Origin of the sequence: Methylobacterium sp. C25 (genome assembly GCF_021352225.1) — a bacterium.
Taxonomy (GTDB): domain Bacteria; phylum Pseudomonadota; class Alphaproteobacteria; order Rhizobiales; family Beijerinckiaceae; genus Methylobacterium.
The window spans coordinates 1-109,550 of sequence record NZ_JAAUVI010000009.1 but is presented as its reverse complement, the minus strand read 5'-3'; the positions used below and the strand labels follow the sequence as shown (position 1 = coordinate 109,550).

Genomic DNA, 109,550 nt, shown 5'->3' with positions numbered 1-109,550 from the left:
TATTGTATTGATTTAGTGGCAAATCGCCTACGGCAGACAACACATGGCCAATTGCCCGCTTGGTGTCAGTTTCGAACTTCGGATGACTACCTTTGTCATGGTCTTCAAGGTAAACTCTCAGGGCATCGCTGAGCAGAGTACTCGGCTTAGATTGGTCCTCTTTTAATAATCTAACTGCTTCAGCCTCTATGGGAGACCAGAAGGACTGCATGGATTTTGGCGATCGAATTGGCTCGTAGCGAGCAACCTCATAGTCCGGCCCATGCTGTTTGATGAGGAAGTCATCTATGATTTCGTCCGGGTTATAACCCTCAGGATTGTTGACCCCTGGAGCCAGATCGCCGGGTGAGAGTCCGAGGCTGGCTAGGAGCGCCCTCGCGGCCTCTCGGTTCTCAGGGGTCGTCAGGGAGGCTCTTTGACCTTCCTTGGAGCCTAGAGAGGACCACAGGGCATCATGCTCCCTAGCGAGCTTAGCGGCCTTCCGTGTTCCTGCGTTTAGGTCCCTGGTGCCTAGGCTTTGCCGGAAGAGTGCCTTGCCTCCGTAATGCTGCTGAACGGCTTTGGGGATGCGGCGGACATAGAACAGCGGTCCACCGGGCTTCAGAGGTTTAACGTATCGGACACTCACGCGAATCAGGCCGGTATCGAGAAGCCATCGGGACACGGTGTATCACCTCGTGTATCACCACGAGCACCTTGTGTCAGGGCCTAACTAGCTGATCTCGTTGATAAAACCACTTTGAAAGTGGTGCCCAGGAGAGGACTCGAACCTCCACCTCTTGCAAGACTGGTACCTGAAACCAGCGCGTCTACCAATTCCGCCACCTGGGCGTGCGGGCCGGGCTCAAGGCCGGGGCTCGAACGTGGGGCACCGTTTAGGGGGCGGCGGGGATGGCGTCAATCGGGTCAGTGAGGGGTGGTGCGAGGGTGTTGCAGCGAGCCCACGCGACGGCCACTGGCGCTCCGCCTGCTTTCGTGTATGTATCCGCGCGCCTCGACCCGGCTTCGGGCGAGGCCTGAACCGCTTGCGCACGACCCTGCTGGACGACATCCCGGCATCGGCCGAGCCGCAGGCTCGAAGCCTGCCTCACGAGGCGGATGCTTCTCCGAAACACCACAACCCGAAAGGCCAGCGATGTCGATCTCGGCAGAGCGCAAGACCGCGCTCATCAAGGAATACGCTACGGGTGGCAAGGATACCGGTTCGCCGGAGGTCCAGATCGCTATCCTCACCGAGCGGATCACCAACCTGACCGGCCACTTCAAGACCCACGGCAAGGACAACCATTCCCGCCGCGGTCTCCTGAAGATGGTCTCGCAGCGCCGCTCGCTGCTCGACTACGTCAAGCGCAAGGACGAGCCGCGCTACCGCTCGCTGATCGAGCGCCTCGGCATCCGCCGCTAACGACGCCAGGACGCGGCTCCGCATTCACGCTGGGCCGCGTTTTGCCATCGGCCGTCCGGGCATGGGCTCGGCCGGCCAACCCTCAGGGCCGCTTCGAGGCGCGACGGTCAGGGCAGGATCATCAGCGACTTCCGAGATGGGGAGTCGCTGATCGTCTTGCCTCTGGCGGCGCCGGGCTCAGCCCTCCGTATGCATGAAGGCAAGAGAGATATGTTCGACGTACAACGCGAAGAGCTGATGTGGGGCGACCGCAAGCTCGTCCTCGAGACGGGCAAGGTTGCCCGCCAGGCCGACGGCGCCGTGCTCGCCACCTACGGCGAGACCTCGGTGCTCGCCACCGTGGTCGCCATGAAGGAGCCGAAGGCCGGCATCGACTTCATGCCGCTCACCGTGAACTACCAGGAGCGCGCCTACGCCGCCGGCCGCATCCCGGGCGGCTATTTCAAGCGCGAGGGCCGTCCCTCGGAGAAGGAGACGCTGGTCTCCCGCCTGATCGACCGCCCGATCCGCCCGCTCTTCATCGAAGGCTGGCGCAACGACACCCAGGTCACCGTGACCGTGCTCAGCCACGATCTCGAGAACGACCCGGACATCCTCGCCATGGTGGCGACCTCCGCCGCCCTGACGCTCTCGGGCATCCCGTTCATGGGCCCGATCGGCGCGGCGCGCGTCGGCTACGTCAACGGCAGCTACAAGCTGAACCCGCTGGTCGCCGAGACCAAGGAGGAGTCGAGCCTCGATCTCGTCGTCGCCGGCACCACCGACGCCGTGCTGATGGTTGAGTCGGAGGCCAAGGAGCTCTCCGAGGACGTGATGCTCGGCGCCGTGATGTTCGGCCACAAGCACTTCCAGCCGGTCATCGAGGCGATCATCCGCCTCGCCGAGAAGGCCGCCAAGGAGCCGCGCGATTTCTCCCCGCCGGAGAACGCCGACGCCGAGAAGGCCGTGCTCGAGGTTTGTGAGGCCGAGCTGCGCGAGGCCTACAAGAAGACCATCAAGCAGGAGCGCTACGCCGCCGTCGACGCCGTGAAGGCGAAGGTGGTTGCCGCCCTCTGCCCGGCCGAGGGCGAGCAGAAGTTCTCGCCTGAGAAGGTCAAGGCCGCCTTCAAGGAAGCCCAGTCGAAGGTCGTTCGCTGGAACATCCTCGACACCAAGTCCCGCATCGACGGCCGTGATCTCTCGACGGTCCGCCCGATCGTTTCCGAGGTCGGCATCCTGCCGCGCGCGCACGGCTCGGCCCTGTTCACGCGCGGCGAGACCCAGGCTGCCGTGGTGGCCACCCTCGGCACCGGCGAGGACGAGCAGTTCATCGACGCGCTGGAAGGCACCTACAAGGAGCGCTTCCTGCTGCACTACAACTTCCCTCCCTACTCCGTCGGCGAGACGGGTCGGATGGGTTCGCCGGGCCGCCGCGAGATCGGCCACGGCAAGCTCGCCTGGCGCGCGATCCGGCCCGTGCTGCCGCCGGCGCACGAGTTCCCCTACACGATCCGCGTGGTCTCCGAGATCACCGAGTCGAACGGCTCGTCCTCGATGGCCTCGGTCTGCGGCGGCTCGCTGTCGCTGATGGATGCCGGCGTGCCCCTGCGCCGTCCGGTGGCCGGCATAGCCATGGGCCTCATCCTTGAGGGTGAGCGCTTCGCGGTGCTGTCGGACATCCTCGGCGACGAGGATCACCTCGGCGACATGGACTTCAAGGTGGCCGGCACGGACGAGGGCATCACCTCGCTCCAGATGGACATCAAGATCGCCGGCATCACCGAGGAGATCATGAAGGTCGCCCTCGCCCAGGCGAAGGACGGCCGCGCCCACATCCTCGGCGAGATGTCGAAGGCCCTCACGGCAGCCCGTCCGGAGCTCGGCGAATACGCGCCGCGCATCGAGACGATGCAGATCCCCACCGACAAGATCCGCGACGTGATCGGCACCGGCGGCAAGATCATCCGCGAGATCGTCGAGAAGACCGGCGCCAAGATCAACATCGAGGATACCGGCGTCGTGAAGATCGCCTCCTCCGACGGCAAGGCGATCAAGGCGGCCTATAACTGGATCCGCTCCATCGTCGCCGAGCCCGAGGCCGGCACGATCTACGACGGCACCATCGTCAAGATCATGGAGTTCGGTGCCTTCGTGAACTTCTTCGGCGCCAAGGACGGCCTCGTGCACATCTCGGAGCTCGCTCCGCAGCGCGTCGCCAAGGTCTCCGACGTGGTGTCGGAAGGCCAGAAGGTGAAGGTGAAGTTCCTCGGTGCCGACGATCGCGGCAAGATCCGCCTCTCGATGAAGGTCGTCGACCAGGAGACCGGCGAGGACATCACCGAGAAGCTGAAGGCCGAGCGCGCCGCCCGCGGCGAGCCCGAGCCGGAGGAGCGCGAGCCCCGCAGCGACCGCGGTCCCCGCCGCGATCGTGGCCCGCGTCGCGACCGCGACTGAGCACCTCGCACGTCCGATTTGATGAAGCGCGGTCCTTCGGGGCCGCGCTTTTTCTTTGCGGAGCGTCGCGCCGAAATTTTTGTGCGGGGACGGTCGGCGCGCGGTCGGCTCGAACGTCATCGAGATAGGACACCGGCGACTTATGCTGGCGTCCAGCCATGCCGGTCCGAGCATGGAGCCGATCACCGGAGGAGAGTCCCAGGATGAGCGACCTCGTTTTTTACACGAACCCGATGTCCCGTGGCCGGATCGTGCGTTGGGCGCTGGAGGAGGTCGGGCAGCCTTACCGGACGGAACTCCTGGATTTCCGCGGCGGCCACAAGTCGCCCGACTATCTCGCCATCAACCCGATGGGGAAGGTGCCGGCCATCGTCCATGACGGCACCGTGGTGACGGAATGCGCGGCGATCTGCGCCTATCTCGCCGATGCCTTCCCGCAGGCCGGGTTGGCACCCGCCTCCGGCGACCGGGCGCGGGGCGACTATTACCGCTGGCTTTTCTTCGCGGCTGGCCCGCTTGAGGCCGCCGTGGTGAACAAGGTGCTCAAGGTCGAGGTGCCGAACGATCCGCAGATGCGCGGCATGGTCGGCTACGGCAGCCTCGAGGCGGTGCTCGACACGATCGAGGGCGCGGTGTCGAAGGCCGAATACCTCGCCGGAGGCCGTTTCAGCGCAGCCGATCTCTATGTCGGCGCGCATCTCGGTTGGGGCATGCAGTTCGGCACGATCCCGAAGCGGCCGGCCTTCGAGGCCTATGCCGGCAGGCTCTACGGCCGCCCCGCTGCGGTGCGTGCGCGGGAGATCGACGACACGCTGATCGCCGAGAAGAACGTCGGGGCCGCGTAGCTTTTCGCGATCCCGGGAACGCTCCCGCCCGACCCGCGTTCGCCCGGCGTCATGACTAAGTCCCGCACGGCGGGACGGACTTCAGCGGTTTCAGGAGCGTACGCCCAATGGCGAATGAGATGATCGAGGACGTCTTTGGCGGAGAGCCGAATATCGGGTTCACGGAGCGGGCCGTATCGGTGGCGCTCGGGCTCGGCATCGCGGCGGCCGCGGCCCAGCCACGCCCGAACAAATGGCTGAGCCTCGCAGCCCTCGTCGTCGGCGTCGGACTGGCGGTGCGCGGCGCCACGGGGCACTGCCCGGTCAAGGCGATCTCGGGAGACGGCGCGGAGGTGTGATGGTCGTCATCGCGAGCACGGCGAAGCGATCCGGGGTCCGGGCGCGAACCAATGGCTTCGCCTGCGGCTAGGCCGTCTCGGATGAGACCAAAAAAAGGGCGCCGGATCAGATCCGGCGCCCTTCTTTGTAACCTGGGTCGTGTTCGTCAGACCGAGGACGAGCGGCTGCGGCTGGCGATGAAGCCATAGATGAAGAGCACGACGATCGCGCCGACGACGGCGCCGATGAAGCCTGCGCCCTGGTTCGGGCCGTACCAGCCGAGCGCCTGGCCGAGGAAGGTCGCGACGAAGGCGCCGACGATGCCGAGGATCGTCGTCATGATGAAGCCTGACGGCTCGTTGTCGCCCGGCATGATGAACTTCGCGACGACACCGGCCAGGAAGCCGATGATGATGGTCCAGAGAATGCCCATGGCTGTAGTGTCCCCGACGTAACGTACGCGACTTCGCGATATGCGACTTGGCCGTACCGTGATGCCAGAACGCAGAGCCTCCCGTCGAGGTTGCGCGGCCCTGCGAATTTGTGTCGCGATGCGGCAAGCGCCGCTGGAGGCGCGAAAAGCCCCTTTACGGGAGCCGCCCGAAGGCTCCACAGAACGCGCTCCGTATCACCAACAGGTTCCTCTTCTGCGATGACGATCGAGCGTTTCGAAAAAGGCCCGCGCATGAGCCAGGCCGCTGCCCATGGCGACATGGTCTATCTCGCCGGGCAGGTCGCGGCCCAGCCCGAGGGCGCCGGCGTCACTGCGCAGACCCAGCAGATCCTTGGCCAGATCGATGCCCTCCTCGCGGCCGCCGGCAGCGACAAGAGCCGCATCCTCACGGCGACGATCTATCTCGCCGACATCGCCACCTTCGGCGAGATGAACGCCGCCTGGGATGCCTGGGTCGACCGGGACGAGCCCCCTGCCCGCGCCACCGTCGAGGCCAAGCTCGCGACGCCGGCCTACAAGGTCGAGATCGTCGTGGTTGCCACGCGGACCGCGCGATGAGGTGGCCCGCTCTCGGCCGCGCCTGTCTCGCCGCCCTCGCCGTCTCGGTGCTGGCGCTCGGCGGGCCGGCGCGCGCCGCTGAGCGGGTGATCAACATCTATAACTGGTCGGACTACATCGACCCCAAGGTGCTGGACGACTTCACGAAGGAAACCGGCATCAAGGTCGTCTACGACACCTACGACAGCAACGAGGTGCTCGAGACGAAGCTGCTCGCCGGCAAGTCCGGCTACGACGTGGTCGCACCGTCCGGCCCCTTCCTGCAGCGGCTGATCAAGGCCGGCGTGTTCCAGCCTCTCGACAAGAGCAAACTCTCGAACCTGACGAATGTCTGGCCCGACATCGCGGCGCGGTTGCAGGCCTACGATCCCGGCAACGTCTACGCCGTCGACTACATGTGGGGCACCACCGGTATCGGCTTCAACGCCGGCATGGTCCGCGAGCGGCTCGGGGCCGACGCCGCCCTGAACTCCTGGAGCCTCGTGCTCAACCCGAGCACGATGAACAAGCTCAAGGAGTGCGGGGTGATGATGATCGACAGCCCCGAGGATCTGATCCCGTCTATCCTGCCCTTCTTCGGGCCGAAGATGGACCCCAAGCGCTGGGACGACATTACCAAGGTCACCGACGCGCTCTACAAGGTGCGCGGCTCGGTGCGAAAGTTCCACTCGTCCGAATACATCAACGCGCTGGCCAACGGCGATATCTGCGTGGCTGTGGGATATTCGGGGGACGTCCTCCAGGCCCGCAAGCGCGCCGAGGAGGCCAAGAACGACGTCAAGATCGAGTACGTGATCCCGAAAGAGGGCGCGGAGATGTGGTTCGACACCTTCGCCATCCCGAAGGACGCCCCGCACGCCGCCGACGCGCACGTCTTCCTCAACTACATGCTCCGGCCCGAGGTGGCGGCGGCGAACACGAACTTCGTGTCCTATGCCAGCGGCAACCTTCCGGCGAAGAAGCTGGTGAAGCCGGAGATCCTGGCCAATCCCGGCATCTACCCGGACGACACGACGCTGCAGCGGCTCGTGGTCAACACGGCATGGCCGGACAACACGCAGCGGTTCGTGACGCGGCTCTGGACCAGGATTCGCACGGGGCGGTGACCCGGCTCGCATACGAAAAAAGGCCCGGTGCTCTCACACCGGGCCTCGTTGAAGAGACTGCGAAAAATCAATCCTTGAGGTCGTCCGGCACCTTGCCGCCGTTCTCTTCGAGCTTCTTGATCACCTGCTTGTGCAGCCAGATGTTCATCGTCGCGGAGTCGTTCTTGTCGCCGGTGTAGTGCAGCTCGTCGGCGAGCTTCTGGCGGGCGGAGAGGCTGGAATCGAGGTCGATCAGCTTCAGGAGGTCGACGATCGAGGTCTTCCAGTTCAGCTTCTGCGGATTGTTGGCCGCGAGCTGGGCGAGGTTCGCCTCGATGTCGATCGAGCCGGGGGCCGCGGCCGGGGCGCTGCCGCCGGTCGAAGCTGGGGCGTCCGAGCCGCCCGCGGGGGCTGCGGGCGCGCCGGCGGGGGCCGCCTGGGCTTCGGAGCTGCCTCCGAACGGATGGAGGATCTTGCTGACGATGCTGCCGAGAAAGCTCATGGCCGACTCCCTGTCTGATGTGACTGCCCGATCACGCTCGGACAGCCGATCAACGGAACGGCCACGCTCCATGTTCCCGGAGAATGGCCGCCGTGCAACCGGAGACAGCGCTGGGATTCGGCCTCTGGTCAAGGCTCCGGCGCCGCTTACCGCGAAGATTTGAGCCGGGCATATTCGGGTTTGATGTTTGCGGCTGCTGTGCCATGGGGGCAGCGCCATCTTTATCGGAAGTTTCCATGCGCCTCCTGATCAGCGCCCTGGCGCTCCTCGCCGGCCTCGTCACCACCCTGCCCGCCTCCGCGCAGCAGGCGCCGATCCCGGTGCGCATCGGCGTCATTCCGATCATCGGCGCGGCGCCGATCTTCGTCGCGCGCGGCGAAGGCTGGCTGAAGGAGGCGGGTCTCGAGCCGACCTTCACCACCTTCGAATCCGGCCCGAACATGATCCAGGCGCTCGCCTCGGGCACCATCGACATCTACGTGGCCGGCGTCGCGCCGCTGGCCGTGGCCCGCACCAAGGGCATCGACGTGCGCGTCGTGGCCGCCACCGCCATCGAGGAGATGGTGTTCGTGGCCGGCCCGAAGCTCGCGCCGTATTTTGCCAGCGCGCCCAGCAAGGCCGAAGCCTTCAAGGCGTTCAAGGCCAAGGAGGGCCGTGCTGCCCGCCTTGCCACGCAGCCGGCCGGCTCCGTACCCAACACCACCCTGCAGCACTGGCTCTGGGAGGTGGCGAAGGCCGACAAGGCCGACGCCGAAGTGGTTCCGATGGGCATCGACGCCACCCAGCAGGCGGTGCTCGCCGGTGCCATGGACGGCGCCTCGATCCGCGAGCCGGCGCTCACCATCGTCCAGATGCGCAATCCGGCGATCAAGCTGATCGCCACCGGCGGCGAGATGTTCCCCAACCAGCCCGGCACCGTGGTCGCGGTCTACGGCAAGTTCGCCGACAAGAACCCGGCAGCCGTCGACGCCCTGGTCAAGGCGCTGGTGAAGTCCACCGATCTCTTGAAGAACGACCCAGCCAAGGCCGCGCCGCATGTCGAGGCCGCGTTGGGCAAGGGCATCACCGACGTCGCCACCATCCAGAAGGCGATCTCCTCGCCGGCTGCGAAATTCGTCGCCGATCCGCGCACGATCATCGAGGCAACGAAAGCGCTGCAGACCTATCAGGTCTCGATCGGCACCCTCGACAAGGAGGCCCCGACCGACGGGCTGTTCGACGCCAAGCCGTACGAGAAGGCGGTCAAGCCGTAAGTGCTCGTGGTTCCTGCGTTCCAGACGACCGTTCCGATGCTCCTTCCATCATGGCGGGTCCGAGGCGAAGCAGGTCAGAGCCGCGGCGCTGACGTTGCGGGTAGGGCCATGGTTGGCTTCGCCGAGCTCGCTGTGACGGTAGCGGGTCTGGCCCGGGCCGATCGTCCGGAGGCCGCATGACGCTCTTCCGCTCGACCGCATTGGCGGTCGTGGGGCTTATCGTCTTCCTCGGTCTGTGGGAGGCGGCGCCCCGCTTCGAACTCGTCAATCCAGCCTTCCTGCCGCCGCCCTCGACGATCCCCGCCGCCTTCCTGAAGGAGATCAGGAGCGGAGCCTGGCTCGTGGCGGTGATCGAGAGCCTGAGCCACTACCTCGTCGGCCTCGCGGTCGGTGCAGGGGCCGGCATCGGGCTCGGGCTGGTCTCGGGCATGTTCCGCTGGTTTGAGAACCTCACGGCCTGGATCGTGCGGCTGCTGCGGCCGATCCCGGGTCTCGCCTGGGTGCCCTTCGCCATCCTGTGGTTCGGCGTCGAGCCGCGCGCGGCGATCTTCATCATCGCCATCGGCGTGTTCTGGATCGTGTTCTTTGCAACCCAGGGCGCGGTGCGCGGCGTCGACCGCGACCTCGTCGAGGTGGCCCAGGCCTTCGGCTTCCGCTCGGCCTGGTCGCGACTCACCAAGATCCTGCTGCCGGCGGCGACGCCGGGCATGCTGGTCGGCCTGCGCACGGCTTTGGGCCAGGCCTGGATGGCGGTGGTGGCCGCCGAGATCTTCGGGGTGCCCGGCATCGGCCAACGCATGATGCAGGCCTCCTCGCTCCTCTCCACCGACATCGTGGTGGTCTACATGCTCACCATGGCCGCGCTCTATGGCCTGTGCGATTCCGCCTTCGTCGCGCTGCAGGGCTGGCTGCTGCGGTGGCGCCCATGAGCACCGATGTGAGCGCGCCGATCATCGACATCCGCGGCCTCAGCCTCGCCTACGAACGGGACGGGCGGAGGAACGTCATCCTGCAGGCGCTCGACCTCGCGATCCCGCGCGGGCAGTTCCTGGTGATCGTCGGCGAGTCCGGCGTCGGTAAGTCGACGCTGCTGCGCGTGCTGATCGACCTCGCGAAGCCCAGCGGCGGCACGGTGACGCTGAACACCGATCCGAAGTCGCGCACGCCGATGGCCCTGGTTTTTCAGGACGCGCGGCTTCTGCCCTGGCGCCGGGTGCTGTCCAATGTCGCCTTCGGGCTGGAGCGCATCGGCATGCCCAAGCGCGAACGCTGCGAGCGCGCACAGGCGATGCTGTCCCTCGTCGGCCTCGGCGATCTCGGCCAGCGCTGGCCGCACCAGCTCTCGGGCGGCCAGCGGCAGCGCGTGGCGCTGGCTCGCGCGCTCGCCGTCGAGCCCGAGGTGCTCCTGATGGACGAGCCGTTCTCGGCGCTCGACAGTTTCACCCGCGAGGGCCTGCAGGACGAAGTCCAGCGCATCCAGCAGAAGACCTGCAAGACCGTGCTGTTCGTGACCCACGATATCGACGAGGCGGTCTATCTCGCCGACCGCGTCGTGGTTCTCGCCGGCGCTCCGGGCCGGATCGCCGCCGACGTCTCGATTGATCTCCCGCGGCCCCGCCAGCGGCGCGACGCGACCCTTGTTGAGGCTGCGCGCACCTTGCGGGCCGAGTTGTCGCGGCGGTCGGCGGATCTGTAGGAAAGCGCCGCCCTACCCCACCACCTGCTCGATCACGCCACGCCAGCCGAGGCCCCGATAGGTCTCGTAGCCGGGAGTGTCGTGGAAGGCGACGAGGCGGCCCTGTCGGTCGAGATAGTGGCCCTGGCTTCGGCCGTTGGTCTGCAGCGGGTAGCGTTCGCCCAGCATGCCCTGCCCCCGCGAGCAGGCGATCACCCGGTTGGCCGCGTCGAGCAGCATCACGCGGCTGCGTTCGCGCTCGCCCGGCATCAGCCGCACGCCCTCGACGATGGCGCGGGCCTGCGGCTCCCAGTCGAAATGAATGGCGAGATAGCCGAGCTCACGGCCATGGACTTCGCCGCGCTCCCGGACCGAGGCGAGATAGGTCGCGACCTGGCTGTTCCCGAGGGCCGGATGGCGCATCACCTCGGCCGCCTCGAAATCCTCACCCGAGCGAAGGCGCTGGGCCAGGCCGAACCAAGGCTCGTTCGATGCATCGTGGCCGCGCACGTCGAAGCGATCGGGCCGGCCGTTGGCGATGACGCGGCCGTCGAGATCGCACAGCCAGAGATCGAGATAGACCGTGTAGGAGGACAAGATGACGCCGAGGCGCCGGCTGGCATGGGCGCGCGCAGTCCCGCTCGGATCGGCGGCGGCATCGACCACGGCGGCGTCGGTCGCCCACCAGCGCACGTCGCAGGTGCGCTCATAGAGATTGCGATCGATGATCTCGACGGCGTTGAGCGCGAGATCGACGCAGCGGGTCGCTCTCGCCTCCTCGGCCAGACCCTCGACCGCCTTGGCGAGGTCGTCGATGCGAGCGCCGAGGCTGACTCCGAGTCCGGCGGCGATCCGCTCCACCTCCGCCGAGATCGTCCGAACCTCCTGCGCGACCACGGAGAAGCCCGCGCCCTTCTCGCCGGCATGGGCCGCTTCGATCAGGGCGTTGAGGGCGAGGAGCTTCATCCGTCCGGTGATGGACTGGATGGCGTCGAGGTTGGAGGAAGCGGTCGACTTCAGGCTTCTCGTGGATTCCCCCACGAGGTCTGCAAGCGAGGCTGTGCTCATGGGGAACGCCCGACCGAGATGCTGAGTGGAGCGCATGGCGCGCCTCGGATTCATCTAGGTGGCTATCTGCTAATGATACGTAAAGTTGTATTTTGTGCTTTGGTGGTATTGCTTGAAGTATATTTCAAACCCTAAGTATTGCCTTCCCTTCAGCGTCGGCTTTATTTTTCCGCTCCGGCGTCAACGGAGATTGGTGGCAGGGCGCTGACGAGAGGCGCGGCCTCGTACGGGTGCCGTTGCGGCTCTCGCAAAAAATAATCCGCCAATAAATAATCAATATCTCGGGATTAAATATCGATGCAATACTTGTGAGTTGGCGCACTTATTTGCTGTTTGTTGAATGTTATTTGAGCAAATGCCCGCCGTATAGGCGGCGATTGATCAGTAATGGAGCTGGATTTTGCTCGGATTTTACCTGCGCTCCTCGCTTTTAGTCGTGTTTCTTGCCGCCGCAGCGTCGCCTGCCTCGGCCAAGCCCGAGACATTGATGGATCTCTTCGCGGGTCGTGATACGCCAGCCTGCCCCAAGTATCAGAAGAGCCCCCAGCACTTCTGCAACATCGTCGTGCGTCAGCCGGGCGGGAATCCGACCCAGGATATGACCGGGTCGATCGGGCATCAGAAGTCGTACCAGAGCAATGGCGGCCCGCGCTGCAAGGTGATCTGCCGCTATACTGGCAGCAACTACGACGGCATCCGTTGAGAGGCCAGGGCGGCCGATCACCAAGAACCAGGTTGCGATCCGGGCGTCGCACCGATCGCAACCTGGGCGTTCTCGTTATCCGGTTCGGCTACTTCGCGCCGGCCATGAAGTCCTGGAGGTAACCCTTCCAGAGCTTTGCGAAGCGGAGCGACTGGTGGCCATGGGTTTCGGCCGAGGCCGGCACCAGCACGAGACGGCTGTTCTTCAGCTTGGCCATCGCCCCGTTCATCACGTCGAGCTGCGGCGGGTTCAATTCGTCGTCAGCGAAATTCACGGCCAGCAGCGGCGCCTTGATCCGGTCGAGCGCCGGGTAGGGGTCGTAATCGTAGGAGGAATCGAACCAGTACAGCCAATCGTTGGCGTCGATCTTGCCGGTATAGGAGGCGGCGAGCTTGTCGAAGAGCTGCCGGGCCGAGTCGTTGGTCGGTGCGTCCTTCTGCAGGGCGACCACGCTCTCCGTCATGATGTTGAAGATCGGCAGCACCTTGAGGAAGTGGCTCGGCTGCGCGGTGTAGTCGCCGCCCTTGTAGTCGGGGTCGTTGCGGATGTTCTCGATGAGCATCCGGCGCCAGAGGGCGTTGCGGCCGCTGACCTGGATCGGCTGGCTCGCCACCGCCACGATCTGGTCCATGGCGTCGGGGAAGCGCTCGCCCCACATCCAGGCCTGCATGCCGCCCATCGAGGTGCCCATGACGAGGCGCAGATGCTTGATGCCGAGCCCTTCGGTGACGAGCCGGTGCTGGCCCTCGACGACGTCGGCGTAGCCGTAGCGCGGGAACTTCGCCTTCAGCCCGTCGGAGGGCTTCGTGGAACCGCCCCGGCCGAGCCCGTCGGGCAGGATCACGTAGTATTTCGAGAGATCGAGCGGCGCGCCTTCGACGAAAAGCTCTTGAGCAAGCGTCGGGATCAAGAACTGCTTGCCGGTGCCGGTGGTACCGTGCAGGGCAAGCACCGCGTTGTCGATCTCGCCGGCCGCGTTCTTATGCGGGGTACCGAGCGTGGTGTAGTGGAGTTTCACCTCTGGCAGGGTCGCTCCGTCGGCGAAGCGGAAATTCTTGGCGACGTAATCACCTTCAGTTTGGTGCGGGAGGCCATCCGGCGCGGCTTGCGCTGCCGCGGCGCCCAGCATCAGGGCTGCCCCCAAAACTCCGCTGCGAAGATACGAAAGGGTCATGGGCTCGGCGCTCCCTGGTCGCGGACGCGTTCTTCGAAGCATTGTCCGCCGTGATGCCGATCTGACGTGTCGGGCGGCCTCGGTCAATCGCTGGTCGACCATGTTCCACGGACTGGAACAGCTGCGCGGCTCAGGCGGATTTGCGGAAGATCAGGCAGAAATTGTTGGCCGGCATGGGCACACGCTGGGCGAGCCTGAGCCCATGCGGGGCGGCGGCCGTTACGAGCGCTGCGAGATCCCGAATGCCCCAGCGCGGATCGCGTTGCCTCAGGTCCTCGTCGAAGGCCGCATTGCTCGGCGCTGTATGCATCCCATCAACCTGGAACGGCCCGTAGAGCACGAGGGGGGCGCCCTCATCCAGCGTTCGCCCTGCCCCGGCCATCAGGCCCTCGGCGGCGTTCCAAGGCGCGATGTGGACCATGTTGATCGAAACGATCGCCTCGGCGCGCTCCACCGGCCAGAGCGGCTCTGCAGCGTCGAGGGCGACGGCCGGGCGAAGGTTGGCGAGGCCGGCGGCGCGGGCATGGGACGCGATGCTCCTGAGCGCGGCCGCCTCCGGATCGCTCGGCTGCCAGGTGAGCGCCGGGAGTGCCCGCGCGAAATGGACGACGTGCTCGCCGGAGCCGCTCGCGATCTCGAGAACGAGCCCGGAGGGCGGCAGCACCCGCCGCAGCACCTCGAGGATCACCTCGCGGTTACGGGCGACCGCAGGGGCGAACAGCGCGTCGCCGTCGAGGCCCGTTTCCGGTGCGGTCATGGCTCCAGGCATCCCTCACCCGCTCCGCTTAGTCCGATCGGACAATAGAGACCCAGGTCCGAGCATGAGAAAATGCCTGGGATCCAACGAAATCACCCGCAGACCGGTGCGACCCATGCTGAGCGTCAGAAGGAAGCGAGCGGCTTTGACAATCGTCGAGGCGGAGACGCGGAGCGCTGCGGCCAAGACCGCGGAGCAGGTGAAGAACGCTGCGGAGACCAGCCTGTCGCGCGTGATTTCGGCACCGCAACGGGTCGAGGTTTGCGGCGTCGCCCAGGCGTCCTCCGAGCTGCGCGTGCATGTCTGCGGGCCGGACCTGTTCGGTGGGTTCACGGTGAGGCTTCAGCCCGTCGCTCGCCGAACCCTCCACTGAGGCGGTGCCGGCCGCCGGCCCGCGGCAGAGGCGAGACACCGGCCGTTCGAGGCGAATGAGAGCGAGGGCCGGGCTCGATACCGGCGAAACCGAGATGCGGCCCGGATCGCGCGCAGAGAGGGACGCCGTCAGCGTCGTGCGTGCAGCCTCGCGCCGCCCCTGGCACCGTGTTCCAGCAGCAGACGAACGATGCTGGTCTCGCCCTTCGAGGTGGCTGCGGCGAGAGGCGTTTCGCCGTGGTCGTTGGCGAGTTCGGGGTCTCCGCCCGCCTCCAGGATGACGCGCGTTGCCGCCTCCCGGCCGTGGCTGGCAGCGAGCATCAGCAGGCTGTCACCGCGATCGTTGCGGAGGTTGGCCGGCAGACCATGTTCGAAGAGTTCGGACAGCTCTTCGGCGCGGCCAGCCTCCGCGAAATAGAAGATGCGGCCGGCGAAGGCGAGGGATTCGTCGTCGAGAAACGGGATCGGGGCGCTTGCCTGATGGGACTGCATTCCGAACATCTCTTTGCGCCAAAGAAGTAGGCCATCTGGAGTCGGCGCGTGCGCCGTCCAGCCTTGCCGATCCAAAAAGATTGGGCTTGGTCAGAGCTGTGCCGCGACTCAGGCCCTGCAGCTCATGAGCCGGCTTGTATCGCGACACCCCGGATTTGTCGCCGATTCGTTGGGTGGCGATCCGCAAATTTTTCGCAAAAGTGTCATTTGCGGAGCCTGTGTTGCGAATGCTCTGCGTCCACTCGGGCAGCCGCCTGCTCGCCAACCTTGCCCCGCCCACGACCATCGCCTTGAGGCTCAACCTGGCGGTCTGACACGCTCCGTTTGCGGCAGCCTCCGTGGCACTGATCTGGCTCGTGCCACGTCTCCTTGCGGACGTCGTGCCGGCCCCTGGGCGGGGCTCTGTCTCAGGCGGCGACCGGAACCGGTTTCAGGCCGCCGAAGCGCCGGTCGCGACCCGTGAAATCGTGAACGGCGGCAGCAAGGTCGGCCTCCCCGAAATCCGGCCACATCCGGTCGGTGAAGTGCAGCTCGGCATAGGCCGCTTCCCAGAGCAGGAAGTCGGAGAGCCGCTTCTCGCCGCCCGTCCGGATCAGAAGATCGACGTCGCCCGGACCGCCCACCTCGGCGCGCAGGGCCTGGTCGAGATCCGCGCGGGAGGCCTCCGGGCCGAGCCGCGCGGCCGCGGCCACGATGGCATCACGGGAGGAGTAGTCGACGGCGATGCGAAGGCTGAGCTTGGTCCCGGCAGCGGTCGCCGCCTCGGCCCGCTCGATCGCCTCGGGAATGCCGGCAGGCAACCGGTCGCGCCGGCCGAATACCGTGAGCCGCGTGCCGGTGCGGGCGAGCCGTCCGGTCTCGGAGCGCAGATAGGCCTTGAGCAGCCGCATCAGACCAATGACCTCGGTCTGCGGCCGTTTCCAGTTGTCGCTGGCGAAGGCGAACAGCGTCAGCGTGCCGATGCCGAGGTCCGGCGCGGCCTCGGCCGTGCGCCGGATGGCCTCGACCCCCATGCGGTGGCCCGCGCTGCGCGGCAGGCCGCGCTGCGTCGCCCAGCGGCCGTTGCCGTCCATGATGATCGCGGCATGCAGGCCTCGTCTGCCGTCGGCATCGGGTCGCATCATCGGGTCTCCGCGCAGGGGATGAAACCTAAGGTCTGGAAGGCGCCGGCCAAGACTATCTGATACGCCGGTTAAGTTGGTGTTTTCGCGGTCGATTGCCGACGACATCATGTCGGTTCGGGAAACGGGCCGGTCATGACGCGCGCGATCTCTGCGGACTTCCCTGCCCCCTTGGCGGCGTCGCGCACGACCTGCTCCAGCACGCCGAGATATTGCAGGAAACGCGTGCGGCCCTTCGGCGTCAGCCGGCAGATCGTCTGTGGACGGTTCTGGTCGTAGCCCTTCTCCAGGTCGACGAACTCAGCCTCCTGCAGCACGGCGAGGTGCCGGCTGAGATTGCCATCGGTCAGCCCGCACAGGCGGCGCAGGTCCGGGAAGGCGAGGCCCTTGGGATGAGCCACCAGCGAGGTCAGTACGGAAAGGCGCGCCTTCTCGTGGATCAGCCGGTCGAGCCCCTCGTAGGAGAAGCGGCCATCGATGGTCTCAGGGAGCGGCATCGGAGCCTCCTTGGTCGCGCATCATGGCGCGGTGCATGATCACGGCGAGCATTCCCTGCCCGACGGCGAAGGGCAGGCCCATCTGCCAGGGCGAAAGCCGGTGGTCGCCGCTGGCGAGGGCGAAGACCGACAAACCGGCGAGGAGATACCAGGCGCCAGCGAGCTGCACCGCCTTCGGCAGGATCCGGGCGGCGGCGAAGAGACCGAGGCCGGTCAGCACCTGCCAGAGGCCCGGCAGCATCCAGACATCGTCCGGGGCGAAGCGGCCGAAAACCAGGGCAAGACAAAGACCGGCGCCGGCGGCCGGCAGGAAGCTCTCGATGGCGCTCGTCACCATCTCGTCGGCGAGCCCCGAATGAAGGCGCCGCGAGCGCCGCACGGTCTCGATGCCGATCAGGGTGAAGGCCAGGGCCGCCGCGACGATCCAGCCGCCGAAATACAGGAAGGGTCTTGCCGTCGGGTCGTTGAGCCAGAAGGCCTGCAGGCAGGCGGTGCCGATGGCCATGATGCTGGTCGCGGCGAGGGTCGCGGAGCCGAGGCCGCGAAACGCCGTCTCGCGGGCGATCTGCGTGCGGATCGCGACGATGTCGGCCAGTGCCTTGTCCAGGTCCTGCATGAGCCTCGCCCCTCTCGCGACTCAAACTTTGCATCGTAAAGTAGATGCCGAGGCAGAGTCAGGCAAGGCCCCAAACGTGGCGCTCTGTGGAATTCAGCGTTGCAGTCGCTGGCTCAGTCGGCTGCCGTGAGGAGGTCCGCGAGATCGAGCCGCCGCGTGACCATTGCGAGGCCGCCATCCGTGTCGCGCGGCCAGTCCGCTTCCGGCCGGTCGCGATAAAGTTCGACGCCGTTGTCGTCCGGATCGCGAAGATACAGGGCCTCGCTCACGCCGTGGTCGCTGGCGCCATCGAGGGAGATGCCGGCGGCTTGGAGGCGGCGGAGCGCATCGGCGAGCGCGGCGCGCGTCGGATAGAGAACGGCGAGGTGAAACAGGCCGGTGGTGCCGCGTGCGGGTGGCCCTCCGCCCGCGCTCTCCCAGGTGTTGAGACCGATATGATGGTGGTAACCGCCGGCGGCGACGAAAGCGGCCTGGGTGCCGTACCGCTGCGTCAGCGAGAAGCCGAGCACGCCACAATAGAAGCCGAGCGCACGATCGAGGTCCGCCACCTTGAGGTGGACATGGCCGATGCGCGTCTCGGGATGGATCGGATCCGACATGGTGCTCCTCGGCGGCTCGCCAGCCGTTGTCCGGCAGGTCCGTCGGGCTATCTCTCGCATATGGAGGCGCCCTACCACATCCGCCGCGTGTGCGAGGCCGACCTGCCGCTCCTGCGGTCCTGGCGGGCACAGCCGCATGTCGCGCGCTGGTGGGGGCCGCCCGAGGTCGAGCCGGAGGACGAGATGCTGCGGGAGACGCGCGTCGCGCTCTGGATCGCGGAAGCCGAGGGACGCGCCCTCGCCTTCCTTCAGGATTACCGGATCGCCGACTGGCTGCCGCACCATTTCGACGGGCTGCCCGTCGGCGCGCGCGGCCTGGACCTCTATATCGGGCCGCCGGACCAACTCGGCCGAGGGCACGGTCCGCGGCTGCTCGCGCAGCGCGTCGAGGCCCTGTTCGCCGAGGGCGTGCCTGCGGCGGGCATCGACCCCCACCCGGATAACGGGCGGGCGATCGCCGCCTTCACCAAGGCCGGCTTCGTCGTCATCGGCAAGCCGCAGGAGACGCGCTGGGGCCGGGCGCTCCTGATGGCGCGCTACGCCCCGCCCCGGGCGTCCTGACCTGACCGCTCAGCGCGGCATGGCCGGCAGGTTCAGCTTCTGGCCGTTCTCCAGGATGACGTCGCCCGGCTTCTGTCCCGCCTCGCAGGGGCCGATCCAGCGTGTCTCGAGGATCGAATGCGTGGTCTTCGGGCCGGCCGTGCCCGGAATACCGGTGACGGTCGAGTCGGTCTCGATCCGAACGGCAGAGTTGAAATCGCCCGTCATCACGGATTTCCCCTCCATCGAGATCGTCCCCATCTTGCAGGCCGTCTCGTTGACGTAGCCGTTCGCAGTCTTCGTCAGCTGCTTCTTCGAGCATTCCACGCCCATCTTGTCCGTCATGCCCTGCATCTGCTGATCGGTGGCGGCGTCGATGCACTGGCGCGTCGTCGTGGGCGCACCCTCCCCGTTGGTGCCCTTCATCTCCCAGAGCCCGGCCTTGCGGGTCGGAAGCGTCTCGGCACTCGCCGCCAGGGACGAGCCTGCCGCCAAGGCGGCTGCCAGTCCGAGGCTGATGATGGATCGGTGCATGGTGTCCCCTCCGAGATCACGCCGCGAACGGTTCGGCGCGGCGGCGGCGAAGGGCTAGCCCGGGGTATCCCCCCGGACAAGCTGGGTCGGACGGCGTTGGGCACGACGCGTGTGCCGCATCACGCACTCTTGACGAGGCGGGACATCCTGCGCCGCGGGGTTTTTCGCAGCGCCCACAAGGCCCATATTCGCGCCATGCCCGCTCCGAAGAAGCCCCGCTCCGCCTCTGCCAAGGCGGACAAGCCCGAACTCAAGCCGCTCGACGAGCATCTCGCCGAGTTGCTGAACCCGGCGCTCAACCGGAACCGGCCCAAGCCGGTCGAGACGCGGCCGGCCGAGCCTGCGCCGAAGCGCGGCCGCGGGACGAAGGCCGGCGCGTCGAAGAAGGCCGACGGCTTCGGCGAGGCGCCGCAGGCCGGTTTTGCGATCGGCGACATGGCGGATGTCGATCCGCGACTCGCCCAGGCGCTCGGCCTCGCCACGCCTGAGGGCGGCACGGCCGTGGCCGAACCCGATGAGGACGAGACCCCGTCGCTCGCCACCGAAGGCGTCTCCGCAACGGTCGAGGCGCTGGAGAAGCTGCTCACCGAGGGCAATCCGCTCTTCAAGAACGGCGAAGCCTGGGTGCCGCACCGGCCCGAGCGGCCGCAGAAATCCGAAGGCGGCGTGAAGTTCACGCTGAAGTCGGAGTTCCAGCCGGCGGGCGACCAGCCGACGGCCATTGCGAGCCTCGTCGGCGGTGTGAAGGAACTGGAGCGCGATCAGGTGCTGCTCGGCGTCACCGGCTCGGGCAAGACCTTCACGATGGCGAAGATCATCGAGGAGACGCAGCGCCCCGCGCTTATCCTCGCGCCGAATAAGACGCTGGCCGCACAGCTCTACGGCGAGTTCAAGAGCTTCTTCCCGGACAACGCGGTCGAGTACTTCGTCTCGTACTACGACTACTATCAGCCTGAGGCCTACGTCCCTAGGTCCGACACGTTCATCGAAAAAGAAAGCTCGATCAACGAGCAGATCGACCGGATGCGCCACTCGGCGACCCGCGCCCTGCTGGAGCGCGACGACGTCATCATCGTCGCCTCGGTCTCCTGCATCTACGGCATCGGCTCGGTCGAGACCTACACCGCGATGTCGTTCACGGTCACGCTCGGCGAGCGGGTCGAGCAGCGCCAGCTCATCGCCGACCTCGTGGCGCTTCAATACAAGCGCATCCAGTCCGACTTCGCCCGCGGCACCTTCCGGGTGCGCGGCGACTCGATCGAGCTGTGGCCGGCCCACTTGGAGGATCGCGGCTGGCGTATCGGCATGTTCGGCGACGAGGTCGAATCCATCGTCGAGTTCGATCCGCTCACCGGCAAGAAAATCAACGAACTGAAGTTCGTGAAGGTCTACGCAAACTCGCACTACGTCACGCCGCGCCCGACGCTGCAGCAGGCGATCAAGGGCATCAAGGACGAGCTGCGCCTGCGCGTCGACGAGCTGACCCGGATGGGCCGGCTGATCGAGGCGCAAAGGCTGGAGCAACGCTGCACCTTCGACATTGAGATGATCGAGGCCACCGGCGCCTGCAACGGCATCGAGAACTATTCGCGCTACCTCACTGGCCGGAAGCCCGGCGAGCCGCCGCCGACCCTGTTCGAGTACCTGCCGGACAACGCCCTGGTCTTCACCGATGAGAGCCACGTCACCGTCCCGCAGATCGGCGGCATGTATCGCGGCGACTTCCGGCGGAAGGCGACGCTGGCCGAATACGGCTTCCGCCTGCCCTCCTGCCTCGACAACCGCCCGCTTCGCTTCGAGGAATGGGACGCGATGCGGCCCCAATCCGTCCACGTCTCGGCGACGCCGGGCAAGTGGGAGATGGAGCGCACGGCGGGTGTCTTCGCCGAGCAGGTCATCCGCCCGACCGGCCTCGTCGACCCGGTGATCGAAGTGCGCCCGGCCCGCTCTCAGGTCGACGACCTCCTTGGCGAGGTCCGCGAGGTCGCGCAGGCCGGCTACCGCACGCTGGTCACGACGCTGACCAAGCGCATGGCGGAGGATCTCACCGAGTACCTGCATGAGAACGGCGTGCGCGTGCGCTACATGCACTCGGACATCGACACGCTGGAGCGCATCGAGATCATCCGCGACCTGCGGCTCGGTGCCTTCGACGTGCTGATCGGCATCAACCTGCTGCGCGAGGGTCTCGACATCCCCGAATGCGCCCTCGTCGGCATCCTCGACGCCGACAAGGAAGGCTTTTTGCGCTCCGAGACCTCTCTCATCCAGACGATCGGCCGCGCGGCCCGCAATGCCGATGCCCGCTGCATTCTCTACGCGGACAACATCACCGGCTCGATGGAGCGGGCGATGGCGGAGACCGAACGCCGCCGCCAGAAGCAGCTCGCCTATAACGAGGAGCACGGCATCACGCCGCAGAGCGTGAAACGCGGCATCGCCGACATCCTGGAGAGCGTCTACGAGCGTGACCACGTTCGGGTCGATACCGGCCTCGCCAAGGACGTCGCCACCGTCGGACATAATCTCAAGGCGGTCATGGCCGACCTCGAGAAACGCATGCGCGCGGCGGCTGCCGACCTCGACTTCGAAGAGGCCGCTCGCCTGCGCGACGAGCTGAAGCGCCTGCAATCCACCGAGTTGCTGATTGCCGACGATCCCATGGTGCGTCAGGGCGACGTGGAGCGCGGAGCCGGCCGCCAGGGCGACAAGCGCAGCCGGATCAGCAAGCCGACCCTCGACAATATGGGGCCGGGCACGGATCGCGAGCTGCCGGCCGGTGCCGTGCCTTGGAAGGAGCGGCCCAAGGCGCGCTCGACGCAAGGAATCGGCGGCCAGCGGCCACGCTATAAAGGGCGTTGATCAGTTTATCGAAGACGATGATCAGTCTTTCCGGCGGAACCGAACGCAGTGTCGCGGATTGATGACCCAAGATCCGGGCAGTTCCCAAGCAATGCTTGGCAAGATCTGCTGATCCTGCTCATTGAGCCTCGCCACGCAACCGGGATCGACGATCATGAAACTGATGCTCGACCCAGGAGCCGGAGTGGCTGTTACGGGTCTGTTTCTCGGAAGTCTCGCCATCGCGGCCGCCGTTGCTGCCGTCACCGCGCCGATCACGCCACGGGCGGCTGTTGCGCGGGAGGAGAGCGTCAGCACGCGGGTCGTCGTTCGCCCTGCCCCACTCGTCACTCCGGTCGCTTCGGTGCAGAGTGACCCGCGCACGAATCCGGACGACTGAGCGGACCGCAACCCGCCCCAGGCTCGGCTGTTCTCGGCCCGTGCACTTCGGCAGGGAGGACGCTCATGGGTCTGCTCGATCAGGTCATCGGCAACGTCGTCGGACAGGTGCTCGGCGGTGGACGCGGCGGCAGCACGATGTCGCCGATCGTCAAGGCGCTGATCATGCTGCTGCTGGCCAAGGGCGCGAGCGGCGGCTTCGGCAACATCTTCGGCGGGGGACATGCGCCGCAGCCTCAGGGCGGCGGCCACGATCCGCTCGGCCGCGGCGGTGGTCCCTCCCCTGACGAATATGGCGGACCCGGCGGTGACGACGGCGATCTCGGAGGCTTCGGCCAGCATCCGCAGGCCGGCGGCTACCGCCAGGCGCCGTCGCGCCAGGGCGATTACAGCGATCTATCCGGCATGCTCGACGGTCCCGGCGATGGCGGGGGGAACTCGCCCGGCGCCGGTCCCTATGCCCATCTCGACCATGATCAGGGCGGCGGCGCCGGCGGCGGCGGCGGAATCGGCGGGGGCCTCGACGGGCTGATCAACAGCTTCGAGCGCGGCGGCCTCGGTGACGTCATCGGCTCATGGATCGGCCACGGCCAGAACCGCGCCATCGAACCGAACCGCCTTGCGGACGCTCTCGGCTCCGACACGATCGACACGCTGAGCCAACAGACCGGCCTCGACCGGCAGGATCTGCTGAACCAGCTCGCCCAGGCCCTACCGTCGGTGGTCGATGCCCTCACACCGCAGGGGCGCCGGCCGGAATCGCACGAACGGCAGGGGTGGTGAGAGCCTGACGCGCTTGTTCCCCTCTCCCCGCGTGCGGGGAAAAAGGGGAACCCAGCGGCGCGCTCCGCGGGCGGAGCCGGCTGCCCTCAGCGCCGCCGGCGCGTCGAGCCTGTCGACTGCACCTTCGCCATCGCGTCGGCGCGGTCGGCTTCGCTCGCCTGGCTCCAGGCCTTGTCGTAGAGTTCGACGATCCAGTCGTCGCTACCCGGCCGGGCGCCATCGCGGGCCAGCGCCAGCCATGTCAGGCCGCGCGCGGGCTGGCGGGACACGCCGACGCCGTTGAACAGCAGGTCGCCGAGAAGCGCCTGGGCCGGCTTGTGGCCCTTCTCTGCGGCGAGGTTGAACCAGCGTGCGGCCTTGCGCGGATCCTGTTCGACGCCAGTGCCGTCGAGATAGAGCCGCGCCAAGTTGTACTGTGCATTGGGGTCGCCGAACGAGGCGGCGTAGTTGAACATCTCGTAGGCGCGCTCGGGGTTCGGGCGCACATAGGTGCCCTTGATCCCGTCGAGGAAATAGGTGCCGAGCGCCGTGAAGGCGCTGGTGATCACGCCGGAGTTTCCGCCTTCGGGCTTGTCGTCGCTGTCGTTGTCGTCGGCGATGCGCGAAAAATACTCGAAGGCCTTGAGGTCGTCGTGGGGCACACCGTCGCCGTCCGCATACATGCGACCGAGCTTCCACAGGGCCAAGGTCTGACCCTGATCGGCGGCGTATTCGAGGGCGCGCACAGCGCCCTGTTTGTCGCCGGCATTGTAGTCGCGCACACCCGAACGCAGGGCATCCTTGCCCGAGCGATAGCTCTTGTCCGGGACAGGCGTGCGCGCGGTCGCGTCGAGCGACTCTGCCGGATAGGCGGCGAGCAGCATCAGGCCGGCGGCGGCGAGACCGCAGGTCAGACGTGTGCGGAGCCGACCGGGATCGGCCCCAGCCGGCCGAAGCCGGCGGAGGTCAGTCCTAGATGTCCGCATAGGTGTGGATCTCCTGGGCACCGCCCGGGTGAGTAACGGCGCCGTTCACGGCGGGGCCGACCGTCTGCATGTACTTCCAGAGCACGCCGGAGGTCGCATCGTTCGTGCGCGGCTGCCAGGCCTTGCGGCGCTCGGCTAGCTCCTCGTCGGACAGGGCGACGTCGAGCGTACCCTTGATCGCGTCGAGGGTGATGACGTCGCCGTCCTTGAGTAGTCCGATCGGACCGCCGACGGCCGCCTCGGGGCCGACATGGCCGACGCAGAAGCCGCGGGTTGCGCCCGAGAAGCGCCCGTCGGTGATCAGCGCGACCTTCGAGCCCATGCCCTGGCCGTAGAGAGCGGCGGTGGTCGACAGCATCTCGCGCATGCCGGGGCCGCCCTTCGGGCCCTCGTAGCGGATGACGAGCACGTCGCCTTCCTTGTAGTCGCGGTTCTGCACGGCGGTGAAGCAGGCCTCCTCGCCGTCGAAGCAGCGGGCCGGGCCGGTGAAGACCTGGGCCTCGGGCGGCATGCCGGCGACCTTCACGATCGCGCCTTCGGGAGCGAGGTTGCCCTTGAGGCCGACGACGCCGCCGGTGACGGTGATCGGCTTGTCGGCCGGGCGCACCACGTCCTGGTCGGGGTTCCAGGCGACCTTGGCCAGGTTCTCTGCAATGGTGCGGCCGGTGACCGTGAGGCAGTCGCCGTGCAAGTGGCCGTTGTCGAGCAGCGTCTTCATGAGGAGCGGGATGCCGCCGACCTCGAACATGTCCTTGGCGACGTAGCGCCCGCCGGGCTTCAGATCGGCGATGTATGGCGTCTTGCGGAAGATCTCCGCGACGTCGAACAGCGTGAACTCGATGCCGCATTCATGTGCGATGGCCGGCAGGTGCAGCGCGGCATTGGTCGAGCCGCCCGAGGCCGCGACGGTGGCGGCGGCGTTCTCGAGCGACTTGCGGGTGACGATGTCGCGCGGGCGGATGTTCTTGGCGATGAGCTCCATGACCTGCTGGCCGGCGGCGGCGCAGAATTGGTCGCGGATTTCGTAGGGCGCCGGCGCGCCGGCCGAGTAGGGCAGCGCCAGACCGATCGCCTCGGAGACGGTCGCCATCGTGTTGGCGGTGAACTGCGCGCCGCAGGCGCCCGCGGAGGGGCAGGCCACGCGCTCGAGCTCGTCGAGATCGTCGAGGCTCATGTCGCCGACGGCGACCTTGCCGACCGCCTCGAACAGGTCCTGCACGGTGACCGGCTTGCCGCGAAACGAGCCGGGCAGGATCGAGCCGCCATAGATGAAGATCGACGGCACGTTCAGGCGCACCATGGCCATCATCATGCCGGGCAGCGACTTGTCGCAGCCGGCCAGCCCCACGAGGGCGTCGTAGGCATGGCCGCGCATGGTCAGCTCTACGGAATCGGCGATGACCTCGCGCGACGGCAGCGAGGCGCGCATGCCGCCATGGCCCATGGCGATGCCGTCCGTGACGGTGATGGTGCAGAATTCGCGCGGCGTGCCGTGGGCGGAGGCGACGCCCTTCTTCACGGCCTGGGCCTGGCGCATCAGCGAAATGTTGCAGGGCGCGGCTTCGTTCCAGCACGAGGCGACGCCGACAAGCGGCTGGTGAATCTGCTCGGTCGTGAGGCCCATGGCATAGAGATACGAGCGGTGGGGAGCGCGCGCGGGCCCCTCCGTCACGTACCGGCTCGGCAGCTTCGACTTGTCTGTCACCCGCGGGTCCATGGTCTTACTCGAACTTTTTTCTTCGCCCGTGTCCGGCGCCCCCCGACGCCGGTCTGAAAACCTCTTTACGGCCAAGCTTTTCCGGGTGGTCAGCCCACCTTTGGAACGGCTCGCAACGCAGCAGTAAAACACTGGCACGACAGCCATTTACCGCGAGGCCTGAGGTGGTCTCGGTTTATGGCGCAATAGCGGCGTGGCAGCGGGCGGCCTGAGGCAAACTCGGGATGGTTTCGCGGTGTGTCGAGACCGCAACAGCCGAGCTTGCCTCCGCGCCCGTCCGTTCGGGTGCCTGGCTTGGGGTATCGGCATGTGGGGAGGCTCGGCTGCGGGTGCCACGGGGTCTGCCCGTCCCCGTCGTGAAACCTTGGGCGGGCTTCGGGCTTGACCCGCCGGGAGGTGCCGATGGGCTATGAGCTTCACTACTGGCCGATGATCCAGGGGCGCGGCGAGTTCGTGCGACTCGCCCTGGAGCAGGGCGGAGCGGACTATGTCGACGTCGCCCGCGAGCCCTCGGAGGATGGCGGCGGCATCGACGCGATGGTGGCCCGGATGAGCGGCGAGTCAGGTTCAGAGAATTTTCGCCCGCCCTTCGCGCCGCCCTTCCTCGTCGATGGCGATCTCGTGATCGGCCAGACGGCCAACATCCTGCTCTATCTCGGCCCGCGCCTCGGCCTGGTGGGCACGAGCGAGGCCGACCGGATCTGGACCCACCAGATCCAGCTCACCATCGCCGACGTCGTGCTGGAGGCGCACGACACCCACCATCCGATCGCGGTGATGGACTATTACGAGGAGCAGAGGCCCGAGGCCGCCAAGCGCGCCAGGGATTTTCGCGAGAATCGGATGCCGAAATATCTCGGCTGGTTCGAGCGCGTGCTCGCGCGCAATCCGGCCGGGTCCGGCCGCCTGGTCGGCGATGCCGTGAGCTATGCCGACCTCTCCCTGTTCCAGCTCGTCGACGGCCTGCGCTACGCCTTCCCAAAGGCCAGCGAACGGGTCCTCGCCGGCACGCCCCGGCTGACCGCGCTCGTCCAGAATGTGGGTCGGTTGCCGCGGATCGCGGCCTACCTCGCCAGCGAGCGGCGCATCGCTTTCAACGAACAGGGGATTTTCCGGCGGTATCCCGAGTTGGATGGTTGAGCACCGGCCGGCGGAGTCGGAACCCCTCGCCGTGACCCATCGATAGCGTGCTGCTGCGAAGCGTTGCCGCAGGGAAGGATTATTCGGGCGGATCGGTCATCCAGCTCGCTCTATGAAAAATAGTACAGACCGAGCTTAAATATTCGGCAATGGGGATTAGGACCGAATTACACGATCCGATCGGCGTGTGGCGAAACATCATGTCGAGTTTTGTGCGCTGGCGGGATTAAAACGGCCAGACATATACTGTGAGTTATCTCACCTTCATCTCGCGTCTTGGTGAATATGTTCGTCTCATCGGCGCAGGAGCGGTTTCCGCGCCGGATCCATCCAAGGAAGGATATTGGGATGAAACGCCTCGCGAGCCTCTGTCTGATGGCGGTCGCTCTCGCCATGCCCGTTGCGGCTCAGGCCGGTGGTGCAGATGGCAGCCGCCAGGCCGCCGGCGGTGCCTTCATGAGCACCTACGTCAACGATCCGTATCACGACCCGCGCTCGCTCCATTCGCAGGACCGCGGCTCCGGGCAGATCCTCGGCGCGCCGATGTACCATGACGGGCCCCGGGCGGTGGTCTCCCGCCGCAATGTGGTCGATCCGCACTGGTCCTCGGGCCGCCTGAACGGACGCGCCGTTCGCTAACCGACCTCATCGTCTGATTAAGACCCAACTCGCGCGGCGCTGCCGTGGGGGTTCGGGTGCGTGCGGGCGCACCGTGCCGCCACGACGCATCGCAGACCGGCTTCCGGGCCGGACCATCCGCATGATCTCGACCCCGAAAGGACCCGCGTGGACAGCATCATCAAGGGGCTCGCGAGCTTCCAGGACACCGTCTTCCCCGGCCAGCGCCGGATGTACCAGCAGCTCGCGCGGGACGGTCAGAGCCCGAGCGCGCTCATCATCGCCTGCGCGGATTCCCGCGTCGCGCCCGAGCACATCACCCAGGCCGGGCCGGGCGAGCTGTTCGTCACCCGCAACGCCGGCAACATCGTGCCGCCCGCCTCCGAGCATGTCGGCGGGGTGTCCTCGGCGATCGAGTACGCCGTGGTGGCGCTCGGGGTGCGCGACATCGTCGTTTGCGGCCATTCCCATTGCGGCGCGATGAAGGGGCTGATGAATCTCGGCGCCCTGCAATCGATGCCCAACGTCGCGGCCTGGCTGCGGCACGCCGAGGCGGCGCATCGGATCGTCTGCGAGGCCTATCCCGAGGGGCTCGACCCCGAAATCCGCCACCGAGCGCTCGCCCTCGAGAACGTGGTGGTGCAACTCGCCAACCTGCGGACCCATCCGAGCGTCGCCAGCGGCCTCGCCAGGGGCACGCTGCGCCTGCATGGCTGGTTCTTCGAGATCGAGACCGGTGCATTGCTCGCCTATGACGGCGTCTCCGGGCGCTTCCTGTCGGTTGCCGAGGAGGCGGAACTGCCGGTGGCCCAGGCGCCCGCGATGCGGGTCGCGGTTCCCGAACTCGCCCTGCCCGCTGCAGCGGAGTGAGACCGATGCAGCTCGCCCAGGGCCTTCAGACCTTCCGGCAGAATCTGGGGCGGGATCTTCCCGCCTCCTTCGTCGTGTTCCTCGTCGCGCTGCCGCTCTGCATGGGCATCAGCATCGCCTCCGGCGTTCCGCCGGAGAAGGGGCTGATCACCGGTATCGTCGGCGGCATCCTGGTCGGGCTGATCGCCGGCGCGCCGCTGCAGGTGAGCGGCCCGGCGGCCGGCCTCGCCGTGATCGTGTTCGAGTTCGTGCGCACGCACGGCTTCGAGGCGCTGGGGCCGGTCCTCGTGCTGGCGGGCATCCTCCAGCTCGTCGCGGGCGGATTGCGCATCGGCAACTGGTTCCGGGCGATCTCCCCGGCGGTGGTGCACGGCATGCTCGCCGGCATCGGCGTGCTGATCGTGCTCGGGCAGATCCACGTCCTCACCGACGCGGTGCCCCTGCCGAGCGGCCTCGACAACCTGATGGCGATTCCGGTCGCGGTGTTCGAGGCCTTTTCCGGCGGCAACCGCCTGAGCGCGGTGATGGTCGGGCTCGCCACCATCGCGGCGATGCTCGGCTGGGAGCGCTTCCGCCCGACCCGGCTGAAGCTGCTGCCCGGCGCGCTCATCGCGGTGCTGGCGGGTACGCTGCTCGCGAGCCTCGGCGGGCTCGACGTCAAGCGGATCGAGGTGCCCGATGCGATCCTCTCGACCCTAGCCCTGCCCTCCTCGGAGGCCTGGGGGCGCCTCGCCGAGCCCGCCATCCTGGTGATGGCGCTCACCATCGCCGCGGTGGCGAGCGCGGAAAGCCTGCTCTCGGCGGCGGCCGTCGACCGCATGCATGACGGGCCGCGCACCCGCTACGACCGGGAGCTCGGCGCGCAGGGCGTGGGCAACCTCGTCTGCGGTCTCATCGGCGGCCTGCCGATGACCGGCGTGATCGTGCGCTCCTCGGCCAACGTCCAGGCCGGCGCGGTCAGCCGGGCCTCGACGGTGCTGCACGGCATCTGGATCCTGGCCTTCCTCTTGGCGCTACCCTGGGTGCTGACCATGGTGCCGACGGCGGCGCTTGCCGGCATCCTGGTGGTCACGGGCTGGCGTCTGGTCGGCCCGAGCCACGCCTTCCACCTGCATCGCCGCTACGGCTGGGTCACCGTCGGCATCTGGTTCGTGACGCTGGTGACCGTGGTGGCCACCGACCTGCTGACCGGCGTGCTCACCGGCTTCGGCCTGAGCCTGCTCCAGTCGCTCCCGGCCCTGCGCCGCGGCCGGCTGCGGATCGAGGAGGTCGAGGCTCCGAAGCAGGAGGGCGTGCCGGAGCTGCGGCTGTCGGGCGGCGCGACCTTCCTGCAGCTGCCGGGGCTCACCGAGGCCCTGGAGCGCACGCCGGAAGGCGGCGAGGTCAGGCTCGCCACCCGCGGCCTCTCGGCCATCGACCATACCTGCCTGGAGGTGATCAGCGACTGGGCGAACCGCCGCGCGGCCTCCGGCACCCGCATCGCGGTGGTCGGCGGCTCCGGCGCCCCGCATGACCGCCTCGCCGCGGTGGTCGCGAGCCCGGCGCACTGAAAACCGGGCACCCCGGCGACCGTCGCCGGGGTACCTGTCGGCATGGCTCTCTCGGGGCGCGCGACCCTCGCGCGCCCCTCTCGATTCCTGACGACGCACGCACACGCAACCGTGTCCTGCGCAAGCACCTGCATCGGTGGCGCGCCGCCGACGGCGCGCTTATGGGAGCCTGCGAGAACCCGGGCGATCCTGGCAGCCCGGAGCCGTCAGGAGTGCCGCGATCGTGAGAGACTTTTCCCGCCCCGGCCGTTCCCCGCTCCATGCCGCCAACGCGGCGGTGGCCACCTCGCATCCGCTCTCGACCCTCACGGCCATCGAGGTGCTGCGCGCCGGCGGCAATGCGGTGGATGCCGGCATCGCGGCGGTGGCCGTGCAATGCGTGGTCGATCCGCTGATGACGGGCATCGGCGGCGATTGCTTCGCGCTCTACGCGCCGGCCGGCGCCTCGGTGCCGGTGGCGCTCGATGGATCGGGCCGCGCGGCGGCCGCCGCGACGCCGGATTGGTATGCCGAGCACGGCGTCGGCATCGACGCGGAATCGCCCCATGCCGTCACCGTGCCCGGCGCGATCGCGGCCTGGGCGCGGCTGGTCGCCGACCACGGCTCCCGCTCGCTCGGTGAGCTGCTGCAGCCGGCCATCGGATTCGCCGAAAACGGATTCGTGGTGCAGCCCCGCGTCGGCTGGGACTGGCTGCGCTGCGTGCCGCGCGTCTCACACGATCCGGACGCCGCCGCGGTGTTCCTGCCGGGCGGCCGGGCGCCCGCCATCGGCAGCCTGTTCAAGCAGCCGCGCCTCGCCGCGACGCTCCGGCGGATCGCGGAAGGCGGCCCGCAGGCCTTCTACGAGGGCGCCATCGCCGCCGACATCGTCGACAAGCTGCAGAGGCTCGGCGGGTTGCAGACGGAGGAGGATTTCGCGGCCGCCAAGCCCGACATCGTGACGCCGATCTCCACGCGCTACCGCGGCTACGACGTCTACGAATGCCCGCCCGCCGGCCAGGGGCTCGCGGCCCTGATGATGCTCAACGTGCTCTCCGGCTACGATGTCGGCGCGCTCTCGGAGCTCGACCGCCTCCATCTCTTCGCGGAGGTCTGCAAGCAGGGCTACCACCACCGCGACGCGCTGTTCGGCGACTTCGACCTCGCAAACGTCCCGGTGGAGCACCTGCTCTCCGACGCCTGGCACGCCAGGGCGCGGGGCGACATCGACATGGCCCGCGCCCGCGAGCCGGTGCTCTACCCCGAGGCGGCGCAGACGTTGGCGCATCGCGACACGGTCTATCTCTGCGTGGTCGACCGCGACGGCAACGCGCTCTCGCTGATCAATTCGCTGTTCCAGGGTTTCGGCTCGGGCATCCTGGCGCCCGAGAGCGGCGTGATGCTGCACAATCGCGGCCTGTCCTTCCGCACCGAGGCCGGGCACCCCAACAGCATCGGCCCGCGCAAGCGCCCGATGCACACGATCATCCCCGGCATGCTGATGAAGGACGGCCGCACGGTCGCGCCCTTCGGCGTGATGGGCGGCCACTACCAGGCGATGGGCCATGTCGAGCTGCTGACCGGCCTGCTCGACCGCGGCCTCGACGTGCAGGAGGCCCTCGATGCGCCCCGCAGCTTCGCCTATGGCGGCGGCCTCGAAGTGGAGGAAGGCGTCCCGGAGGCGGTCTTCGCCGGCCTGCGCGAGCGCGGCCATCCGGCGATCCGCGCTCCCCTCCCCCTCGGCGGCGGCCAGATCATCTGGATCGACCGCGCGGCGGGGACGCTGGTGGCCGGGTCGGACCCGCGGAAGGATGGGAGTGCGTTGGGGTGGTGATGGATGCGCTCATCAGGGACAAAAACCGGATGAGACTCTTCTAAATTGCCTCAATGCCAGTATCTATTTCGATATTTATTTTGGGAATGCCAATAAACTGTCGTTTTCTTTCATCAAGCTGACTTATTGCTTCGGTTCCAAATAATTCGACAAAAAGCTCTCTAGTAATTTTATCTACTTCAGCTCCTAGGCGAGCTCGAAAATCGATGAAATTTGCGGCGTCCTTATAAATACCCAGATAAGAGTTTATCGACTGATTGAGATTTTGCATGAATTTCGAAATATTCATGTCTTTAGTCTTGGTGCTATTATATCTATAATCTGTTTTTAGATTATTCAATATTTTATTAATCTGAGATTTTCCTATAATTGCTTCGTACGCATTTGAGCGGCTGCGATACACAATCGATCGGCCTAGAAAATCAACTGGTTGATCCGGGGTGCAAAGTTCTGTTTTGCTGCTATTGCCGATCTCAGGTATTTCCAACGCAATTTTTGACAGTTCTTCTTTTACTTGATTTAGCCCTAGAAGGGCTTCCGATCTGTTCGGGAAAAATAAAATAATATCGTCAGAATATCTAATCATCCTAATATTTGATTGCTCAATATGTCTATCAAATTCAGATAAACATAGATTCGCCAGAGTAGGAGACAAGGGCATGCCTTGTCGGATCCCTCGGCCCTGCTCAATTCCCGTAGTTTTCGCCTTCCATTGATCTATTTTTCTGATTCGAGCTTCGCTATCAATTATCTGAAACAGATATGGTATCAGGCTGTTCCGTTTCATTGAACGGGCGAGTCTTTCTTTCAGATACTCGCGTGGAATTCGATCAAAGAAAGATTGAATGTCAGTTTTGACAACCCAATTTAGCTCGGAGCGATAAGCTACGGCGTCTTTGATAGCGGCGCCTACCCCTCGATCTTGGATGTATGCATAGGAATTGCTTCGATAGATCGGCAAAGTATTTTTCTGATGTATGTGATTGGCTATTGTTCTTTGAACCAGTCGATCCCTCACAGTAGGGACGCAAATAATGCGAAATTTTGTTGAATTTGGTTTTTCTATAAAAACTGCTCTAAGTGCGCGGAATTGGTATTTCCCGCCTTTGATCTCAGTCGCAATCGATCCGATATTCTGATCAAGATTGGCGGCAAAAGTCTGTGCTGAGATGCTGTCTATGCCTGGCTTTCCAGCCTTCGGCTGCGAGTCTCTGGAGTTCTTCCAGGCATCCGCAAGACGCTCGCGATTTAAGAGATGTAGTGGCCTGGAATACAACTGTTCGCCCCGACGTAGAGATTGAGGAGAGCTCTACGTCGTTTGGGACAGGCGCCGACAGATCGTCCGAGCCGTACCTGCCGGTTCCCAAGCTACCGCGGTCCGATCGCTTTCACAATCGCGCTGCAGGTCAGGATTATAATCCAGATGGCCGTTGGCCTGCAAACTAATCTGCAGGTTACTGCCAAGCTGGAGCTTGCTCCCCGTCATGCCGGCCGCGACGATCACGACAAGAACAAACAGTGAACAAAGGTGCTGGTTCAGGCGCGCCGGCCTCGCTTGGCGACCCTCAAACCTGCCATTAGCCCGCCTCTTCTTACAACAATCGGACATTGGCATCCTCACTGGGTTCCGGCGCCGACAGATCGTCCGAGCCGTACCTGCCGGTTCCCAAGCTACCGCGGTCCGATCGCTTTACGCAGTCTTTGACGGGCCAAGAAGGCAGTGAGTTGAGGGCATTTCACGGGGAGAAACGCTTCCAACTCATCTAAGTTGGCCGTGCTTCGCTAGAGTTTCAACTCGTTTCACCATGAAATCCACATCGTGGACGGATGCAGCAGTGAGTTTCTGCAGAATCACTTCTGACAAACCTCACAAAAAAACGTCGACCGTCCCGATTGCACGATCCGCGAAACATGCCCCCGGCATCCCTTTGCCGTGCACACCAACCCCGCCCGGTCATACACCCGAAAACTGTGCTGGAAGGCCCCTGCCCCGCCGTCGGGATGGGCGTAGTCGCGGAGCGTCGAGCCGCCCGCCGCGACGGCCTCGGTGAGGACGGTCTTGATCGCCTTGGCCAGCGCAGTGGCCCCGCGCGTCGGTGAGCCGTCGGGCTTGGCGAGCGTTCCGGCCATGGCCTGCGGGTGCAGGCGGGCGCGGTGGAGGGCTTCGCAGACGTAAATGTTGCCGAGGCCCGCGATCAGGCGCTGGTCGAGCAGGGCCGCCTTCAGCGGCGTGATGCGGTGGCGAAACAGGCGCGCGATGGTCGCACCGGTGAGCTCGTCGCCGAGCGGTTCGATGCCCATGGCGGCGAAGTGTCGGCACGCGGCCAGCGTCTCGGTTGGCGCCAGATCCATGAAGCCGAAGCGGCGCACGTCGTTGTAGGTGATCGTCGCGCCGGAATTCAGCGCCATCACCACGTGGTCGTGCTTGGCGTTGCCGAGCGCGCCTTCGAGATAGAAATCGCCCGGCGAGAGGTTCGAGCCGTCCGGCAGCGCCACGTCGAAGCGGCCGCTCATGCCGAGATGCATGATCAGGCTCTCGCCGGAATCGAGATGCGCCGTGAGGTATTTGGCCCGTCGCGCCAGCCCCGTGACCGTGCGGCCTTCGAGCCGCTTCGCAAAGCGCTCCGGGAAGGGAAAGCGCAGATCCGGCCGCCGCAATGTCACCCGCGAAAAGCGCGCGCCGACCATCGCCGGCTCCAGGCCGCGTCGGACGGTTTCGACTTCGGGAAGCTCGGGCATCTTTTAGGACTGATAGTGTGGCTATAGGAAATGTTTCACGTGAAACACGGGGTCCCCCACCCGTCCCCCTCATCCTGAGGTGCGGACGCGAAGCGGGAGCCTCGAAGGAGGGCTCCAGCCAGTCGCGCGATCCCTGGAGGTCTCCTTCGAGGCTTCGCTGCGCTTCGCACCTCAGGATGAGGGGGTGTGGTGGGATGACGGGGATGGGCGGGAGGCCCGTGTTTCGTGGGTCCGGTTCATAAGCGTTGTGCCGCGGCTTCTCCACATGGCGATCCCGCGGCGCATTCGCTATGAGCGGCGTGGCTAGAGCGGATGGGACGGCATGAGCGTGGCTGAAGACGGCACGGCGGATTTCGGCTTCGAGCGGGTGTCGCTCGCCGAGAAGCAGGGCCGGGTGGACGACGTTTTTCGCTCCGTGGCCAAGCGCTACGACCTGATGAACGACCTGATGTCGGGCGGCCTGCACCGGGCCTGGAAGTCGCATCTCATCGGCATGCTGCGGCCGGGCCGCAACCGGCCCTTCCGCCATCTCGACGTGGCCGGCGGCACCGGCGACATCGCCTTCCGCGTGCTCGGGGCTGGCGGACCGGACACCGAGGTCACCGTTCTCGACATCAACGAGGCGATGCTGCGGGTTGGGCAAGAAAGAGCAGAGACTCAGCGGGCGGGCACGCGCTTCGGCGGCCGGATCGAGTTCGTGACCGGCAATGCGGAGGCTCTGCCGCTGCCCCGGAACATGTTCGACGCGTACACGATCGCCTTCGGAATCCGGAACGTTCCGCGCATCGAATTGGCGCTGCAGGAGGCCTTCCGGGTGCTCAAGCCGGGCGGGCGATTCCTGTGCCTGGAATTCTCGCGGGTGGACCTGCCGGTCCTCGAAAAGATCTACGACGCCTATTCCTTCCACGTGATCCCGCGCCTCGGCGCGCGGGTGGCGGGGGATAAGGAATCCTACCAGTATCTCGTTGAATCCATTCGCAAGTTTCCCTCGCCCGGCCGCTTCGCGGCGATGATCGAGGAGGCCGGATTCTCACGGGTGACGCACCGGGTTCTGTCGGGCGGGATCGTGGCGATCCACTCGGGCTGGAAGGTGGCTTGAGTGGTGCCGTCATTGCTCTGCCGCGCTCCCGATGACGACTCTGGAGGAGCCCCGTCTTGCTAGGCGGCATCTTCCATCTCGTCCGCGGCGTCCATGTCGGCTTCGTGCTGGCGCGCGAAGGCGGCTTGGCGCTGATCGATCCGGTCGAGCTGCCGCCACACCTGCGCCTCGCGCTGAAGGTCGGGCGCTCGCTGGAGAAAAGGGGCGTCGCGCGCGATGCCGGGGCGAGCCCGCTGGAGCGGGCGATGACCCGGCTCGGGCCCTCCTACGTGAAGTTCGGGCAGTTCCTGGCGACGCGGCCCGACATCGTCGGCATGGCGGCCGCGCGCGACCTGGAGCGGCTGCAGGACCGGGTGCCGCCCTTCGCGCAGGGCGTGGCGATCCGCTGCGTCGAGCAGGAGCTCGGCAAGCCGATCACGGCGCTCTTCGTCTCGTTCAGCGAGCCGGTGGCGGCGGCCTCGATCGCGCAGGTGCACAAGGCGCAGGTGCTCGACGCCGACGGCACGCTGCGCGACCTCGCCGTGAAGGTGATGCGCCCCGGCGTGCGCGCCCAGTTCGCCCGCGAGCTGCAGGCCATGCGCTTCATGGCCCGCATCGTCCACGCGCTATTGCCCGATGCCGAGCGGCTGCGGCCGCGCGAGGTGGTCGAGACGCTGGCCCGCTCGGTGATGATGGAGATGGACCTGCGGCTCGAGGCCGCCGCCATGTCCGAGCTCGCGGAAAATACCAAGGACGACGAGGATTTCCGGGTGCCGCGCCCGGAATGGGAGATGACCTCGCGCAACGTCCTCACCTCGGAGTGGATCGACGGTATCCGGCTCAGCGACCGGGCTCGCATCGTCGAGGACGGGCACGACATCAAGGCGCTCGGGCGCACGGTGATCCGCGCCTTCCTGCGACAGGCGATCCGCGACGGCTTCTTCCACGCCGACATGCATCCCGGAAACCTGTTCGTGGACCGGCAGGGCCGGCTGACGGCGGTGGATTTCGGGATCATGGGCCGGCTCGGCATGGCGGAGCGGCGCTTCCTCGCGGAGATCCTGCTCGGCTTCATCATGCGCGACTATCGCCGCGTGGCGCAGGTGCATTTCGAGGCAGGCTACGTGCCGCGCCACCACTCGGTGGACGATTTCGCGCAGGCCATCCGCGCCATCGGCGAGCCGATCCACCAGCGCCCCGCCGACGAGATCTCGATGGCGAAGGTGCTGACGCTGCTCTTCGACGTGACCGCGCTCTTCGACATGAGTACGCGCACCGAGCTGGTGATGCTGCAGAAGACCATGGTGGTGGTGGAGGGTGTCGCCCGCTCGCTCGATCCGCAGCTCGACATGTGGACCGGCGCAGAGCCGGTGGTAAAATCCTGGATCGCCCGCAATCTCGGCCCGATCGGCCGGATCGAGGGGGCGGGCCGCGCCGCGCTCGCCCTCTCCGACGTGATCGCCGACATCCCCGACATCGCCCAGCGCATCCGCCGGATCATGGTGCGGCTCGACGAGGAGAGCAGCGAGGAGGCCCAGCATCTCGGCGTGCTGGTCAAGGCCGAGAAGCAGCGCGCGATCTGGTCGACGCTGGCCTTCTGGGTGATCGCGATCGGGGTGTTGGTGATGGCGTTCAAGTAGGGAGCGATTTGGTCGCTCGCTCAGCCGATCAACTCGACGCCGCCCACCGCATCCTTCACCACCAGAACCTGCCCGTCCCGCAGCGTACGATACGCGAGACCTTCCCGCTCGTAGAAGGCGATCTCCTCCTCGACGTCGTCCGATTCCGGATGGTCTGAGCGGTAGTGCACGGCCACCCGGAACGGCACCAGCCCGAGGCCGTCCCAGACGATCTCCCCCGGGTAGCCCTCGGGCACCTGGCGGGGATCGTCCACCGCCTCGATACCGCGTAGGCTCGGCGTGGCCGCGATGGTTGCGGCGCTGAAGCCGCCATAGACAATGGAATTCTCAGTGAGCCGCTTGGCGATGATGCGGTTGAAGCCGCTGAGCCACATGGCGCGCATCAGCACGAAGGTGTTGCCGCCATTGATCCAGACCATGTCGACATCGGCCAAATCTGCCTCAAGCGCGTCCGGTGTACCGAAGAAGCGGCGCAGGTCTAGCTCGTCGACGCGGTAGCCGAGCGCCCCCAACTCCTGTGTCTGGTCGGCCTGCCAATGGCCGCGTGACGAAGCATCGCCGTCGAGGGCGTTCATGATCAGGGCGACCCGGCCCCGCGGCGCCAGCGCCAGAAGTTCGGGCGTCGCATCGCCGAGGCCGAGGGAGGACAGGTAGAGGCGCATGCCCCTCCTTCTCATCGATCACGATGGATGGCGAGCCTGCCTTCACGGAGCTGCCGTCAGAGCTTGAACGTTCCCCGGCTCGTGCCGAGATCGGCGAGATAGGCCTGGAGTTCGCTGGGCAGTGCGTCGAACCAAGCCTGCTCCTCTCCCGGCTTGGGCAGGACGTGGCCGTACTCGACCATGTCCGTGGGCTCGAGATTGCAGAGATAGACCCAGATCTCGCTCTCCTTGACCCGTGCGATCCCGGCGACCGCGCGCATCATCGCGAGCATCATCTCCTTGCGCACGGATTCGGGCCGCCCGGCGCGGATGTCGCCGCGGATCCAGATCTGCCCATCCGCGCGCCGACCGCCGAGAAAGCGCGTCGTTCCGCCTTCGTCGATCACGACCTGGACGAAATAGATCGGCGCCCCGGTCGCCTCGGAGTGGATGCGCGAGATCGCCTCGGCCATCTCGGCCTTCTGCCCGTCGGATAGCAGGCCTGCCGGCACGGCGCACACATAGGTCGGCATGGCTTTTCTCTCTCCAGCTTTGGCTCGGAGGCACCTTGCGAAGGCCCTTCCGCTGCGACCAAGTCTGATGCGGGTATATGCGCATAGTTGGCCGGGCTCAAGTTGGCCATTTGGCTAGTATGCGCGCCGGTCGCCGCCGCCCTTGACGTGCGCCCCGAGAATCCGCCGTTGTCACGGCATGTCCCAGTCCCTCTCCGGCCGGCGCGTCGTTCTCATCATCGGTGGCGGTATCGCGGCCTACAAGGCGCTCGATCTGATCCGACGCCTGCGCGAGCGCGGCGCCGCGGTGCGGCCGATCCTCACCAAGGCGGCGCAGGAATTCGTGACGCCGCTCGCGGCGGCGGCGCTGGCCGGTCAGCGCGCGCACACCGATCTGTTCGACCGGGCCGACGAGGCCGAGATCGGCCATATCCGGCTGGCCCGCGAGGCCCACGCCATCGTGGTTGCGCCGGCCACTGCCGACCTGATGGCGCGGATGGCGGGCGGCCACGCGCCCGATCTCGCCTCCACCGTGCTGCTCGCCACCACCCTGCCGATCCTGATCGCGCCTGCCATGAACGTGCGGATGTGGCAGCACCCGGCGACGCAGCGGAATCTCGCGACTCTGACCGGCGACGGCGTCTCCGTCGTCGGCCCCAATGACGGCGCCATGGCCGAGGCCGAGCAGGGGCCGGGCCGGATGGCCGAGCCGTACGAGATCGCCGATGCCCTCGAGGCGATGCTGGCGGCGCGCGACGGAGGTAGCGGGATCGGCTTTATGGCTGGGCGCACTCCGAGAGGCGTGCTGGCCGGCAGATCGGTCCTCGTGACCTCCGGGCCGACCCATGAGGCGATCGACCCGGTGCGCTACCTCGCCAACCGCTCCTCCGGCCGCCAGGGCCATGCCATTGCCGCCGCCGCTGCTGCTGCGGGAGCACGGGTGACGCTGATCTCCGGGCCGGTCTCCATTCCCGATCCGGCAGGCGTCTCGGTGGTGCGGATCGAGAGTGCACGCGAGATGCTCGCCGCCGTCGAGGCGGCCCTACCCGCCGACATCGCGGTCTTCGCCGCCGCCGTCGGCGACTGGCGCCCCGCAGAGACGCGTGGCGGCAAGATCAAGAAGGACGGCTCGGCTGTGCCGCCCCTGACGCTCGTCGAGAATCCCGACATCCTCGCCACTATCTCCGCGCGCACCGAGAATCGGCCGGGTCTCATCGTCGGCTTCGCGGCCGAGACGGACGACGTTCTCGACAATGCGCGCAGGAAGCTCGCGAAGAAGGGCTGCGACCTCCTCGTCGCCAACGACGTCTCGCATGAGGGCGGTGTGATGGGCGGTGCCGAGAACACGGTGCACCTGCTCACCCGCGACGGCGGGCTCGATACTTGGCCGAAGCTCGGCAAGGAGGAGGTCGGCAAGCGGCTGGTCGCGCGGTTTGCCGAGTTGGTGAGCGCGGTGCCGAAGTCTTGAAGAGTTGAGCCCTCGATGGCCCGTCTACGAGCCGCCCTTGCCCAGCCGATCGATGAGCACTGCCTGCTGCCACCGGCTCGGGGCCTTGTCGGTGCGGTGAATGCAGCCGGCCCAGCAACACGGCCGCTTTTTGCCTTCCGTGATTTCCTCGCAGGTTCGTTCGATCCGGCGTTGGCGCGTCGCGGGCTGCTTCGCGTCCTCGACCCAGCAGATGAACTCGTTCCGGCCGAGGGGCGTCAGCTTTTCCCAGAGCCCGTAGATCGTCGCATCTGATCGCACGGCTGCCTGGAGGTCTTCACCGGCCTCGTGCACGGTACCGTGCGGGAATGGGTCCACCACGTATCCTCCATCCGCTGAGCAGCTCTTTGGTCCCGGTGCATCGGCCGTATCGTTCGATGTCGAGCCGCGCTTCGCCAAGATCCACTTCCTAGTCCCCGCCGCCGCCGCCGCACCCGCCGCAGCCGCCTCCCCCGCAGCCACCGCCGCCGTCCCCGCCGCCGCTGCTGCAGCCGGAACTGCCATTGTTCGACGAGCGCAGGAGGCGTCCATAGGACTCGTGGGGCGTGCCGGCGAGCACCGCGGCGCCGCCGAGCGCGAAGGCGAACAGCAGCTCGCCCTGCAGCGGAGCGCGTGCCGCCCTGGCGTGGCGCTGGCGGAAGCCGGCCAGCGCCCTGTCGCCCGCGCGGGTGCGGATGGGGCGACGGGCCAGGATGAAGAGGCTTGCCACGCCCAGCGCGATCATCAGGGCGACCAGGAATCCCACCGGCTTGCCCCGCGACAGGCCGACGGCGACCTTGGCGAGCCCGAAGGCGAAGAGCGGCACGACGCAGACGAGCGTCCAGACCAGGATCCGGCCGATGGCATCCCGGCTCGGCGCCAGCCCGGATCTCACGAGCGTCTGCCTGACCGTTTCGAGCCGCGGTGTCAGCAAGGCGATGAAGGTCGAGCGCCGCACCGTGCCCCCCACCACGCCGCGGAATGGCTCTAGGGCACGCGGCAGGCGCACGCCGTCATCTGCGATCGTGAGGTTTCCGCTGCCCGAGGCCAAGCTCGCCGCGCCCGCATCGACCAGGCCGATGATGACAGCATCGGCGGCCCGGCCGACGCCCCCTGCGAGGAGCGCCAGTTCGACCGGGTCGAGCTCAGGCTCGGAGGCAGGTCTGCGGCCGCCGCGCAGGACCGAGCGTCCGAGGAGCGCCGCGATCAGCGCCGCCACCGTCAGGGCGGCGTAGAGCGCGAGGAAGGGACCGCCGGTCCAGTCGAGGGGATTGAGCGGCTGAGCCAAGGCCGGCCGTGCCGCGGCGCAGAGCCCTGCCGCGGCGAGGACGATCGAGGCGCCGATGCGGGTGAGCCATCCCATCAGGGCCGGCCGGCGCAGCGTGAGGACACGGTCGCCGTCGACGATGCGGTAGCGCGGGCGCGACCGGAAGCGCTGATGCGTGGCGGGCCAGAACAGCGGGTCGGGCGGCCCGAAATAGCTCTCGTAGCGGGCGAGAGTCTGGGCGTACTGCATGCGGTATCTGCCCTGTTCGGAGGAGCCGCCTTCGGTCGGATCGTGGTGGAGCCGCCGCTGGAGCACGCTGCCGCACCAAGTCTCCCAGTAGTCGCGGGAATAGGTCAGGTGCTGGTGCCAGACCTCGTCCACCTCCTCGCTCGGTGTGACGGGTGTGTCGAAGACCATCGCCAGAAAGCAGAAGCGGCGATACTCGGCAACGGCGCCGCGGGCGAAGCCGAGGTTCCAGCCACGGTCGCGGGCGAGACGTCCGGTGAAGTCGAGGGCGTGATCGGGCCGTTCGAAGGGATGCGCCTCGATCCGTCTCAGCAGGTCGTGCTGTTCGGGCGTCCAGGAAACGCGCTCGACCTTGTGCAACGCCATGTCTGCCGAAGCGTGGACCGAGCCGGGGTCGACCATGGTCCTATGCTACCATATCGGGCGTGCGCCTTGATGAATCAGCGCATTTTCCCACGGCCGGCATGCTCGGGTGATTCGCGTCAGGCCGAGAGCTGATCCGCGGCATGGACGTCGTCCTCGCCGTCGCGCACCTTGCGCGCCGCGAGCGAGCAATGCCCCTTGCCCATCGACTTGGAGCGATAAAGCGCGCGGTCGGCGGCCTGGAGCAGGCTCGCCAGATCGTCGCCGTGCTCAGGTGACTGCGCGATGCCGATACTGGCGCCCACTTGGGCGGGACCAACATCCGCGATGGAATAGGGCTCGGAGATCCGAGCGATCAGCCGCTCGGCGAGCGCGATCAACTCCGAGCGGCTCCTATCCTCGCAGAGCACGACGAACTCGTCGCCGCCGATCCGCGCGGCGAGGATGCCGCGCCCGGCCTCCGCGCGCAGACGCTCGCCGACGATCCGAAGGAGCTCGTCGCCGATGGCATGGCCGTGGGTGTCGTTGACCGCCTTGAAGCCGTCGAGGTCGATGTAGAGCAGGCCGATCGGTCCGGACCGGATCGCCTGCATCGCTTCCATGGCCGCGGCGAGGCCCGAGCGGTTGGAGAGGCCGGTGAGCGCATCGTGATGGGCCCGGAAGCCGTTCTCGCGTTCCGCGCGCATGGTCGTGACCATCATCCGGTTCAGCTTGAATGCGGCGATGGTCATGGTCAGCACGTAGCAGGGGATCTGCAGGAAGGTGATCAGCAGGATCGGCTCGCCCGCGACGGCGGCGCCGAGGCAGCACGGTCCGAGCGTCAGCGTGATCATCAGGGCGGTGAGGCGCGGCGCCGCGAAGTTGCGGAAGCAGGTGCCCCCGATCATCGCGGCGGAGGACAGGCAGGCGAGCGTCGCCGCGACCCAATCGCCGCTGGTGATGCTGACATAGGTGCCGAGGCCGAGGCTCGCGGCCCAGGCCAGGGACAGGATGAGGTTGATGTCGGTCGGCGTCCGGCGCTTGCGCGCGGCAGCCCGGTGCGCGACGAGCAGAACGGTCAGCCGGGCGATGCAGATCGTGATCTCGAGGGCGAGCCAGACCAGCATCGACGGTTTTGGGATGTGGTAGGCGATCAGCGCGGCGACGGTGATGGTGTTCACCACGCCGCCGAGGAAGATCGGCAGCGTGCCGTACAGGCTGCCGATCAGCGCGACGCGGATGTCGCGCGGCACGTCCGGCCCGGCATAGGCCAGCCAGCGCGTGAAGCGCCAGCGCGGCAGGCTGAATGTAAGGGAATTGTCGCGCATGCGAGCCCGGGACGGCCGTGGACTCGAGATAGCCGAAGAGCGAGGCTTCCACGGGCCGCGCACCGGGGAAACGTTAAGTAGCCTTTGGTTACGAAAAGGTTTGCGCGAGGGCTGCGGGAGCCGTTGCGATGGGCCGCTCGGTATCCGCCCGCAGAATCACCGGCACGTAGGCGCGCAGCAGATCTGCATCGAGCTGTCCGGCCATGCCCTCCATGATGCGCGTGGCCTCGTGGCCGGACAGGGCGGGGCGGTACGAGCGGCGCTCGGTGAGCGCCGAATGCACGTCGCAGATTGCCACCAGGCGCACGAGGTCGCCGATGGCTTTGCCCTTCAGGCCGTCGGGATAGCCGCTGCCGTCGAGGCGCTCGTGATGGTGGCGGACCACGTCGAGGATCGCCGAATCGTAGGCACCATCCAGTGCGAGCAGATCTGCACCGATCGACGGGTGCTCGCGCATGACGCGCATCTCGTCGGGCGTGAGGGGGCCGGGCTTGTCGAGGATCGCAGTCGGGGTGTGCGCCTTGCCGATGTCGTGCAGCAGGGCGGCCTGTGCGAGGCGGTGGCTGTCGCGGCGGCCGAGGCCGAGCTCGGTGGCGAAGGCTGCGGCGAAGCCCGCGACGCTCAGGGAATGCTGGTAGAGGCCGATATGGTGCCGGCGCAGACGATCCAGCCAAGCGCCGATGCCGGCCTCGGATACGGCGGCGAGCACGATCTCGGTGCCCTCCTCCGCGTCCGCCACGCTCGGCGCACGGCCGCAGACGGCGGCGTCGAACAGGCCTGAGACGAGGGAGGTGGCGATGTCGACGCGCTTGGCGAGCCGAAGGGTGGTCGCATTCGACGACTGAGCTTCGTCAACGAGCTTCAGCAGCGTCGGGACAATCCCGGCCGAGCGTGCGCCCGCAGGGATGACCGTTGGGCTGCCGAAGCGACGAGCCTCGGGACCGTCGGCACTCTCACCATGGCGGGCTACGTAGAGGCACGGCACGGCATCGAGACGCGTGCGCTTGGCGAGGGTCTCGCCCCAGGTGGTGTTGGGCAGTCCTTCCGCGAGATCCACAAGAAAGGCGAGCGGCGGCTGGGACGGCAGCGCCCGGCCCGGCTCGATCACCTGGCACGGGCGGATGAGCCCGATCGCGCTTGCAAGCCTGTCCGCCCGCTCACGGCGGTCCGAGACGAGGAGGACGCTAGCTTCCTGCATGGGGCCGTCATACGCCCAGTGGCCCCGGAGCCTGGACGGAACGTCGGATCCGCAAGGGGAGGCGCGCAGGATTACCTTGCGATGGTTTACGAACACTCAACGAAGGCCCGGTCGAGACCTCCGTCAAGCCCCCTCGCCTACTCCGCAGCCACGTGTGGTCGGTAACCCCCGGGCTCGTTCGCCGCATGGCCCGGCGGGTAGAAACCGATCTCGTCCTCCGGGTTGTCGCGCTCGCCGACGAAGCGGCCGAACAGCCGCACGAAGAGCCGCGACAGGTCGTCGACCAGGATGAAGATCGCCGGTACGAAGATCAGCGACAATCCGGTGGAGACGATCAAGCCGCCGATCACGGCCACCGCCATCGGGGCGCGGAATTCGCCGCCGATGCCCAGCGCCATCGCCGAGGGCACCATGCCGGCGGCCATGGCGATGGTGGTCATCACGATCGGCCGGGCGCGCTTGCGGCCGGCATCTGTGATCGCGGTGATGCGGTCGACGCCGCGGGCCATCTCCTCGACGGCGAAGTCGATGAGCATGATCGCGTTCTTGGTCACCACGCCCATCAGCATCAGGATGCCGATCACCACCGGCATCGAGATCGGCATGTTGCAGATCAGCAGGCCGAGGATCGCGCCGCCGATGGAGAGCGGCAGCGAGAACAGGATGGTCAGCGGCTGCAGGAAGTTGCCGAACAGCAGCACCAGCACGCCGAACACCATCATCAGGCCGGCGCCCATGGCCATGGCGAAGCCCTCGAAGACCTCGCCCATGATCTCGGCATCGCCCGTCTGCTTGATGACGACGCCCGGCGGCAGGTTCTTGGCGGCGGGCAGCGCCATGACCTGATCGATCAGGGCGCTCAGCGCATCCGAGCCCTGCAGGTCGGCTTCGATGGCGACGCGGATCGAGCGGTCGTAGCGGTCGACGGCGGTGGGGCCGCGGCCGAGGGTGATGTCGGCGACGGTGGAGAGAGGGACGGCCGCGCCCTGCTTCACCGGCACCTTCAGCGTCTCGAGCTCGGAGAGCTTTCCGCGAAGGGATTCAGGCAGCTGCACGCGGATCGGCACCTGCCGGTCCTTGGCGTTGAACTTGGCGAGGTTGGCTGCGATGTCGCCAATCGTGCCGACGCGGACGGTCTCGGCGATCAGCTCCGTCGACACGCCGAGATCGGCGGCGACGCCGGGCCTCGGCGTGATGCGGATCTCGGTGCGGTCGAGCGGCGCCGTAGACATCACGTTGACGAGGTGCGGCACCCCGGCCGCCTCACGCTGCAGGCGTGCGGCGACGTCGGCCACGGCCGGGTAGTCGTTGCCGGAGACGATCAGGGCGAATTCGCGTTGGCCGCCTTCCTTGAGAGACCAGAACCGGATGTCCGGCACCTGCCGCAGGATGTCGGAGACCTTCAGGTCGATCTGCTTCTGGGAGAGGTGGCGCTCGTTCTTCGGCGTCAGGTTGATGGTCAGGCTGGCGAGCCGGACCTCCTTCTTGCCGGGCAATTGGCGGCCGCCGTCGACGAAGACCGAGCGCACCTCGGGCATCGCCCGGATGGTCTCGACGATGCCGTCGGTGACCTTCTTGGTGTCGTCGAGCCGGGCGCCGGGCGGCAGCTCGACCACGAACATGGTCCGGGCCGCGTCCTCGGCCGGGATGAAGCCAGCGGGCAGGAGGCCGGCGGATAGGATCGAGCCGGCGAAGCAGGCGAGCCCGAGCACCAGCGTGATGTATTTGTGGCGTACCGACCACGCGACTACGCGGGCATAGGCGCGCAGGATCGGGCCTTCCTTCTCCTCATGGCCGTGGTCACGCAGGAAGTAGGCGGCAAGCAGCGGCGTGATCAGCCGCGCCACGAGCAGCGACATGAACACGGCCGCGGCGATGGTCAGGCCGAACTGCTTGAAATACTGGCCGGCAATGCCGGGCATGAAGGAGACCGGCGCGAAGATCGCGATGATCGTCGCGGTGATGGCGATGACGGCGAGGCCGATCTCGTCGGCCGCCTCCAGCGCCGCCCGAAACGGCGATTTGCCGAGCCGCATGTGCCTAACGATGTTTTCGATCTCGACGATGGCGTCGTCGACCAGGATGCCGGTCACCAGGGTGATCGCGAGCAGGCTGACCGCGTTCAGCGAGAAGCCGAGCGCGCTCATCACCCAGAAGGTCGGCAGCACCGACAACGGGAGGGCGATGGCCGCGATGAGCGTCGCGCGCATGTCGCGCAGGAACAGGAACACCACCACCACCGCGAGCAGCGCGCCCTCGATCAGGCCCATCATGGCGGAGTGGTAGTTGCCGATCGTGCCGGTGACGCTGGTGTCGATCACGTCGAAATGCACGCCGGGATTGGCCTCATGCAGTTCGGCGATCTTCTTCGCCACGGCGACCGAGACCTCCGCGTCGCTGGCGCCGTTGGCGCGCGAGATCGCGAAGGCAACCACCGGCTCGCCGTTGAAGCGGGCGAAGGTGCGCGGCTCCTCGAAGCTGTCGACCAACGTCGCCAGTTCGTCGAGCTGCACCTTGCGGCCGCCCGGAACGACGATCGAGGTGGAGCCGAGGGTGGCGAGGCTCGCCGAGCCACCGAGCAGGCGGATCGACTGCTCGCCGCCGGCCAGCTCGCCGCGCCCGCCCGCCATGTCGGCGGAGGTCATGCGGACCTGCTTGTTCACGTCGGCGGCGGTGATGCCGAGGGCGAGCAGGCGGTCGGGCTTCAGGGTGATGCGGATCTCGCGGGCCACACCGCCGAGGCGCTCGACGCCGCCGACGCCCTTCACGCCCTGGAGTTGGCGCGCCACGACATCGTCGACGTACCAGGACAGGTCCTCGGGTGTCATGGCCGGCGCCGAGGCGCCGTAGATCATGATCGGCAGGCCGGCGATCTCGACGCGCTGGATGATCGGCTCGTCGATGGTGCGCGGAAGGTTGATGCGGATCTTGTTGATCGCCTCCTTCACGTCGTTGACCGCGCGATCCTGGTTCACCTCCAGGCGGAACTCGATGGTGGTCGCCGAGATGCCCTCGGAGATGTTCGAGATGACGTGCTTGACGCCCTTCACCCCGGAGACCGCGTCCTCGACCCATTTCGTGACCTGGGTCTGAAGCTCGGACGGCGCGGCGCCGGACTGGGTGATCGTCACCGAGACGATCGGGATGTCGATGTTGGGGAACCGGGTGATCGGCAGCGAGCGGAAGCTCACGAGGCCGAGCACCATCAGCACCATGAACAGGACGAGCGAGGGGATCGGCTTTCGGATCGCCCAGGCGGAGACGTTGAGGCGCATGTTCGGCCTCCTCAGCGGGTCTCGGCCGAGGCCTGATCGGCCTTCGGTGGGACGGCGCGGATCCGGTCTCCGTCACGTAGGAAAGAGCCGGCGCGTGCGACCACGAACTCGCCGTTCGAGACACCCGAGCTCAGCTCGGTGAAACCTTCTGCCGAAAGACCTGTCGCGACGGTACGGGCGCGGACCTGCCCATCCTTGGCGACGAGCACGCTCGCGGTGCCGTCAGCCGTGTAGAGCACGGCGGCGAGCGGTACGGCGACGCCCGTTCGGCGCGCGACCTCGACCTTGCCGCGGGCGAAGGCGCCGATGTGCAGCGCCGGATCGGGGCTCAGGGAGATGCGGACCTTACCGAGCCGCGTCATGCGGTCGACTTCCGGATAGATCCGGCGCACGCGGCCATCGAGGGTGCGGGTCTCGTCGATGTCGAGGCGAGCCGGGTTGCCCTCCTTGAGGCGCGGCAGGGCCGTCTCGGGAACGTCGCCCTCCAGCTCGATCTCGCCGCGGGCGATCAGGCGGAACAGCGGCTCGCCGACCGCCGTCGCGGTGGCTCCGATGCGCGCGGTGCGGCGATTGATGATGCCGCCCTCGGGCGCGCGGATCGCGGTCCGAGCCCGCCGCAGAGCGATCTCGTTGGCCTGCGCCTTGGCAGTAGCGAGGTCGGCCTTGGCGGCATCGAGGCCTCCCTTGGCCGATGCGAGCTTGCCCTCCGCTCCTTGCGCGGTGGAGACGCGCTGCTCGAGCGTCACGGCGGTGGCATTGCCGGTCTTCACGAGTGCCTGTGCGCGCTCCAGAGCCTGCTTGGCCTCGAGATTGGCCGCCTCCGCTTGCGTGATCTGGCTGCTCGCCTGGACGATGGCGGCCTCGGCGCGTGCGATCGCCGCCTTATTCGAAGCCTCCTGCGTCTCGATCATCTCGGTGGACAGACGCGCGAGCACCTGGCCCTTGGCCACCCGGTCACCCTCCTCGACCAGGAGATCGGTGATGCGCAGTCCCTCGACCTCAGGCGCGACCAGAATTTCGTCGCGCGGCACCAGCGTGCCGGTCACGACGGCCTGTTCGACGATCTCGCGGGTCTGGGCCGGCACCACGCTCACGGCGGGAAGCAGCGTGGCCGGATCCGGAACCGCGGCCGGCTCGGCCGCGAGCGCGCAACCGGAGGCCAACAGGGCCGCCGTCAGCAGGCTGTGAAAACGGATCTGGGTCATGGACACGCTTTAGCTCGCAGGCGCGGTATCGCTCGTGCCCCTCGTCCCGTCCCAGGCCGGCCTTTTCAAGGCGTGACCGTGTCGAGGCTGGACGTATCCATGACGCTATCACGACGGACCGGATATTTCTCCCATCATCGTGATGTTGCTGTGCAACTCGACGAAGCGTCGCACGTTGGACGATCCAATACAAAATCCATCCGGACGGTGCGCGATGAGCATTTTCCAGATCAAGAAGAAGACCAGCGGTGCCATTCTGTGGACCGGCAGCGCCGAGAGCGAGAAGACGGCGCTCGATGCGATGGCGCGCGAGGCCGGCTACCCGGATTTCGCATCCCTGCCGACCCAGCTTCGTGCCGGCGGCATCAAGACGTCGAAGCTCGACCTGATCTCGTAGCTCGGACGCGTGCATAGCAGCGAAAGGCATCCTTCGAATGGAGGGTGCCTTTTTGTTATCCATGCACATGCGGTGCCGGTGACGATCGGAAATCTCTCGCCGGCTACGCTTGCCAAGTCACCGAATCGGGGCCTAGCATCCCCTCATCGTCGACGCGGGCCTGCAGGCTGAAGCGGGGACGATGGATCGGAGAAAGGAGGCTCGCGCATGCGTCACGCCGTAGTTCTCTTCACGCCGCGCACCGATGAGGGTGACGCGGACGATCCACCGAATGAGCACCGACAGGGATGAGGCTTACGGGAGGGCGAGTGCCGCCTGCGACGGACCTTGAGAGGTCCAGGACGGTGGCCGGAACCTGACGAGGACCCTTGAACCCGAAAGCGTGGACCCTGCCGAAGGCCCGACAGTCGCGATGCCGGGCCTTTCTCATGTCCGGTCTCGACGCCGCCGTCTGCATCGTTGATACCCCCCCTGCGCGGCGAAAGGACTTTTCCCCGCAGCAGCCCGGGTTCGGCATCCTGACATCGGCAGAATGGCGCAGTTGAGTAACGATTGCTTCGCCGTCGGCGAGGCCCCCATGGCAATCGAGGAAGCCGTCGCGCTGATCGAGCAGCGGGTTTCGGTAACCGTCGAGAGTGAGCCTGTGGCCCTCGGGCAGGCAGACGGCCGCATCAGCGCCGAGAACATCTGCGCCACCGGCGACCTGCCCCCTTTCAACAACGCTGCGGTCGACGGTTACGCCGTACGCCACGCCCTGCTCGCGCCTGGCCGGGAGACGGTTCTGCGGCTCGGAGCACGGCTGGCGGCCGGTGCATCGGCCGAGGGCGTGCTCGCAGGTGATGGGGTGGTGCGCATCTTCACCGGCGCGCCAATGCCGCGCGATGCCGAGACCGTGTTCATGCAGGAGGATGTGCGCGTCGAGGGCGACCACATCGTGCTGCCGCCGGGTCTGAAGGCGGGAGCCAATTGCCGCTTGGCGGGCGAGGACGTGCCGCGCGGTGGTCTCGTCATCCCCGAAGGCCGGCGTCTCAGGCCGCAGGATCTCGCCCTCGCCGCCGCCGTGGGCTGCGATGCACTCACCGTGCGGCGGCGCCTGCGCGTCGCGCTGTTCTCTACCGGCGACGAGTTGACCGAGCTCGGCTCGCCTCTGCGCCCCGGCACGATCCGCGACTCGAACCGTGTGATGCTGGCCGCCTTGCTGCGCCGCATCGGCGTGGAGGTAGTCGATCTCGGCATCCTACGGGACGATCCCGCCACCCTGCCCGCTCGGCTGGCCGCGGCGGCCGCGGATCATGACCTGATCCTGACTTCGGGCGGCGTCTCTGCGGGCGAAGAGGACCACGTCAAGGCGGCGGTCGAGGCCGTGGGAAGCTTGGTGTTCTGGCGGCTCGCCATCCGACCGGGCCGGCCGGTCGCCATGGGGCTGATCGACCACAAGCCCTTCGTGGGTCTGCCCGGCAACCCAGTGGCCGCCTATGTGACGCTGCTCTTCGTGGTGCGCCCGCTCCTGGCGCGGCTCGCCGGCGAGACGTTCGTCCCGCCGATGGCCCAGCCCGTTCGCTCGGCCTTCACCTTCCGAAAGCGGGCTGGCCGCCGTGAGTTTCTGCGCGTGAGCCTCGCGCTCGGGGCGGACGGCGTGATCGAGGCCCGCAAGTTTCCGAAAGACGGCACCGGCATGCTGACCTCACTCACTGAGAGCGACGGCCTTGCCGAGTTGCCCGACGGCGCACCGATCGTCAGTGAGGGCGACATCGTGGGGTTCTACCCACACGCGACGCTGTGGTGATCAAGTCTTCGGTCGCGGCCCGTAGGCCTTAAACTTCTCGACGTTTCGGGCAATCTCCTCGTCCGACAGGACATGCGGCCGGCCAACCTGCAGCGCCACGGCATATTGCCGGCACAAGGTTTCGAGCTCGACAGCAAGCCACAGCGCCTTCGACAGGCTCGGCCCCGTGGCGATCATGCCGTGGTTGGCGAGCAGGCAGCAGGCCCGGTCCTCAAGCGCCTCGAGGGCAAGCTCCGACAGCTCGGGCGTGCCGAAGGTGGCGTATCCGCTGCAGCGGATGGTCGGGCCGCCGGCTGCTGCGATCATGTAGTGGACCGCTGGGATGTCCTGCCGGCACATGGCGAAAGCCGTGCAGTGGATCGGATGAGCATGGACGACGGCGTTCACGTCCGGCCGCTTCTCCAGGATGTCGCGATGGATGCGCCATTCCGTCGAGGGCACCAGAGGATGGTCGAAGCTCCCGTCCATCGCCAAGCAGACGACGTCGTCGGCGCTCATCTGCTCATAGGGCAGACCGGAGGGGGTAATCAGCAGGCCATCGCCCCAGCGGACGGAAACGTTGCCGGACGTGCCGTGGTTGATGCCGAGCCCATTCATGGAGCGGGCGGCGACGACGATCGCCTGGCGTAATGCGGCTTCGTTTTGTTCGGACATGCGGATCTCCTGCATGTCCCGTCTTCCTTCAGGCCGAGCAGCCTGACAACCGAAGGAATGGCTGGAAGCGGATCAGTGCTGCGTGTCGGCTTTCAGCACGTCGCTGCCGAAGACGTAGCCAGCGAATGTCGCGGCCGCGAGAACGAAGACGACCAACTCCCCACCCATCACCCGCTCCATCGTGTCGTTGCAAATGGTTAAGCTGTAAACGGCGCCCGTGTTCCGCTGCTCAGTGAAATTGTTCGCGAGATCGACAGGTCTTTCTGCTTGCCCCGAGCCGACAGCGCACGCGCGCTTGACCTCGCGTCTCCCCATGCCGACATCGGGCTCCTCACAGGAGCGATCATGGCGGGCCTCAAGGACAAACGCGGCTTCATCGACAAGGACCGGCTCGACCTCTCCGAGCGGAAGGCGGTCGAATACTGGATGAAGCGGTGGGGCGTGACGCAGGATCAGATCACTGCCGCCCACCGCAAAGTCGGTCGCATGACCAAGGACATCGCCGCCGAACTCGGAAAAAAGCGCTGATCGCCATGCCTCGCTACTTCTTTCACACCCATATCGACGACGACGTGATCGTCGATCCCGATGGCCGTGAGCTGGCCGATCCGGATGCGGCCTGGGCGGCAGCGCGGGTGCTGGCCCTGCAGCTGCTCCAGGGCGCCGATGGCGATCCAGCGCTGTTCCAGGCGGTCCTGTTCGTGACGGACGACAGCGAGAACGTCGTCCTGGAATTTCCGCTCACCGATGCCCTCGTGACCGAGCCGGTGCCGGAATCCGATGAAGAGACCCGCCACTGAGGCGCGCCCGGTCTCATCCCGCCAACGTGTTCATGACGGAACGCCGTCGCGGCTGGCTGGTTGGGGAGCACATCAATCGCATGGAGCTTCAGCGATGACGCGCTCTCTCATCATTTTGGCCGCCCTCGCGGCATTCGCTCTCGCCGGCACTGCAGCCGAGGCGAAGGGCTGCATCAAGGGCGCGGTCGTCGGCGGCCTCGCCGGGCACATGGCCGGCCATGGCAAGGCCGGCGCGGCGGCCGGCTGCGCCATCGGCCACCACGAGGCCAACAAGAAGGACAAGCAACAGGGCGACCAGCAGGGTCAGTCGCAAGCCAAGTAGTCCGGATCCAAGAGCCGAATGATCGGTTCTTATTCGCGGGCCTACGCATGATGTCGTGCACAGGCCCGCGAATGTTTTCGGGCGTTGCCCAACAATCGTCACTATTGCCTCGTGAGTCCGTGGGATTGCCACTGGACTTCGCAATCGGTGATCCAATTGGCCGGAGGCGCGTACCGAGCGTAGGGGAGACGGGCAGTGAATACGGGTTCTCAGCAGAGCCGCCTCGATACAGTCAGCACGCTGGCATCGACACTGGCCGACGAAATTCTGTCCGAACGTCTCGTCGACGGCTCGTTCTCCGCCGAGAAGAGCGATGCACTTGAAAAGGCATCGCGACTTCTCGAGGAATGCTCACATCCAGTTCCCGACATCGTGGCGGATGCTCTCGCGCAATGCAGGCGGCACGATCCGATCGAGGATGACACCTCGCTAGACGAGGTTCCGTTTGGCGATGGCCGCCCCACAAAGGGCGGCGCCAAGGGCGCGTTCATGCGCCTTATCCGATCTGTGCGACCGGCGGCCTCAGCCTGACACATCGGCAATGCCGGCGACCCAACTTGGCGTAGGCTCCGCCGGCGTGGCTGGCTGAGGGCGGGGTATTTGCGGTGGATCGGTTCGATCCGCCGCCCGACCTGGTCTCAGCTGTGGATCACCTTGCCATACGCATCCAGCACGCTCTCGTGCATCATCTCCGAGAGGGTGGGATGCGGGAAGACCGTGTGCATCAGCTCTTCCTCGGTGGTCTCGAGGTTCATGGCGACGACATAGCCCTGGATCAGCTCGGTCACCTCGGCGCCGACCATGTGCGCGCCCAGGAGTTGGCCGGTCTTGGCGTCGAACACTGTCTTGATCAGCCCGTCCGGCTCGCCAAGCGCGATGGCCTTGCCGTTGCCTGCGAAGGGGAAGCGCCCAACCTTCACCTCGAAGCCTTGCTCCTTGGCCTTGGCCTCGGTGAGCCCGACGCTGGCGATCTGCGGCTGGCAATAGGTGCAACCGGGGATCTTGGCCTTGTCCATCGGATGAGTGTGCAGGCCCTTGATGGTCTCGATGCAGATGACACCCTCGTGCTCAGCCTTGTGCGCCAGCATCGGCGGCCCGGCGACGTCGCCGATGGCGTAGATGCCCTCGACATTCGTGCGCCCGAGCCCGTCGGTGACGACGATGCCGCGCTCGATTTTCACGCCGAGCTTTTCGAGGCCGAGATTGTCGATGTTGCCGACGACGCCGACCGCTGAGATCAGCTTTTCGGCCGTCAGCTGCTGCGTCTTGCCCTTGTCGTCCTCGATCGTGGCGGTGACGGAATTCGCGCCCTTCTCGACCTTCGTCACCTTGGCGCTGGTGAGGATCTTGATGCCCTGCTTCTCGAAGCGCTTGCGGGCGAGCCCGGCGATCTCGGCATCCTCCATCGGCAGGATCTGCGGCAGCAGCTCGATCACCGTTACCTCGGCGCCCATGGTGCGGTAGAACGAGGCGAACTCGATGCCGATGGCGCCCGAGCCCATGACGAGCAGCGACTTCGGCATGCTCTCGGGCACCATGGCCTCGTAATAGGTCCAGATCTGCTTCTTGTCGGGCTCGATCCCGGGCAGCGCGCGTGGGCGCGCACCGGTGGCGACGATGATGTGCTTGGCCTGGTAGCTGCCCGCGCCCTTGGCGCCCTTCGGCGCCTCCGCCCGCTTAGTCTCCCTCACGGTGACCTTGCCGGGCGCGTCGATGGCCGCCTCACCCCAGATCACGTCGACCTTGTTCTTCTTCAGCAACATGCCGACGCCGCCATTGAGACGTCCGGAGACGCCGCGCGAACGCTTGACGATGGCCGCGGTGTCGAAGCTGACCTCCTTGGCGGAGAGCCCGTAATCACCGGCATGCTGCATGTAATGGTAGATCTCGGCCGAGCGCAGCAGCGCCTTGGTCGGAATGCATCCCCAGTTCAGGCAGATGCCGCCGAGGTGCTCGCGATCGACCACCGCCGTCTTGAAGCCGAGCTGCGCCGCACGGATCGCCGTGACGTAGCCGCCGGGGCCGGCACCGATGATGAGGACGTCGTAGCTGTCGGACATTCAAGGCTCCGGCCACTCCCCTTCCCCTTGTGGGGAGGAGTTGGAGGTCAGTGTTCGCGGCTTCTGCGGGCGCGCCTGCCGGTTAGACCAGCATCCCCATCGGGCTCTCGATCAGCCCCTGGAAGGCCGACAGCAATTCTGCGCCGAGGGCGCCATCCATCACGCGGTGATCGCAGGACAGCGTCACCGTCATGATCTGAGCGACCACCGGCTGGTCGTCCTTGCCGACGACGATACGCTTCTCGCCGGCGCCCACCGCCAGGATCGAGGATTGCGGCGGATTGATCACCGCCGTGAAGTGCTTCATCCCGAACATTCCGAGATTGGACACTGAGGTGACGCCGCCCTGGTACTCTTCGGGCTTGAGCTTCTTGGCACGGGCACGGGCCGCGAAGTCCTTCATCTCGTTGGAGATGGTCGAGAGCGTCTTCTGGTCGGCCTTGCGGATCACCGGGGTGAACAGGCCGCCATCGATGGCGACCGCGACGCCGACCTCGGCATTGTTGAACTTCAGCACCCGGTCCTCGGCGAAGACCGCGTTGGCATCCGGTACGCGCATCAGCGCGAGGCCCATCGCCTTGATGATGAAGTCGTTCACCGACAGCTTGAACGCCGGCTTGCCGTCTTTGTCCTTGGGGGCGCTGTCGTTGATCTGCGCGCGCAAAGCCAGCAGCGCATCGATCCGGCAGTCGACCGTAAGGAAGAAGTGCGGGGCGATCTGCATCGCCTCGGTGAGGCGACGGGCGATCGTCTTGCGCATGCCGTCGAGGGGCACTTCCTCGTAGGCGTCCTTGTTGAAGTAGCCGCGGACCTGATCGACGCCGAGGGGCTGCGCAGCCCCTCCCCCACCAGCTGGCTTGGCCGCTGGCGCGGCCTTTTCCGGGCTCGCGGAGGCGGCCTTCGCAGGAGCCTTGCCCGTTCCGCTCTTCGCCGCCTCGCGCACGTCGCGCTCGATGATGCGCCCGCGCGGGCCGGAGCCGCTGACCGCCGAGAGATCGACGCCTTCCTGCGCCGCGATGCGACGGGCGAGCGGCGAGGCGAAGATGCGCTCGCCGTCGGCGCGCGCGGCCGGCTGCGCAGCGCCGTTCGGCTTCGCACCCTCGGGGGCTTCATTCACGCGGGCATCGGCAGGTTGGGCCGCCTCGGCCGGGGCCGCCTTCGGCTCGGGTGCGCTGGCCGGTGGCTCCTTTGACTTGGGCACATCGCCGCTGGAGGGCGCGCTCACGCTCTTCGGGTCCTCTCCCTCTTCCGCGATCAACGCGATCAGGTCGTTCACCGGCACGTCGGCGGTGCCCTCGGGCACGACGATCTTGGCGAGCACGCCCTCGTCGACGGCCTCGACCTCCATGGTCGCCTTGTCGGTCTCGATCTCGGCGAGCACGTCGCCGGACTTGACCGCGTCGCCCTCCTTCTTGAGCCACTTGGCGAGGTTTCCCTTCTCCATGGTCGGAGAAAGGGCGGGCATCAGGACGTTGATCGGCATTGCGTTTCCAGGGTCCCGTGCGGTCGGTCAGTTGAAGCTGTCCGGGTCGAGGCTCTCGGCCTCCATCCCGGCGCGGATGCGCTCGAAGGCTTCCTCCTCCGACATGTCCGTCTCCAGCGCGTAGGTGCGTGCAGCTTGGCGGGCGAGGTCGATGAGCAGCCGGCCCCAGGTCGCCGGATCGTCGAAGGAGCGGCGGAGTGCAACGCTGACAGCGCCGTCGACGACGGCAGCGCGGAGCACCTCGACGCCGCCTCGTTCAACGGCGTCCGGGGGGATGGCGAGTTCGGCGAAATCCTTGCTCATGACGTGCGGCCTTGCGTTCCGCTTCAGAGATATGAGGGGTGCCGGGTAACGACCCGCATCACTTGTAGCAAACGGCCTTGGCCGCCTCGATGACCTCCGCCACGCTCGGCAGCGCGAGCTTTTCGAGGTTCGCCGCATACGGCATCGGCACATCCTTACCCGTCACGCGCAGCACCGGGGCGTCGAGATAATCGAAGGCGTCGGCCATGAGGCGCGCCACGATCTCGGCGCCGATGCCGCTCTGCGGGAAGCCTTCCTCGACGGTGACGCAGCGGCCGGTTTTCTTCACGGATTCGACGATGGTGTCGCTGTCCATCGGGCGCAGCGTGCGCAGGTCGATCACCTCGGCCTCGATGCCCTCCTCCGCCAACGCCTGCGCGGCCTTCAACGCGTAGGTCATGCCGATGGAGAAGGAGACGAGGGTCACGTCCTTGCCGGGCCGATGGATCTTCGCCTTGCCGATCGGCAGGACGAGGTCGTCAATCTGCGGCACCGGGAAGCTTTGGCCGTATAGTATCTCGTTCTCCAGGAAGACGACCGGGTTCGGGTCGCGGATCGCGGCCTTGAGCAGGCCCTTGAAGTCGGCGGCCGTATAGGGCGCCACTACCTTCAGGCCCGGCACGTTCGAGTACCAGGCGGAATAGTCGTGGCTGTGCTGGGCGCCGACACGGGCAGCCGCGCCGTTAGGGCCGCGGAACACGATCGGGCAGCCGAGCTGGCCACCCGACATGTAGAGCGTCTTGGCTGCCGAATTGATGATGTGGTCGATCGCCTGCATGGCGAAGTTGAAGGTCATGAACTCGCAGATCGGCCGCAGGCCGGAAAAGGCCGCGCCCACGGCGATGCCGGCGAAGCCGTGCTCGGTGATCGGCGTGTCGACGACGCGGCGTGCGCCGAATTCCTGCAGCAGCCCCTGAGTGATTTTGTAGGCCCCCTGGTACTCGGCGACCTCCTCGCCCATCACGAAGACGTTCTCGTCCCGGCGCATCTCCTCGACCATGGCGTCGCGCAGGGCCTCGCGCACGGTCATGGTCACCATGGGCGTATCGGCCGGGAACTCGTCCACCACCGGCTCTGCGGCCTTGCTCGTCACCGTGGCCGGTGCGGCCGGCACTTTCGGTGCGTCCTCGCTGGACTTTGCTTCGACGGGAGCCTTCTCGGCGTCCGGTGCGGCCTGTCCGTTCGACTTCGGCTTGCCGCCGCCGGCGGCCGCCTCCGAGACGTCCTCGCCCTCGCCGGCAATGATCGCGATCGGCGTGTTGACGGCGACGTTCTCGGTGCCGTCCGGGACCAGGATCTTGGCGAGCACGCCCTCGTCGATCGCCTCGACCTCCATGGTCGCCTTATCGGTCTCGATCTCGGCGAGGATGTCGCCGGACTTGACCGCGTCGCCCTCCTTCTTGAGCCACTTGGCGAGCTTGCCCTCCTCCATGGTGGGCGAGAGGGCGGGCATCAGAATGTCGGTCGCCATGGACGCTGCTCTATCGATCCGGTCTCGTGGGTTGGTCGGTCGGCCGAGCTGGGCTCAGGCGCGGGCCTCCAGCAGGATGTCCGTCCAGAGCTCCTTCGGATCGGGCTCGGGATCGTTCGTGGCGAAGTCGGCGGATTCGTTCACGATCTCGCGGATCTCCGCGTCGGTGGCCTTGAGGTCCGCCTCCGCGACGCCGTGTGCCTCGATCAGGCGCTTGCGCACCATCTCGATCGGGTCGTGCTCGTCGCGCATCTTCGAGACCTCGTCCTTCGACCGGTACTTGGCCGGGTCGGACATGGAGTGGCCGCGATAGCGATAGGTCTGCATCTCGAGGATGTAGGGCCCCTTCGCCGCCCGGGCATGCTCGACGGCGCGGACCGCTGCCTCGCGCACCGTCCGCACGTCCATGCCGTCAACCTGCTCGCCGGGGATGCCGAAGGAGAGGCCACGCTTGGAAAAGTCCGTCTGGGCCGAGGCGCGGGCCACCGAAGTGCCCATGGCGTAGCGGTTATTCTCGATCACGTAGATGACCGGCAGCTTCCAGAGCGCGGCCATGTTGAAGCTCTCGTAGACCTGGCCCTGGTTGGCCGCGCCGTCGCCGAAATAGGTGAAGCTGACGTTGCCGTTCTTTTTGTAAGCGTCGGCGAAGGCGAGGCCGGTACCGAGCGAGACCTGCGCGCCGACGATGCCGTGGCCGCCGAAGAACTGCTTCTCACGGCTGAACATGTGCATCGAGCCGCCCTTGCCGCGGCTATAGCCGCCCTGGCGACCGGTGAGCTCGGCCATAACGCCCTTGGCGTCCATGCCGCAGGCCAGCATGTGGCCGTGGTCGCGGTATCCGGTGATGACCTGATCGCCGTCGGTCGAGGCCATCTGCAGGCCGACCACGACGGCCTCCTGGCCGATATAGAGGTGGCAGAAGCCGCCGATGAGGCCCATGCCGTAGAGCTGGCCAGCCTTCTCCTCGAAGCGGCGGATCAGGAGCATCTCGCGATAGGCGTGGAGATCTTCGTCCTTGGTGAATTGCGGGATGTTCGGCGCCGGCTTGTGCTCGGGCGCGTCCGACTTGGACGCGGCCTTGCGCGCATTTCTGGCTGCAGCCATCGGCGTTCTCCCGAAACCCATGTTTCGAGTGGGTTCTAGAGCGCGGTGCAGCGGAAAGCGAGGGTCGGCCTGACAGAGTCCCGTTCGTGTTATGGTCAAGCTTAGCTCGACTAAACGCCGACGAGGCCATGCGGAAAGGACTCGGGGTCGTGAGCCGCGACGGGTCCGCCGAGACCGTCAGGGATCGATGATCACGACGTCGTTGGCATGGACGCGGCCGAGCACGACGCGGGCGCGCTCCTCCAGCAGGTCGCGATCGATCTGTTCCGAGCGCAGCAGTTCGACCCGATGCTCCCAGGTCGCCCGCTCGGCATTCGCGGCCGCGAGTTCCTGCCTGAGACCATAGGCCTGGATCTTGAGGGCCCGTTTGGCTTCCATGCCGCGATTGCCGGTTTCGGCCTGCATCAGGAAATAGCCGCCGACGAGCGCCGACACCGTCCAGAGAACGGCGGGCACGACGACGGCTCTGACGCGGCGACGGATGACCATGCCGAAACCATCGCCGTACAGGGTGAAGAAAGCGTTTCCGTGGAGCGCAGCGCGCAGACGTGTTCTCGACTATCTCCGGATCGGCCTAGCTTAGGTGCGAGGCTCGGCCGGAGGACGATGGTGACAGGCGAGATGGGCGCAGCGCACCGCCGATCGTTCGAACTGAGCGCGGCGGATCTGCTCGAAGTGCATCGCCGCATCTTCTGGCGGAACCTGCGCTCGTGGCGCGTCGTCCTGACCTTCGCCGTCGTCTCGGGGCTCATGCTCGTCGCGAGCCTGGTGAAGAAGGACGGCGCCGATCTCATCGGCTGGGCGATCTGGGTCGCCGGCTTTGCGACCCTTTTCCCCATCGCGATGACACGCTTCGTCATGCCGAGGCAGACACGCGCCGCCATCGAGAGGGAGCCGCGGTATCGCGAGCCCTGGCAGATCGGCTTCGGACCCGATGCGCTGACCGTCTCCAACGCGCAAGGCGTGACGCAGTATTACTGGTCGGGGTTCACGGCGCGGCATGCTGGGTCGACGATGATGGCACTGATGACCTCGCCGCACAGCTTCGTGCCGATCCCCCTGCGCGCGCTTCGAAAAGGCGACCTCCAAACGATCGACGCCCGCCTCAAGGAGGCGGGCGTCGCGTTGCGGTGACGTTTTCGGAGCGGGCGGGCGCTCAGGCGCCGGCGAGCTGCTTGATCGCGTCGCGTCCGGCATAGCGCCCTTGCGCGCCGAGGCCCTCCTCGATGCGGATGAGCTGGTTGTACTTGGCCAACCGGTCGGAGCGGGCGAGCGAGCCGGTCTTGATCTGTCCGCAATTGGTGGCGACGGCGAGATCCGCGATGGTCGAATCCTCGGTCTCGCCCGAGCGGTGCGACATCACTGCGGTGTAGCCGGCGCGCTGGGCCATATCGACGGCGGCGAGCGTCTCGGTGAGCGAGCCGATCTGGTTGACCTTCACCAGGATCGAGTTGGCGGTGCGCTCAGCAATGCCGCGCGACAGGCGCTCGACATTGGTCACGAACAGGTCGTCGCCAACGAGCTGGCAGCGATCGCCGATCTTCCGGGTGAGCAGGTTCCAGCCCTGCCAGTCGTCCTCCGACATGCCGTCCTCGATAGACAGGATCGGATAGTTGGCGACCAGCTTGGCGAGGTAGTCGACCTGCTGCTCGATGGAGCGAGTCTGGCCCTCGCCCTCGTAGTGATAGGCGCCGTTCTTGAAGAACTCGGTGGCGGCACAATCGAGCGCCAGCACGATGTCCTGGCCCGGCTTGAAACCGGCGGACTGGACCGATTCCATGACGAAATCGAGCGCGGCCTCGGCCGAGGGCAGGTTCGGGGCGAAGCCGCCCTCGTCGCCGACGTTGGTGTTGTGGCCGGCCTTCTTCAGTGCGCCCTTGAGCGTATGGAAGATCTCCGCGCCCATTCGCACCGCCTCGCTGAGCGAGGAGGCGCCGACCGGCATCACCATGAATTCCTGGAAGTCGATCGGGTTGTCGGCATGGGCACCGCCATTGACGATGTTCATCATCGGCACCGGCAGAACGCGGCCCTGGACGCCGCCGACGTAGCGGTAGAGCGGCAGGCCGGCCGTCTCGGCCGCGGCCTTGGCGACGGCGAGCGAGACGCCGAGGATGGCGTTGGCGCCGAGGCGCGACTTGTTGTGGGTACCGTCGAGGTCGATCATCGCCTCGTCGATGGCGACCTGATCCTCGGCCTCCATCCCGCCGATGGCGTCGAGGATCTCGGTCTGAACGGCCTCGACCGCCTTCAGCACGCCCTTGCCCTTGTACCGGCTGGCATCGCCGTCGCGCAGCTCGACCGCCTCGTGGGCGCCAGTGGAAGCGCCAGACGGCACCGCGGCGCGACCGAAGGAGCCATCCTCCAGCAATACGTCGACCTCGACGGTGGGGTTGCCGCGGCTGTCGAGGATCTCGCGGGCGGCGATGTTGGTGATCGCGGTCATGGACCATCCTTGCGTGGGGGCGCCGCGCGGAGCCTGACCGGCGGCGCTCGGTGAGGGCGGCATCATCCGTCGCGGCTTATCCGCCAAGCCGAAGCGCCCGGCAAGCGCTCCAGCAGATGAAGAATCTTTCCGGCCGCCCGAAGTATTTTTCCTGACTTCGACGGGCTCCCGGGACCTCCCTCCGCACGCGACTCGCCCGCCTAGGATGCGCGCCGCGCGGCCAGCCGGTATAGCGGGCGCCATGACCGACGATATCGCATCACATGCCCGTCAACTCGGCCACTCGACCCCCCTGCCCGCCTCGCCCGAGGCGGCGCAGCTGGACCGTGTTCCCAACCCGCATCCCGATACGGACTATCTCGCCCGCTTCACGGCGCCCGAATTCACCTCGCTCTGCCCGGTGACAGGTCAGCCGGATTTCGCGACGCTGGTGATCGACTACGTCCCGGGCGACTGGCTCGTCGAATCGAAATCGCTCAAGCTCTATCTTGGCTCGTTTCGCAATCACGGCGCGTTTCACGAGGATTGCACGGTCGGCATCGGCCGGCGGCTCACGGAGTTTCTCGAGCCGCGCTGGCTGCGGATCGGCGGCTACTGGTATCCGCGCGGCGGCATCCCGATCGACGTGTTCTGGCAGACCGGGGAGTCGCCGAAATCAGTCTGGCTGCCCGACCAGGGCGTGCCGACCTATCGGGGCCGCGGATAGCGAAGCGGGCTCACGCCAGCTCGGCCAGTACGCGGACCGTGCGCGCGATCAGGCGCTCCTGCCGGTCGGTCGGACCCTGATGGATCACGGCGACGGCCTCCAGCATCCGCTCGACATCGTCGCGCTCGGATACGGTTAGCTTTTCGCGCAGGAGCGGCGCGAGGTGGTCGATGGCGGTCTCGGCGTCGGCTGCCTGGGTCGCGGCGTGGCGGATGAAGACCATCTGGGTTGCGAGATCGTCGTCCGAGCCGATGATCGTGCGCATCTGCTCCTCGATGGCCGCTTCCTGCTCGGGTGTGGGCGTTCCGCGCGCCTGCGCGACGAGTTGCATCAGCACGCCAGCGGCATCCGCCGGGTTCTTGATCGAGCGGATGGGCGCCGCCTTGAAGTTAGCCTCGCTCTTGAGCCGGAGTTTGTGATTACGGCGATCGCCAAGGAGGCGTTCGATCTGCTCCATGCCGTTCCCATACATGAACCAGTACAGGAGCCCCGTCATGATCGCCCCGATGACGGCACCGATAACCGGCATCTGCCTCTCCCACCTCACCGAAAATTCAGCGCAGGGTGGTCAAGGCCCCACGGCGATGCAACCGCTTTCAGCCGGCTGAGCATTCGGCGGGTGAGGGTCCGCACCAACGAAAAAGGCGGCCGGTGAACACCGGCCGCCCTTCTCAAAAAGTTGGCTGCTGAACTCAGTAGCCGTAGTCGTAGTAGCCGTAGGCCGGACGGCCGTAATAGCGGTCCCGGTAGTAGGCGTCGCGAGCGGCGCCGGCAGCGATCGCACCCGCGGCGAGGCCAGCGATGCCGAGACCGACGGCAGCGCCGGTGCCGATGCCACCACGACGGTAGCCGCCGCGATACGCGTAGCCGCCACCATGATAATGGCCGTAGCCGCGGCCGGGGCGTGCTTCAGCGGTCACCGCCAGCATCGGGATCGTTGTGGCCACGACGGCCGTGATGATTGCAAGTTTGCGCATTGCGTCCTTCCCTCGTCTAAGCTCGTTAGCGCCGATAACGCCGAGCTTACTAACAGGTTCCAAGCTGCCGACTGAAATTCGAGTCATCTCAGCAGTTTGAACGTTCTGGTAACAGCAGTTTGGTCCCTCTGACCTGAACCCACCCTGAAGCCAGAACCGACTTGATGGTGCGTTGCGCTGCCCTCATCCGTCGGTGCGTTGCTTCACAAGGCGATCGAAGGCCTGCAACTCGGCGAGCAGAGCAGGCATCGCCTTCAGCGGCACCATGTTGGGGCCGTCCGAAGGGGCGTTGTCGGGGTCCTCGTGTGTCTCGATGAAGAGGCCGGCAACGCCGACCGCAACGGCTGCGCGAGCCAGGACCGGCACGAACTCTCGCTGGCCGCCCGAGGTGGCGCCCTGGCCGCCCGGCTGCTGCACGGAATGGGTCGCGTCGAACACTACGGGGGCCCCGTCCGTCACCCTCGCCATGATCGGCAGCGATCGCATGTCGGAGACCAGCGTGTTGTATCCGAAGGAGGCGCCGCGCTCTGTGACCATCACATTCGGGTTGCCGGCCTTCGTCACCTTGGCTGCAACATGCGCCATGTCCCAGGGTGCCAGGAACTGACCTTTCTTGACGTTCACGACGCGGCCGGTCGCGGCGGCTGCCTGCAACAGGTCGGTCTGGCGGCAGAGGAAGGCCGGGATCTGCAGCACGTCGACGACCTCGGCCGCCGGAGCGCACTGCGCGGCCTCGTGCACGTCGGTGAGCACCGGCAGGCCGAGCCGCTCCTTGATCTCGGAGAAGATCGGCAGCGCACCTTCGAGCCCAATGCCGCGGGCGGTGCCGCCGGATGTCCGGTTCGCCTTGTCGAAGGAGGATTTGAAGACGAGGCCGATCCCGAGGTGCCCGGTCATCTCTTTCAGCGCAGCAGCGACCTCGAAGGCGTGGTCCCGACTTTCGAGCTGGCAGGGGCCGGCGATCAGCGCGAAGGGGAGATGGTTGCCGAAGGCGACGGCGCCGGCGCGGACGACCGTCCCGGGTGCGGTGTTCTGAGACATGCCCCGCTCTACCCCGCGTCGGGCGCGGCGGAAAGGCTCGCCTTGCGTCTCGGCCGTGCTCTCCGGTCCGCCGCCAGCCGGCAGAGCGCGCCCTCCGACGACCCGTCGAGTCGATCGCTCGGCTCGCAGCGCAGGACCGCACCGCCGACCCGGCCGAGTTGAGGTGCACCCGAGAGTAACGCTGCCTGATGCAGGTTCATCGCCAGAACCTCGACACGTTCCGCGCTGGCACCGGCCAGCGTCTTCGCCGCGAGTCCGATCAGGACGAAATAGACGCGCTGCGGCTCCCGATCGCGGGAGCGGAAGACCATGCGGCGCGGCGGCCTGCAATCGAGGCTCATCCGTTCGGCGTCGGCAGCACGAAACACGACGAGCGGGCCGGTGCGGCCGGCGAGCGAGGCGCCGGTGCCGCGGATCAGCCGGGCCGTGAGCGCGTCGCAGCCATCGGCACGCGCCGGAGCGGCGATGGCGAGACAGAGGGCGATGCCGCCGACGAGCGCGCGAAGGGTCATGACGGCCGGTCTATCCGGCTCGCGGGGCCGTGGCGAGACGGTGAAACGGTGCCGGGACTCAGTTCACGGAGCCGGTGGCGTTGGGATCCAGCCGCGCGGCCTGACAGGATTCCCGCTCGTGCGAGCGCAGCACGCGGCGCAGCCGCAAGGGCTGCTCGCCAGAGCCGCTGCTGATGGTCCCGGCGAGCACGTCTGCGGCCGCCGTGCCCTGGAAGTGCAGCGGACCATCCGCACTCTCCACGGTGAACGAGATCTGCTGGGTGGTGTCGTCGATGGAGAGGGCATCGGCGGCGATTGGGGCCGTCTTGTCGCCGGCTGCCGTCTCGAAGAGCACGCCGTTGCCATTGGGCGAACGACGCAGCGTCACGCGCCGACCTTCCAGCCGTCCGGCATCCGGATCGGTGCAGAGATTGGCGTACACGAAGGTTCCCGTCAGCCAGCCCGGTTTGGCGGAAGCACCGAACGGGACGGTCGCTGCCAGAGCAAGCGAGGAGGCCAGGATCACGGTTGCAGTACGCATTTCGAGGCCTTTCCGGTCGGCACGTCGTCTCGGGAGGCGCCATGCAGGATTCGGGCAACTTGTCTGCGGACATGCGCCGGGCATCAGCTCGGCCGGAAACCGTATTGCACGCGTCCTTTGCTGCTTGATGTCGGGCTGGCGAGCCGAGGGGCATCGACGCATGCCGAACGCCTCAGCCGCCGGCCTTCCAGGCCTTGCGGCCCTGCTCGTCAAGCGCTCGAAACTCCGCGTCGTCGAGGGTCAGCTCCGCGCCCCGAACGTTCTGCGCGAGATGGTCAGGATCGCCGGTCCCGGGGATCGGCAGCATCACCGGTGAGCGCTTGAGCAGCCAGGCCAGAGCGACGGCTCCCTCGCTGGTCCCGCGCTTGCTCGCGATCTCGGCGAGTGCCGAACCCCTCTGCGCCAGCGTACCCTTGTCGAGGGGGGCCCAGGGGATGAAGCCGATACCGTTCCGGTCGCAATGGTCGAGCACGGCCTCGCTGGTGCGGTCTACGAGATTGAAACGGTTCTGCACGGTCGCGACCGGGAAGAACTTTCGGGCCGCCTCGATCTCCTCGACCGAGACCTCGCTCAGGCCGACATGGCGTATCAGCCCTTCCGCGCGCATCGCCGCGATGGCCTCAAACTGTCTCTCGCGCGGGACGTCGGGGCCGATCCGGTGAAGCTGCCAGAGATCGATGCGCTCGAGCTTCAACCGGCTCAGGCTCATCAGCACACATTGACGAAGGTAGTCGGGATTGCCGACAGGCTGCCAGATATCCGGCCCGTGGCGCGTCAGGCCGCCCTTGGTGGCGATGACGAGGCCGTCATAGGGGGCGAGAGCCTCGCGGATCAGGTCCTCGCTGACGTAGGGGCCGTAGCTGTCGGCGGTATCGATCAGATCGATGCCGAGCTCGGGCACGCGCTTCAGCGTTGCAATCGCCTTCGCCCGGTCGGCGGGCTCGCCCCAGATGCCGCTGCCCGTGATGCGCATGGCTCCGAAACCGAGCCGGTTGACCGTCAGGTCTCCGCCGATGGCGAAGGTGCCGGAAGAGCGAGCTGTGGTCATGCCGCATCCTTGTCGAGCGTGAGCATGAAGGGCGATGTGGGAAGGCGGCCGATCCCGACGAGCGGTTTGTGGTGGGATGGAGCCATGCCGCCAGGACAAGGGTCGTTGGCTCCGCTAGGTTCCTATCTGAGGTGGTATGCGCAGGGACGCGCACCTCGGTGGAGAAACGTGGGTCGATGAGTTCCGGTCACAGAAGGGATGCCGAACCGGCGGCTGGGGAGCCTCATGAGCTCAGTGACCGTCAGTTTGCGGCGGTCGCCAAGGCGCTCGCCGATCCGCGCCGGTTCGGCATCCTCGGAGAGATCGCGGCCTCCGAGGGCGCGTTGCCCTGCTGCGCGTTGAGCGATGCCGACAAGGTCAGCGCCGCCACGATCTCCCACCACATCAAGGAGCTCGAGACGTCCGGCCTGATCGCGACGGTCCGCAAAGGCCGCTTCGTCGAGCTGGTGTTCCAGCGCACAACGCTGGACGCCTACCTCCGGCGCCTGTCTCGATCGTTGTCGCCGACCCCTTGAAGCACGGCTCATCACCCAACACTTCGACGATTGTCTAAACGTCGAAGTGTTGGAGATCGTCATGAGCAAGCTCGAGGGAAAAGTCGCGGTGGTCACCGGGGCATCGAAGGGGATCGGAGCCGAGATCGCGAAGGCACTGGCGCGCGAAGGTGCAGCAGTGGCTGTGAACTATGCGACGAGCCGGGAGGGTGCGGATGCGGTCGTCGCTGCGATCACTGCCGCCGGCGGCAAGGCCATCGCGGTCCAGGGCAGCGTCGCGAAATCCGCCGACGTCGAGCGGTTCTTCGCGGAGACCAAAGATCGGCTCGGTGCGGTGGACATCCTGGTCAACAATGCCGGTGTCTACGCCTTCTCGAAGATCGAGGATTTTTCCGAGGACGAGTACCGGCGCCAGTACGACACCAACGTGCTCGGCGTCTTCCTCGCGACCAAGGCGGCGGTCGCGCAGTTCGGTGATCGCGGCGGCAGCATCGTCAACATCAGCTCGACCGTCACGCGCTTCGCGGTGCCGGAATCGGCGATCTATTCCGGGACCAAGGGAGCGCTCGACGCGATCACCCGCGTGCACGCCAAGGAACTCGGACCGCGCAAGATCCGCGTGAACGCGATCAATCCCGGCATGATCATCACCGAAGGCGTCGAAGCCGCGGGCTTCGCCGGCGGCGATTTCGAGCGCAGCATCGTCGAGGACACGCCACTCGGACGCTCGGGGCGGCCGGACGACATTGCCCCCGCCGCCGTCTTCCTGGCCTCCGACGACGCGCGCTGGGTCACCGGCGAGATCCTCTACGTTTCGGGCGGCATGTAGTCCATACTCGACGAAAAAACGCCGGCCCTTGCGAGCCGGCGTCAGTCGAGGGGAGAGCGGGAAACCGCCGCGAGGGGTGCGCGGCGGCCGCTACGGCTGAAACTCAGCCGTTCTTGGTGAGGGAGACCGCGACGAAGCGGGTCACGCCCTTCGAATTCTTGACGCGCATCAGCACCGCCTTGCGTCCATTGGACTCGGCCGTCTTGATCTGGGCGGCCACGTCGGAGGGGTTCGAGACGCTGGTGCCGGCGACGTCGAGGATCACGTCGCCCTGTTCGATGCCCTTGGCGGCGGCGGGACCGTCGGGGTCGACCCGCACCACGGCAACGCCGCTGCTGCCGAGACCGACCTCATCCGCCGGGGCGAGACCCAGGCCGAGGCGCGGCTGGCCGTTATTGGAGAAGCCGCCATCGTCGCTACGCGCGCTCTTCAGATCGGTCGGGAGCGTGCCGAGCTCGACGGTGGCCGTGTCCGTCTTGCCATTGCGCAGGAAGGCGAGCTCGACCTTGGTCCCAGGCTTCAGGCCGGCAATCTTGCGCGACAGCTCCTTGGCGTCATCGATCGACTTGCCGTCGACCTTTTCGATCACGTCGCCCGTCTTGAGACCAGCCTTGGCGGCCGGCGTGCCGGACTCGGTGGAATTCACCAGCGCGCCCTTGGCCTTGTCGAGGCCGAGGCTGTCGGCGATGTCCTTGGTCACCGGCTGGATCTGCACGCCGAGATAGCCGCGCACCACCTTCCCGTCGGTCTTGAGCTGATCGACGACTGCCTGAACCGTCTCGGCGGGGATCGCGAAGGCGAGGCCGACGCTACCGCCCGACGGCGAGGCGATGGCCGTGTTCACGCCGACGACCTCGCCGCTGACGTTGAAGTCGGGGCCGCCGGAATTGCCTTTGTTGATCGGCGCGTCGATCTGCAGGAAGTCGTCATAGGGGCCGGCGCCGATATCGCGGCCACGGGCCGAAACGATGCCCGCCGTTACCGTGCCGCCGAGGCCGAACGGATTGCCGATGGCCACGACCCAGTCGCCGACCTGCGGGGCCGACTTGCCGAACTGGACATAGGGGTAGGAGCCCTGGTCCTTGATCTTCAGCAGGGCAACGTCGGTCTTCGGATCGGTGCCGATCACCTTTGCATCGAGGGTGCGGGTATCGTCGAGCGTGACCTGCACCGACTTGGCGTGGTTGACGACGTGGTTGTTGGTCACGACGTAGCCATCGGCCGAGATGATGAAGCCCGAACCGACGGCGCCGCGCTCGCCGTGATGCTGGGGCGTCTGGCCGTTCGGGCCGCCTTGGCCGAACCGTTTGAAGAACTCGCGCAGCTGCGGCGGGACCTGCTGCAGGTTCGGCTGGCCGGGGCCACCCTCGCCGTCGTCGTCCGCGCTGTCGTCGAGCTTCACCTTCACGGCGACGACGGCCGGCTTCACCTTGTTGACGATGCCGGCGAAGGAGCCGGGCGGATGTTCCGGCGCCTCGATCGGCGTCTTCGGAAGAGCCTGGGCCAGGGCCTGGGTCGCGGGGGCCAGCGATCCGACGCCAGCCGCGCCGCCAGCGGCGAGCGCAGCCACGGCAACGGATGCAAGGGCGCGACGACGGAAGGTCGATGTCATGGGAGCACTCCGGAAACGGTCTTGCTGCCGTCTCAGCCGACGGAGCGTGTTGCCGGTGATAAGGTCCGCTGCCTGACCCGCTCGTGGCGCCCGTATTACGGTTTCGTCATGCGAGCGCCCGATGCGGCACGGCTGGATCCCCCTGCAGCGATGCTTCCGATTCCATCACGGCTTTCCTGATTGATCCGGGAGGATCGGAGCTGTGCCCGGCACCAGCTCGAGGGCGAAACGCTTTGCCATCTCGGTCTGCACATGCTCACGGAAGACGCGGACGCGCGCCGGCAATTCCCGACCCGCGAGGCTCAGAGCCCGCATCGCTCCGCCTTCCGTCGCCCAGGGCGCGAGGACCTGGACGAGCCGTCCCGCTTCGACGTCCCGCGATGCGACGGTGCTCGGCACATGGCCGATGCCGGCGCCGGCCAGAGTCAGGCGAAGCACCGTGGCGAAATCGCTGACGCGGATCGCCGGCTGGACCGCGATCTGTTCGGTCTGCCCCTGCCCGTCGCCGAGCGTGATGCCTGCTGCACCGGGCCGCTCGCGGGAGAGGATCATGTCGTGCGATGCCAGATCGGCGAAACGCGTGGGGGTCGGGCGATGCGCCAGATAGGCCGGCGCCGCGTAGAGCGCGATCCGAGTATTCAGGATGATCGCTGCCCGATAGCCGGTTTCCTGCGCTTCCCCGAGCCGCAGGGCGAGGTCGATCCGGTTGGCCGCCAGATCGAGCCTGGCATCGGTGTTCAACAGATCGACCGTGATCTGCGGATAGGCCGCGCGAAAGCTGGCGATGATCTCCGGCATCACCTCGATCCCGAAATCGACCGACGTCGTAACTCTCAGGTGCCCGGCCGGCACGGTGCGGGCGTCCCGCGCGCTTTCGGCGGCCGCGTCGAGCAGCCCGAGGCTCTTCTGCGCCTTGTCATAGAAGGCGAGGCCCTCGGCGGTCGGCGAGACGGCGCGCGGATGGCGCGCCATCAGGGTCGCGCCCAGGACCTTCTCGAGGCGTGTCAGACGCCGGCTGACGCTGCCCTTGGTCTCGCCGAGGCTGACCGCTGCGGCCGTGACCGTCCCGAGATCGACGACCGTGCAGAAGGCGCGAAGGTCGTCCAAATTACCGCGGAAGGTTTCCGATCTCGCAACCATGTGGTGCGGGATAGCAGTCTCAAACTCGGTTTGGAACGCACGTATCTCACCGCCGTCACGCTTGGGCATTCGATCGAGGTCGCGTCGCCCGAGGATCATCAGACGCACGGAGATATCGTTGAAGCAGCTCCTCGCCTCCTCCCTCGCGCTGGCCTTGGCGCTCGGTGCCTCCGCGCAGGCTCAGACCGCGCCGACGCGCGATCCGGCCCAAATCCAGGCGGGTCATTACGCCGTGGATCCTGGCCACACCCAGGTCGGCTGGCGCGTGTCGCATATGGGCTTCTCGAATTATACTGGCGGCTTTTCGGAGGTGTCGGGCACCCTCGACCTACAGCCGAAGGATCCGGCCGCAGCGAAATTGTCCGTGAAGATTCCGGTCTCGTCGGTCGCCACTACGAGTGAGAAGCTCACGGGTGAGCTGAAGGGCGACAAGTGGCTCGATGCCGCCAAGTACCCGGACATGATCTTCGTCTCGACCAAGGTGACACCGGCCGGGCAGGACAAGGCCAAGGTCACGGGAGACCTGACGCTGCACGGCGTGACCAAGCCGGTGACGCTGGACGTGACGCTGGTCGGCGCGGGCACGAACCCGCTCAGCAAGAAGATCAATATCGGCTTCGAGGCCACCGGCACGCTCAAGCGATCCGAGTTCGGCGTGAAGACCTACGTGCCGCTGATCGGTGACGACCTCCATCTCGTCATCGCCGGCGCCTTCGAGCGCCAGGACTGATCGGACGCTCGGGAGATCGGCCATGGGCACCGCCGTGTCCGCGCGGCGCTACTCGCTCGTGGCCATCGTGCTGCATTGGGCGAGCGCACTGGGTGTGCTCGCTCTGGTCGGCATCGGCCTGACCATGGCGCATGCGGGACTGACGCCGGTGCGCCAGTTCCAACTCTACCAGTGGCACAAATCCGTCGGCATCACGGTGCTGGGCCTGACAGTTCTGCGCCTCGCTTGGCGCCTGTTCCAAAAACCCCCCGCCTATCCCGCCGCGATGCCGGTTCGGGAACGACGGGCGGCCTCGGCCGCGCACGGTGCCCTCTATCTGCTCCTCGGGGAGCTGCCGCTCACGGGGTGGGCCGTGGTCTCGCTGTCGCCCTTCAACATCCCGACCGTGCTCTACGGCCTGGTTCCCTGGCCGCATTTGCCGCTCGCGGCTTTGGTTCCCGACCAGGCCTTGGCCGAAGCGATCGTCAAGCGGGTTCACGCTTACGGAGCCTGGCTGCTGATCGCTCTGCTCGTCCTGCACGTGGCGGCAGCTCTGCGCCACCACCTCATCCTCCGCGACGACGTGCTGCGGCGCATGCTGCCGACCCGCAAATCGCGGTCGGTATCCGAACCCCTGGGATCATCCCGATGAAGACGTCCCTCCTCTGCCTCGTGGCGGCTCTTCAGGTCGTCGCCTTGCCGGCTACCGCCTCCGAATGGGCGGTTGACCCAGCCAAGAGCGCGATCAGGTTCTCCGGCGTGCAGGTCGGGGCGCCGTTTACCGGGCGCTTCGAGCGCTTCGATGCCAAGATCGATTTCGACGCCGCCAAACCGGAAGCCGGCCACGCCACGGTGCTGATCGATCTGGCCAGCGCGCGGACGGGCGACGTCCAGCGCGACGAAGCCCTGCCGCAGAAGGACTGGTTCGATGCGAAAGCCGCGAGCCAGGCCCGCTTCGAGGCGGCTCATTTCGTCGACAAGGGCCACGGCGACTACGAGGCAGTGGGAACCCTGACGATCAGGGGAACGAGCCGGCCTCTCACGCTGCCCTTCCATCTCTCGGTCGAACAGGGACAGGCTCATGCCGTCGGCCGCGTCGGACTGATCCGCACGGAATTCGGCGTCGGTCAGGGCGTCTGGGCGACGGGCCAATGGGTCGCCCTCGACGTCGGGGTCGACGTCGATCTGGTCGCTACGAGCGCTTCCGCGGCGACCAAGGCCGGCGGCGGCTGAGCGCTGATCCGGACACGTCGAGGCCGCCCCTCTCGGAGCGGCCTCTTGTGCGATAGATCGATGGTTAGAACGAGCCGAACTTGTAGTTGATGCCGGCGCGCACCACGGCGAACTCGGTGTCCTGGCGGCGAATGGAGCCGCCTAGCACGTTGCCGTCGCCGCCAGCGACGCTCGCCACGGTGCCGTTCGGACGGATCGCGAAGCCGCCGAGGTTGCGATTGCCGCCGTGATCCATGTCCACGTAGAGGCCTTCGAGCTTCAGCGTCACGGCCGAGGAGTTGAACACGTTCAGGAACGTATTCGTCGGCAGGGCGTACTCGACGCCGCCGCCGACCGCGTAGCCGGTCTGGAAGTCGCTGCTCGAGGAATTCGGCAAGCCGAAGTCAAGGCCGCCGCCGGCGCCGTAGGCGAAGCCGGCCGTGCCGTAGACCAGCGTGCGATCGAAGGCATAGCCGAGGCGGCCGCGCACCGTGCCGAAGAAGTCGAGACCGGAAAGGCCGTTCGGATTGAAGAAGGTTACGCCGGTAGCTGCCCGCGTGCCGGGGCCGGGGAGGAAGTTGTTACGGCCGCGTCCGAAATCGGCGTACTGGGCGTCGGCCTCGATGCCGACCACCACGCCCGAGCCCGGCGTGAACTGATAGTTGTAGCCGATCTGACCGCCGCCGACGAAGCCGCTGTTATCGTTGCGGTTGTTGAACGCGACGGCACCAGCCGAGGCGCCGAAGGGCGCGACGCTGGAGACCAGCAGGCCGCTGGCGGCGGTCGTGCCGATCACAGTCGCCGGCTGATCGCCCTGCGTGCCGAAGCCGTAGCCCGCGTTGAGACCCGCATAGAAGCCCGTCCAGGTGAAAACCGGCAGCGGCGAGTACATCTCCGGTGCAGCCGCGCGACGCGGAAGGTCGGCGGCCGAGGCGACGGCCGTCAGGCCCGCGAGGACAGTCGAGGCGAGGAGCAGCTTTTTCATCAGACGAAAGGTCCTGGATTGGCGAAAGCCGGTGGGCTTCGAGCCCCGGTCCCGTGAGAAGGCTTGTCGCGTTCCTGCAACAAGTCGCTCAAATGCCGCCGACTCCGTCAAAGAAAGGTAAAGCTTACCGCAGCGCTTCCAGGGAGATTTGACGGATGTGTCTTTCCGCACATCAGTCCGGTTGGAGAGCATTGGTACGAAAACATTATGGTTAATCTCCGTGTTTCTTTGAGCGCCGTTGGAAATAATTCGGAAACCATAAGCTTCGCACTTGATACAGGTGGGTGCCGGGTGTCCCGGAAGGGCGAAAAGCGGCCGGCTCTCCTGTCAGCCCGCGTTAACCGCGTTCGTCGATCATGAGCGGCGCGACCCGCTCTCGGCGTTCGCGCAGGGTGTCCGCTCCATGTCGCTCGATTCCCCCGAACTGCCTCGTCCGCGTGGACTGCTCACCACGACGGCCATCTTCGCCCTCGTCCTGGGAATCGGCGGCCTCGGGATCGCTCATCAGCTCGCCCAGTCCATCGAGCACCAGAAGAGCCGGGTTGCTGCGCTGAAACCGGGCATCGCCGATCCGGAGACGACCGGCTCGATCGGCCCCTCGGCCCGCAGCATCGTGATCGACCCCTGCGTCGCTCGGGAACGTCTGATCGTTCGCGGCCCTTGAGGGCATCGCTGCCGGGGAGATCCGGCGCTCGCAGATTGACAAGCCTCGTCAAGCCTCTAAACGTCGCGCACGCTCGCACCCCCGGCGGGGCGAGGATGGTGCGCGGCCGAAGCGACGGCTGCGGTGCAGGACCGGACGTTTCCGCCGCTTTGTGAGTTCGACCGACCCGAACAGGGATGCGCGGAAACCCTTCGCGCATCCCTGTTCGGGTTTCTAGATTTCGCATCATTCGCTCGTGCGAGCGGCCGCCGCTCCGCACCGTTGATGCCGAAGACCTCGCGCGGATGGTCTCCCAACGATCATGTCTTTTGCCGATCTCGGACTGAGCGACAAGGTCCTCAAGGCCGTTGCCGCTGCCGGCTACACCGAGCCGACGCCGATCCAAGCCAACGCGATACCGCATGTCCTCGCACGTCGAGACGTGCTCGGTATCGCCCAGACAGGCACCGGCAAGACCGCGGCCTTCACCCTGCCGATGCTGACCATGCTGGAGACGGGCCGCGCCCGCGCCCGCATGCCGCGAACGCTGATCCTCGAACCGACCCGCGAACTGGCCGCGCAGGTCGTCGAGAATTTCGAGCGCTACGGCACCAACCACAAGCTGAACGTGGCGCTCATCATCGGCGGCGTGTCCTTTGCCGACCAGGACGCCAAGCTGATGCGCGGCACCGACGTGCTGATCGCAACGCCCGGCCGACTGCTCGACCATTTCGAGCGCGGCAAGCTGTTGCTCACCGGCGTCGAGCTGCTCGTCATCGACGAGGCCGACCGCATGCTCGATATGGGCTTCATCCCTGACATCGAGCGCATCGTGAAGATGGTGCCGTTCACCCGTCAGACGCTGTTCTTCTCGGCGACGATGCCGCCGGAGATCGAGCGGCTGGCGGATATGTTCCTGTCGAACCCGCAGCGGGTCGAGGTCAGCCGTCCGGCCTCCGCCGCGACCACGATCGAGCAGAAGCTCGTCGCGACGAGCTCCGAGGCGGCCGCCAAGCGCGACACGCTGCGCAAGCTGATCCGGGCGGCGGACGAGCTGAAGAACGGCATCATCTTCTGCAATCGCAAGCGTGACGTCGCGCTGCTGCAGCGCTCGCTCGCCAAACATGGCTTCTCCGTTGCGGCGCTGCACGGCGACATGGATCAGCGCGCCCGCATGCAGGCGCTCGACGGCTTCCGCTCCGGCGAAGTGCCGCTGCTCGTCGCCTCTGACGTTGCGGCGCGCGGCCTCGACATCCCGGCCGTGAGTCACGTCTTCAACTTCGACATTCCGCATCACGCGGAGGACTACGTCCACCGCATCGGCCGCACTGGCCGCGCCGGCCGCGCCGGCCACGCCTTCACGCTGGTGGGACGCGGCGACGAGCGCTCGCTCTCTGCGATCGAGAATCTGATTGGCCAGCCGATCCCGTGGCTCGACGGCGATCTCGCTTCGCTCTCCGTTGGCGAGGGCGATGCGGATGAAGGTCGCACGCGCCGCCGCGGCGGTCGCAAGGAGTCCGACCAGAAAGAAGCGCGCGCTGAGGGCGGCCGCCGTGTCCGTGGCCGGCGCCCGCGCTCCGAAGAGGAGCAGAGCGCAGAGGCGAAGGCTCCGCCGGAGCCGCGCGCCGAGGCGCCGCGGCGGTCCGCCGAGCGCGCGCCGAACGAGCGTCCGCGCGAGAACCGCCGCCCTGACCACCGGCGCGACGATGACGGCGACACGCCTCTCGGCTTGGGCGAGCACGTGCCGGCCTTCCTGATGCGGCCGGTAACGATCAAGAAGGGTTGATGGCGCTGCCCATTCCGGGGCAGCACCAGTCATTCGCCTTTCGATCTGCGGCTTAACTCAGTGTCCACCACCTGTCGTCCATCATGCCGTCGGGGCAGGTTGGATGAGCTTGAGATGAACGGCGCGGGTCACGAGGATCGCGAGCGGAGCTTCGTCATCGCGCAACGCGCGAACGAGCTGATGCGCGATTACGGTTCGTCGGCGAGCCCGCGCGCTTACGCGATCTGGTACACCTACGTCGCAGGTCGGCAGCCTGTGATGAACGAGGCCATCAAGCGTGTGACATCGAAGAGCGGCGTCCTGTCCGACAGCGACATCGACGATCTCTACGAAGCCTTCATCGACGGCCGGAACGTCGAAGGCGAGTTGGATCGCCACAATGCCGGCCTGATCGCCGAAGTTAAGAACATCATGGAGATGATCGACCTGTCGCTCGGCTCGACGGCGCAATACGGCGCTTCGCTCCAGGCGATCTCGAAGGATCTCGCCAACACCACGCCGCAGCGCTTGAAGGACATCGTTGCCACGCTGATCGCGAACACGCGCGACGTCGCGGCGAGCAACAAGACGCTCGAGGCGCATATGCGCGAGAGCCGCCGTGAAATCGAAGGACTCCGTGAGACGCTGGCTGCCGCCCGCCTCGAGAGCCTGACCGACCCGCTGACGGGGCTGTCGAACCGGAAGCATTTCGAGGAGACGTTGAACAAGGAGATCGACGAGGGCGCGAAGTCCCCCCGGCCGGCGAGCCTGATCCTCATCGACATCGATTTCTTCAAGCGCTTCAACGATCAGTTCGGCCACCTGACCGGCGATCAGGTGCTGCGGCTCGTGGCCGTCGTGATGCGCGAGACCGCCGTCTCACGCGGTGCGACGCTCGCGCGCTTCGGCGGCGAAGAATTTGCTATTTTGCTGCCCGACTCCAGCCGCGAGGCCGCCCGCACAATCGCCGAGGCGGTGCGCACCGCCATCATCGGCCGCGAACTCGTCAAGCGCGCCACGGGCGAGTCGCTCGGCAAGGTCACCATTTCTCTTGGTGTCGCGCAGCGACGCTCGGACGACAGCTCCGTGTCGTTCATGGAGCGCGCGGATGCCTGCCTCTACGCGGCCAAGCGCTCGGGTCGGAACAAGACCATGGACGACGCCGAGGTTGCGGAATTCTCGCAGGTTGCCTGACCCTCGCGTCAGGCCCGCGCCGCCGGGCGTCCACCCACGGATCCCTTCTCAGGCGGTGACGCCCGCTGACGCCAGCCGATCCGGCGTCGCCGGCGTGATCGCGATGGATTCGCCGCAGCCGCAGGCCGAGGTCTGGTTCGGGTTGTTGAACACGAACTGGGACGACAGCTTGTCGGTCTTGAAGTCCATCTCGGTGCCGAGCAGGAAAAGCACGGCCTTCGGATCGATGAAGACGGTCACGCCACGATCCTCGATCATGTCTTCGCCGGCTTTTCGCTCCTCGGCGTATTCCATGGTGTAGGCCATGCCGGCGCAGCCGCCGTTGCGCACGCCGACCCTGAGGCCGGCGATCGGCTTGTCCGCATCCGCCATGATGGCCTTGAGCCGATCGGCGGCGCGGTCGGTCAGCGAGATCACCTTGAAACCTGACATCGTTCTCTCCTGCGGCCGGGTTCAAGGCCCGGGCGGGTGAGGGGTTACGCCTTCAAGATAAGCACTGGACCTTAACCGGTCCACCGCACGCAATCGCGCAGGTGCCCCCCGCGCAGATCGCGGTTCACCACATGTCGAGGGCGACGCGGGCTTCGTCGGACATCCGGCTCTGGTCCCACGGCGGATCGAACACCATGGTCACGCTGCAGGACTGCACGCCCGGCACCTTGGTGACGGCATCCTCGACCCAGCCCGGCATCTCGCCGGCCACGGGGCAGCCCGGGGCGGTTAGCGTCATGTCGATGGCGACCTTGCGGTCGTCGGCAATGTCGACCTTGTAGATCAGGCCGAGCTCGTAGATGTCGGCTGGGATCTCGGGATCGTAGACGGATTTCAGCGCCGCGACGATGTCGTCGGTCAGCCGGTCGAGTTCTTCCGGCGGGATCGCGGAAGCCGCCGCGACGGCCGGGGCATTGGTGCCGCCGGTGATGGTGGCGTCGGTGCTCATTATGTCACTCCTCCGATGCGGCCTGAAGCCGCGACGGAAACTCCGAACAATCAGGCGAACATCATCTCGGCCTTGGCCAGCGCCTCGGCGAGTGTGTCGATCTCGGCCTTCGTATTATACAGGCCGAACGAGGCGCGACAGGTGGAGGTCACGCCGAAGCGGTTGAGGAGCGGCATTGCGCAATGCGTCCCTGCCCGCACCGCGACACCCTGGCGGTCGATGATGGTCGCGACGTCGTGGGCGTGCGCGCCCTTCATCTCGAAGGCGACGACGCCGCCCTTGTCCCGCGCGGTGCCGATCAGGCGGACCGAGTTCATTGCCCCGAGACGCTCCTGCGCGTAGGCGGTCAACGCCTCTTCGTGAGCGGCGATCGCCTCGCGGCCGACGCCCATCATGAATTCGAGAGCAGCACCGAGCCCGATCGCCTCGATGATAGCCGGGGTTCCGGCCTCGAAGCGATGCGGCGGGTCGTTGTAGGTGATGGTGTCCTGCGTGACCGTGCGGATCATCTCGCCGCCACCCTGGTAGGGGGGCAGCCGGTCGAGCCATTCCTTCTTGCCGTAGAGCACGCCGATCCCGGTCGGCCCGTAGACCTTGTGGCCGGTGAAGACGAAGAAGTCGCAATCGAGCGCCTTCACGTCGATGGTCCGGTGGACCGCGCTCTGCGCCCCATCGAGCAGCACCGGCACGTTGTGCGCGTGGGCGATGCGGATGATGTCCTCGGCCGGCGTCACCGTGCCGAGCACGTTCGACATGTGGGTGATCGCGACCATTTTCGTACGAGGGCTGAAGAGCTTCTCGTATTCTTCGACCAGAAAGTTGCCCTCGTCGTCGACCGGCGCCCACTTGATCACGGCACCGTAGCGCTCGCGCAAAAAATGCCAGGGCACGATGTTGGAATGGTGCTCCATGATCGAGAGGATGATCTCGTCCCCCTCCCCGATCAGGCCGGCCCGGTGCATCGACGAGGCGACGAGGTTGTAGGCCTCGGTGGCGTTGCGGGTGAAGATGATCTCGTCCGTCGAGTCCGCGTTGAGGAACTGGCGCGTCGTCTCGCGCGCGCCCTCAAAGCCCTCGGTCGCGGCATTGGCCATGTAGTGCAGGCCACGATGCACGTTGGCGTAGCCGCCTTCCATGCAGCCGACCATGGCATCGATCACGGCCTTCGGCTTCTGGGCCGAGGCGGCATTGTCGAGATAGACCAGGGGCTTGCCGTAGACCGACTGCGAAAGGATCGGGAATTCCTTGCGGATTTCCGCGACGTTGTAGCTGGGCTGGCGGAGGGGTGCGTTCATGGTGGCGGACCTGGCTTTCCCACCCCGGACCTCGCCTCGAGGTGCCGGAGCGAAACGGAGGCCTCGAAGGAGGGCTCCAGATATTTCGGCGATCCCTGGAGCCCTCCTTCGAGGCCCGCTTTCGCGGGCACCTCAGGATGAGGTTCGATGATGGGATCGCCCTCGTCGGCCCGGGTTTAGCCCCGCGCCTTCAACCAGCCCTCGACCTCGCCGATCAGGGCATCGCGTGCGCCCTCGTGCGTGACCGATTCCAGGGCCTCGCCGATGAAAGCCTGGACGAGCAGACTCTCGGCGACGGGCTTCGGCAGGCCGCGGGCCATGAGGTAGAACAGCAACTCCTCGTCGGGCGCGCCGCAGGTGGCGCCGTGGCCGCAGGCGACGTCGTCGGCGAAGATCTCGAGCTCGGGCTTGTTCATCATCTGCCCCTCGTCGGTGAGGAGCAGGCAGTCCGACTTCATCTTGCCGTCGGTCTGCTGCGCGATCTGGCGGACGATGATCTTGCCCTGGAAGACGCCGGTGGCATCGCCATCGATCACCGTCTTGAACTGCTCGCGGCTTACGCCGCCGACGGCGGCGTGGTCGGCCAGAAGCGTCGAGTCGGCGAGCTGGCCGTCGCCGAGCATGGCCGCGCCGTTGACGATGGCGTTGGCGTTCTCACCGGCGAAATGCAGGTAGATCTGGTGACGCGAGAGCGCGCCGCCGAAGACGAGGTTCACGCTTTCCAGGTTGCACTCGGCACCGAGCCGGGCCGCAATGGTCGACAGCGCGATGGCCTTGTCGCCTTCCCTGTTGAGCCGGGTGTGGCGCAGGGTGGCCTTGTCGGCGATGACCGCATCCACGACGTCGTTCGGCTGGTAGGCGAGGCGGGCCGGGCCCTCGTGGCTCTCGAAGAACGAGAACTCGGCGCCCTCACCCACCGAAACGAGCACGCGCGTTGCGGTCGAGAAGGCGGTCGCACCGGTGGCCACGAAGCGCAGATGCACGGGCGTCTCGACCGTGGCACCGGCCTCGACCGAGATCAGCGCGCCATCGGCCAGGAAGGCGGTGTTGAGCTGGTAGATCGGGTTCTCGCGGGTCTGCTCGACCGGGGCGAGCTGGCCGAGGCGGGCATCGCCCTTGGCGAGCGCCTCATTGAGCGGCGTGACGGTGACGCCGGCCGGCACCCGGTCGAGATCCGACAGGGCGGCGACGAGATGACCGTTGACGAAGGTCAGGCGCACGGCCTCGACGTTGGCCAGCGCCTTCGCGGAGGCGACGGCGGCCTTGGCGGTTTCCGCGGACGGAGCCTCGGCCGGCGGCGCGGCCTCGGAGATGGCGGCGCGCAGGTCGGTGTACTTGAAGGCCTCAACGCGGCGGCTCGGCAGGCCGGTTGCCTCAAAGAATTTGAAGGCTTCTTCGCGCGCGATCTGCTCGGACGACGCCAGGTTCTGGCGGGTCGTCTCGAACAGCTTCGAGAGCCCGGTTTCGGCCGAGGTGCGCAGGTTGGTGATGTCGGCCATTACGCGGCCTCGCTGCGGTAATCGGCATAGCCCGACTGCTCGAGTTCGAGCGCCAGCTCCTTGCCGCCGGTCTTCACGATCTGGCCCTTCGACATGACGTGCACGGTGTCGGGCACGATGTGGTTCAGGAGCCGCTGGTAGTGGGTGATGACGAGGAAAGAGCGGCCCTTTTCGCGCAGCGCGTTCACGCCCTCGGAAACGATGCGCAGCGCATCGATGTCGAGGCCGGAATCGGTCTCGTCGAGCACGCAGAACTTCGGCTCCAGCAGAGCCATCTGCAGGATCTCCATGCGCTTCTTCTCACCGCCGGAGAAGCCGACATTGAGGGCGCGCTTGAGCATCTCCTTGTTGATCTCGAGCTTGTCCGCGGCGGCGTTGACCTTGCGGATGAAGTCCGGGGTCGAGATCTCGCCCTCCTCGCGGGCGCGGCGCTGCGCGTTGATACAGGCCTTGAGGAAGGTCATCGTGCCGACGCCGGGGATCTCCAGCGGGTACTGGAAGGCCAGGAACAGGCCGGCCGCGGCGCGCTCGTCGGGCGCCATCTCCAGCACGTTCACGCCGTCGAGCAGGATCTCGCCGTCGAGGACCTCGTAGTCCTGCTTGCCGGCGATGACGTAGGAGAGCGTCGACTTGCCGGAGCCGTTCGGGCCCATGATCGCGGCGACCTCGCCATCGTTCACGGTGAGGTTCAGGCCGTTGAGGATCTGGTTGTCCTCGATCTTCACGACGAGGTTCTTGATTTCGAGCATGCTGGGGTCGTCCTAGTTGGAAGCGGCAGCCGGACCCCGCCGCGAGGCAACGGGGTCGGCGCCGACGTTGAGCATTCTTGTTTGGGTGGGCCTCAGCCCACCGAGCCTTCGAGGCTGATCGAGATCAGCTTCTGAGCCTCGACGGCGAACTCCATCGGCAACTGCTGCAGCACGTCGCGGACGAAGCCGTTGACGATGAGCGCGGTCGCCTCCTCCTCGGAGAGGCCGCGCTGCTGGCAGTAGAACTTCTGGTCCTCGGAGATCTTCGAGGTGGTGGCCTCGTGCTCGAAGACGGCCGAGGCGTTCTTCGACTCGATGTAGGGCACGGTGTGCGCGCCGCACTGATCACCGATCAGCAGGGAGTCGCAGTTCGTGAAGTTGCGCGCGCCCTTGGCCTTCTTGTGAGCCGAGACGAGGCCCCGATAGGTGTTCTGCGAGCGGCCGGCCGAAATACCCTTCGAGATGATCCGGCTCGTGGTGTTCTTGCCGAGGTGGATCATCTTGGTGCCGGAATCGACCTGCTGCATGCCGTTCGACACCGCGATCGAGTAGAACTCGCCGCGCGAGTCATCGCCACGCAGGATGCAGGACGGGTACTTCCAGGTGATGGCCGAGCCGGTCTCGACCTGGGTCCACGAGATCTTCGAGCGGGCGCCGCGGCAATCGCCGCGCTTCGTCACGAAGTTGTAGATGCCGCCCTTGCCCTCGTTGTCGCCCGGGTACCAGTTCTGGACGGTCGAGTACTTGATCTCGGCATCCTCCAGGGCGACCAGCTCGACCACCGCGGCGTGCAGCTGGTTGTCGTCGCGCTTCGGGGCCGTGCAGCCCTCGAGATACGAGACGTAGGAGCCCTTGTCGGCGATGATCAGCGTGCGCTCGAACTGGCCGGTATCGCGCTCGTTGATGCGGAAATAGGTCGACAGCTCCATCGGGCAGCGCACGCCCGGCGGGATGTAGACGAATGACCCGTCAGAGAAGACCGCCGAGTTCAGTGTCGCGAAGAAGTTGTCGGTCACCGGCACGACCGAGCCGAGATACTTCTTCACCAGGTCGGGATACTCCTTCACGGCCTCCGAGATCGGCATGAAGATCACGCCGGCCTTGGAGAGTTCCTTCTTGAAGGTGGTCGCGACCGAGACGGAGTCGAACACGGCATCGACGGCGACACGGCGCTCGGGGGCGATGCCCTCCAGCACCTCGACCTCGCGCAACGGGATGCCGAGCTTCTCGTAGGTCTTGAGGATCTCGGGATCGATCTCGTCGAGCGACTGGGCCGCCTTACGCTTGGGCGCGGCATAGTAATACAGGTTGTTGTAGTCGATCTTGTCGTACTCGACGCGCGCCCAGGTCGGCTCCTTCATGGTGAGCCAGCGGCGATAGGCGTCGAGGCGCCATTCGAGCAGCCATTCCGGCTCGCCCTTCTTGGCCGAGATGAAGCGCACGATGTCCTCGGAGAGGCCCTTTTCGGACTTCTCCATCTCGATCGTCGTCTCGAAGCCGTACTTGTACTGGTCGAGGTCGATCGAACGGACGCGATCGATGGTTTCCTGCACTGCAGGCATTCAACGTCTCCTGACGGCGCCGGCCCGAGCGGCCGGCGTGCTTGCGAGATGACGGTGGGAGGCGAACATCATGCCGCCTGCCCTCGCCGCTGATATAGGGATTGGACGAGCCGTTCGAAGGCCGTGAGGAAGCGGGTCACGTCCTCATCCCGTGAATTCCAGCCGAAACTGACGCGCAGCGCCCCCGCGGCGAGCGCAGGGCTCACGCCCATGGCGGCGAGCGTGGCGGAACGCGCGACCTTTCCGGACGAGCAGGCCGAGCCGGACGAGACCGCGACACCGGCGAGATCGAAGGCGATCAGCGCAGTGGCGGCCTCGATGCCGGGAACGGCGAAGCTGAAGGTGTTCGGTAGGCGTGGCGCACGCTTGCCGAACACGGTCGCATCGGGTGCCAGAGCGAGTACGCGATCCTCCAGCGCACCACGAAAAGCCGCGAGCCGCGCACTTTCGGTGTCGAGATCGGCGAGCGCGAGACGCGCCGCCTCCCCCATCCCGACGATGCCGGCGAGGTTCTCGGTGCCACAGCGCTGGCGCGCTTCCTGGCCGCCGCCACGCACGAAAGCGGCTTCCAGGTTGACGCCTTTGCCGAGCACGAAGCCACCGGCGCCCTTCGGCGCCGCGAATTTGTGGCCCGACAGCGTCACTGCATCGAGGCCCAAAGCGTTGAAATCGAGCGGAATTTTTCCAATCGCCTGAACGGCATCGCTGTGAACCAGTGCCCGGCCGTGCTCGCGGGCGAGAGCGACGATCTCCGCCAGCGGCTGGATCACGCCGGTCTCGTTATTGGCGGCGTGAACCGAGATCAGCAGGCTCTCGCCGGCCAGAGCCGAAAGCCGCTCGCGCAGCACATCGAGGCGCAGCAGGCCGGCAGCGTCTACTGGCAGAACTTCGACGGCATTGGCCGGGAAGCGATGTCCGGCGGCGACGCAGGCATGCTCGGTGGCCGAGATCAGCAGCCGCGCCGGTGCTGGCTGCCCGTCGCGCCGGAGCGCGCCCGAAAGCACGGCATTGGCGGCCTCGGTGCCCCCGCTGGTGAAAGTCACCTGCCTCCCCTTCGCACCGACCAGGGCGGCAACAGCGTCGCGAGCGGAGTCCAGCAAGGCACGCGCGGCCCGCCCCTCGGCATGGATCGAGGACGGATTGCCTGGCAGCGTCAGCGCGTGCGCGACCGCCGCGGCCACCTCCGGACGGACCGGGGTGGTAGCGTTGTGGTCGAGGTAGCTGCGTGCCGCTCCGTTCATGACTTCGTCGGGGTTGGTCGATCTCAGCGTTCGATTTCGCAGTGCGGCATCCGTAGGTGCCGGATTTTCTTGCTTTTGCCCCCGGTCAGCGTGCTAAGGCGCTGCCTCGAACATCAGCAATGAGACGCGGCGCTCGGCGACCGCTACTTTAGAATGCTTCTAATCGTCTAGAATTATTCTAAGCCGCTTGTACGGGGCTGGCGGAACGAGTCAAGGCATCGCGAAGAGCGGGCCTGCCGTGTCCTGCGAGCATCGATGGAGCGGAGGCGATCGGACGCTCCGCCTGAGGACAGCATGCCCGAAGTCATCTTCACCGGCCCGGCCGGTCGCCTCGAAGGCCGCTATCAGGCGCCCAAGAAGAAGGGCGCGCCGATCGCGATCATCCTGCATCCGCACCCCCAGTTCGGGGGCACGATGAACAACCAGATCGTCTATAACCTGTTCTATACCTTCGCCAATCGCGGCTTCGCGGCCCTGCGCTTCAATTTCCGTGGCGTCGGCCGTAGCCAGGGCGCGTTCGATCACGGCTCGGGTGAGTTGTCGGATGCGGCTTCCGCGCTTGACTGGGTGCAGTCGGTCAATCCGGAGGCCAAGGCCTGCTGGATCGCCGGCGTGTCCTTCGGCTCGTGGATCGGGATGCAGCTCCTGATGCGCCGCCCGGAGATCGAAGGCTTCATCTCGATCGCGGCCATGGCGAACCGCTACGACTTCACCTTTCTCGCCCCCTGCCCGTCCTCCGGCCTGTTCGTGCACGGCTCGGAAGATCGCGTGGCCCCGGCCCGCGAGGTCATGCCGGTGATCGAGAAGGTGAAGGTCCAGAAGGGCGTCATCATCGAGCACCAGATGGTCGAGGGCGCCAACCATTTCTTCGACGGCAAGGTCGACGAGCTGACGCAGACGGTCGACACCTATCTCGACAAGCGTTTGGGACCGGCAAAGGCGGCTTGAGCCTAACTCTCTCCCGACCCGCTTCGCGGGCCACCCTCTCCCGCAGAGGGGGGGAGGGTTTTGGTGCCCTGTCCTACAGCGTCGCCGCCAACGCCGCGAGCTGATCGGTCGCCGTCCCCCAGCCTTGGTGAAACCCCATCTTCTCGTGGGCTTCGCGGTCGGCCGCCGTCCAATGGCGGACGCGCGCCGTATAGCGCGTACCCTCGCCTTCTGCCTCGAAGGTGAGGATCCCCGTCATGAAAGGTTTTTGGGAGGGCTCCCAGGCCGAGGTGTAGGCGTCGGTGAAGACGATGCGCTCGTTCGGCACGACATCGAGATAGATCCCGCGATTGGGAAACTCGGTGCCGTCGGGACCCTGCATGACCACGAGGCTCGACCCGCCCGGGCGCAGGTCGTTCTCGACATGCACCGTCTTGAAGGGTGGCGGCGTGAACCACCGTTTCATCAGCTCCGGATCGGTCCAGCAGCGGAAGAGTGCGGCCGGGCTCGCCGCGATCAGGCGTGTGAGCACGAGATCGCGGTCCGCGCTTTCGGCGGTTTCGGTCATGAGTCTGTCTCCGTCGAAAGAAGGGAAGGCGAGCGCGTTCAGGGCTTCGGCTGATTGAAGGCCCAGAGCACGCCGAACGGGTCGCGAGCCTGACCGTAATAGTCGCCCCAGAACATCTCGGAGACGGGCATCACCGGGGTGCAGCCGGCATCGATGGCGCGCTTCCACCAAGCCTCGATGTCGTCGACCTGCAGGGTCATGGTCACGCCCGACGGCGCGTCGATCGGATGGCCGTATTCCGGGAAGGGATCGGCCAGCATCACCGACGAGCCGTTGATGTGCAGATGGATGTGCATCGTCCGCCCCTTGTCGTCGGGCGGGATGGCGAAGGCGGTCTCGGCCGCGAAGGCTTGGCCGTAGAACTCGGCGGCTCTCGTCGCGCCCTGGATCGAGAGGTAGGCGACCACGCCGCCCTTGGTGATACCCTTCGGCGGCTTCATGTTCGGCGGGGTGACGTTCGACTCGTCGCAGCTCATCCTGGGCTCCTCTCTTGCTCGGCCTTGTGGGCTCCTTCATCAAGACGAACGAAGCGCGGCCTTCCCGACAGCCTCCCGCGATTCTTTTGCAAAAAAGATGACGTGCTCAGGCCGCCTTCTGGATCTCCACAGGAGCGCGCATGACCGGCACCGGCGGGGCCCCTTCCCACTCGCTGTGGGGCGGGATGGTCTCACCCTTCATGACGATGGTGAGCGGGCGCAGCCGAGCGAAGTCGCCGACCTTGGCGTCGTAGAGCACGGTGGCGAAGGAGCCGATCGAGACGCCGTTGCCGATCTCGACGCGGCCGACCTTCATGATCCGGTCCTCGTAGAGGTGCGTCTGCGCCGCGGCGACGCGGTTGATGGTGACGTAGTCGCCCATCTTCACGCAGTCGAACTCGGTCACGTCGGTGGTGAACAGGCAGCAGCCCTTGCCGATCTTCACGCCGAAGAGACGCAGCATCCAGGGCAGGAAGGGAGTACCCATCATGTGCTCGAGCAGCACCTTGCCGGCGAGCCCCCAATAGGCCACCGCGATCGCCTCCGTGCGCATGGCGAACCACGACCACATCGGGCGCATGCCGGGCTTGTAGGTGCCCATCAGCAGCCATTTGAGGATGATCACGGCGGTCGTCTGGATGAAGGCGAAGGCCACGCTGAGCACGACGAAGCTCACCGCGAGGCCGGACCAGTCCTCGGCGAGGATCGCCGGGTAGAAGTAGTAGTCGATGCCGCAGACCGCGAGCGTCAGATAGAGCATGGGCGAGAACGAGGTCGAGAAAGCCTCGAACAGGCCACGACGCAGCTTCGGGCCGATGCCGGGCTCGTAAGTCTTGCCGATCTCACCGAGATCGACCTTCTGGCGGGTCGGCAGCTTGATCGGCGGCGATCCGAACCAGGTGTCGCCGGGCTTCATCTCTTCATTCGACGGCGCCTTGGACTTGATGCCGATCAGCACGTCGTCCGGCACCACCGCGCCCGGCTGAACGACGGCCTCGTTGCCGATGAACACCCGTGCGCCTGTCTTGACCGGCTTGGTCTCCACCCAGCCACGGACGATCTCCTCCTCGCCGATGATCACCTCGTCGGCCAGGAAGTTGTTGGCGCCGATATCGACGACGTCGTAGCGCCCGGAGAGGTTCGTCGAGATCTCCGAGCCCTTGCCCATGCGCGTGCCCATGATGCGGTACCAGGCCCGCATGTAGACGGTGGCGAAGAGCGAGGAGAGCATCTCCAGCGTCACCTCGACGGCGAGCGCCAGGGTCCATTTGCGCAGGTAGAACAGTGAGTGGACCGAGTAGGTCTCGGTCTTCAGCCGTGGCATCAGCACCCAGCGCATCAGCGAGATGAGCAGCACGGAGCTCGCCGTCATCAACATGGCGGTCGGCCAGGTCAGCAGCGGCAGGTACCAGTGGTAGTCGATGTCGGTGACGTCACCGAGTGAGTCGCTGATCTGGTCGAAGACGAAGAAGGCCGGGAAGATCGGCAGAAGGCCGACCGACGGTACGATGGTGACGATGGCGAGATAGGCCGCGCCGAGCCAGAAGCGGCGCGTTGGCGAGGCTTGCGCCGGCTCGGGCAGATCCGCAACGTCGACCATGCCGACCTTGCGGCCGGGCGAGCCGTCCCAGGCTTCGGCCTCGCAGATCACGGTGCCTTCCGGAACGGTGGTCAGGTCGGCGAGCTGGGCGTAGTCGCCGACCACCGTGTTCGGCCCGAAGACGCAGGAGGCGCCGGTGACGACGTCTCGGCCGATCTCGACGGTGCCGATCACCAACTCGTTGCCGATTACCTCGGCATTGGCCACCACGTTGTGGCCGCCGAGCGTCGCCCCCTCGCCGATCGACATGAGATCCGGCGCGCCGACGACGAGCTCCGAGATCAGCGCGTCCTTGCCGATCTTCGCGCCCATCAGGCGGAGATACCAGACGATGGCAGGCGAGCCCTGCAGCCACTTGATGTGCACCAGCGGCGCCAGCCGCGAGACCAGCCACCAGCGGAAGTAATATTGGCCCCAGAGCGGGTACCGTCCGGGCTTGGTTCGCCCGAGCAGGATCCATTTCGCCGTCACGGCGATGGCGCCGGTGCCGAGCACGAGGCCGATATACACCGCGAGCAGGACGCCGAGTTCGGCGAAGAAGCTCAGGCCGCCGCCGGTGAGCAGCAGGTAGGTCACGAAGATGCCGAGCCACTGTGAGGTGGCGAGCGCGATCACGAAGGGCAGCGCGATGGCCTGGGCCAGCCCGCACAAAGCCCGGCGCATGAGCGGCGGAGGCTCGAAACTCAGGTCGCGCACGGCCACGTCCGTGCCGACGCCACCGAAGCGGGCGATCAGGTCGTCAGACATCGCCCGCAAGGTGCGCTGGGCATAGACGTCGCGGATGGTCATGGCCGCGAGCACCGGCGTCTCGCGCACGGCACCGACGAAGCGGGCAGCGAGCAGAGAGTGACCACCGAGGTCGGCGAAGAAATCGGCGTCGAAGCCGATCGGCTGCTCGCCGAACGCCCTCTTCGCAGCCGCCAGCAGCGCCGCCTCGGTGGCATTGGCAGGCTCTTCCTGCTCGCCTTCGACCTTGGACACGGTCAGCGGGGCAGCCTTGAGCGCCTTGCGGTCGACCTTGCCGGAGGTCAGCCGCGGCAGCGTCTCCACGGTCTCGAAATGGCCGGGCACCATGTAGGGCGGCAGCTGCGCCGCAAGCGATTTGCGCAAAGCGGCCGGATCGACCGCCGCGCCGCGCTCGGGAACGACGAAGGCGACGAGGCGCTCAACGCCATCGTCGTTGCGCACGACCACGGCGGCCTGATTGATCCCGGCTTCCGCCCTGACGCGCGTTTCGATCTCGCCGAGTTCCACCCGGAAGCCGCGGATCTTCACCTGGTCGTCGATGCGCCCGTGGAAGGCGATGCGTCCCTGCTGGTCGAGCGAGACCGCGTCGCCCGAGCGGTAGAGCACCGGATCGATGCCGCCGGTCGCAAAGGGATTGGCGATGAATTTTTCGGCCGTCAGCTCGGGACGCTGCAGGTAGCCCTTGGCGACGCCGGGGCCGCCGATCAGCAACTCGCCCTGCTGGCCGGGCCCGAGCAAGTTCAGCGCCTCGTCGGCCACGTAGATCGTGTAATTCGGAATCGGGCCGCCGATGGTGACCGGCTCGCCCGGTTTCATCTCTGCAGCGGTGGCGACCACAGTCGCCTCGGTGGGGCCATAGGTGTTGAAGAGCTGGCGGCCGTTCACGGCCCAGCGGCCGACGAGCGGCTCCGGCAGCGCCTCACCGCCGAGCAGGACGAGGCGAACCTTCGGCAGATCGCCAGGGATCATGGCAAGCAGCGTCGGCACCGTGTCGAGCACCGTGACGCCGGCCTCGGCGATGATGCCAGGCAGGCTCTCGACATCGCCCATCATCGTCGGCGTCGCGACGAACAGCGTCGCGCCGACGAGATAGGGAACCCAGATCTCCTCCATCGAGAGATCGAAGGCGACGCTCGCGCCCTGGAAGACGACGTCGTCCGGCCGCATGCCGTAGAGCGCGTTCCCGGAGCGAAGGAAGTGACAGATGTTGGCGTGGCTGATGACTATGCCCTTCGGCACGCCGGTCGAGCCAGAGGTGTAGATCAGGTAGGCCGGATGCTGCGGCGTCAGGCGCAGCGACTTGAGATCCGGCGCCGGTGCCCCCTCCGGCACGTCGCGCAACAAGGATTCGGTGGTTACGACGGGCGCGGCTTCGGGCGCACCCGGCTTCAGCGCCTCCGAGACGAGGAGTGCCTTGGCCTCGGCATCCTTCAGGCAGATGCCGACGCGCTCCGCGGGTGCCTCGGCGTCGAAGGGGAGCCAGGCGGCGCCCGATTTCGTGATGCCGATCTGCGCGATCAGCAGTTCGGGACCGCGCGCCATCCAGAGGCCGACCACGGCTCCCGGGCCGATGCCGCGATTGGCCAGAGCCGCAGCGACGGCATCGGAGCGCGCATCGACCTCGGCATAGGTGAGGGCCGGATATCCGCCTTCTGCACCGCGCGCGGACGCATCGACCAGGCAGGGATGATCCGGGCGCGCCTCGGCGCTCGCGCGAAAAATGTCGGCGAGCACCTCGTCGCGGATCAGCTCGGGCCGGGACTCGCCGTGCAGCACAGCCTTGCCGACGAGCCCATCGGGCGATGTGCCGCCCTGGCGCGCCGTGCTCGCGTCGGTGAGTGTGCTCATCCGAACTTCCGCTCCCGTCAGGGACCGGTCCTCTGGTCTTGGATCGGCTCGGCGATGCTTGGCCGACGCTCGGGGCCGTTTTGCGACCGGGCCCCACCCTCACGGGAGCGTGAGCCCCAGCGAGCGTCGCCTAGCACGGTTCCATGCCGCGCTTGAACTAGGGTTGAATGACGGATTGCGTCAGGCCCACCGCCATCCGGCGGGCTCGATGACCAGGATGTTGCCCTGGCGGATGCCGAGACGTGGGGCGGCATAGGTATCGAGATGGCCGAGCGCCACGAGCGCCGCGCGGGCAACTCCGCCATGGGCGACGAGCACGGTGGGGCCGGCCAGCTCTTGGAGGAGCGCCGCCACGCGCTCGGTCAGCATGGCGTAGCTCTCCGCCCCTTGTCCCTTCGGCCGGTAATTCCAGCGGTCGCGGTCCCGCGCCGCCGCTCCCGATGGGTCCCAGCGCCGGATCTCGGCCCAGGTCGAGCCTTCCCAAGTGCCGAAGCAGATTTCCTTGAGCCGATCGTCGGCGCGGTATTCCGCCTCGGGCAGCCCGAGCGAGCCACGCAGCGCTTCCATCGTGCGCCGGGTCCGGATCAGCGGGCTTGCCACGAAGCTGGCCTGTGCCAGCTCCGCTCCGGCGACGGCGCGCAAGCGTGAGGCTGCTTCCACGGCCTGAGAGAGGCCCGTGGCGTTCAGGTCGATATCGCGCTGGCCCTGAAGCCGCCTCTGCGCGTTCCAATCGGTCTGGCCGTGGCGAACGAACCAGATCGCCGAACTCGACTGCACTAGGTCTATCCGATCCTGGGCACTGCCCGGCTGGGTTTTGCGAGCCGCCCGGAAGCCTTGGACCGCGCTCTCCGCCTCCGGTAGCGTGCCTTCGTGAAGTTTCAAAAACTCAGCGATCGACTTTCCTCATGACGAAGAAGCACGGCAAGCATCATCATCCCGGGGATGGCGAGAAAAATCCGGCCAAAGCGTCGCAGGACGAAACAAGCGCCGAGACCTCGCCGGCCATGATCGGCGGCCATGTTCCCACGGTTCCGAAGCCGGCTCCGGGGATCGTCATGGTCGAGCCCGGCAAGACCGTCAGCTTGGCTGCGATCGACGCAAATGCCGATGGCGGGTTCGAGAAGGGGGAAGCCAAGGAGTTGCTCCAGGCGGAACGTGCTCGAATCCAGGTTCTGCAGGAGCGGCTCTACGCCGAGCACAAACGCAGTCTGCTCGTGGTCTTCCAGGCCATCGATACCGGCGGCAAGGACGGTACCATCCGCAATGTCTTCGAGGGCGTGAACCCACAGGGCTGCCGGGTCTGGTCGTTCAAGGTTCCCAGCGCGGCGGAACTCGATCAGGACTTTCTGTGGCGCTACCATCTCCATACGCCGGGCCGCGGCATGATCGGCGTCTTCAATCGCAGCCACTACGAGGATGTGCTGGTGGTGCGCGTGAAGGACCTCGTGCCTGAGCCGGTCTGGCGAGAGCGTTACGGCCTGATCAACGATTTCGAACGCCTGCTCACCGCATCGGGCACCACGGTAATCAAGTTCTTCCTGCACATCTCGAAGGACGAGCAGAAGGAGCGGCTGGAGGCCCGGATCGCCGAGCCGGACAAGCACTGGAAGTTCGATCCGGGCGATCTGATCGAGCGCAAGAGCTGGGATGCCTACCAGAAGGCCTTCGAGGACGCGCTGTCGCGCTGCTCGACGCCTTATGCTCCGTGGCTCGTCGTGCCGGCCAATCGCAAATGGTACCGCAACCTCGTCGTCGCCCGCACCATTGCCGACACGTTGGAGGCGATGAACCCTGAGTTTCCCGAAGCCAAAGAAGGGATCGCGGGTCTCAAGGTGGAGGATTGAGCGAGCATGCCATTCTCGATTGGTGCCGCAGTCGTTGCGAGTGTCGGAACTGGTGACGGCGTCATCGGAAGCAGCTCGGTTCAAATGGACAACGCCTTGTCCGGGACGTAGCGCTGCGCCCTCGGAGGCAAGGATGGTCGTCGAGATTTCCTCGGTTCAGGTCGGGCGTGTCGCGCCGCTCGGCCGAAAGGGCGCTCCGAGCGCCATCGCCAAGATGCCGGTCTTGGGACGGATCGCGATCGGAAAGACGGGTCTGGAGGGAGACGAACAGGCCGACCGCCGCTTCCACGGCGGACCTGAAAAGGCCGTCCATCACTATGCCCTCGATCACGCGGAGGCATGGCGGGCCGATCTGCCCTCCCTGCCCGACCTGATCGGCCAGGCCGGCGCCTTCGGCGAGAATTTTTCGTCGCTAGGGATCACCGAGGCCGAGATCCATGTCGGCGACGTCTGGCGCGCCGGCTCCGCTCTGCTCCAGGTCAGCCAGGCGCGTCAGCCGTGCTGGAAGCTCAACGAGCGCTTCGGCGTGCCGGATATGGCGCGGCGGGTTCAGACGAGTGGGCGCACCGGCTGGTACTATCGGGTGCTGGAACCGGGCATGGTCGAGCCTGGCGATGGGCTTACACTTGTGGACAGGCCCTGTCCGGACTGGCCCCTCGCCCGCCTGCTGCACGTCTTCTACGTCGATCGGCTGGACAGGGTGGCGCTGGCAGGGATCGCGGCGCTGGAACCGTTGTCGCAATCCTGGCGACAACTCGCCGCCCGGCGGCTAGAGCGCGAGGCGGTGGAGGACTGGGCTCCCCGCCTCGAAGGCTAGGCGCGTGCAGCGCTCAGTCCTTGTCGAGCGACAGGTCCGGCGCTTCAGGGTTCTTCATGCCGACGACATGGTAGCCGGCGTCGACGTGCAGGATCTCGCCGGTCATGCCGCGGGACATGTCGGAGACGAGGTAGGCAGCGGTCTCGCCGACCTCGTCGATGGTCACGGTCCGGCGTAAGGGCGCGTTATACTCGTTCCACTTCAGGATGTAGCGGAAGTCGCCGATGCCGGAGGCGGCGAGCGTCTTGATCGGACCGGCCGAGATTGCGTTCACGCGGATGTTCGAGGGCCCGAGATCGGCAGCCAGATAACGCACCGAGGCTTCGAGCGCGGCCTTGGCGACGCCCATCACGTTGTAGTGTGGCATCCATTTCTCGGCGCCGTAATAGGTCAGCGTGAGCAGCGAGCCACCGTTCTTCATCAGCTTCTCGGCCCGCTGGGCGACGGCTGTGAAGGAGTAGCAGGAGATCAGCAGCGACTTGGTGAAGTTGGCTTCCGAGGTCTCGACGTAGCGGCCCGTCAGCTCGTCCTTGTCCGAGAAGGCGATGCAGTGGACGACGAAGTCGAGGCCTTCCGGAAACACCTCGCCGGCCTTGGCGAAGACGGCGTCGATCGAAGCGGGATCGGTGACGTCGCAATGGCCGACGACGTGGGCGTCGAGTTCCTTCGCCAGCGGCTCGACGCGCTTCTTGAGGGCGTCGCCCTGGTAGGTGAAGGCGAGCTTGGCGCCATGCGCGGCCGCGCTCTTGGCGATGCCCCAGGCGATCGATCGGTTGTTGGCGACTCCGAGCACAAGCCCGTTCTTGCCAGCCAGCAAACCGGTTCCGTCCGACATGATCCACCCTTGGTCCGCGTCACCGCCCTAGCCGAGGGACGGCCGGGCGGCCGGCATCCTTAGCGGAGGCCCGCCGCAGGGGAAAGCCTCGCGCCGCCACAGGACATCGGCTCAGGCGGCCCCGGCCTTCGCCTCGCGCCGGCGCGTCGCGTAGTCGGCGAGTGCAGCATCGTCTCCAGTCGGCAGCACGATGGCGGTGGTTGCGATGAGATCGCCGCGACTGCCATCCTTCTTCGGAAGGCCCTTGCCGCGCAGGCGGAAGGAGCGGCCGGAGCTGGTCATGGCCGGGATCTTCATTTCGACGGCGCCGGTGAGAGTCGGCACGCGCAATGCGCCGCCGAGGACGGCATCTTCGAGCGGCAACTCGACGCTCACGCGCAGATCCGCGCCCTCGACCTTGAAGCGGTCGTGCGGCTTGACGCGAATGGTCAGAAGGGCGTCACCCGGCTCCGAGCGCGGACCACCCTGCCCGCCAAGGCCGCGCAGCCGGATGGTCTGGCCGTCGACGACACCCTTGGGGATCATGACGTCGACCCCCCGCCCACCCGGCAGCGTCAGGCGCAGCTTTTCGTCCGCCGCAATCTGCTCGAGCGTAACGGAAAGCTCGGCCTGGACGTCGTCCCCGCGCATCGGCCCGCGCCCCGCTCCTGGTCCGGCGCCGCCCGCGCGAAAGGCCTCGCCGAACAGCGACGAGAAGATATCCTCGCCCATGCCGCCGCGCGCGCGCTGCATGTGCTCGAAATCGAAGCCGCCACCGCCGCCGCGTCCGCCGCCGAAGCCGGAAAAGCCCTCGAATCCGGTCGCGCGCGGTTTGCCCTCGGCGTCGATCTCGCCACGGTCGAACTGGGCGCGTTTATCCTTGTCGCCCACGACCTCGTAGGCGGTGTTCGCCTCGGCGAACCGCTCCTTGGCCTTGGGGTCCTTGTTCGAGTCGGGGTGGTAGGCCTTGGCGAGCTTGCGGAAGGCCTTCTTGATCTCGGCCTCACTCGCGCCCTTCGGCACGCCGAGCACGTCGTAGGGGTTTCGCATCCAGAGTGATGTCCAAGCGCAATCGAGCCGTACGGATACGGCCTCGTGGTCAGCCGTTCAACGTGGGGTCGGAGTGGCCCTTTCGCAACATCACGCGCCGCGGGTTGGCGACGATCAGGTCGTGGCGGGCTTGGCCGAGGCCTTCAGGCGCTTCAACTCCCAGGCGCCGCCCGACGGCTTGCAGCCCGTGCCGCGCACGAAGCGGCTCGTGGTCGGCGCGACCACGGATGCGAGGAAGTCCCGGCAGATCTCGTCGTTCGCGACATAGGGAAGCCCGGTCGGGTTCACCGAACCGCGCATCGTGGTCTCCGGGTTCTCCCACTTGACCGGCTTGCCATTGCCTTGCGGATCGAGCGCCACGGCGAGGGCGGCGTGGGCCCGGCGCCAATCCTCGTCGCCGAGATCCTTGCCGAACGTGGTCGGGGCCTTGGTGATGCTTCCAGTGCTGACGGGCTCGCGAACGGCTTCGTCCTGCTGCTCCGCCTGGAACGACAGGATCGGCCCACTGCAGCCGCAGAGCGCCGACACGATCAGACCCAGCGCGGCCAATCGCCAACCGGCAGGGGCTTTACACTCGCGAAAACGCATTACACCTGAACTCGCCACACCCCGTGACCGACGCTTCGGCGCTCCACGTCGGTGCCCCCCGACCCGGATGTCACGTCAAAGGAGTAGAGCGTGGATCGGTTAAGAGAGGATGAGTCCGGACTGCCGGCGGACTTCACGCTCGCGCGAAATCCCTGGCAGCTGTTTTCCGTTTGGATGGGGGAGGCGGAGGCCGCAGAACCCAACGATCCCAACGCGATGCAGCTCGCCACGGCCGATGCTGACGGCTTGCCCGACGTGCGCACGGTGCTGCTGAAAGGCGCCGACGAGGCTGGGCTGGTGTTCTACACCAATCTCGGCTCGGCGAAGGGCGAGCAGCTTGCCCGCAATCCACAAGCCGCCGTGGTGTTCTACTGGAAGTCGCTGGGCCGGCAGATCCGTGCTCGTGGCCCGGTGAGCCCGGTCACGACAGAGGAGGCGGATGCCTATTTCGCCAGTCGCCGCCGCGAGAGCCGCCTCGGTGCGATCGCCAGCCTGCAATCGCGGCCGCTGGCCGACCGCCCGACGCTGATCGCAGCGGTGGACGCGCTCTCGGAGCGATACGGCGACGGGCAGATCCCGCGCCCGGAGACGTGGTCGGGTTTCCGGCTCGCTCCCGTCCAGATGGAGTTCTGGCAGAATGGCGATTTCCGGCTGCATGATCGCGTGCGGTTCACGCGGGACGGCGAGGGCTGGAAGGGCGTCCGGCTCTATCCCTGAGGCGATCCCCGGCAAGCGAGCGAGGTCGAGCGATGAGTTGGAACCCGGCCCTGGAGCCCGGCTGCCCCGATGCAGTCGGAGTCGACGCGATCGAGACGCTGATCGTGCCACGCGCCCGCGACCTTGGCGGGTTCGAGGTGCGCCGCGCCCTGCCCTCACCGAAGCGCCAGATGGTCGGGCCGTTCGTGTTCTTCGATCAGGCGGGTCCGGCGGAATTCATCACTGGGAAAGGCGTCGACGTGCGCCCTCACCCGCATATCGGCCTCGCCACCGTGACCTATCTCTATCGCGGCGAGTTCCAGCATCGCGACAGCGTCGGCTCGAACCAGACCATCCTGCCTGGCGCCGTGAACTGGATGGTGGCCGGCCGCGGCGTCACCCATTCCGAACGCACCTCGGAGGCGACGCGTCTCGCGCCGCACAGCCTCTACGGCATCCAGACCTGGGTGGCCCTGCCCGAGGACAAGGAGGAGGTCGCACCGAGCTTCGAGCATCACGGCAAGGACACGCTGCCGGTCATCGAGAGCGACGGCGTGCGGCTGCGACTGATTCTCGGCCGTGCCTATGGCGAGACGGCGCCTGCCAGCGTCTTCACCGACACCTTCTATGCCGACGTGGTTCTTGAGGCCGGAGCACGCCTGCCGCTCCCGAACGACCACGAGGATCGCGGTCTCTACATCGTCGAGGGCTCGGTCTCGATTGCCGGCCAGGTCTTCGAGGCAGGCCGGATGATGGTCTTCCGGCCCGGTGACGCCATCACCGTCGCCGCCGGCCCGCAGGGCGCGCGGCTCATGGCGCTGGGTGGCGCGACCCTGAACGGGCCGCGCTACGTCTGGTGGAACTTCGTCTCGTCGAGCCGCGACAAGATCGAGGCGGCCAAGGAGGAGTGGCGGCGCGGTGCCTGGGGGCAGGGCCAGTTCGACCTGCCGGCCGACGACCGGGCGGAGTTCATTCCCCTGCCCGGCTGATCGGCCGGCGAGGCCCGCCTCAGTTCCAGCTGTGCAGCAGGACGCGCAGGTCGTCGCCCCGGCGCTCGATCACGTTCACCCAGTTGCCGCTGTATTGCTGCTGGCCGCCCTCGCCCGGGCCGGTCAGCGCCCAGGTGCCGGAGGCGACGAGGACGGTATCGCGCTCGAGCACCGACTGGACCGTGATCTTGTGCCCGTCGAAGCCCTTGGCGCGCAGGTCGGCGAAGAAGGCGCCGATGGCGCTCGGACCATCGACGGGCTTGCCGCCGGCCGGCACCACGCGCGCGTCCGAGCTGTAGAAGGTCGCGAGCTTGCCGGTATCGCCGCCGTTGAAGGCTTCGTCCCAACGGTCGGCAGCAGTTTGAACATGCGCAGTCATGCGATGGATCTCCAGTGAATTCGGGTTGCGGAAGCGGCGGTCGTGACGGCGAAGTCCATGACGGCCTGCCCTCGGGCAAGCCGCATATCGACTGGTCGTGACCGCTTGGTTACAACGAGTACCGAGGCGGCCGCCGCGCGTCAACAGAAGTGACCAAATGGTCACAAACAAGGGCGATGACGCTGGTTCGCGGAAGGGATCGAGCGTGGCGCAAGATCGCGACGAAGCCATCGAGCCGGGCGAGCGCAAGCGCCGCCATCTGCCTGCGGCCGAGCGCGAGCGTCTGATTGTCGAAGGCGCGACGCGATTTTTCGCCGAGCATGGCTTCGAGGGCCAAACGCGCGAACTCGCGCGCGGCCTCGGCATCACGCACTCGGCGATCTTCCGCTACTTTCCGACGAAAGAAGCACTGGTCGATCGCGTTTACGAGCACGTCTATGTGAGCCGCTGGGATTCAGGCTGGAACAGCCTCATCCGGGATCGCGCGCTTTCCCTCGAAGACCGGTTGCTGCGCTTCTACGGCGATTATGCAGCTCGGGTCTTCGACTACGAGTGGGTGCGCATCTTCGTGTTTTCTGGCCTGAAAGGCTACGACATCGCCCCGCGCTACCTCGCAACCGTGCGCGACGAGCTGATCCTGCCGATCGCCGAGGAGGTCCGGCAGAACCTCGCCCTCCCCGCCGTCACAGAGGTTCCGCTGAGCGAGCGGGAGGTGGAGGCCGTCTGGGCCCTCCATGGCAAGGTGTTCTACCTGGCCATCCGAAAATTCGTCTATGGCGGCGTCATTCCCTCGGACCTGACGCAGACCATCGCCGACGACGTGCGCGTCTTTCTTGGCGGGATGCCCGAGGTCGTCCGGTCGATTCCGGAACTCGCAGCGAGACGCTAGCTGCAGCGCTGTTCGCGGGCCGATCCGAACCGACTCGCGGGCTTGGGCGTTGCTGAAGTCCCAATAACGTGGAGGGACGTCATGAAATTCCGTTACCTGCTGCCCGTAGCCGGGCTTCTGGCTCTCGCCGGTTGCAAGGACGAGAAGAAGGCTCCGCCACCCCCACCCCCGCCGCCTCCCGCTTCTCCACCGGCGAGCACCGCGCCGACCACGCCGCCTGCGGCAAATCCCGACGCGCCGAAGCCGGCAGCACCCAAGCCCTGATCTCAACAGTGGCAAACGCGCTCTAGGCGCCTCGATATCCGGACCCGCCGAGCTGGCATTGGCCCCTCGGCGGGTCCTTTCGATCCAGAGTGGCGACACGGTGGCTGCGCCATGCCGAACCTCGCGCCCGCGGCTTTCAGATCCGATAGCGTTCGGCGAGGGCCATCAGGCCCTGCGCCAGCTCGGTGAGGTTGGCCGAGGCCATTTCGACCTCGCGGGTGCCGGCGGCCGTCTGCTGGCTCGCCTGGCGGATGTTCTGGAGCGCTCCCATCACCTGCTCGATGCCGAGTTGCTGCTGGTTCGTCGAGGCGACGATCTGCTGGAAGGTCTGCACGCCCTCGTCCACCCGAGCGGCCATCTCCTCGATGGTGCGCACCGTGGCATCCGTGCGGGTCTTGCCGGTGGCGGCGCGTTTGACCGCCTCTTCCGTTAGCATCACCGACGAATTGATGCCGCGCTGGATCTCCGAGAGGATCGAGCGGACCTGCACCGTGGCGGCCTTGGCCTGATCGGCCAGCAACTTCATCTCGGCCGCGACGATGGCGAAGCTGCGCCCGCTCTCGCCAGCGGCGGCCGCCTCGATGGCGGCGTTGAGCGAGAGCAGGTGCGTGCGCTCGGAGATGTCGTTGACCGTGGTGATGATCTCGCCGATCGCCTGGGTCTTCTCGCTCAAGGCGACGATGTTGCCGGCCACCGCCTCGCCCTGCTCGCGGATCAGCTCCATGGCCTTTGCCGTGTCGGAGGCTGCCCGTAGCCCCTGTCGCGCGGTCTGGGCGGACGCCTGAGCCGAGGCGATGACATCGGTGGCGCGCTTGGAGATCTGCGCGCCGGAATGGGTGATCTCGTCGACAGTGGCGGCTGTCTCCTGCACGGCGGCGAACTGCTCCTCGACGCTGGCCGCCTGCTCCTGGGCCGAGGCCCGGATCTCGGCGGCGGCGGCGTTGAGGTCGAGGGTGGCCGAGCGGTTGGTGCGCGCCAGTTCCGCAAGGCCGCCGACCATCCCGTTCAGCGTGATGCCGAGACGGCCTATTTCGTTGCGATCCTTCGTGGCGACACGCCCCGTCAGGTCGCCCTCGCCGATCCGTCCGACAAAGGCGGCGACATCCAGAAGCGGCCGGACGATCAAGCGATTGATCGCGATCCCGATGCCCAAGCAGATCAGCAGGGTCAGCAGCATCCCGCCCCAGAGGGCGAGACTCGCATTGCGCTCGGCTCGCACGAGGTACTCGTTCTGCCTCGTTCGTGTCCCCTCCTCGAGGGCCTCGATGGATGTGAGCCGCGCGCGGAGAGTGTCGAAGAACTGCTTGCCCGATCCATCGGCCTCGATCTGGACGGCCTCGGGACGTGTCGACGGATCGGCCGCTTTTCGCACGGCGGCCTCACCGATATTCGCCTGCCAGCTTCGCGCGGCCGTCACGGCGTCGGCCAGCATGCGCGCCGGCTCGGCATCGTCGCCGATCAGGCTGCCCAGGCGACCGATGGTCTCTTCGAAGGCGGCCCGGCCGGCGCGATAGGGTTCGAGGCTGCTGTCCCGGCCGGTGATGAGGTAGCCACGAAGGCCGGTCTCCTGGTTGAGCATGGCTGTCCGGAAAGCATCGAGGCCGCGGATCACCCGCGTCGAGCGAGCGCGCGCCTCGGTGGCCTCGTGCAACTGCGTCATCGTGACCAGGACCGCGCCGCTGCTGAGGACCGATACCAGCGCGATGGCGCCGATGGCGCCGCCGAGGGAGCGGTTGAGGCCGAACGTCATCGCCATGCTTGTGCCAGCTCCCCTCGGTATCGCAGTCCATTTCGGGCAGCGTTTCCCGAAAGACGCCGCTCGGCGACGCTCAGATCGTTCGCGCGGCTCGATCCGGCCTAACCGGCAATGCCCGCAGCCTCAATGATCGAGCCGGCACCGCAGCATCAATGGTCGCGCGGTGCACCGGTTTGCTGCGAAAGGTTGCAAGAATGGTTCCCTCGCCCGTGTACGCGCATCGACGCGATCAACGTGCAAGGTTCTCGCTGCAGCGCGGCAGGGTGCTGGATTTTGAACCTCACGCAGCCTAGACCTGTCGATGTCAGCGGTAGACCCGCCTCCATGGGCGCATGCCGGGACTGAAGGAGCGGCCTTGGCCCAGTCCAACGATCGTCGGCGCATCATGCTGCTCACCGGTGCGAGCCGCGGGATCGGCCATGCCACCGTGAAACGCTTTTCGGCAGCAGGCTGGCGCGTGATCACCTGCTCGCGCCATCCCTTTCCTGAAAATTGCCCCTGGGAGATGGGTCCCGAGGACCATCTCCAGGTCGACCTCGCCGATGCCGAGGACACGGTCCGCGGCGTGCGAGAGGTCGCCGGCCGCCTTGAGGCCGAGGGCGGCATGCTGCACGCCTTGGTCAACAATGCCGGCATCTCGCCGAAGGGCCCCGGCGGAGAGCGTCTCGGGGCCCTTGCCACCGACTATGCCGATTGGGCGCGCGTCTTCCAGGTGAACTTCTTCGCGCCGATCCTGCTGGCGCAAGGGCTTCGCCAGGAACTGACCCGCGCCAAGGGCTCGATCGTCAACGTCACCTCGATCGCGGGTTCGCGCGTGCACCCCTTCGCGGGGGCCGCCTACGGCACCTCGAAATCGGCGCTCGCCGGACTCACGCGCGAAATGGCCGAGGATTTCGGGCCGCTCGGCGTGCGCGTGAACGCAATCTCTCCCGGCGAGATCGATACGTCGATCCTGTCGCCCGGCACCGACGAGATCGTTAAAAAGATCCCGCAGCGCCGTCTCGGTACGCCGGACGAGGTCGCCAAGGCGATCTATTTCCTCTGCACCGAGGCCTCGTCCTACGTGAACGGCGCGGAACTCCACATCAACGGCGGGCAGCACGTTTGAAGGTGGGCTCGATCGGATTCTCCACCGTCGCTGCGAGCCAAAGGCGAAGCAAGCCAAAGGCGCACCCGCACCGTGAGGGTCCCGGATCGCTGCGCTGCGCCCGCAAAGACGGTGCGAGCAGAAGCCGCCTCGCCGCCATTCTCCTGCTCGCCCTGTCCGGTGCCGCCGCCGCTGAAGAGCCTGCGGCGGGCGCCAGCGTCATCGACCTGCCCTTCAAGGTGAAGGCGATGCGTGGCCCCGGCAGCGAGGTCTCGCTTGCCGTCGCCACCTCGGGCCTCCTGCCTATCGCCCGCCCGAAGCCGGCAAGTGCTGATCCGAAAGCGCCGCCGGCACCGGCCCCTGACGAGACCGAAGTCGCTCCGGTGGCCGTGGTCTGGGGCGACGATGGCGGGGCCGTGCTCAGTCTCGACGGCGATGGCGTGAAGACCACGCTGATCGGAGCCGAGGCGATCGAAGGTCTCGTCGCCTCCGAGACGCCGCGTGGAGCCGTGCCGGGCTCGCGCCGGGCGCTGTCGGGTCCGCTCAGTGCCTATCTCACCGGGGCCATCGGTGGTGCCGAGCAGGCTGCCGGGCTGACCCTGCGCGAGCGTCAGCCGCTGGGAACGACGAGCGAGCCGAAGGCCGTGCCGATGGCAACGGTCACGCTCGCACCGGGGGCCGACCAAGCTTTCGCCGCCCGACGACCGCGCATCGCGCTCGTCGATGGCAAGGCGGTCGTCCTCGCCGTGACGGCAGGGCCGGGAGCCGCCTCCGCGCTGGCGCTTGCGGAGAAGGACGCCGGCGGGAATTGGACCATCGCCGCCCGGACGCCGCCGCAGGCCGGAGCGTCGACGCTTTCTCTCGCGGGTGTTGGCGATTTTTCCGGCAAGGGGCGACCACAATTCGCCACCATTCGTGAGCCTGACGCAGCCGGCGTGCTCCAGCTCTGGTCCTATGCGACAGGGGCTTTCAGCCTCGTCGCGGAGGCGCCGGGCTATGCCGGCCCGACAGCCGACATCGACTTTGCCGCCGTCATTCCAGGTGAGCCGGGCAAGGCTGCCGACCTTGCGCTGCCGGCATCCGACAGGACGACTCTCGCGATCGTCTCTCTGAATGGCAGCATCGCGGAGCGGGCGCGCGTCCTCTTGCCTGGGCCGGCGGCGCTCGGCGTTGCGGTGCTCGGCCGTGGCGACCGAGCCCGCGTGCTCGTCGGGCTCGCCGACGGCCGGCTGGCCGTGGCCGGCGCAAGCGCCGGAGCGAGCGTCCGGCCATGACGGAGGGCGACGATCGGCTGTTTCCCGGCCGCCCGATGATTGGCGTGTCCATCGCCGTGATCCGTGACGGGCGCGTGCTGCTCGCTGCGCGCGCCAATCAACCGATGCGCGGTGTCTGGACGTTGCCCGGCGGCCTGGTGGAGGCCGGTGAGCCACTGGCGCAGGCGGCTCTGCGGGAGCTGCAGGAGGAGGTCGGCGTTCTCGCCGAGGTGGTCGGGCCGAGCCTGACGCCGACGGAGATCATCATCAGGGACGAGGATGGCCGCAGCCGCCACCACTACGTCATCCTCCCTCATGCCGCGACTTGGGTTTCCGGGGAGCCGGAGCCCGGCCCCGAGGCGCTCGGTGTGCGTTGGGCGCGGCTCGACGAGGTCGCCGGGCTGGAGACGACTCCGGGTCTCGCCGGCACGCTCGCCGAGGCGTTCGCCTGCGTCGAGGGGGCATCCCAATGATACGCGGGCTCGGGCCGATCCTGCTCTCGGGCCTGCTGGCCGTGGCACCGGTCGTTCCCGCCTGCGCGCAGCAGCGAGCCGCGCCGGCGCGGCAGCAGCCGAAGGCCGCCGAGAAGGAGCCTCCTCCCCCGGCCGAGCCGGCGCCTGCGCCCTATGATCGCGACCTTCAGCGGCTCTCCGAGATCATCGGAGCGCTCGCCTTCCTGCGCGGGCTCTGCGGCGCGAGGGATGCCGGCGAATGGCCCGAACGGATGAAATCGATTCTCGAATCCGAAGGGGTCACGCCCAATCGCCGCGACCGACTCGCTGGTGCCTACAACCGCGGCTACCGCGGCTATGCCCTCACTTACCGAATCTGCACGCCATCGGCGACCGAGGCCAGTGCCCGCTACCTCAGCGAGGGCGAGCGCCTCTCCCATGGCATCGCAGGGCGCTACGGAGGTTAACCAGTGCGCGGCGTCCGTGTGTTGCGCGCGCGACACATCGGCGGTTCGTTGCCGAAATGGTTGCGATTGCGCCGTCTGCGTTAACCTCTTCGCAATTCCCTGCTGGCCCGCGCCGCCCGATCTGCCTATCCTCGCAATGCTTCGCCGGACAACGGATCGGCCCGAATTATGCGCGAGACCATGCTCCAGGACACCGCCGTCGCCACGTACGACGCCGATAGCGATGACAAGCGCGTTGCGCTTGGCCTCGTGACGGAGGCTTTCGCTGAGGGCTGTCTCGACGGGCTCGACGGGGATTGCATGGCTCAGGCCGCCCTGTTCGCAGCCTTCCAGGAACTCGTCGCGACCTATGGCGAAGAGGCGACGGCGTCCTACGCCGAGGGCCTGCCCGAGCGTATCCGAGCCGGCGGGTTCACCACGACGCTGCAGCATTAGTCGCTAACCGCGCGACCTCGGGTTCGTCCCGGCGCCAGCCCGCTGCGCATATGCCGCGACAGCGGCTGGTGCGGCTTGCGTCAGATGACCATGTCGTTCCCGCCACTGAGCCGGTGCCAGCTCGCGCCTTCACGAACGTAGATCTCGCGATAAGTCTTCTTCTCGCCTGAGGCATTCTGCGATGAGTTCGCAAAGGTGAAAGTGATCCAGATCATCTTTTTCGCCTGAGCCTCGGCATCGGTACGTAATTTTGCGGCGAAGATGTTCTCAGCATACTTGACGAGATCTGCGACATCCGCCTGAGCTGGAGCTACAACCTGTGCATGCAATAGCGGATACATGATCCGCTCGCCCGCACTGTTCCTTTCCATGAAAGATGTCGAAGAGACGCTGACGAGGTGCGGCTGATGAGCGAGCTCGTTCCGCTTGAACAGCCATAACAGCGTGACGAGGCACAAAGCTGCCAAGACAAATGCGCCGCTGTACATGCTTTTATCGTTCGAATGCATCGCAGCCTCCCACCTTTTATCTTGGGCGACAAGCCAAGCTTCCTGGTTAACGCGGATGCAAAAATTCGACGATTGATGCCGGTCCGGGCGGCCTGCGGTTGAGTGAAGCGTCGGAGATCGGCGCCCTCCCTCACACGAGGACAGCCATCCCAGCCTTTCTCAGGCGTTGTAAAATCTGCGAAAATGCACGCTGACAGCGAGTCTGGGGTCGCGGCCAATGGCGGATCTGGATGGCGCGGCTGCCTCGATCTGGGCAGGCGGCGCGCGCGATCTATCCACAATGTCTTGGCCCGTGCGTCAGGCCAGAGGCGGCAACGCCTCTTCGAAGACGACCGCCTCTCCGAGCGAGGGATTCGTGAGCTCACCCTGCCACATCACGGGTGTGCCGCGGACCAGCGTTCCCACCGGCCAACCGGTGACGGTGACGCCGTCATAGGGCGTCCACTGCGATTTCGAGGCGATCCACTCGTTGCGAATGGTCTCGCGGCGCTTCAGATCCACCACGGTCACGTCCGCATCGTAGCCGAGGGCGAGACGCCCCTTGCGGGCGATGCCGAACAGCCGCTTCGGCCCGGCGCTGGTCAGATCGACGAAGCGTGCGAGCGAGAGCCGGCCTGCCGCGACGTGGTCGAGCATGATCGGCACCAAAGTCTGCACGCCGGTCATGCCCGACGGCGAGTCGGGATAGGCCTTGGCCTTTTCTTCCAGCGTGTGCGGAGCGTGGTCCGAGCCGAGCACGTCGGCGATGCCTTGCTCGACGCCCCGCCAGATCCCCTCCCGATGGGCGACGTCGCGCACCGGCGGATTCATCTGCACCAGCGTGCCGAGCCGCGGATAGGCCTCTGCGCCATCCAGGGTCAGATGGTGCGGCGTCACCTCGACGCTGACGTGATCCTTCGCCTCGGCGAGAATCGGCATCTCGTCGGCGGTGGAGATGTGCAGGATGTGGATGCGCGCGCCGGTTTCCCGCGCGATGGCGATCAGCCGCCGCGTCGCCTTCACCGCGACATCGGGCGAGCGCCAGACCGGATGCGAAGAGGGATCGCCGGGAACGCGCAGGCCCTTCTGCTCGCGCAGCATCGGCTCGTCCTCCGAATGGAAGGCCGCACGCCGCCGCGTGCGCTTGAGGATCTCCCGCACGCCCGCATCGTCCTCGACGAGGAGCGAGCCGGTCGAGGAGCCGATGAACACCTTGATCCCGGCCGCGCCCGGCAGCCGCTCGAGCTCCGCCACCTCGTGTGCATTCTCGTGCGTGCCGCCGACCCAGAAGGCGAAGTCGCAGTGCATCCGGTGGTGCGCGCGGGCGACCTTGTCGGCCAGCGCCTCGGCGCTCGTCGTCAACGGCTTGGTGTTCGGCATCTCGAAGACCGCCGTCACGCCGCCCATCACGGCAGCCCGCGAGCCCGATTCGAGGTCTTCCTTATGGTCGAGCCCCGGTTCGCGGAAATGGACCTGGCTGTCGATCACGCCGGGCAGGAGATGGAGGCCGGTGCAATCCCGGCGCTCCCGCGCATCCGCCTTGGAGAGATCGCCGATGGCGGCGATGCGCCCTGACCTGATGCCGAGATCGGCGCGATGCTCGCCATCCTGGTTGACCACGGTGCCGCCGGTGAGGACGAGATCGAACGGTGTCTCAGCCACGCGCCGCTCCACATTGAGGCTCACTGGCGGGCGGCTTATGTCAGCGATGAGCCGCGTGCAATCGCGCGGCGCTCGTTCGAGGAGGCTCCATGCCGATCGCCCTGCTGCCGGACCGCGCCATCGTCATGGTCACCGGCGAGCCCGCGACCGAATTCCTGCAGGGCATCCTCACCTGCAACGTCGAGACCCTGCCCGAGGGCGAGGCGCGGCTCGGCGCCCTGCTGACCCCTCAGGGCAAGATCCAGTTCGATTTCCTGATCTCGCGCGCCGCTCCCGATGCGTATCGCATCGACGTGACCGCTGAGCGCGCGCCCGACCTCGTCAAGCGCCTGACCCTTTACAAGCTGCGCGCCAAGGTCACGATCGCGGCGGACCCGACCCTCGGCGTTGCCGCGGCCTGGGACGGCGCCGAGACGAGCGCCGAGACCGTCCGTGTCCGCGACGGCCGCCTGCCTGGGCTCGGCGATCGACTTTACTTCACCGAGGGCGCCTTCTCGGCGGATGCGACCGAGCAGGAGTACCACGCCCACCGCATTGCCCTCGGCGTGCCCGAGGGCGGGCGCGACTTCGCCTTCGCCGATGCCTTCCCGCACGAGGCCCTGATGGACCAACTCGGTGGCGTCGACTTCAGGAAGGGCTGCTACGTGGGCCAGGAGGTGGTCTCGCGTATGCAGCACCGCGGCACTGCCCGCACGCGCATCGTGCCCCTCGTCTTCGAAGAAGGGCAGACGCCCGAGCCGGGCAGCGACGTGACCGCAGGTGCCAAGACCCTCGGCCAGATCGGCAGCACCGCTGGCAACCGCGGCCTCGCCACGATCCGGCTCGACCGCCTCGGCGACGCTCTGGCGGCGGGCGAGCCGGTGCGCGTCGGCGGTCGCATCGCCGGCATCGAGAAGCCGGCCTTCGCAACCTTCGCTTTCCCGGCCGACACGGCTGCGGCGGCCGGCTGACGCGATGTCCGACGAGACCGGCCTGATCACCACGCATCCCGACGGCTGCCCGCGCTGCTGGTGGGCGGGGCTCGACCCGGTCTACGTCGCCTATCACGATACCGAATGGGGCGTGCCGGAATACGATGGCCGCGCGCTCTACGAGAAGCTGATCCTCGACGGTTTCCAAGCCGGTCTGTCCTGGATCACGATCCTGCGCCGCCGCGACGGCTTCCGCCGCGCCTTCGACGGTTTCGAGCCCGAGCGGATCGCTCGCTACACGCAGGCCGATGTCGAGCGGCTGATGGGGGATGCCGGCATCATCCGAAACCGCGCCAAGATCGTCGGGACCATCGCTGGCGCTCGCGCGTGGCTGGAGATCGAAGAAGCCGGTCCCGGTTTCTCCCGCTTCCTCTGGGACTTCGTCGATGGTCGCCCCGTCCAGTCGGGTGCGCGGAGGCGAGCCGACATCGCCACCGAGACGGAGATCTCGAGGGCGATCTCCAAGGCGCTGAAGGCCAAGGGCTTCACCTTTTGCGGGCCGACCATCGTCCACGCCTTCATGCAGGCAACGGGGATGATCAACGATCACCTCGCCGGCTGCCACCGCCACACCGCCTGCGCAAAGCTCGCGACGACATGAGTGCGCGGAACAATCCGCCGCGGGCCTGGCAGCGCATGCTCTCGGGCCGACGCCTCGATCTGCTCGATCCGTCGCCGCTCGATGTCGAGATCGCCGACATCGCCCATGGTCTCGCCCGCGTCGCGCGCTGGAACGGACAAACGCATGGCGAGCACGTCTTCTCGGTTGCGCAGCACTCGCTGCTGGTCGAGGCGATCGGCGGCGCGTTGCCCGGCGGCGACGGCGCGGCCCAACGCCTCGAACTCCTGCTGCACGATGCGCCCGAATATGTCATCGGCGACATCATCTCGCCCCTGAAGGCGGCGATCGGGGATGCCTACAAGTCGGTGGAAAGCCGGCTGCTCGGTGCCATTCGCCGTCGCTTCGACATGCCTGCGCCCACTCCCTCGCAGGCGCGGCTGGTCAAGCGCGCAGATCGCATCGCGGCCTCTCTCGAAGCGACCCGGCTCGCCGGTTTTTCCGAGGACGAGGCCGGGCGCTTCTTCGGCCCCGTCGCCTTGCCGAAGGCCGCCGCCGAGGTCGAGGCGCTGCTGATCAGCCGGCCGACCGCGGAGGTGCAGAAGAGCTTCTTGGCCCGGTTCGAGGCGCTGGCCTCGGCCCACGCCGCCGAGCGGAACTGAGGTTTCGATGCCCAGCCTCCACGCCTGCCCGCTGTCGCGGCTACCCGAGACCGTCGCCGCGACGGGCGCGAGCCATCTCGTCACGCTTGCCACCATGGGCAGCCGTGTCGAGCGCCCGGACTCGATCGATCCTGGCCGCCACCTCACCCTCGGCGTCAGCGACATATCCGCGCCGATGGCAGACCATGTGCTTCCTGCCGAGGCGCATGTGTGCGCGCTGCTCGACTTCGTGCGGAGTTGGGACCGGGAGCGCCCATTGGTCATTCACTGCTATGCTGGCATCAGCCGCTCGACGGCGGCGATCTACAGCGCCGTCTGCGCCCTGCGCCCGGATCGCGACGAGGCCGATGTTGCCCAGGAGCTGCGCCGGCTCTCGCCCTCCGCGACGCCGAACCGGCTCATCGTCGAGATCGCAGACGGATTGCTGGGGCGCGACGGCCGCATGATCGCGGCGATTGCCGACATCGGGCGCGGGGCCGAAGCCTATGAGGGCGTGCCGTTCGGCGTGTCCCTGGCGTGAACGTCCCGGTGCAGCAGGTAATCCGGTGGGCTTGAATGGTTCCAGTTGCACCGGCATAACCGGGCCAATGGGATGTGAGGGATGAACGCAGCTCGATCCGCCGCGCCGGGCTCCGTGCCCGTAGCGCCCGAAGCCGTGGCCGAAGACCTGCCCTTCGAGGCAGCGCTCGCGCAGCTCGAGGATATCGTGCGACAACTCGAGAAAGGCGACGTACCCCTCGACAAGTCGGTCGAAATCTACGAGCGCGGCGAGGCCCTGAAGCGGCACTGCGAGTCGCTGCTGAAGAAGGCCGAGACGCGCATCCAGCGGATCACACTCGGATCCGATGGCCAAGCGGCCTCGGTCGCGCCCCTCGACGTCGAGTAGCGAGCGGCAGTTATGGCAGCCGACGCGTTGCTCCAAAGAAACACTCAAATCGCGCAAGATCTTGCGCGTGTTTTTTCAACCCGAACGTGAGGATGGTTCGGTGGCACTTGTAGACAAGACGATCCTCGACGGCATCCCGACGCCGGACGCTTTGCGTGAGCGTCCTGAGAGCGAGCTTCGGGCGATTGCCGATGCGGTGCGCGCGGAGATGATCGATGCCGTCTCGGTGACGGGCGGGCATCTG

Annotated in this window: 116 protein-coding genes, 1 tRNA gene and 1 pseudogene (1 of these 118 running past the window's edge); 57 read left to right on the top strand and 61 right to left on the bottom strand. The window is 66.8% G+C overall.

What is annotated here, in order from left to right; all coding sequences use genetic code 11:
• Both HCU64_RS19325 and HCU64_RS19320 read right to left on the bottom strand, forming a co-directional pair.
• On the bottom strand, positions 1-664 hold the 5' end (the start) of the coding sequence (locus tag HCU64_RS19325; RefSeq protein WP_233385839.1) for a tyrosine-type recombinase/integrase. The gene continues 758 nt to the left of window position 1, outside the view; the window shows 664 of its 1,422 coding nt (coding positions 1-664); the start codon lies at positions 662-664; its stop codon lies off the left edge, out of view.
• Positions 665-746: 82 nt separating this feature from the next.
• A tRNA-Leu gene (locus tag HCU64_RS19320) sits at positions 747-831 on the bottom strand.
• A 304-nt stretch (positions 832-1,135) separates the two neighbouring features.
• On the opposite strand from HCU64_RS19320, the gene rpsO reads away from it, so the two are divergent.
• From rpsO to HCU64_RS19300, 4 genes are all read left to right on the top strand, one after another.
• Entirely contained in the window at positions 1,136-1,405 is a 270-nt protein-coding gene (gene rpsO, locus HCU64_RS19315; RefSeq protein WP_183506659.1) for a 30S ribosomal protein S15, read from the top strand.
• Between the two features lie 210 nt (positions 1,406-1,615).
• Complete coding sequence (gene pnp / locus HCU64_RS19310) at positions 1,616-3,838, top strand: polyribonucleotide nucleotidyltransferase (protein ID WP_233385837.1); 2,223 nt, start codon at positions 1,616-1,618, stop codon at positions 3,836-3,838.
• A 203-nt stretch (positions 3,839-4,041) separates the two neighbouring features.
• Positions 4,042-4,683, top strand: coding sequence for a glutathione S-transferase family protein (locus HCU64_RS19305; protein WP_233385835.1), 642 nt, complete (start codon positions 4,042-4,044; stop codon positions 4,681-4,683).
• 107 nt (positions 4,684-4,790) lie between these two features.
• Entirely contained in the window at positions 4,791-5,021 is a 231-nt protein-coding gene (locus HCU64_RS19300) for a YgaP family membrane protein (protein ID WP_233385834.1), read from the top strand.
• A 146-nt stretch (positions 5,022-5,167) separates the two neighbouring features.
• Here HCU64_RS19300 and HCU64_RS19295 read toward each other — a convergent pair whose 3' ends face one another.
• A complete protein-coding gene (locus HCU64_RS19295; protein ID WP_233385833.1) occupies positions 5,168-5,434 on the bottom strand; it encodes a GlsB/YeaQ/YmgE family stress response membrane protein in 267 nt (88 codons plus the stop codon).
• A 219-nt stretch (positions 5,435-5,653) separates the two neighbouring features.
• Here HCU64_RS19295 and HCU64_RS19290 point away from each other — a divergent pair, with 219 nt between their 5' ends.
• Both HCU64_RS19290 and HCU64_RS19285 read left to right on the top strand, forming a co-directional pair.
• Positions 5,654-6,013, top strand: coding sequence for a RidA family protein (locus HCU64_RS19290; protein ID WP_233385832.1), 360 nt, complete (start codon positions 5,654-5,656; stop codon positions 6,011-6,013).
• The gene (locus tag HCU64_RS19285) at positions 6,010-7,119 is read left to right on the top strand and encodes a polyamine ABC transporter substrate-binding protein (RefSeq protein ID WP_233385831.1); all 1,110 of its coding nucleotides are present in this window, start codon (positions 6,010-6,012) and stop codon (positions 7,117-7,119) included. Before HCU64_RS19290 ends, HCU64_RS19285 begins: the two co-directional genes overlap by 4 nt.
• A gap of 67 nt (positions 7,120-7,186) precedes the next feature.
• On the opposite strand, the gene HCU64_RS19280 is transcribed toward HCU64_RS19285, so the two are convergent.
• A complete protein-coding gene (locus HCU64_RS19280; protein ID WP_233385830.1) occupies positions 7,187-7,600 on the bottom strand; it encodes a DUF3597 domain-containing protein in 414 nt (137 codons plus the stop codon).
• Between the two features lie 236 nt (positions 7,601-7,836).
• Between HCU64_RS19280 and HCU64_RS19275 the strand changes: the two genes are divergently transcribed.
• From HCU64_RS19275 to HCU64_RS19265, 3 genes are all read left to right on the top strand, one after another.
• A complete protein-coding gene (locus HCU64_RS19275; protein ID WP_233385829.1) occupies positions 7,837-8,853 on the top strand; it encodes an ABC transporter substrate-binding protein in 1,017 nt (338 codons plus the stop codon).
• A gap of 176 nt (positions 8,854-9,029) precedes the next feature.
• Complete coding sequence (locus HCU64_RS19270) at positions 9,030-9,782, top strand: ABC transporter permease (RefSeq protein WP_233385828.1); 753 nt, start codon at positions 9,030-9,032, stop codon at positions 9,780-9,782.
• Complete coding sequence (locus HCU64_RS19265) at positions 9,779-10,549, top strand: ABC transporter ATP-binding protein (protein WP_233385826.1); 771 nt, start codon at positions 9,779-9,781, stop codon at positions 10,547-10,549. Before HCU64_RS19270 ends, HCU64_RS19265 begins: the two co-directional genes overlap by 4 nt.
• A 12-nt stretch (positions 10,550-10,561) precedes the next feature.
• On the opposite strand, the gene HCU64_RS25300 is transcribed toward HCU64_RS19265, so the two are convergent.
• Positions 10,562-11,596 (bottom strand): methyl-accepting chemotaxis protein, encoded by a 1,035-nt coding sequence (locus HCU64_RS25300; protein WP_325169999.1) that lies wholly within the window; start codon positions 11,594-11,596, stop codon positions 10,562-10,564.
• Positions 11,597-11,996: 400 nt separating this feature from the next.
• On the opposite strand from HCU64_RS25300, the gene HCU64_RS19255 reads away from it, so the two are divergent.
• A complete protein-coding gene (locus HCU64_RS19255) occupies positions 11,997-12,299 on the top strand; it encodes a hypothetical protein (protein ID WP_442785986.1) in 303 nt (100 codons plus the stop codon).
• Positions 12,300-12,387: 88 nt separating this feature from the next.
• Here the strand turns inward: HCU64_RS19255 and HCU64_RS19250 are convergent, their stop codons facing one another.
• Both HCU64_RS19250 and HCU64_RS19245 read right to left on the bottom strand, forming a co-directional pair.
• Positions 12,388-13,473, bottom strand: a complete 1,086-nt coding sequence (locus tag HCU64_RS19250; RefSeq protein ID WP_233385825.1) for an alpha/beta fold hydrolase — start codon at positions 13,471-13,473, stop codon at positions 12,388-12,390.
• Between the two features lie 130 nt (positions 13,474-13,603).
• On the bottom strand, positions 13,604-14,230 hold the full coding sequence (locus tag HCU64_RS19245; RefSeq protein ID WP_233385824.1) for a DUF938 domain-containing protein: 627 nt from the start codon (positions 14,228-14,230) through the stop codon (positions 13,604-13,606).
• A gap of 145 nt (positions 14,231-14,375) precedes the next feature.
• Between HCU64_RS19245 and HCU64_RS19240 the strand changes: the two genes are divergently transcribed.
• Positions 14,376-14,603 (top strand): hypothetical protein, encoded by a 228-nt coding sequence (locus HCU64_RS19240; protein WP_233385823.1) that lies wholly within the window; start codon positions 14,376-14,378, stop codon positions 14,601-14,603.
• A gap of 158 nt (positions 14,604-14,761) precedes the next feature.
• On the opposite strand, the pseudogene HCU64_RS19235 reads toward HCU64_RS19240, so the two are convergent.
• A pseudogene (locus HCU64_RS19235) lies at positions 14,762-15,094 on the bottom strand (ankyrin repeat domain-containing protein); the annotation flags it as partial.
• Between the two features lie 134 nt (positions 15,095-15,228).
• On the opposite strand from HCU64_RS19235, the gene HCU64_RS19230 reads away from it, so the two are divergent.
• Positions 15,229-15,408, top strand: a complete 180-nt coding sequence (locus HCU64_RS19230) for a hypothetical protein (RefSeq protein WP_233385822.1) — start codon at positions 15,229-15,231, stop codon at positions 15,406-15,408.
• 93 nt (positions 15,409-15,501) lie between these two features.
• Here the strand turns inward: HCU64_RS19230 and HCU64_RS19225 are convergent, their stop codons facing one another.
• From HCU64_RS19225 to HCU64_RS19210, 4 genes are all read right to left on the bottom strand, one after another.
• On the bottom strand, positions 15,502-16,215 hold the full coding sequence (locus tag HCU64_RS19225; RefSeq protein WP_233385906.1) for a di-trans,poly-cis-decaprenylcistransferase: 714 nt from the start codon (positions 16,213-16,215) through the stop codon (positions 15,502-15,504).
• A gap of 107 nt (positions 16,216-16,322) precedes the next feature.
• The gene (locus HCU64_RS19220; RefSeq protein ID WP_233385821.1) at positions 16,323-16,712 is read right to left on the bottom strand and encodes a transcriptional regulator; all 390 of its coding nucleotides are present in this window, start codon (positions 16,710-16,712) and stop codon (positions 16,323-16,325) included.
• Positions 16,699-17,328 carry a hypothetical protein gene (locus HCU64_RS19215; RefSeq protein WP_233385820.1) on the bottom strand — a complete coding sequence of 210 codons (630 nt, stop codon included), beginning with the start codon at positions 17,326-17,328 and terminating at the stop codon, positions 16,699-16,701. Before HCU64_RS19215 ends, HCU64_RS19220 begins: the two co-directional genes overlap by 14 nt.
• A 113-nt stretch (positions 17,329-17,441) precedes the next feature.
• Entirely contained in the window at positions 17,442-17,927 is a 486-nt protein-coding gene (locus HCU64_RS19210; RefSeq protein ID WP_233385819.1) for a VOC family protein, read from the bottom strand.
• Between HCU64_RS19210 and HCU64_RS19205 the strand changes: the two genes are divergently transcribed.
• A complete protein-coding gene (locus HCU64_RS19205) occupies positions 17,910-18,488 on the top strand; it encodes a GNAT family N-acetyltransferase (RefSeq protein WP_233385818.1) in 579 nt (192 codons plus the stop codon). The genes HCU64_RS19210 and HCU64_RS19205 overlap by 18 nt on opposite strands.
• Before the next feature lie 9 nt (positions 18,489-18,497).
• Here the strand turns inward: HCU64_RS19205 and HCU64_RS19200 are convergent, their stop codons facing one another.
• Positions 18,498-19,001, bottom strand: a complete 504-nt coding sequence (locus HCU64_RS19200) for a DUF3617 domain-containing protein (RefSeq protein ID WP_233385817.1) — start codon at positions 18,999-19,001, stop codon at positions 18,498-18,500.
• Positions 19,002-19,196: 195 nt separating this feature from the next.
• Here HCU64_RS19200 and uvrB point away from each other — a divergent pair, with 195 nt between their 5' ends.
• The 3 genes from uvrB to HCU64_RS19185 all read left to right on the top strand — a co-directional run bounded on the left by uvrB (position 19,197) and on the right by HCU64_RS19185 (position 23,024).
• Entirely contained in the window at positions 19,197-21,863 is a 2,667-nt protein-coding gene (gene uvrB, locus HCU64_RS19195) for an excinuclease ABC subunit UvrB (RefSeq protein ID WP_233385816.1), read from the top strand.
• A 154-nt stretch (positions 21,864-22,017) separates the two neighbouring features.
• Positions 22,018-22,242: a hypothetical protein gene (locus tag HCU64_RS19190; RefSeq protein WP_233385815.1), complete on the top strand. Its 225-nt coding sequence runs from the start codon at positions 22,018-22,020 to the stop codon at positions 22,240-22,242.
• Between the two features lie 65 nt (positions 22,243-22,307).
• Positions 22,308-23,024, top strand: a complete 717-nt coding sequence (locus HCU64_RS19185) for a YidB family protein (protein ID WP_233385814.1) — start codon at positions 22,308-22,310, stop codon at positions 23,022-23,024.
• An 86-nt stretch (positions 23,025-23,110) separates the two neighbouring features.
• On the opposite strand, the gene HCU64_RS19180 is transcribed toward HCU64_RS19185, so the two are convergent.
• On the bottom strand, positions 23,111-23,989 hold the full coding sequence (locus HCU64_RS19180; RefSeq protein WP_233385813.1) for a tetratricopeptide repeat protein: 879 nt from the start codon (positions 23,987-23,989) through the stop codon (positions 23,111-23,113).
• Positions 23,976-25,706, bottom strand: a complete 1,731-nt coding sequence (gene ilvD / locus HCU64_RS19175) for a dihydroxy-acid dehydratase (RefSeq protein ID WP_233385812.1) — start codon at positions 25,704-25,706, stop codon at positions 23,976-23,978. The genes HCU64_RS19180 and ilvD overlap by 14 nt, the downstream gene beginning before the upstream one ends.
• A 402-nt stretch (positions 25,707-26,108) precedes the next feature.
• On the opposite strand from ilvD, the gene HCU64_RS19170 reads away from it, so the two are divergent.
• The 5 genes from HCU64_RS19170 (at position 26,109) to HCU64_RS19150 (ending at position 31,697) form a co-directional block, all read left to right on the top strand.
• Positions 26,109-26,846, top strand: coding sequence for a glutathione S-transferase (locus tag HCU64_RS19170; protein ID WP_233385811.1), 738 nt, complete (start codon positions 26,109-26,111; stop codon positions 26,844-26,846).
• A gap of 348 nt (positions 26,847-27,194) precedes the next feature.
• The gene (locus HCU64_RS19165) at positions 27,195-27,485 is read left to right on the top strand and encodes a hypothetical protein (protein WP_233385810.1); all 291 of its coding nucleotides are present in this window, start codon (positions 27,195-27,197) and stop codon (positions 27,483-27,485) included.
• A 147-nt stretch (positions 27,486-27,632) separates the two neighbouring features.
• The gene (locus tag HCU64_RS19160; protein ID WP_233385809.1) at positions 27,633-28,334 is read left to right on the top strand and encodes a carbonic anhydrase; all 702 of its coding nucleotides are present in this window, start codon (positions 27,633-27,635) and stop codon (positions 28,332-28,334) included.
• Positions 28,335-28,339: 5 nt separating this feature from the next.
• On the top strand, positions 28,340-29,884 hold the full coding sequence (locus HCU64_RS19155; protein WP_233385808.1) for a SulP family inorganic anion transporter: 1,545 nt from the start codon (positions 28,340-28,342) through the stop codon (positions 29,882-29,884).
• 223 nt (positions 29,885-30,107) lie between these two features.
• Positions 30,108-31,697 carry a gamma-glutamyltransferase family protein gene (locus tag HCU64_RS19150; protein WP_233385807.1) on the top strand — a complete coding sequence of 530 codons (1,590 nt, stop codon included), beginning with the start codon at positions 30,108-30,110 and terminating at the stop codon, positions 31,695-31,697.
• A gap of 40 nt (positions 31,698-31,737) precedes the next feature.
• Here HCU64_RS19150 and HCU64_RS19145 read toward each other — a convergent pair whose 3' ends face one another.
• Positions 31,738-32,973 (bottom strand): reverse transcriptase domain-containing protein, encoded by a 1,236-nt coding sequence (locus tag HCU64_RS19145; RefSeq protein ID WP_233385806.1) that lies wholly within the window; start codon positions 32,971-32,973, stop codon positions 31,738-31,740.
• Between the two features lie 575 nt (positions 32,974-33,548).
• Positions 33,549-34,436, bottom strand: a complete 888-nt coding sequence (gene mutM / locus HCU64_RS19140) for a bifunctional DNA-formamidopyrimidine glycosylase/DNA-(apurinic or apyrimidinic site) lyase (RefSeq protein WP_233385805.1) — start codon at positions 34,434-34,436, stop codon at positions 33,549-33,551.
• A 322-nt stretch (positions 34,437-34,758) separates the two neighbouring features.
• Here mutM and ubiE point away from each other — a divergent pair, with 322 nt between their 5' ends.
• Together ubiE and ubiB are read left to right on the top strand one after the other, a co-directional pair.
• Positions 34,759-35,535 carry a bifunctional demethylmenaquinone methyltransferase/2-methoxy-6-polyprenyl-1,4-benzoquinol methylase UbiE gene (ubiE, locus tag HCU64_RS19135; protein WP_233385803.1) on the top strand — a complete coding sequence of 259 codons (777 nt, stop codon included), beginning with the start codon at positions 34,759-34,761 and terminating at the stop codon, positions 35,533-35,535.
• A 56-nt stretch (positions 35,536-35,591) separates the two neighbouring features.
• A complete protein-coding gene (gene ubiB, locus HCU64_RS19130; RefSeq protein ID WP_233385802.1) occupies positions 35,592-37,154 on the top strand; it encodes a 2-polyprenylphenol 6-hydroxylase in 1,563 nt (520 codons plus the stop codon).
• A 20-nt stretch (positions 37,155-37,174) separates the two neighbouring features.
• Here the strand turns inward: ubiB and HCU64_RS19125 are convergent, their stop codons facing one another.
• Complete coding sequence (locus HCU64_RS19125) at positions 37,175-37,816, bottom strand: Type 1 glutamine amidotransferase-like domain-containing protein (protein ID WP_233385800.1); 642 nt, start codon at positions 37,814-37,816, stop codon at positions 37,175-37,177.
• A gap of 56 nt (positions 37,817-37,872) precedes the next feature.
• Positions 37,873-38,328, bottom strand: coding sequence for a tautomerase family protein (locus tag HCU64_RS19120; protein WP_233385798.1), 456 nt, complete (start codon positions 38,326-38,328; stop codon positions 37,873-37,875).
• Between the two features lie 178 nt (positions 38,329-38,506).
• On the opposite strand from HCU64_RS19120, the gene coaBC reads away from it, so the two are divergent.
• Positions 38,507-39,775 (top strand): bifunctional phosphopantothenoylcysteine decarboxylase/phosphopantothenate--cysteine ligase CoaBC, encoded by a 1,269-nt coding sequence (gene coaBC / locus HCU64_RS19115; protein ID WP_233385796.1) that lies wholly within the window; start codon positions 38,507-38,509, stop codon positions 39,773-39,775.
• 24 nt (positions 39,776-39,799) lie between these two features.
• Here coaBC and HCU64_RS19110 read toward each other — a convergent pair whose 3' ends face one another.
• From HCU64_RS19110 to HCU64_RS19085, 6 genes are all read right to left on the bottom strand, one after another.
• Positions 39,800-40,114, bottom strand: a complete 315-nt coding sequence (locus tag HCU64_RS19110; RefSeq protein ID WP_233385795.1) for a YdeI/OmpD-associated family protein — start codon at positions 40,112-40,114, stop codon at positions 39,800-39,802.
• An 88-nt stretch (positions 40,115-40,202) separates the two neighbouring features.
• On the bottom strand, positions 40,203-41,687 hold the full coding sequence (locus HCU64_RS19105; protein WP_233385794.1) for a TIGR04222 domain-containing membrane protein: 1,485 nt from the start codon (positions 41,685-41,687) through the stop codon (positions 40,203-40,205).
• Positions 41,688-41,767: 80 nt separating this feature from the next.
• Positions 41,768-42,955 (bottom strand): GGDEF domain-containing protein, encoded by a 1,188-nt coding sequence (locus tag HCU64_RS19100; RefSeq protein WP_233385793.1) that lies wholly within the window; start codon positions 42,953-42,955, stop codon positions 41,768-41,770.
• Between the two features lie 88 nt (positions 42,956-43,043).
• Entirely contained in the window at positions 43,044-44,153 is a 1,110-nt protein-coding gene (locus HCU64_RS19095) for an HD-GYP domain-containing protein (RefSeq protein ID WP_233385792.1), read from the bottom strand.
• Between the two features lie 137 nt (positions 44,154-44,290).
• On the bottom strand, positions 44,291-47,428 hold the full coding sequence (locus HCU64_RS19090; RefSeq protein ID WP_233385791.1) for an efflux RND transporter permease subunit: 3,138 nt from the start codon (positions 47,426-47,428) through the stop codon (positions 44,291-44,293).
• A gap of 11 nt (positions 47,429-47,439) precedes the next feature.
• The gene (locus tag HCU64_RS19085) at positions 47,440-48,633 is read right to left on the bottom strand and encodes an efflux RND transporter periplasmic adaptor subunit (protein WP_233385790.1); all 1,194 of its coding nucleotides are present in this window, start codon (positions 48,631-48,633) and stop codon (positions 47,440-47,442) included.
• A gap of 214 nt (positions 48,634-48,847) precedes the next feature.
• On the opposite strand from HCU64_RS19085, the gene HCU64_RS19080 reads away from it, so the two are divergent.
• Together HCU64_RS19080 and HCU64_RS19075 are read left to right on the top strand one after the other, a co-directional pair.
• The gene (locus tag HCU64_RS19080) at positions 48,848-49,030 is read left to right on the top strand and encodes a hypothetical protein (protein ID WP_233385789.1); all 183 of its coding nucleotides are present in this window, start codon (positions 48,848-48,850) and stop codon (positions 49,028-49,030) included.
• Between the two features lie 532 nt (positions 49,031-49,562).
• On the top strand, positions 49,563-50,816 hold the full coding sequence (locus HCU64_RS19075) for a molybdopterin molybdotransferase MoeA (RefSeq protein WP_233385788.1): 1,254 nt from the start codon (positions 49,563-49,565) through the stop codon (positions 50,814-50,816).
• Here HCU64_RS19075 and HCU64_RS19070 read toward each other — a convergent pair whose 3' ends face one another.
• Positions 50,817-51,470, bottom strand: coding sequence for a class II aldolase/adducin family protein (locus HCU64_RS19070; RefSeq protein WP_233385787.1), 654 nt, complete (start codon positions 51,468-51,470; stop codon positions 50,817-50,819).
• 72 nt (positions 51,471-51,542) lie between these two features.
• Positions 51,543-51,785 carry a hypothetical protein gene (locus HCU64_RS19065; RefSeq protein WP_233385786.1) on the bottom strand — a complete coding sequence of 81 codons (243 nt, stop codon included), beginning with the start codon at positions 51,783-51,785 and terminating at the stop codon, positions 51,543-51,545.
• Positions 51,786-51,815: 30 nt separating this feature from the next.
• Here HCU64_RS19065 and HCU64_RS19060 point away from each other — a divergent pair, with 30 nt between their 5' ends.
• From HCU64_RS19060 to HCU64_RS19050, 3 genes are all read left to right on the top strand, one after another.
• Positions 51,816-51,998, top strand: coding sequence for a DUF3606 domain-containing protein (locus tag HCU64_RS19060; protein WP_147047745.1), 183 nt, complete (start codon positions 51,816-51,818; stop codon positions 51,996-51,998).
• 5 nt (positions 51,999-52,003) lie between these two features.
• Entirely contained in the window at positions 52,004-52,270 is a 267-nt protein-coding gene (locus HCU64_RS19055; RefSeq protein ID WP_233385785.1) for a DUF6894 family protein, read from the top strand.
• Between the two features lie 94 nt (positions 52,271-52,364).
• The gene (locus HCU64_RS19050; RefSeq protein ID WP_233385784.1) at positions 52,365-52,592 is read left to right on the top strand and encodes a hypothetical protein; all 228 of its coding nucleotides are present in this window, start codon (positions 52,365-52,367) and stop codon (positions 52,590-52,592) included.
• A 638-nt stretch (positions 52,593-53,230) separates the two neighbouring features.
• Here the strand turns inward: HCU64_RS19050 and lpdA are convergent.
• The 6 genes from lpdA to HCU64_RS19020 form a co-directional block, all read right to left on the bottom strand.
• Positions 53,231-54,652 (bottom strand): dihydrolipoyl dehydrogenase, encoded by a 1,422-nt coding sequence (lpdA, locus tag HCU64_RS19045; RefSeq protein ID WP_233385783.1) that lies wholly within the window; start codon positions 54,650-54,652, stop codon positions 53,231-53,233.
• 82 nt (positions 54,653-54,734) lie between these two features.
• A complete protein-coding gene (locus tag HCU64_RS19040) occupies positions 54,735-56,135 on the bottom strand; it encodes a pyruvate dehydrogenase complex dihydrolipoamide acetyltransferase (protein ID WP_233385782.1) in 1,401 nt (466 codons plus the stop codon).
• A 27-nt stretch (positions 56,136-56,162) separates the two neighbouring features.
• A complete protein-coding gene (locus HCU64_RS19035; RefSeq protein WP_233385781.1) occupies positions 56,163-56,438 on the bottom strand; it encodes a DUF5076 domain-containing protein in 276 nt (91 codons plus the stop codon).
• A gap of 58 nt (positions 56,439-56,496) precedes the next feature.
• On the bottom strand, positions 56,497-57,909 hold the full coding sequence (locus HCU64_RS19030; protein WP_233385780.1) for a pyruvate dehydrogenase complex E1 component subunit beta: 1,413 nt from the start codon (positions 57,907-57,909) through the stop codon (positions 56,497-56,499).
• Between the two features lie 54 nt (positions 57,910-57,963).
• Positions 57,964-59,013 carry a pyruvate dehydrogenase (acetyl-transferring) E1 component subunit alpha gene (pdhA, locus tag HCU64_RS19025; RefSeq protein ID WP_233385779.1) on the bottom strand — a complete coding sequence of 350 codons (1,050 nt, stop codon included), beginning with the start codon at positions 59,011-59,013 and terminating at the stop codon, positions 57,964-57,966.
• A 177-nt stretch (positions 59,014-59,190) separates the two neighbouring features.
• Complete coding sequence (locus tag HCU64_RS19020) at positions 59,191-59,502, bottom strand: FtsB family cell division protein (protein ID WP_233385778.1); 312 nt, start codon at positions 59,500-59,502, stop codon at positions 59,191-59,193.
• Between the two features lie 117 nt (positions 59,503-59,619).
• Here HCU64_RS19020 and HCU64_RS19015 point away from each other — a divergent pair, with 117 nt between their 5' ends.
• Positions 59,620-60,147: a YcxB family protein gene (locus tag HCU64_RS19015; RefSeq protein ID WP_233385777.1), complete on the top strand. Its 528-nt coding sequence runs from the start codon at positions 59,620-59,622 to the stop codon at positions 60,145-60,147.
• A gap of 22 nt (positions 60,148-60,169) precedes the next feature.
• On the opposite strand, the gene eno is transcribed toward HCU64_RS19015, so the two are convergent.
• Positions 60,170-61,459, bottom strand: coding sequence for a phosphopyruvate hydratase (gene eno / locus HCU64_RS19010; protein ID WP_233385775.1), 1,290 nt, complete (start codon positions 61,457-61,459; stop codon positions 60,170-60,172).
• 241 nt (positions 61,460-61,700) lie between these two features.
• Here eno and queF point away from each other — a divergent pair, with 241 nt between their 5' ends.
• Complete coding sequence (queF, locus tag HCU64_RS19005; protein WP_233385774.1) at positions 61,701-62,165, top strand: preQ(1) synthase; 465 nt, start codon at positions 61,701-61,703, stop codon at positions 62,163-62,165.
• Between the two features lie 10 nt (positions 62,166-62,175).
• On the opposite strand, the gene HCU64_RS19000 is transcribed toward queF, so the two are convergent.
• From HCU64_RS19000 to HCU64_RS18975, 6 genes are all read right to left on the bottom strand, one after another.
• A complete protein-coding gene (locus tag HCU64_RS19000; protein WP_233385773.1) occupies positions 62,176-62,694 on the bottom strand; it encodes a hypothetical protein in 519 nt (172 codons plus the stop codon).
• Positions 62,695-62,857: 163 nt separating this feature from the next.
• The gene (locus tag HCU64_RS18995) at positions 62,858-63,142 is read right to left on the bottom strand and encodes a hypothetical protein (RefSeq protein WP_183506539.1); all 285 of its coding nucleotides are present in this window, start codon (positions 63,140-63,142) and stop codon (positions 62,858-62,860) included.
• Between the two features lie 183 nt (positions 63,143-63,325).
• The gene (kdsA, locus tag HCU64_RS18990; protein ID WP_233385772.1) at positions 63,326-64,183 is read right to left on the bottom strand and encodes a 3-deoxy-8-phosphooctulonate synthase; all 858 of its coding nucleotides are present in this window, start codon (positions 64,181-64,183) and stop codon (positions 63,326-63,328) included.
• A gap of 8 nt (positions 64,184-64,191) precedes the next feature.
• Positions 64,192-64,695: a hypothetical protein gene (locus tag HCU64_RS18985; protein WP_233385771.1), complete on the bottom strand. Its 504-nt coding sequence runs from the start codon at positions 64,693-64,695 to the stop codon at positions 64,192-64,194.
• Positions 64,696-64,753: 58 nt separating this feature from the next.
• Positions 64,754-65,215, bottom strand: coding sequence for a hypothetical protein (locus tag HCU64_RS18980; protein WP_233385770.1), 462 nt, complete (start codon positions 65,213-65,215; stop codon positions 64,754-64,756).
• A 172-nt stretch (positions 65,216-65,387) separates the two neighbouring features.
• A complete protein-coding gene (locus tag HCU64_RS18975) occupies positions 65,388-66,263 on the bottom strand; it encodes an aldo/keto reductase (RefSeq protein WP_233385769.1) in 876 nt (291 codons plus the stop codon).
• A 176-nt stretch (positions 66,264-66,439) separates the two neighbouring features.
• On the opposite strand from HCU64_RS18975, the gene HCU64_RS18970 reads away from it, so the two are divergent.
• Positions 66,440-66,778, top strand: coding sequence for an ArsR/SmtB family transcription factor (locus HCU64_RS18970; RefSeq protein WP_233385768.1), 339 nt, complete (start codon positions 66,440-66,442; stop codon positions 66,776-66,778).
• 61 nt (positions 66,779-66,839) lie between these two features.
• Positions 66,840-67,586, top strand: coding sequence for an SDR family NAD(P)-dependent oxidoreductase (locus HCU64_RS18965; RefSeq protein ID WP_233385767.1), 747 nt, complete (start codon positions 66,840-66,842; stop codon positions 67,584-67,586).
• A 103-nt stretch (positions 67,587-67,689) separates the two neighbouring features.
• Here HCU64_RS18965 and HCU64_RS18960 read toward each other — a convergent pair whose 3' ends face one another.
• Together HCU64_RS18960 and HCU64_RS18955 are read right to left on the bottom strand one after the other, a co-directional pair.
• Positions 67,690-69,198, bottom strand: coding sequence for a Do family serine endopeptidase (locus HCU64_RS18960; RefSeq protein WP_233385766.1), 1,509 nt, complete (start codon positions 69,196-69,198; stop codon positions 67,690-67,692).
• 165 nt (positions 69,199-69,363) lie between these two features.
• A complete protein-coding gene (locus HCU64_RS18955; protein WP_233385765.1) occupies positions 69,364-70,305 on the bottom strand; it encodes a LysR family transcriptional regulator in 942 nt (313 codons plus the stop codon).
• Positions 70,306-70,456: 151 nt separating this feature from the next.
• Here HCU64_RS18955 and HCU64_RS18950 point away from each other — a divergent pair, with 151 nt between their 5' ends.
• Genes HCU64_RS18950 through HCU64_RS18940 form a run of 3 tightly spaced genes read left to right on the top strand, consistent with a single transcriptional unit; the run spans position 70,457 to position 72,280 of the window.
• Entirely contained in the window at positions 70,457-71,068 is a 612-nt protein-coding gene (locus HCU64_RS18950; protein ID WP_233385764.1) for a YceI family protein, read from the top strand.
• Between the two features lie 22 nt (positions 71,069-71,090).
• On the top strand, positions 71,091-71,699 hold the full coding sequence (locus HCU64_RS18945; RefSeq protein WP_233385763.1) for a cytochrome b: 609 nt from the start codon (positions 71,091-71,093) through the stop codon (positions 71,697-71,699).
• On the top strand, positions 71,696-72,280 hold the full coding sequence (locus HCU64_RS18940; protein ID WP_233385761.1) for a YceI family protein: 585 nt from the start codon (positions 71,696-71,698) through the stop codon (positions 72,278-72,280). The genes HCU64_RS18945 and HCU64_RS18940 overlap by 4 nt, the downstream gene beginning before the upstream one ends.
• A 64-nt stretch (positions 72,281-72,344) precedes the next feature.
• Here HCU64_RS18940 and HCU64_RS18935 read toward each other — a convergent pair whose 3' ends face one another.
• A complete protein-coding gene (locus HCU64_RS18935; protein ID WP_233385759.1) occupies positions 72,345-73,244 on the bottom strand; it encodes an outer membrane protein in 900 nt (299 codons plus the stop codon).
• Between the two features lie 403 nt (positions 73,245-73,647).
• Between HCU64_RS18935 and HCU64_RS18930 the strand changes: the two genes are divergently transcribed.
• The 3 genes from HCU64_RS18930 to HCU64_RS18920 all read left to right on the top strand — a co-directional run bounded on the left by HCU64_RS18930 (position 73,648) and on the right by HCU64_RS18920 (position 76,846).
• Positions 73,648-73,908, top strand: coding sequence for a hypothetical protein (locus HCU64_RS18930; protein ID WP_233385757.1), 261 nt, complete (start codon positions 73,648-73,650; stop codon positions 73,906-73,908).
• Between the two features lie 301 nt (positions 73,909-74,209).
• On the top strand, positions 74,210-75,673 hold the full coding sequence (locus tag HCU64_RS18925; RefSeq protein ID WP_233385755.1) for a DEAD/DEAH box helicase: 1,464 nt from the start codon (positions 74,210-74,212) through the stop codon (positions 75,671-75,673).
• Between the two features lie 114 nt (positions 75,674-75,787).
• A complete protein-coding gene (locus HCU64_RS18920) occupies positions 75,788-76,846 on the top strand; it encodes a GGDEF domain-containing protein (RefSeq protein ID WP_233385753.1) in 1,059 nt (352 codons plus the stop codon).
• A gap of 48 nt (positions 76,847-76,894) precedes the next feature.
• Here the strand turns inward: HCU64_RS18920 and HCU64_RS18915 are convergent, their stop codons facing one another.
• The 7 genes from HCU64_RS18915 to HCU64_RS18885 form a co-directional block, all read right to left on the bottom strand.
• Positions 76,895-77,278 (bottom strand): HesB/IscA family protein, encoded by a 384-nt coding sequence (locus HCU64_RS18915; RefSeq protein ID WP_233385752.1) that lies wholly within the window; start codon positions 77,276-77,278, stop codon positions 76,895-76,897.
• 124 nt (positions 77,279-77,402) lie between these two features.
• On the bottom strand, positions 77,403-77,786 hold the full coding sequence (locus tag HCU64_RS18910) for an SUF system Fe-S cluster assembly protein (RefSeq protein ID WP_233385751.1): 384 nt from the start codon (positions 77,784-77,786) through the stop codon (positions 77,403-77,405).
• Between the two features lie 50 nt (positions 77,787-77,836).
• Positions 77,837-79,081: a cysteine desulfurase gene (locus tag HCU64_RS18905; RefSeq protein WP_233385750.1), complete on the bottom strand. Its 1,245-nt coding sequence runs from the start codon at positions 79,079-79,081 to the stop codon at positions 77,837-77,839.
• Between the two features lie 176 nt (positions 79,082-79,257).
• Positions 79,258-80,580, bottom strand: a complete 1,323-nt coding sequence (locus tag HCU64_RS18900; protein WP_233385749.1) for a SufB/SufD family protein — start codon at positions 80,578-80,580, stop codon at positions 79,258-79,260.
• On the bottom strand, positions 80,580-81,329 hold the full coding sequence (gene sufC, locus HCU64_RS18895) for a Fe-S cluster assembly ATPase SufC (protein ID WP_233385748.1): 750 nt from the start codon (positions 81,327-81,329) through the stop codon (positions 80,580-80,582). Before sufC ends, HCU64_RS18900 begins: the two co-directional genes overlap by 1 nt.
• A gap of 92 nt (positions 81,330-81,421) precedes the next feature.
• A complete protein-coding gene (gene sufB, locus HCU64_RS18890; RefSeq protein WP_233385747.1) occupies positions 81,422-82,891 on the bottom strand; it encodes a Fe-S cluster assembly protein SufB in 1,470 nt (489 codons plus the stop codon).
• A 68-nt stretch (positions 82,892-82,959) separates the two neighbouring features.
• Entirely contained in the window at positions 82,960-84,132 is a 1,173-nt protein-coding gene (locus HCU64_RS18885) for a cysteine desulfurase family protein (protein ID WP_233385745.1), read from the bottom strand.
• A gap of 294 nt (positions 84,133-84,426) precedes the next feature.
• On the opposite strand from HCU64_RS18885, the gene HCU64_RS18880 reads away from it, so the two are divergent.
• The gene (locus HCU64_RS18880; protein ID WP_183506497.1) at positions 84,427-85,080 is read left to right on the top strand and encodes an alpha/beta hydrolase; all 654 of its coding nucleotides are present in this window, start codon (positions 84,427-84,429) and stop codon (positions 85,078-85,080) included.
• Between the two features lie 73 nt (positions 85,081-85,153).
• Here the strand turns inward: HCU64_RS18880 and HCU64_RS18875 are convergent, their stop codons facing one another.
• The 4 genes from HCU64_RS18875 to HCU64_RS18860 all read right to left on the bottom strand — a co-directional run bounded on the left by HCU64_RS18875 (position 85,154) and on the right by HCU64_RS18860 (position 91,075).
• A complete protein-coding gene (locus HCU64_RS18875; protein WP_233385742.1) occupies positions 85,154-85,627 on the bottom strand; it encodes an SRPBCC family protein in 474 nt (157 codons plus the stop codon).
• Positions 85,628-85,665: 38 nt separating this feature from the next.
• Positions 85,666-86,103 (bottom strand): VOC family protein, encoded by a 438-nt coding sequence (locus tag HCU64_RS18870; protein WP_233385741.1) that lies wholly within the window; start codon positions 86,101-86,103, stop codon positions 85,666-85,668.
• A gap of 106 nt (positions 86,104-86,209) precedes the next feature.
• Positions 86,210-90,298: a Pls/PosA family non-ribosomal peptide synthetase gene (locus HCU64_RS18865; RefSeq protein ID WP_233385739.1), complete on the bottom strand. Its 4,089-nt coding sequence runs from the start codon at positions 90,296-90,298 to the stop codon at positions 86,210-86,212.
• Between the two features lie 180 nt (positions 90,299-90,478).
• Complete coding sequence (locus HCU64_RS18860) at positions 90,479-91,075, bottom strand: histidine phosphatase family protein (protein WP_233385738.1); 597 nt, start codon at positions 91,073-91,075, stop codon at positions 90,479-90,481.
• A gap of 128 nt (positions 91,076-91,203) precedes the next feature.
• Here HCU64_RS18860 and HCU64_RS18855 point away from each other — a divergent pair, with 128 nt between their 5' ends.
• A complete protein-coding gene (locus HCU64_RS18855; protein WP_233385737.1) occupies positions 91,204-92,142 on the top strand; it encodes a polyphosphate kinase 2 family protein in 939 nt (312 codons plus the stop codon).
• A gap of 133 nt (positions 92,143-92,275) precedes the next feature.
• On the top strand, positions 92,276-92,959 hold the full coding sequence (locus tag HCU64_RS18850) for an MOSC domain-containing protein (protein ID WP_233385736.1): 684 nt from the start codon (positions 92,276-92,278) through the stop codon (positions 92,957-92,959).
• A gap of 13 nt (positions 92,960-92,972) precedes the next feature.
• Here the strand turns inward: HCU64_RS18850 and fabI are convergent, their stop codons facing one another.
• From fabI to HCU64_RS18835, 3 genes are all read right to left on the bottom strand, one after another.
• A complete protein-coding gene (gene fabI / locus HCU64_RS18845) occupies positions 92,973-93,794 on the bottom strand; it encodes an enoyl-ACP reductase FabI (RefSeq protein WP_233385735.1) in 822 nt (273 codons plus the stop codon).
• A 111-nt stretch (positions 93,795-93,905) separates the two neighbouring features.
• Entirely contained in the window at positions 93,906-94,823 is a 918-nt protein-coding gene (locus HCU64_RS18840; RefSeq protein ID WP_233385734.1) for a DnaJ C-terminal domain-containing protein, read from the bottom strand.
• A 114-nt stretch (positions 94,824-94,937) separates the two neighbouring features.
• Positions 94,938-95,411: an RT0821/Lpp0805 family surface protein gene (locus HCU64_RS18835; RefSeq protein ID WP_233385733.1), complete on the bottom strand. Its 474-nt coding sequence runs from the start codon at positions 95,409-95,411 to the stop codon at positions 94,938-94,940.
• Between the two features lie 90 nt (positions 95,412-95,501).
• Between HCU64_RS18835 and pdxH the strand changes: the two genes are divergently transcribed.
• Both pdxH and HCU64_RS18825 read left to right on the top strand, forming a co-directional pair.
• Positions 95,502-96,128, top strand: a complete 627-nt coding sequence (pdxH, locus tag HCU64_RS18830) for a pyridoxamine 5'-phosphate oxidase (protein ID WP_325169997.1) — start codon at positions 95,502-95,504, stop codon at positions 96,126-96,128.
• 32 nt (positions 96,129-96,160) lie between these two features.
• A complete protein-coding gene (locus HCU64_RS18825; RefSeq protein WP_233385731.1) occupies positions 96,161-97,096 on the top strand; it encodes a pirin family protein in 936 nt (311 codons plus the stop codon).
• A 19-nt stretch (positions 97,097-97,115) separates the two neighbouring features.
• Here HCU64_RS18825 and HCU64_RS18820 read toward each other — a convergent pair whose 3' ends face one another.
• Entirely contained in the window at positions 97,116-97,475 is a 360-nt protein-coding gene (locus HCU64_RS18820; RefSeq protein WP_233385730.1) for a YybH family protein, read from the bottom strand.
• A 205-nt stretch (positions 97,476-97,680) separates the two neighbouring features.
• Here HCU64_RS18820 and HCU64_RS18815 point away from each other — a divergent pair, with 205 nt between their 5' ends.
• Both HCU64_RS18815 and HCU64_RS18810 read left to right on the top strand, forming a co-directional pair.
• Positions 97,681-98,364 (top strand): TetR/AcrR family transcriptional regulator, encoded by a 684-nt coding sequence (locus HCU64_RS18815; RefSeq protein WP_233385729.1) that lies wholly within the window; start codon positions 97,681-97,683, stop codon positions 98,362-98,364.
• Positions 98,365-98,445: 81 nt separating this feature from the next.
• A complete protein-coding gene (locus HCU64_RS18810; RefSeq protein WP_233385728.1) occupies positions 98,446-98,628 on the top strand; it encodes a hypothetical protein in 183 nt (60 codons plus the stop codon).
• Positions 98,629-98,764: 136 nt separating this feature from the next.
• Here the strand turns inward: HCU64_RS18810 and HCU64_RS18805 are convergent, their stop codons facing one another.
• Positions 98,765-100,384: a methyl-accepting chemotaxis protein gene (locus HCU64_RS18805; protein ID WP_233385727.1), complete on the bottom strand. Its 1,620-nt coding sequence runs from the start codon at positions 100,382-100,384 to the stop codon at positions 98,765-98,767.
• 385 nt (positions 100,385-100,769) lie between these two features.
• On the opposite strand from HCU64_RS18805, the gene HCU64_RS18800 reads away from it, so the two are divergent.
• The 5 genes from HCU64_RS18800 (at position 100,770) to HCU64_RS18780 (ending at position 104,078) form a co-directional block, all read left to right on the top strand.
• Positions 100,770-101,492 carry an SDR family NAD(P)-dependent oxidoreductase gene (locus HCU64_RS18800; RefSeq protein WP_233385903.1) on the top strand — a complete coding sequence of 241 codons (723 nt, stop codon included), beginning with the start codon at positions 100,770-100,772 and terminating at the stop codon, positions 101,490-101,492.
• Positions 101,493-101,494: 2 nt separating this feature from the next.
• Complete coding sequence (locus tag HCU64_RS18795; RefSeq protein WP_325169996.1) at positions 101,495-102,745, top strand: hypothetical protein; 1,251 nt, start codon at positions 101,495-101,497, stop codon at positions 102,743-102,745.
• Entirely contained in the window at positions 102,742-103,197 is a 456-nt protein-coding gene (locus tag HCU64_RS18790; protein ID WP_233385726.1) for an NUDIX hydrolase, read from the top strand. The genes HCU64_RS18795 and HCU64_RS18790 overlap by 4 nt, the downstream gene beginning before the upstream one ends.
• A complete protein-coding gene (locus HCU64_RS18785; protein ID WP_233385725.1) occupies positions 103,194-103,643 on the top strand; it encodes a TIGR02301 family protein in 450 nt (149 codons plus the stop codon). Before HCU64_RS18790 ends, HCU64_RS18785 begins: the two co-directional genes overlap by 4 nt.
• Before the next feature lie 168 nt (positions 103,644-103,811).
• Positions 103,812-104,078 carry a hypothetical protein gene (locus tag HCU64_RS18780; protein ID WP_442785985.1) on the top strand — a complete coding sequence of 89 codons (267 nt, stop codon included), beginning with the start codon at positions 103,812-103,814 and terminating at the stop codon, positions 104,076-104,078.
• An 80-nt stretch (positions 104,079-104,158) separates the two neighbouring features.
• Here the strand turns inward: HCU64_RS18780 and HCU64_RS18775 are convergent, their stop codons facing one another.
• Positions 104,159-104,587 (bottom strand): hypothetical protein, encoded by a 429-nt coding sequence (locus HCU64_RS18775; protein WP_233385724.1) that lies wholly within the window; start codon positions 104,585-104,587, stop codon positions 104,159-104,161.
• Positions 104,588-104,884: 297 nt separating this feature from the next.
• The gene (locus tag HCU64_RS18770; protein ID WP_233385723.1) at positions 104,885-106,228 is read right to left on the bottom strand and encodes a dihydroorotase; all 1,344 of its coding nucleotides are present in this window, start codon (positions 106,226-106,228) and stop codon (positions 104,885-104,887) included.
• A gap of 89 nt (positions 106,229-106,317) precedes the next feature.
• Between HCU64_RS18770 and ygfZ the strand changes: the two genes are divergently transcribed.
• From ygfZ to HCU64_RS18740, 6 genes are all read left to right on the top strand, one after another.
• Positions 106,318-107,178 carry a CAF17-like 4Fe-4S cluster assembly/insertion protein YgfZ gene (gene ygfZ, locus HCU64_RS18765; RefSeq protein ID WP_233385722.1) on the top strand — a complete coding sequence of 287 codons (861 nt, stop codon included), beginning with the start codon at positions 106,318-106,320 and terminating at the stop codon, positions 107,176-107,178.
• A 4-nt stretch (positions 107,179-107,182) separates the two neighbouring features.
• Complete coding sequence (locus tag HCU64_RS18760) at positions 107,183-107,800, top strand: DNA-3-methyladenine glycosylase I (RefSeq protein ID WP_233385721.1); 618 nt, start codon at positions 107,183-107,185, stop codon at positions 107,798-107,800.
• Positions 107,797-108,420, top strand: coding sequence for an HD family hydrolase (locus tag HCU64_RS18755; RefSeq protein WP_233385720.1), 624 nt, complete (start codon positions 107,797-107,799; stop codon positions 108,418-108,420). The genes HCU64_RS18760 and HCU64_RS18755 overlap by 4 nt, the downstream gene beginning before the upstream one ends.
• Positions 108,421-108,427: 7 nt before the next feature.
• Positions 108,428-108,940, top strand: a complete 513-nt coding sequence (locus HCU64_RS18750) for a tyrosine phosphatase family protein (RefSeq protein WP_233385719.1) — start codon at positions 108,428-108,430, stop codon at positions 108,938-108,940.
• A gap of 81 nt (positions 108,941-109,021) precedes the next feature.
• Positions 109,022-109,306 (top strand): exodeoxyribonuclease VII small subunit, encoded by a 285-nt coding sequence (locus tag HCU64_RS18745; protein WP_183506454.1) that lies wholly within the window; start codon positions 109,022-109,024, stop codon positions 109,304-109,306.
• 100 nt (positions 109,307-109,406) lie between these two features.
• Positions 109,407-109,550 (top strand): 1-deoxy-D-xylulose-5-phosphate synthase N-terminal domain-containing protein (locus tag HCU64_RS18740; RefSeq protein WP_233385899.1); only part of this gene is annotated, 144 nt, incomplete at its 3' end.

Coding starts and splice junctions, on each gene's coding strand:
- rpsO (WP_183506659.1), top strand. CDS start 1,136: ATGTCGATCTCGGCAGAGCGCAAGACCGCGCTCATCAAGGAATACGCT.
- pnp (WP_233385837.1), top strand. CDS start 1,616: ATGTTCGACGTACAACGCGAAGAGCTGATGTGGGGCGACCGCAAGCTC.
- HCU64_RS19305 (WP_233385835.1), top strand. CDS start 4,042: ATGAGCGACCTCGTTTTTTACACGAACCCGATGTCCCGTGGCCGGATC.
- HCU64_RS19300 (WP_233385834.1), top strand. CDS start 4,791: ATGGCGAATGAGATGATCGAGGACGTCTTTGGCGGAGAGCCGAATATC.
- HCU64_RS19295 (WP_233385833.1), bottom strand. CDS start 5,434: ATGGGCATTCTCTGGACCATCATCATCGGCTTCCTGGCCGGTGTCGTC.
- HCU64_RS19290 (WP_233385832.1), top strand. CDS start 5,654: ATGACGATCGAGCGTTTCGAAAAAGGCCCGCGCATGAGCCAGGCCGCT.
- HCU64_RS19285 (WP_233385831.1), top strand. CDS start 6,010: ATGAGGTGGCCCGCTCTCGGCCGCGCCTGTCTCGCCGCCCTCGCCGTC.
- HCU64_RS19280 (WP_233385830.1), bottom strand. CDS start 7,600: ATGAGCTTTCTCGGCAGCATCGTCAGCAAGATCCTCCATCCGTTCGGA.
- HCU64_RS19275 (WP_233385829.1), top strand. CDS start 7,837: ATGCGCCTCCTGATCAGCGCCCTGGCGCTCCTCGCCGGCCTCGTCACC.
- HCU64_RS19270 (WP_233385828.1), top strand. CDS start 9,030: ATGACGCTCTTCCGCTCGACCGCATTGGCGGTCGTGGGGCTTATCGTC.
- HCU64_RS19265 (WP_233385826.1), top strand. CDS start 9,779: ATGAGCACCGATGTGAGCGCGCCGATCATCGACATCCGCGGCCTCAGC.
- HCU64_RS25300 (WP_325169999.1), bottom strand. CDS start 11,596: ATGAGCACAGCCTCGCTTGCAGACCTCGTGGGGGAATCCACGAGAAGC.
- HCU64_RS19250 (WP_233385825.1), bottom strand. CDS start 13,473: ATGACCCTTTCGTATCTTCGCAGCGGAGTTTTGGGGGCAGCCCTGATG.
- HCU64_RS19245 (WP_233385824.1), bottom strand. CDS start 14,230: ATGACCGCACCGGAAACGGGCCTCGACGGCGACGCGCTGTTCGCCCCT.
- HCU64_RS19225 (WP_233385906.1), bottom strand. CDS start 16,215: ATGCGACCCGATGCCGACGGCAGACGAGGCCTGCATGCCGCGATCATC.
- HCU64_RS19220 (WP_233385821.1), bottom strand. CDS start 16,712: ATGCCGCTCCCTGAGACCATCGATGGCCGCTTCTCCTACGAGGGGCTC.
- HCU64_RS19215 (WP_233385820.1), bottom strand. CDS start 17,328: ATGCAGGACCTGGACAAGGCACTGGCCGACATCGTCGCGATCCGCACG.
- HCU64_RS19205 (WP_233385818.1), top strand. CDS start 17,910: ATGGATCGGATCCGACATGGTGCTCCTCGGCGGCTCGCCAGCCGTTGT.
- HCU64_RS19210 (WP_233385819.1), bottom strand. CDS start 17,927: ATGTCGGATCCGATCCATCCCGAGACGCGCATCGGCCATGTCCACCTC.
- HCU64_RS19200 (WP_233385817.1), bottom strand. CDS start 19,001: ATGCACCGATCCATCATCAGCCTCGGACTGGCAGCCGCCTTGGCGGCA.
- uvrB (WP_233385816.1), top strand. CDS start 19,197: ATGCCCGCTCCGAAGAAGCCCCGCTCCGCCTCTGCCAAGGCGGACAAG.
- HCU64_RS19190 (WP_233385815.1), top strand. CDS start 22,018: ATGAAACTGATGCTCGACCCAGGAGCCGGAGTGGCTGTTACGGGTCTG.
- HCU64_RS19185 (WP_233385814.1), top strand. CDS start 22,308: ATGGGTCTGCTCGATCAGGTCATCGGCAACGTCGTCGGACAGGTGCTC.
- HCU64_RS19180 (WP_233385813.1), bottom strand. CDS start 23,989: ATGCGGACATCTAGGACTGACCTCCGCCGGCTTCGGCCGGCTGGGGCC.
- ilvD (WP_233385812.1), bottom strand. CDS start 25,706: ATGGACCCGCGGGTGACAGACAAGTCGAAGCTGCCGAGCCGGTACGTG.
- HCU64_RS19170 (WP_233385811.1), top strand. CDS start 26,109: ATGGGCTATGAGCTTCACTACTGGCCGATGATCCAGGGGCGCGGCGAG.
- HCU64_RS19165 (WP_233385810.1), top strand. CDS start 27,195: ATGAAACGCCTCGCGAGCCTCTGTCTGATGGCGGTCGCTCTCGCCATG.
- HCU64_RS19155 (WP_233385808.1), top strand. CDS start 28,340: ATGCAGCTCGCCCAGGGCCTTCAGACCTTCCGGCAGAATCTGGGGCGG.
- mutM (WP_233385805.1), bottom strand. CDS start 34,436: ATGCCCGAGCTTCCCGAAGTCGAAACCGTCCGACGCGGCCTGGAGCCG.
- ubiE (WP_233385803.1), top strand. CDS start 34,759: ATGAGCGTGGCTGAAGACGGCACGGCGGATTTCGGCTTCGAGCGGGTG.
- HCU64_RS19125 (WP_233385800.1), bottom strand. CDS start 37,816: ATGCGCCTCTACCTGTCCTCCCTCGGCCTCGGCGATGCGACGCCCGAA.
- HCU64_RS19120 (WP_233385798.1), bottom strand. CDS start 38,328: ATGCCGACCTATGTGTGCGCCGTGCCGGCAGGCCTGCTATCCGACGGG.
- coaBC (WP_233385796.1), top strand. CDS start 38,507: ATGTCCCAGTCCCTCTCCGGCCGGCGCGTCGTTCTCATCATCGGTGGC.
- HCU64_RS19105 (WP_233385794.1), bottom strand. CDS start 41,687: ATGGTCGACCCCGGCTCGGTCCACGCTTCGGCAGACATGGCGTTGCAC.
- HCU64_RS19100 (WP_233385793.1), bottom strand. CDS start 42,955: ATGCGCGACAATTCCCTTACATTCAGCCTGCCGCGCTGGCGCTTCACG.
- HCU64_RS19095 (WP_233385792.1), bottom strand. CDS start 44,153: ATGCAGGAAGCTAGCGTCCTCCTCGTCTCGGACCGCCGTGAGCGGGCG.
- HCU64_RS19090 (WP_233385791.1), bottom strand. CDS start 47,428: ATGCGCCTCAACGTCTCCGCCTGGGCGATCCGAAAGCCGATCCCCTCG.
- HCU64_RS19085 (WP_233385790.1), bottom strand. CDS start 48,633: ATGACCCAGATCCGTTTTCACAGCCTGCTGACGGCGGCCCTGTTGGCC.
- HCU64_RS19080 (WP_233385789.1), top strand. CDS start 48,848: ATGAGCATTTTCCAGATCAAGAAGAAGACCAGCGGTGCCATTCTGTGG.
- HCU64_RS19075 (WP_233385788.1), top strand. CDS start 49,563: ATGGCGCAGTTGAGTAACGATTGCTTCGCCGTCGGCGAGGCCCCCATG.
- HCU64_RS19070 (WP_233385787.1), bottom strand. CDS start 51,470: ATGTCCGAACAAAACGAAGCCGCATTACGCCAGGCGATCGTCGTCGCC.
- HCU64_RS19065 (WP_233385786.1), bottom strand. CDS start 51,785: ATGGGGAGACGCGAGGTCAAGCGCGCGTGCGCTGTCGGCTCGGGGCAA.
- HCU64_RS19060 (WP_147047745.1), top strand. CDS start 51,816: ATGGCGGGCCTCAAGGACAAACGCGGCTTCATCGACAAGGACCGGCTC.
- HCU64_RS19055 (WP_233385785.1), top strand. CDS start 52,004: ATGCCTCGCTACTTCTTTCACACCCATATCGACGACGACGTGATCGTC.
- HCU64_RS19050 (WP_233385784.1), top strand. CDS start 52,365: ATGACGCGCTCTCTCATCATTTTGGCCGCCCTCGCGGCATTCGCTCTC.
- lpdA (WP_233385783.1), bottom strand. CDS start 54,652: ATGTCCGACAGCTACGACGTCCTCATCATCGGTGCCGGCCCCGGCGGC.
- HCU64_RS19040 (WP_233385782.1), bottom strand. CDS start 56,135: ATGCCGATCAACGTCCTGATGCCCGCCCTTTCTCCGACCATGGAGAAG.
- HCU64_RS19035 (WP_233385781.1), bottom strand. CDS start 56,438: ATGAGCAAGGATTTCGCCGAACTCGCCATCCCCCCGGACGCCGTTGAA.
- HCU64_RS19030 (WP_233385780.1), bottom strand. CDS start 57,909: ATGGCGACCGACATTCTGATGCCCGCCCTCTCGCCCACCATGGAGGAG.
- pdhA (WP_233385779.1), bottom strand. CDS start 59,013: ATGGCTGCAGCCAGAAATGCGCGCAAGGCCGCGTCCAAGTCGGACGCG.
- HCU64_RS19020 (WP_233385778.1), bottom strand. CDS start 59,502: ATGGTCATCCGTCGCCGCGTCAGAGCCGTCGTCGTGCCCGCCGTTCTC.
- HCU64_RS19015 (WP_233385777.1), top strand. CDS start 59,620: ATGGTGACAGGCGAGATGGGCGCAGCGCACCGCCGATCGTTCGAACTG.
- eno (WP_233385775.1), bottom strand. CDS start 61,459: ATGACCGCGATCACCAACATCGCCGCCCGCGAGATCCTCGACAGCCGC.
- queF (WP_233385774.1), top strand. CDS start 61,701: ATGACCGACGATATCGCATCACATGCCCGTCAACTCGGCCACTCGACC.
- HCU64_RS19000 (WP_233385773.1), bottom strand. CDS start 62,694: ATGCCGGTTATCGGTGCCGTCATCGGGGCGATCATGACGGGGCTCCTG.
- HCU64_RS18995 (WP_183506539.1), bottom strand. CDS start 63,142: ATGCGCAAACTTGCAATCATCACGGCCGTCGTGGCCACAACGATCCCG.
- kdsA (WP_233385772.1), bottom strand. CDS start 64,183: ATGTCTCAGAACACCGCACCCGGGACGGTCGTCCGCGCCGGCGCCGTC.
- HCU64_RS18985 (WP_233385771.1), bottom strand. CDS start 64,695: ATGACCCTTCGCGCGCTCGTCGGCGGCATCGCCCTCTGTCTCGCCATC.
- HCU64_RS18980 (WP_233385770.1), bottom strand. CDS start 65,215: ATGCGTACTGCAACCGTGATCCTGGCCTCCTCGCTTGCTCTGGCAGCG.
- HCU64_RS18975 (WP_233385769.1), bottom strand. CDS start 66,263: ATGACCACAGCTCGCTCTTCCGGCACCTTCGCCATCGGCGGAGACCTG.
- HCU64_RS18970 (WP_233385768.1), top strand. CDS start 66,440: ATGAGTTCCGGTCACAGAAGGGATGCCGAACCGGCGGCTGGGGAGCCT.
- HCU64_RS18965 (WP_233385767.1), top strand. CDS start 66,840: ATGAGCAAGCTCGAGGGAAAAGTCGCGGTGGTCACCGGGGCATCGAAG.
- HCU64_RS18960 (WP_233385766.1), bottom strand. CDS start 69,198: ATGACATCGACCTTCCGTCGTCGCGCCCTTGCATCCGTTGCCGTGGCT.
- HCU64_RS18945 (WP_233385763.1), top strand. CDS start 71,091: ATGGGCACCGCCGTGTCCGCGCGGCGCTACTCGCTCGTGGCCATCGTG.
- HCU64_RS18940 (WP_233385761.1), top strand. CDS start 71,696: ATGAAGACGTCCCTCCTCTGCCTCGTGGCGGCTCTTCAGGTCGTCGCC.
- HCU64_RS18935 (WP_233385759.1), bottom strand. CDS start 73,244: ATGAAAAAGCTGCTCCTCGCCTCGACTGTCCTCGCGGGCCTGACGGCC.
- HCU64_RS18930 (WP_233385757.1), top strand. CDS start 73,648: ATGTCGCTCGATTCCCCCGAACTGCCTCGTCCGCGTGGACTGCTCACC.
- HCU64_RS18925 (WP_233385755.1), top strand. CDS start 74,210: ATGTCTTTTGCCGATCTCGGACTGAGCGACAAGGTCCTCAAGGCCGTT.
- HCU64_RS18920 (WP_233385753.1), top strand. CDS start 75,788: ATGAACGGCGCGGGTCACGAGGATCGCGAGCGGAGCTTCGTCATCGCG.
- HCU64_RS18915 (WP_233385752.1), bottom strand. CDS start 77,278: ATGTCAGGTTTCAAGGTGATCTCGCTGACCGACCGCGCCGCCGATCGG.
- HCU64_RS18910 (WP_233385751.1), bottom strand. CDS start 77,786: ATGAGCACCGACGCCACCATCACCGGCGGCACCAATGCCCCGGCCGTC.
- HCU64_RS18905 (WP_233385750.1), bottom strand. CDS start 79,081: ATGAACGCACCCCTCCGCCAGCCCAGCTACAACGTCGCGGAAATCCGC.
- HCU64_RS18900 (WP_233385749.1), bottom strand. CDS start 80,580: ATGGCCGACATCACCAACCTGCGCACCTCGGCCGAAACCGGGCTCTCG.
- sufC (WP_233385748.1), bottom strand. CDS start 81,329: ATGCTCGAAATCAAGAACCTCGTCGTGAAGATCGAGGACAACCAGATC.
- sufB (WP_233385747.1), bottom strand. CDS start 82,891: ATGCCTGCAGTGCAGGAAACCATCGATCGCGTCCGTTCGATCGACCTC.
- HCU64_RS18885 (WP_233385745.1), bottom strand. CDS start 84,132: ATGAACGGAGCGGCACGCAGCTACCTCGACCACAACGCTACCACCCCG.
- HCU64_RS18880 (WP_183506497.1), top strand. CDS start 84,427: ATGCCCGAAGTCATCTTCACCGGCCCGGCCGGTCGCCTCGAAGGCCGC.
- HCU64_RS18875 (WP_233385742.1), bottom strand. CDS start 85,627: ATGACCGAAACCGCCGAAAGCGCGGACCGCGATCTCGTGCTCACACGC.
- HCU64_RS18870 (WP_233385741.1), bottom strand. CDS start 86,103: ATGAGCTGCGACGAGTCGAACGTCACCCCGCCGAACATGAAGCCGCCG.
- HCU64_RS18865 (WP_233385739.1), bottom strand. CDS start 90,298: ATGAGCACACTCACCGACGCGAGCACGGCGCGCCAGGGCGGCACATCG.
- HCU64_RS18855 (WP_233385737.1), top strand. CDS start 91,204: ATGACGAAGAAGCACGGCAAGCATCATCATCCCGGGGATGGCGAGAAA.
- HCU64_RS18850 (WP_233385736.1), top strand. CDS start 92,276: ATGGTCGTCGAGATTTCCTCGGTTCAGGTCGGGCGTGTCGCGCCGCTC.
- fabI (WP_233385735.1), bottom strand. CDS start 93,794: ATGTCGGACGGAACCGGTTTGCTGGCTGGCAAGAACGGGCTTGTGCTC.
- HCU64_RS18840 (WP_233385734.1), bottom strand. CDS start 94,823: ATGCGAAACCCCTACGACGTGCTCGGCGTGCCGAAGGGCGCGAGTGAG.
- HCU64_RS18835 (WP_233385733.1), bottom strand. CDS start 95,411: ATGCGTTTTCGCGAGTGTAAAGCCCCTGCCGGTTGGCGATTGGCCGCG.
- HCU64_RS18825 (WP_233385731.1), top strand. CDS start 96,161: ATGAGTTGGAACCCGGCCCTGGAGCCCGGCTGCCCCGATGCAGTCGGA.
- HCU64_RS18820 (WP_233385730.1), bottom strand. CDS start 97,475: ATGACTGCGCATGTTCAAACTGCTGCCGACCGTTGGGACGAAGCCTTC.
- HCU64_RS18810 (WP_233385728.1), top strand. CDS start 98,446: ATGAAATTCCGTTACCTGCTGCCCGTAGCCGGGCTTCTGGCTCTCGCC.
- HCU64_RS18805 (WP_233385727.1), bottom strand. CDS start 100,384: ATGGCGATGACGTTCGGCCTCAACCGCTCCCTCGGCGGCGCCATCGGC.
- HCU64_RS18800 (WP_233385903.1), top strand. CDS start 100,770: ATGCTGCTCACCGGTGCGAGCCGCGGGATCGGCCATGCCACCGTGAAA.
- HCU64_RS18790 (WP_233385726.1), top strand. CDS start 102,742: ATGACGGAGGGCGACGATCGGCTGTTTCCCGGCCGCCCGATGATTGGC.
- HCU64_RS18785 (WP_233385725.1), top strand. CDS start 103,194: ATGATACGCGGGCTCGGGCCGATCCTGCTCTCGGGCCTGCTGGCCGTG.
- HCU64_RS18780 (WP_442785985.1), top strand. CDS start 103,812: ATGCGCGAGACCATGCTCCAGGACACCGCCGTCGCCACGTACGACGCC.
- HCU64_RS18775 (WP_233385724.1), bottom strand. CDS start 104,587: ATGCATTCGAACGATAAAAGCATGTACAGCGGCGCATTTGTCTTGGCA.
- ygfZ (WP_233385722.1), top strand. CDS start 106,318: ATGCCGATCGCCCTGCTGCCGGACCGCGCCATCGTCATGGTCACCGGC.
- HCU64_RS18760 (WP_233385721.1), top strand. CDS start 107,183: ATGTCCGACGAGACCGGCCTGATCACCACGCATCCCGACGGCTGCCCG.
- HCU64_RS18755 (WP_233385720.1), top strand. CDS start 107,797: ATGAGTGCGCGGAACAATCCGCCGCGGGCCTGGCAGCGCATGCTCTCG.
- HCU64_RS18750 (WP_233385719.1), top strand. CDS start 108,428: ATGCCCAGCCTCCACGCCTGCCCGCTGTCGCGGCTACCCGAGACCGTC.
- HCU64_RS18745 (WP_183506454.1), top strand. CDS start 109,022: ATGAACGCAGCTCGATCCGCCGCGCCGGGCTCCGTGCCCGTAGCGCCC.